This window comes from Quadrisphaera granulorum, assembly GCF_003149145.1.
GTDB lineage: Bacteria > Actinomycetota > Actinomycetes > Actinomycetales > Quadrisphaeraceae > Quadrisphaera > Quadrisphaera granulorum.
In genome coordinates, this window is record NZ_QGDQ01000008.1 from 1 (window position 1) to 115,343 (window position 115,343).

A 115,343-nucleotide genomic window follows, 5' to 3' on the forward strand; every position below is an offset into this window, starting at 1 on the left:
GTCGCGCAGGTGGAAGCGGCGACCGCGGACTGGGCCGAGTGGTTCAACCGGTCCCGGTTGCACTCATCGATCGGGTACGCCACGCCGATGGAGTACGAGAAGGCGTGGGCGCAGGCCAGCAACGACATCCAGCACGAGCTGGATCTGCAGCTGGAAGGCGACCATGCTGACCTGGGAACACCGGCTGTGAACGCTGCCGTGTGAACCCTGCTGGATGAACCCCCCGAGGCAACCGCCGCCGGGAGAACCCAGCCTCTACCAAACCCAGGGCGTTTCAGGGTGCTGCTGTGCGGGCGTCACCACCTGCTGGTCACCCTCGGCATCTGGGAAGTGCGGATGGTCCACGGCGCACCCCAGGTGCGCCCACCAGCCTCCATCGACCCCCTCCGACGCTGGCTGGCCTCCCCACGGCGGGCGTTGACGGCCGCGACCCGAGCCCGCGCGGAGCAGCTGCTGCTGGTCACCACCGTGCCCTCAGACCCCCAGCACCCGCACCACCAGAACTGCTATCGCGCCAGCACTGCCAGCACCGCTCACCCTCAGTCACCACCAGCGTCAGCGGCTACGTCGTCTGTGCCGCCACCACGACCTGGCAGCGACCCGCAGGAGCCGTCCGGGTCCGATGAGGGCCCGCCTCCGGACATCCCCTCACCTCGCGGCACCTGCGACTGCTGACCTGCGCTCCAGCAGCACTGTCCCCCAGCACCCCGACCCCCAGCAGCACCGCCCCCAGCAGCGTCACGACGCCCAGCCCTGCCTCCCGGACACCCCGGTGAGGTCAGGGCTGGACGTCGTGCCCGAGCGTTGCAACAGCGACGATGCGGTCACCTCGACGGTAGTGAGCGTGCTGCAAAGGTGCTGGGCACTGCGGCGGCCGTTCTTGCGGCCCCGGGGGGGCGGTTGCGACAGTGCGCAGGTGCGTGGCGCTGCTCGTCGTCGTCCTCCTGATTCCCTGTCTGCCCCGCCGTTCGTGCTGACGGCGTTGACAGAGGAGGACTGGCCCGTGGAGGTGGCGTTGTCCGCGACACCTGACGTGGTCGCGTGGACCTACTACCCGGCCGGTCTGGACGAGCAGGCTGCGCGAGAGCGGATCGGGCGGCAGCGGCAGCGTGCTGCCCAAGGGATCGCGCGGCGGTACGTCCTCTGGGATGCCGCGGGGACGGAACTCGGCACGTGCGGGATTGGTGCACTGGACGCCGCCGAGCCCGAGGTCTTCTACGCGTTGCTCCCCGCCGCCCGTGGGCGCGGCGCGGCGACCAGCGCGGTGCTCGCGCTCGTCGAGTGGGCGCGCAGCGTCGGATGCGCCACCGTGGCGCTGAAGACGATCGAGGGCAATGCGGCCAGCGAGCGGGTGGCGCGGAGGGCCGGGTTCACCTGCAGCGGTGGAAGCGTGGAGGAGCAGCACGGCCGACCGGTGCGACTTCTTCGCTGGACCAGGGTGACCTGAGGCTCCGTCGGCGTGTCGAGCGGAACGAGCATGACGACGGTGCTGCTGCGCGGACAGGTCCACACCGGACGCCGCGTCATCACCGACGGGTGGGTGCACCTTGCCGACGGGCGGGTCACGGCTGTCGGAGCGGGGTTCCAGCCGCCACCTCCCGCGTCGCGTGAGGTGCGGGGGCATCGCGTGGTGCCTGGCTTCGTCGATGTCCACTGCCACGGCGGAGGGGGTGCCACGTTCGGCGCGTCCGGCGGTGACCCGGAGCTGGAGGTGGACGCCGCGCGGGCCGTGGCTCGTCTGCACCGTGCACACGGCACCACCACGCTCGTTGCTTCACTCGTTTCGCGTCCGGTGCCCGAGCTGGTAGCGGTCGCGTCGGCGCTGGAGCCGCTCGTGCGCTCCGGCGAGCTCGCGGGCATACACCTTGAAGGGCCGTGGCTCAGCCCAGCGCGCGCCGGGGCGCACGCGCCGACGTTGCTGCGGCGGCCGATCCCGGAGGACGTCGACGCGCTGCTTGCCACTGGCGTCGTCGTCATGGTGACGCTCGCGCCTGAGCTGCCCGGTGGGCTCGACACGGTGCGGCAGCTTGCTCGTGCCGGGGTGCTGGTGGCCGTCGGGCACACCGACGCCGACGCGGCGACCACCCGCGCAGCCGTGGACACGGGGGCCCGCGTGGCGACGCACCTGTTCAACGCCATGCCGTCCGTCCACCACCGGGCGCCCGGTCCGGTGGTCGCGCTGCTCGGTGACGAGCGCGTGGTGGTCGAGCTCATCGCCGACGGCGTGCACCTCGACCCGCTCGTGCTGACGCACGCGGCGCGGGCGGCCGGGCGCGGTCGCTGGGTGCTCGTCACTGACGCGATGGCCGCCGCCGGCTGCGCTGACGGGCGCTACGAGCTGGGTGGCGCAGCGGTGTCCGTGGTGGGTGGGGTCGCACGGTTGGCTCCCGCTTCCGGGGAGGGCGGCGACGACGGCGACCGCGGCGACGACGGCGGGGCGCTGGGGGCGATCGCGGGCAGCACGCTGACGCTCGACGCGGCGCTGCGCTTCGCGGTGGATGCCGGGCTCCCGTTCGGCGACGTGCTCACCGCGGTGACGTCGACTCCGGCCGGGTTGCTGGGACGTGCGGACCGTGGCCACCTGGAGCCCGGCGCGACCGGCGGTGCGGTGCTGTTGGACGAGTCCCTCGAAGTGCTGTCTGTCCACCTCTGACCAGCCATGGTGATCACGGGCGCAACGTGCAGGCAGGCAGTGCGGCGCGAGGAGCGATCCGTCGGCTGAGGTTGGGCACCGCTCCTCCGAGGACGCAACTGACCTCGGTCACCTGCGGTGGCGTTCGTTCGGCACCGACCTGCCACAGCTGACCGCGGTCACTCGCGGGGTGGCCGACTGCCCATGATCACGGAGGGGGGAGGGTGGCGAGCGCGTCGGCGAGCCAGGGGGCTATGAGTACCACCGGGGGCAGCACGAGCACACCGGCGGCCAGTGCGAGCACACCGGCGGACCGCCACCGCCTCGGCAGCGGCCGCCGCAGGCGGTCGAGGCGCTGAGCGCGCTGGGCGGCGACGGCGCGGTCGTCGGCGGTGCGCTCGGCCTCGGTGCCGGCGGCGGCCAGAGCTCCGACGCCCGGGTCGACCGCAGCGCCCAGCAGCTCCAGCGCTGAGCGCAGGGGGGCGTTGCCGCAGCGGCGGCGGGCGGCGTCGTCGGCAGCGGCCTCCAGCAGCAGCTCCACCGCGCCCAGCGCGCGCTCGTTGCGCAGCGGCCGGGGTACCGCCCGGTGGAACGCTGCGAACGACTCGAGCACCACGTCGTGCCGGGCGTCGAGGTGGGCCTGCTCGTGCGCGAGCACCGCCCGCAGCTGCGCCGTGTCGAGCAGCCGCAGCGCGCCGTCGCTGACCACGACGCGCGGGCTGCGGCCCGGCAGTCCGTACGCCAACGGCAGGGGGGCGCCGAGCACGCGTAGCTCGCTAGGGTCGGGGTGGGCGGCGCCCCGGGTGGGGCGGGCCGGCCGGGCGCGGTCGTCGTCGTCCTCGGAGGCGGCGGCGAGGTCACCCGCCAGCGCGGCGCTGCGTTCGGCGTCGTCGAGGAGGTCGAGCAGCTCGCGGTGCCGCTCGCGCCGCGCAGCCGAGCGTCGCATCACTCCGACCAGGCTCGTCGCGAGTCGAGCCACGATGAGCAGCGCCACTGCCAGCGCGCCGACGAGTCCCCACGCCGTCGCGGTGGGGCCGGCGCGCAGCGCACCGCTGATCTCCTCGGGGGCGATGAGGACGACGGCGACCGCGCTGAGCACCGACGCCAGCACCACCGCCTGCCACAGTACGACCGACGCCGCAGGGGTGGCCAGCGTCCACCGGGAGCGCGCCAGCGGCGCCGGGACCGCGAGGGAGAGCACCAGGCCGAGCAGGCCCAGGGCGAACGCGGTCATGCCCCGAGCCTGCCAGGGACGCGGACGGGTGGCGGCCTCGCCCAGCGCGGGCTTCGCCCGCCGGTGGTGCCGCCGGTGGGGCCGCTGAGGGTTGTCAGCCGGCGGCGTCGAGGGCGGCGCGCAGCGCGGCGACGCCCTGCGGGCCGACCCTGCCGACGAAGTGCACCAGAGCGGCGTCGCGCGCGGAGGGGTCGGGGGCGGAGCCGAGGGCCTCGAGCATGAGGCCGGCGGTCAGTTCCTCGCGGGTCTGCACGGGGGAGTAGTGGTAGGCGCGGCCGTCGCGTTCTTGGCGCACGACGCCCTTCTTGGCGAGCCGGTCGAGCACCGTCATGACGGTCGTGTAGGCGAGGTCGTCTCCGTCGGTGCGCAGCTGCTCGTGGACCTGACGCACGGTCAGCGGCTCGGTGGAGTCCCACAGGCGCGCCATGACGTCGCGCTCCAGCGCGCCGCCCACGGGGCCACCGACCTTGCCGGCTCCCGCCGTGCCTGCTGCTGCCACGTTGCCGATCGTAACCGCGACCTGTGAGCAGTACGACACGCGACGTACTACAGATTCAAATACTACGAGCCGTAGTATTGAGGTGTGGACGTCGTGGACATCACCCGCCTCCAGTTCGCCGTCGTGACGATCTACCACTACCTCTTCGTGCCGCTGTCGATCAGCCTGGCGAGCCTCACTGCCGGCCTGCAGACCACCTCGGTGCTCACCCGTGACCCCGAGCGTGCGCAGCGTCTGCGGCGCTCCACGATGCTCGTGGGCAAGCTGTTGCTCGTCACCTTCGCCGTCGGCGTGGTGACCGGCCTGGTGCAGGAGTTCCAGTTCGGCATGGGCTGGAGCGCCTTCGCGCGCTTCTACGGCGACGTCTTCGGCCCCACCCTCGCCATCGAGGGCATGCTCGCCTTCTTCCTCGAGGCGACCTTCCTCGGACTGTGGTTCTTCGGGTGGGACCGGCTGCCCCGTCTGGTGCACCTCGCGACCATCTGGATCGTCGCCGTCGGCACCCTCATCAGCGCCTACATCATCCTCGGCGCCAACTCCTTCATGCAGCACCCGGTGGCCTACCAGCTCGACCCGACCACCGGCCGCGCGCACCTGTCGAGCTTCGCCGAGCTCATGACCAACCCCGTGCTCTTCGCGACCTTTCCGCACACCATCGCGGGCGCCGCGATGCTCGGTGGTGCGCTGCTGCTGTCCATTGGTTCCTGGCGCCGCTGGATCGGGCCCGCTCCGGCCGGCGCGGCCGGGTCTCCGGAGGCCCGCAATGCCGACCCCGACCAGCGCGCCTTCGCGGGCATCGCCCGCCTCGGCGCCTGGACCACCGTGGCCGGCGGACTGGCCACCGCCCTCACCGGTGACGTGCTCGGCAAGGTCATGACGTCGGTGCAGCCCATGAAGATGGCCGCCGCCGAAGCGCTCTACACGACGACCACGGGCGCCCCGTTCAGCCTGCTCACCATCGGCAACCTCGACGGGTCCCGCCCGATCTTCAGCCTCGACATCCCGTACCTCCTGTCGTTCCTGGCCACCGGCGAGTTCGACTCCACCGTCAAGGGCATCGACGACCTGCAGGCCCAGTACTCCCAGCAGTTCGGCCCGGGCGACTACGCCCCCATGATCCCGCTGGCGTACTGGTCGTTCCGCGCGATGATCACCATCGGGTTGCTGTCCGCGCTCATCGCCGGCGTCTACCTCTGGCTCACCCGCAAGGGCCTCGACCCCCGCGAGCCGAAGGCGAGCGCCCTGCCTTTCATGAGCCAGCGCCTCTTCCCGCGCCCGCTCGTGCAGCTCTCCCTGCGCATGCTGCCCACGCTGCCGCTGCTGCCCGCCGCCGCCGGCACCGCCGGCTGGGTCTTCACCGAGACGGCTCGCCAGCCGTGGCTCGCGTTCGGCCTCACCCTCACCAAGGACGGCATCTCCCCGGGTCTCACCGCCGCCGAGGCATGGTTCAGCCTGGCCGCGTTCACCGCCGTCTACGGCGTGCTCGCCGTGGTCTGGCTGCGGCTGGTCAAGCACCTGGTGGCCCAGGACCTCGCCGACCCGCCCGCACGGCCCGCCGTTCCCCTTCCGCATGAGGACGACGACGGCGAGGGCGTCAACCCCGACCGTGATCATGGGCATTCGGCCCAGCCGGTCATCCCCGCCTACTGACCGTCACCGCTTCCGGAACCCGGAGAGACCCTGTGGACCTCGTCACCGTCTGGTTCGCCATCGTCGTCCTGTGCTGGGTGCTGTTCTTCACCCTCGAGGGCTTCGACTTCGGCGTCGGCGTGCTCGCGCCCCTCGTGGGCCGCGACGAGCACGAACGCGGCGCCGCCCTGAAGACCATCGGCCCGTTCTGGGACGGCAACGAGGTGTGGCTGGTGGCCGCCATCGGCGTCACGTACGCCGCGTTCCCCGCCTGGTACGCCGCACTGCTGTCCGGCACCTACCTGCCGATGGTCGGGGTGCTGCTGCTCCTGGCGGGCCGCGGTGTCGCGCTGGAGTTCCGCGGCAAGCACTCCGACCCGCGCTGGCGGCGCCGCTGCGAGGTGGTGCTGGCGCTGTGCTCGGCCGGCATCGTGGCCCTGTGGGGTGCGCTGCTGTCGGTGTTCGTGCGCGGGCTCGCCCTGGGCGCCGACGGTGAGGTGGTCTCCCAGCCTGGCCTGGCCGCCGGACTGGGCCGCACCGTCGCGCCGCTCTTCACCGTAGAGGCGGCTTTCGGCGCCGTCGCCGCGCTCGTGCTCTCGGTGCTGCTGGGCGCGACGTTCCTCGCGCTGCGCACGACCGGCCCGGTGCGCCTGCGCGCCCACCGCGTGGCCGCCGGGGCGGCGGCCGGTGTCGTGGCGCTCGGGGCTGCCGTGGCGGTGGCCGGTCTCACCGGTGCGACCCTGGCCGGTGGAGCGATCGGCGCTTCGACCGGCGCGACGAGTACGGGTCTCGGGCTCCTCGTGGTCGGCGCGCTCGTCGCTGCGGCCGCCGTCGTCGTCGCCGTGGCCACCCGGCTGGGGCGCGAGGGCGCGGCGTTCGCCGTCGTGTCGCTGCTCGTGGCCGGCGTCGTCGTCGCCGTCCTCCTCGCCAACGGTGACGTCGTGCTGCCGAGCACTCTCGACCCTGCCGCCTCCCTGACCAGGGAGTCCGCCGCGGCGACGCCCGCCGCGCTGGGCCTCATCACGGCCTTCGGTGCGGTGGCCGTGCCGGGTGTGGTGGTCTACCAGGTGTGGTCGTACTGGGTCTTCCGCCGTCGCGTCGCCAGCGAGCGCATCGCCACCGCCTGATCTCCGCCGCTCCTGCCCGCCGTGATCATGGGCAGTAGGCCACCTCGGAGCGGGCCCTCCAAGGGACCCGTCGACCCGCGGCTCCTGCGCCACGCGCGGGCGGCCCGCCGTCCGGTCGCCGGTCTCGTGGTGGTCGGCGCGGCCCAGGTGCTGGTGACGCTGCTGGTAGCGATCGCGGTGACCGGCGTCGTCGTCGCGCTCGTGCTGGGTGCGCGTGACGGCGCGTCGCCGTCACCGGCCGGGTACGGACTGCCGGTCTGGGCCGCTGGCGCGCGCGGGGTGGGGCTGTCCCTCGCGGTGCTCGCAGGCGCCTTCGCCGCCCGGGCGCTGCTCGCGCGCGCCGAGTCCGTGCTGGCCGCGCGCGCCGGGTCGCTGGCGGTCGAGGAACTCCGCACCAAGGTGCTCCAGGCCGCGCTGCAGCGGGGGCCGGCGTGGGTGGCTGCCCACGGGGCGGGGCGGGTGCGCGCGCTCGTGGCCGCGACCACCGGCCCCGGCGCCAGCTCCGGCGGCGCCGCGGCAGGGCTCGACGCGCTGCGCCCGTGGTTCTCCGGGTACCTGCCCTCGCTCGTGGTCGGCGTGCTCATGCCGCCCGTGGTGGTGCTGGTGCTGGTGGCGGTCGACTGGCGCTCGGCGCTCATCGTGCTGGTCACCCTGCCGCTGGTGCCGATCTTCGCCATCCTCATCGGCTGGGCCACGCAGCGCCGCGCCGCCGAGCGTGTCGAGGAGGGCGCGCGGCTGGCGGGGCACTTCCTCGACGTCGTGCGCGGCCTGGCGCTGCTGCGGGTGCACGGGCGGGCGCAGCGGCAGGTCGGCGAGGTGGCCGCCACCACCGAGCGCCACCGCGAGGCGACGCTGCGCGTGCTGCGGGTGGCGTTCCTGTCCTCCACGGCGCTCGACCTGGTCGGCACACTGTCGGTGGGCCTGGTCGCCGTGGAGACCGGTCTGCGGGTGGCCGACGGGTCGATGCCGCTGGCGCCCGCGCTGCTCGTGATCCTCTTGGCACCCGAGGCGTACCGGCCGCTGCGCGAGGTGGGGGCGCGCTTCCACGCGTCCGCCGACGCGGCTGCCGTGGTGGCCGAGGTCGACGCTGTCCTCACCGCTCCCCTCCCAAACTCCCACCGTGATCATGGGCATCCGACCACCTGCGTCACCGATGAGCCACCGTCGGTGAGCGGTTCCGGGCTGCGCGTCCGGCACGCCGGGCGCTCCGTCGACGCGCTCTCCCACGACCTGGTCGTCGTGCGCGGTGGCGAGCTCGTCGCGCTGCAGGGCCCCTCCGGTGCAGGCAAGACCACGCTGCTGCGGGTGCTCGCCGGCGTGCAGCCGCTCACCGCCGGGACCGTCGAGACGACGGGCCGCGTGCTCCTCCTCACCCAGGACCCGCTGCTGCCCCACGCCCGCTCGATCCGTGACGCGCTCCTGCTCGACGAGGAGCTGGCAGAGACTCTCGACGACGACGACGGCGGCCGCGGTGATGACGGCGTCAGCCGGGGCGCCGCGGCCGCCCCGGCTGACGCTGAGCTCCTGGCCGCCCTCGAGCTGGTCGGCCTGCGCGCCGAGGTCGAGGCGCTGCCCGCCGGGCTGGGCACCCCGATCGGCGAGCGCGCGGCCGGCCTGTCCACCGGCCAGCGCCAGCGCCTGGCGCTCGCGCGGGTGCTGCGCGCTGCGGGTCGGCGGCCCGTGGTGCTGCTCCTCGACGAGCCGACCGCGCACCTCGACGCCGCCTCCGAGGCGCGGGTGGTGGCTGCGCTGCGCGCTGCTGCCGATGCCGGGAGCGCGGTGCTCGTGGCGGCGCACCGGCCGGCGCTGCTGGCCGCCGTCGACCGGACGGTGTCGGTGACACCCCCCACCACCTCCCCGCCCGTGATCATGGACTTCTCAAACACTGCCTTGGGCACTGTTCCGGAAGTCCATGATCACGGGGAGTTGGTGCGTCACGCCCATGATCACGGACGGGAGGGTGGCTGGTGGGCGCGGTTCTTCCGCGCCGCGGGGCGCCGGCCCGGCACCGCTGTCGCGCTCGGCGCCGCCTCCTGGCTCGCCGGGGCCACGCTCACCGCGGCCGCCACCTGGCTGCTGGTCCGTGCCTCGGAGCTGCCCCCGGTGCTGACGCTGTCAGCCGCCGTCGTCACGGTCCGTGGCAGCGCCGTGGCCCGGCCGCTGCTGCGCTACCTGGAGCGGCTCGCGTCCCACGAGGTCGCGCTGCGCCGTCTCGCCGGGTGGCGTTCGGCGGTGCTCGCCGACCTCGTCCCGCGTGTCCCCGGCCCCGGGTTGCTGCGCCGCGGCGACCTCCTCACCCGGCTCGTCGGAGACGTCGACGCCCGCCTCGACGGGCTCCTGCGCGGGCGGCTCCCCGCGGCCGCGGCGTTGGCGGCCGTCGTCGTCGTCCTCGGGGTCTTGTCTCTGCTCGACCCGCTGGCGGCACTCGGCGCGGCTGTCGGTTTCGCTGTCGCGGTCGTCGCCGCGCCGGCCCTGGCCGCGCGCGCCGCGCGCCGCACCGACGCCGCGCTCGCCGTGGAGCGGTCAGCGCTCGCCGACGCCGCCGTGGAGACCGTCGACGCCGTCGACGAGCTCGCCGCCCGCGCCGTCACCGCCGGCACCGCCACCGCCCTGGCTGTTCCGCGTTCCCGCGGACGCGACCTGGCCGCCGCCGAGGTCCGTGCTGCGGGCTCGGCGGGCACCGCCACCGCCCTCGCGCACCTCGGCACGGGCCTGGCGGTGGTCGGGGCGGCCCTCGGGGTGTGGGGCGCGGTCACCTCGGGCCGGCTGGGTGCGGAAGGCGCCGCCGTCGTCGTCCTCGTGGTCCTCGCGCTGGCCGAGCCCGTGCTCGGGCTCGTGGACGCCGCCGTCGCGCGCGAGCGCTCCCGGGAGGCCGTGCGGCGCCTGGCGAGCGTGGCCCAGCAGCCGCCGTCGGTGGACGAGTGGCCGGGGCGCAGCGCCGACGTGCCGGTGCGGGCGCCGCTGGAGGTCCGCGGGCTCGTGGCCGGGTGGGACCCGGACCGTCCGCCCGCGCTCGACGGGCTCGACCTGCACCTCGCGCCGGGGGAGCGGGTCGCGGTGCTCGGCCCGTCGGGGTCGGGCAAGTCGACGCTCGGTGCCGTGGTCGCGCGCCTGCTCGACCCCCGTGCCGGCACGGTGACTCTCGGCGGTGTGGAGGTCCGCGACCTCGACGCCGACGCCGTCCGCCGTCGCGTCGGGCTGGTCAGCGAGGCCACCGAGCACCTGTTCGCCACCACGCTGCGCGCCAACCTGGCGCTGGCCGCCCCGGATGCCGCCGACGAGGAGCTGGTGGCGGTGCTGCGGCGGGTGCGCCTCGGCGACTGGTTCGCCCGGCTGCCCGATGGCCTGGACACCTGGCTCGGCGACGGCGGCTCCACCGTCAGCGGCGGCGAGCGGCGCCGGCTCGCGGCGGCCCGTGCGCTGCTGCCCCGGCCCGACGTCCTCGTGCTCGACGAGCCCACGGAGGGCCTCGACGAGCCCACCGCCCAGGCGCTCGTCGCTGACCTGCTCGGTGATGAGGACGACGACGGCGAGCGGCGGCCGAGCGTGCTGCTGCTGACGCATCGCCTCGAGGGCGTGGACCGCTGCGACGTGGTGCTCGACCTCGCCGGAGCACTGACCCCCCGAGCGTGATCATGGACACTCGGCCACCGCCTGGTGGCCAAGTGCCCATGATCACGGCGGGAAACTGCTCCGGAAGTCCATGATCCCGGACGGGGTGAGTCAGCTGAGGTGGTGCGGCTGCACCTCGTCCTTGTGGTGGCGCCCCACCGAGGCGCCGGAACCTGAGCCCGCCGACCCATCGCTCACGGCCGTAGCGCGGCGCAGCGTGATGATGACGCCCTTCGACGTCGGGGTCCCGCTGTGCTCGGCCTGGGAGTCGAGCGGCACGAGGGCGTTCGTCTCGGGGTAGTACGCGGCCGCGCACCCGCGCGGGGTGTCGTAGACGACCACCCGGAAGCTCGGGGCGACCCGCTCGACGTCGTCCTCCCAGACCCCGACGAGGTCGACGTGGTCGCCGTCGGCCAGGCCGCGGTCGCGGGCGTCGTCGGCGTTGAGGAACACCACGCGGCGGCCCTGGTGGATGCCGCGGTAGCGGTCGTCCAGGCCGTAGATCGTGGTGTTGTACTGGTCGTGGCTGCGCATCGTCTGCAGCACCAGTTCGTCCTCACCGACGGTGAGCACGTCCAGCGGCACCACGGTGAACACCGCGCGGCCGTCCGGGAGGTCGAAGGTGCGGGTGTCGCGCGGCGGGTGCGGCAGCTGGAAGCCGCCGGGGGCGCGGACCTTCGCGTCGTAGTCGTCGCAGCCCGGCACGACCTTGGCGATGTGGTGGCGGACGGTGGAGTAGTCCTGCGCGAAGCCGGCCCAGTCGATGCTGCCGGTGGCGTCGGTGCGGTCGCGCAGGGTGGCGGCGGCGATACCGGCCACGATCGACACCTCCGACAGCACCCCGGGCGCCGGCGGCGCGAGGCGTCCGCGGCTGGCGTGCACCATCGACATCGAGTCTTCGACGGTGACGAACTGCTCCCGCGTCTGGGGCCCACGCCCGCGCACGTCACGTTCGGTGCGGCCCAGCGTCGGCAGCACGATCGCCGTCTCGCCGACCACAGCGTGCGACCGGTTGAGCTTGGTGGAGACCTGCACCGTCATGGCGGTGTTGCGCAGCGCCCTCTCGGTGGCCTCGGTGTCCGGCGAGGCCTGCAGGAAGTTGCCGCCCATGCCCAGGAAGAAGCGCACGTGGCCGTCGCGCATGCCGCGGATGGTGTCGACGACGTCGTGGCCGTGCTCGCGCGGCGGCTCGAACCCGAACTCGTCGCGCAGCCGGTCGAGGAAGTGCTGCGGGGGGCGCTCCCAGATGCCCATGGTCCGGTCGCCCTGGACGTTGGAGTGCCCACGCACCGGGCACAGGCCCGATCCCTGCACGCCGATGGCGCCGGTGGCGAGGTGGAGGTTGGTGATCTCCTTGATGGTGCTCACGGCGTTCTTGTGCTGGGTGATGCCCATCGCCCAGCACGTGATGAAACGGGGACTGGCGACGACGAGCGCCGTGGCCTCGTCCAGCTGCGCCGAGGTGAGTCCGGTGGCGGCGAGCACCTCGTCGCGGTCGACCCGGCGGACGTGCTCCTCCCAGGCCTCGAAGCCGGTGGTGCGCTCGGCGATCAACGCGCGGTCGAGCCGGCCCGCCTCGACGACGGCACGGCCGAACCACTGGAACAGGGCGAGGTCGCCGTTGGCGCGGATCGGCAGGTGCAGGTCGGACAGGCGCTCGCCGATGAGCATGCCCTTGGGTGTCTGCGGGTTCTTGAACCCCATGAGCCCGGCCTCGGGCAGCGGGTTCACCGAGATGATCTTTGCGCCGTTCTTCTTCGCCGTCTCCAGCGCCGAGAGCATCCGCGGGTGGTTGGTGCCGGGGTTCTGCCCGGCCACGATGATCAGGTCGGTGTCGTAGAAGTCCTCGAGGTGCACGCTGCCCTTGCCGATGCCGATCGTCTGGGCGAGCGCCACCGACGTCGACTCGTGGCACATGTTCGAGCAGTCGGGCAGGTTGTTGGTGCCGTACGCCCGCACGAACAGCTGGTAGGCGAACGCCGCCTCGTTGGACGTGCGCCCCGAGGTGTAGAACGCCGCGGCGTCGGGGGTCGGCAGGGAGCGCAGCTGCTCGCCGATGAGCTCGAACGCATCGTCGTAGCTGATGGGCTCGTAGTGGTCGGACCCGGGACGGCGCACCACGGGCTCGGTGAGCCGGCCCTGCTGGCCCAGCCAGTAGTCGGTGCGGCCGGCGAGGTCGTCCAGGGTGTGTCTGGCCCAGAAGTCACGGGTGATGCGGCGTCGCGTGGCCTCCTCCGCCACGGCCTTCGCACCGTTCTCGCAGAACTCCGCGGTGTGGCGGTGCTTCGGGTCGGGGTCGGGCCAGGCGCAGCCCTGGCAGTCGAACCCGTCGACCTGATTCAGCCGCAGCAGGGTCTGCGCGGTGCGCAGCGGCCCCATCTGCTCCACGCCGTGGCGCAGGGCGACGGCCACCGCCGTCGCGCCGGCGGCGTGGTCATGGGGGTGGGTGACGCGCAGGGCGTCGTCGTCAACATCATCGGTCGGTGCCCCCGTGCGCACGGGGATCGTCGGCCAGGGGAGCTTCACAGCGTCGTGCCAGCCCATCGAGCAGCCTCCAGAGTGTTCTGCATCAGCATGGCGATGGTCATGGGCCCCACGCCACCCGGAACGGGCGTGACCCGGCTCGCGATGCCGAGCACCTCCTCCGTCCTCACGTCACCGACCAGCCCTGACGGGGTCCGGTGGATGCCCACGTCGATGACGGTCGCCCCGGGGGAGACGTGCTCGGCGCCGATGAGGCCCGGCACCCCGGCGGCGACGACGAGGACGTCGGCCCCGCGTGTCACGGCGGCCAGGTCACGCGTGCGGCTGTGCGCGATGGTGACCGTGGCGTGCTCCAGCAGGAGCAGGGCCGCCATCGGCCGTCCGACGAGGGTGGACCTGCCGACGACGACGGCGTTCGCGCCGACCAGTGGCACCTCCGCGCTGCGCAGCAGCTCGATCACCCCGCTCGGGGTGCACGGCCGCAGACCGGTCTCGCCGCGCGCAAGGCGCCCGGCGCTCTCGGCGGTGAGGCCGTCGACGTCCTTGCTCGCGGGGATTCTGTCGATGAGCGCGCCCTCGTCCAGGTGGGCGGGCAGGGGCAGCTGCAGGAGGATGCCGGAGACCGCCGGGTCGGCGGCGAGCTCGTCGAGGACGGCGGCCACCTCCTCCTGCGTGGCGGTGGCCGGCAGGTGCCGGTGCGCGTCGAGCATGCCGAGCTCGCGGACCGTCCTGCGCTTGCTGCCGACGTAGACGGCGCTGGCCGGGTCGTCGCCGACGAGCACCGTCGCGAGCGTCGGCACCCTCGAGGTGGTGCGGCGCAGCTCCGCGACGCCTTCGGCCACCGCGGCCTTGACCTGCGCGGCGACGGCCTTGCCGTCGATCGTCTGCGTGGATGTCTGGGGGGTGGATGTCTGGGTGGTGGAGGTCTGGGGCACGGTTTGGGTCAGCTGCTGGGTCACTGCGAGACCACCTCTCTGGGCGCCACTGCTGTGGGTGTCGGACGAGCCGACGACGGAGGTACCCCGGGCGTGGGCAGCGTCGAACGGTGCCTCTGGCGGTACGAGGACGTCGCTGAGCTGATCACGGAGCGTGAGGACGCTCCACCCGGGTCGGAGCGCGCCCGCTGGTGCCGGGCGCGCGCCTCAGATGACGGACCTGACCGCCACCTCGAAGCTCTTGACGTGCTCGCTCGCCTGCAGGGAGGCCTTGGCGGCGTCTCCTGCGGCGATGGTGCGCAGGAGCTCGACGTGCTCGCGGACGTGGCTGTCGACCGGGGGGAGCCTGTCGAGGAAGAGGCAGAAGATGCGCGTGGCCAGGTTGTGGTGGCGCACGAGCGCGTCTTCGAGGTGCGGGTTTCCGGCCACCCGGTAGACCACGCGGTGCACCTGCGCGTCGTAGGCCATGAGGTCGTAGTTGCTCGTGGTGGCGAGGTCGAGCTCCTCGAGCCGGTCGGCGAGGTCGAGCATCTCCTGGCGCTCGGCGGAGCTGGCCCGCTCGGCGGCGCGCTGGGCGGCCAGCGGCTCCAGGAGGTTGCGGACCTCGGAGATGTGCGCGAGGTCGGTGATGTCGACGCCGGTGGCGAAGGTGCCGCGGCGGGGGTAGGTGATGATCAGCCGGTCGACCTCGAGGCGCTTGATGGCCTCGCGCACCGGCGTCTTGCCCATCTCCAGCTGCTCGGCGAGCGCGTCGTCATCGAGGGGCTCGTTGGGCCGGATGTCGAGCATGATGAGCATGTCGCGGATCGAGGCGTAGGCCTTGTCGGCCAGGGACGAGTACTTCTCCTCGCGCAGGCTGGCCGTCGGCGTCACCCCCCAACTGTAGGTGGCGGGCGGCTGGCGCGGTGTGCGCTGCGCGCGGGGAACCACCGGACGGCGGCGGGAGACGGGGACGGCGGTCATCGGGTCCTCCCGGTGAGGTCGAAGAACTCCGCACGTGTGCGGGCGTCGCTGCGGACGAGCCCTCGCAGGGCCGACGTCCTGGTCCTCGCGCCGACGGCACGGGCCCCGCGCAGCGACATGCAGCTGTGGTCGGCCTCGAGCACCACGCCGACGCCGCGCGGTGCCAGCGCCTCCTCGAGGAGGTCGGCCACCTGGCAGGTCAGCCGCTCCTGCACCTGCGGGCGGCTGGCCAGGGCCTCCACGGCGCGCGCCAGCTTGGACAGGCCCACCACGCGTTCGCCCGGCAGGTAGCCGACGTGCGCCGTCCCCACGAAGGGGAGCAGGTGGTGCTCGCACAGCGAGCGGAAGGGGATGTCGCTGACGACGACGAGCTCGTCGTAGCCCTCGTCGTTGGGGAACGTCGTGAAGGCGAACTCCTGCGGGGTGAGCAGCTCGGCGTAGGCCCGCGCCACGCGGCCCGGAGTGCCCACCAGGCCTGGAGCCTCGGTGTCGAGGCGCAGTGCGCGCAGGAGGTCGGCGACGGCGCGCTCGGCGGCGGCCAGGTCCGGCTCCGGCGCGTGTGCCGGAGCCTGCCGGGGGGCCGGGGGAGCCGGTGTCCTCATGGCGACTTCTCAGTCCTCTCGTCGACAGATCCTCGACCGCACGTCGGCCTCGGCGGGCTTCAGGATCTTCATCGGTGTTGGCCGGGTGCCCTTGACGACGCAGCGACCGACTCGTACGTTACCTGAAACTGATACATCAGTCACTAGCTCACGAAGCAGCTACCGAATCGGGGACGCCATGACCGCCGGGCTTGACCAGCACGCACCTGCGCGCGCCAGTGCCGCAACGCTCGACCGCAGCCTCGGCCAGATCGACCCCGAGGTGGCCGCCGCGATCGACGCCGAGCTGGTTCGCCAGCAGAGCACGCTCGAGATGATCGCCAGCGAGAACTTCGCTCCCGTGGCCGTCATGCAGGCGCAGGGCTCGGTGCTCACGAACAAGTACGCCGAGGGCTACCCGGGCCGCCGCTACTACGGTGGCTGCGAGAACGTCGACGTCATCGAGCAGCTCGCCATCGACCGGCTGAAGGCCCTGTTCGGCGCCGGGTTCGCCAACGTCCAGCCGCACTCCGGCGCCCAGGCCAACGCGGCCGTCATGCACGCGCTCATCAAGCCCGGAGACACCATCCTGGGTCTGGACCTGGCGCACGGCGGTCACCTGTCGCACGGCATGAAGCTCAACTTCTCCGGCCGGCTCTACAACGTCGCCGCCTACCACGTCCGCGAGGACGACCACCGCGTCGACATGGACGAGGTCGAGCGGCTCGCCCGCGAGCACCGTCCCCAGCTGATCATCGCCGGCTGGTCGGCCTACCCCCGCCAGCTCGACTTCGCACACTTCCGCCGCATCGCCGACGAGGTGGGCGCGCTGCTCCTGGTCGACATGGCGCACTTCGCCGGTCTCGTGGCCACGGGGCTGCACCCCTCCCCGGTGCCGCACGCGCACGTGGTCACCTCCACCACGCACAAGACCCTCGGTGGTCCGCGCGGCGGCATCATCCTCAGCAACGACGCCGCGATCGCCAAGAAGCTCAACAGCGCGGTGTTCCCGGGCCAGCAGGGCGGTCCGCTGGAGCACGTCATCGCCGCCAAGGCCGTGGCCTTCAAGCTGGCCGCCGAGCCAGCATTCACGGAGCGCCAGGAGCGCACCCTGCGCGGCGCCCGGATCCTCGCCGAGCGGCTCACCTCCCCGGAGGCCACCGCAGCGGGCATCGGCGTGGTCAGCGGTGGCACCGACGTGCACCTCGTGCTGGTCGACCTGCGCCACTCCGACCTCGACGGCCAGCAGGCCGAGGACCGCCTGCACGCCATCGGCATCACCGTGAACCGCAACGCGGTGCCGTTCGACCCGCGCCCGCCGATGGTGAGCTCCGGTGTCCGCATCGGCACCCCCGCGCTGGCCGCCCGCGGCTTCGACGACGACGCCTTCCGCGAGGTCGCCGACATCATCGCCATCGCCCTGCAGCCGGGCACGAGCGAGGCGCAGCTGGCCGAGCTCGGCCAGCGGGTCCACGACCTCGCGCTGGCCCACCCGCTCTACCCCGACCTCGCTCCCGTGTCGGCGTCCAGCGCCGCTGCGTCCGCCTGAGTCCCGACCTAGCCGACCGACGAGCCGACCCACGAGCTGACGGAGACGAGCCGATGACCACAGTCGACGCCTTCTCGACCGACCCCGCCGACGCCGTGCCCCACACCCCGGCTGCTGCCGCTGCGGGCCGGCTCAACGGCACCCCGCCCCGCACCCCGGGCGCGGACCTGCCGGAGCACCCCGACGCCCTGTGGAAGAACCCCGAGCCGAAGAAGGCGTACGACGTCGTCATCGTCGGCGGGGGTGGCCACGGCCTCGCGACCGCGCACTACCTGGTCAAGAACCACGGCATCACCAACGTCGCCGTGCTGGAGAAGGGGTGGCTGGCGGGCGGCAACATGGCCCGCAACACCACGCTCATCCGCTCCAACTACCTGTGGGACGAGAGCGCCGCCATCTACGAGCACTCCCTCAAGCTGTGGGAGGGCCTCGAGGAGGACCTGGGCTACCCGATCCTCTTCAGCCAGCGCGGCGTGCTCAACCTCGCCCACACGCTCCAGGACGTGCGCGACAGCGTGCGCCGCGTCGAGGCGAACGTGCTCAACGGCGTCGACGCGGAGTGGATCGAGCCGGACGAGGTCCGCAAGATCTGCCCGATCGTCAACACGTCCAGCGACATCCGCTACCCGGTGCTGGGCGCCACCTACCAGCCGCGGGCCGGCATCGCCAAGCACGACTACGTGGGCTGGGGCTTCGCCCGGCGCATCGACGAGGCCGGCGTCGACATCATCCAGAACTGCGAGGTCACCGGCTTCGTGCGTGACGGCAACCGGGTCACCGGTGTCCGCACCACCCGCGGAGACATCGCCTGCGGCACGGTGGCGCTCGCCGCCGCCGGCAGCACCTCGGTGCTCACCGACATGCTCGGCCTGCGGGTGCCGATCCAGTCGCACCCGCTGCAGGCACTCGTCTCCGAGCTCCTCGAGCCCGTGCACCCGACCATCGTCATGTCCAACGCCGTGCACGTGTACGTCTCCCAGGCGCACAAGGGCGAGCTGGTCATGGGCGCCGGTGTCGACGCCTACAACGGCTACGGCCAGCGCGGCGCGTTCCACATCATCGAGCGGCAGATGGCGGCGGCCGTGGAGCTGTTCCCCGTCTTCGCGCGGGCGCACCTGCTGCGCACGTGGGGCGGCATCGTCGACACCACCCCCGACGCCTCACCCATCGTCGGCCGCACCCCGTACGACAACGTCTTCCTCAACTGCGGCTGGGGCACCGGCGGCTTCAAGGCCACCCCCGGCCTCGGGTGGGTCTTCGCGGACACCATCGCGAACGACGAGCCGCACCCGTACGCCGCGCCGTTCTCCCTCGACAGGTTCGTCACCGGACGCCTCGTCGACGAGCACGGCGCCGCCGCCGTTGCCCACTGACACGCGCCACTGACACGCGCCGCTCACGCGCTGCCGACACCCAGGAGCCTTCCGTGCAGATGATCAAGTGCCCGTGGTGCGGACCCCGCGAGGAGGTCGAGTACCACTACGGCGGTCAGGCCCACGTCGCCTACCCCGCCGAGCCGGCTGCCCTCTCCGACGAGGAGTGGGCCCACTACCTGTTCTTCCGTGACAACACCCGCGGCCTGTTCGCCGAGCGGTGGGTCCACACCGCCGGCTGCCGCCGCTGGTTCAACGCCGTCCGTGACACCGTCACGTACCGCTTCCACGCCACCTACCGCCCCGACGAGCCCCGGCCGGTGACCGCATGAGCGAGACGACCTCCACCACCGCGACCACCGCGCAGGCGCGCGGGTCCTTCCGGACCCCCACGGGGGGCCGCGTGGACCGCACCAGCCCGGTCACCTTCACCTTCGCCGGGGTGGAGCACACCGGCTACCGCGGTGACACCCTCGCCTCGGCGCTGCTGGCCGACGGCGTGCACCAGATCGGCACCAGCATCAAGCTCGGCCGCCCGCGCGGTGTGGGTGCCGCGTGGGCCGAGGACCCGAGCAGCCTCGTCCAGGTCGAGGAGCCGTTCCCGGACCCGATGCTGCTGGCCAGCACGGTCGAGGTCTTCGACGGCCTCGTGGCCGACGGCGTGCCGGGCCAGGGTCGGCTCGCCGACATCGCCGACTCCGCCCGCTACGACTCGCGGCACCTCCACGTAGACCTGCTCGTCGTCGGCGCCGGCCCCGCCGGTCTGCAGGCGGCGCTGACCGCCGCTCGCTCCGGCGCTCGCGTGGCGCTGCTCGACGAGCAGTCCGAAGCCGGCGGCTCGCTGCTCGGCTCCGACGAGCTGCTCGACGGCCGTCCGGCGCTGGAGTGGGTGGCGGACGCCGTCGCCGAGCTCGCCGCCGCCCCCGAGGTGGTGCACCTGCAGCGCACCACGGTCTTCGGCGTCTACGACGACGGCTTCGCCCTCGCCGTCGAGCGCCGCACCGACCACCTCGGCGGCGCAGCCCCCGAGGGCACCTCGCGCCAGCGCGTGTGGCGTGTTCGCGCCCGCCGCACGGTCGTCGCTGCGGGCGCTCACGAGCGCCCCGTCGTCTTCACCGACAACGACCGCCCCGGCACCATGCTCGCCGGCTCGGCGCGGACCTACCTGCACCGCTACGGCGTGCTGGCCGGCTCCCGCGCGGTCGTGTTCACCACGAACGACAGCGCCTACCGCGCCGCCGTCGACCTCGCCGACGCCGGCGTGCACGTGGCCGCCGTCGTCGACACCCGCGACGTCGCCCCCGCCCACTGGGCGGTGGAGCTGGAGCGTCGCGGCGTGCCGCTGCGCACCGCCCAGGCCGTCGTCGGCACCCGCGGGGTCGAGCGTGTCTCGGCCGCCCTGGTGGCTCCCTACGACCGCGCCGGCCTGGCTGCCGGCGCTCGCTCCTCCGCGGGCGTCGAGCCCGAGGCGATCGAGTGCGACCTGCTGCTCGTGAGCGGCGGCTGGAACCCGGCGGTGCACCTGCACAGCCAGGCGCGCGGCAAGCTCGCCTTCGACGCGGGCCTCGGGGCCTTCCTGCCCGCCGAGCGCCTCGAGGACCTGCTGGTCGCCGGTTCCGCCGCCGGCACCTTCGACCTGTCGAGCTGCCTGCGCCAGGGCGGGGCCTCGGCGGCCACCGCGCTGTCCGAGCTGGGTCTTGACGTCACGGCCGTGCCCGTGCCCTCGGCCGCCGAGCAGCCGCCGAGCAGCTCCTCGTCCGCTCCCGACCTCGTCTGGGTGGTCCCGGACCCCTCCGGCGACAGCAGCCGTCAGTTCGTCGACGTGCAGCGCGACGCCACGGTGGCCGACGTCCAGCGCGCGCTCGGCGCGGGCCTGCGCTCGCCCGAGCACGTCAAGCGGTACACGACCATCGGCACCGCCCACGACCAGGGCAAGACCTCCGGCGTCGTGACCTCCGGGATCATCGCCGAGCTGCTGGGGGCCGCCCCCGACGCCGTCGGCACGACCACCTTCCGCCCGCCGTACACCCCGGTGGCGTTCGCGACGCTCGCCGGGCGCGACCGCGGCCAGCTGTTCGACCCCGTCCGCACCACCTCCGTGCACGACTGGCACGTCCAGGCCGGCGCGGTGTGGGAGGACGTCGGCCAGTGGAAGCGCCCGCGCTACTACCCGCTCGCCGGTGAGGACATGGAGACCGCCGTGCTGCGCGAGTGCGCCGCCGCGCGCACCGGCGTCGGCATCCTCGACGGCTCCACCCTCGGCAAGATCGACGTGCAGGGCCCTGACGCCGGTGTGCTGCTGGACAGGCTCTACACCAACCTGATGAGCAGCCTCGCGGTCGGCAAGGTCCGCTACGGGGTCATGTGCGGCGCCGATGGCATGGTCATCGACGACGGCACCGTGCTGCGCGTCGCCGAAGACCGCTTCCTCGTCATGACGACGACGGGCGGCGCCGCCAAGATCCTCGAGTGGATGGAGGAGTGGCACCAGACCGAGTGGCCCGAGCTGCGCGTGCACCTCGCCTCCGTCACCGAGCAGTGGGCCGCGTTCCCCGTGGTCGGTCCGCGCTCGCGCGACGTCATCGGCGCCGTCTTCGGCGCTGGTGGCTCCGAGGACGGTGTGGACGTCAGCAACGAGGCCTTCGGCTTCATGACCTGGCAGGACACCACCCTCGACGGCGTCCCGGTCCGCCTGGCGCGGATCAGCTTCTCGGGTGAGCTGGCCTGGGAGGTGCACGTCGACTCCCGCTACGCGCTCGCGGTGTGGGAGCGGCTCATCGCCGCCGGAGCCCCCTACGCGATCACCCCGTACGGCACCGAGACCATGCACGTGCTCCGCGCCGAGAAGGGCTACCCGATCATCGGGCAGGACACCGACGGCACGGTCACCCCCCAGGACCTCGGCATGGCCTGGGTGGTCTCCAAGAAGAAGCCGGACTTCGTGGGCAAGCGTTCCTTCGCCCGTGCCGAGAACCAGCGCGAGGACCGCAAGCACCTCGTGGGCCTGCTCCCTGTCGACCGCGAGACGCTGCTGCCCGAGGGGTCGCAGATCATCGAGCACCGCGAGGACGGCGTCCTGCCGTCGGTGTCAGAGACAGGTCCCGTGCCGATGCTCGGCCACGTCACCTCCAGCTACCGCAGCGCCTACCTCGAGCGCCCCTTCGCCCTGGCCCTCGTCAAGGGCGGTCGCGCCCGCGTCGGTGAGCTGCTGCACGTCCCCGTCAAGGGCCGGCTGGTCGCCGTCGAGGTGACCTCCCCCGTGCTCGTCGACCCCGAAGGAGCCCGCCGAGATGGCTGACACCCTGGTGCCACTACAGCGCACCCACCCGCTCGACGCCCGCCCCTCCCTGACCGAGGCGACGGTGGGCGCGGTCCGCGTCGTCGACGTCTCGGCGCAGGTGCAGGTCCGGGCCGCCGTGCCCGGCCCGGCGGCTGACGCCCTGGCCCAGGTCATCGGCGCGCCCCTGCCCACCCGTCCGGGGACCTGGACGCCGACGCCCGCCGGCGGCCGGATCGTCTGGCTCGGGCCCGACGAGTGGCTCGTCGTCGACCCCTCCGCCCCCTCCTGGGACCTCGAGGCGCGCCTGCGTGCCGCGGCGGCCCCGCACGGCGGCGCGGCGCTGGACGTCTCCGGTCAGCGCGTGGTGCTCAGCCTCAGCGGCGAGCACGCCCGTGACCTGCTGGCTGCGGGCTGCGCCGTCGACACCCACCCGTCGGTCTTCCGGCGCGGTGCGGCGGCCCAGACGCTGCTGGGCCAGGCCGGCGTCATCCTGCTGGCCCTCTCCGACGACGGCACCGACTACGAGCTGTTCGTCAGGTCGTCCTTCGCCCGCTACCTCGCCGACTGGCTGGCGGACGCGGCCACCGAGCACCGCACCGCCTGACCGCCTGAACACCCCTCTCGGCACGTCTCGGTTACCCCCATCAGCTCCCGACATCAGCTCCCGACATCAGCTCCCGACATCAGCTCCCGACAGCAGCCAGGAGACGGACATGACCCCCTCACCCCGCGTGGTGATCATTGGTGCCGGCATCGTCGGGGCGAACCTCGCCGACGAGCTGACCGAGCGCGGCTGGACCGACATCACCGTGCTCGACCAGGGACCCCTGCCCCTGGCAGGCGGCTCCACGTCGCACGCCCCCGGCCTGGTCTTCCAGACCAACTCCTCCCAGACCATGGCGCGCCTCGCGGCGTACACGGTGGAGAAGCTGAAGTCCCTCGACGTCGACGGTGCCTGGTGCTTCAACCAGGTCGGCGGGCTCGAGGTGGCCACCACCCCCGAGCGCCTCGCCGAGCTCGAGCGGCGTCGCGGCTGGACCCGTGCGTGGGGCATCAGCGACGCCCGGATCATCAGCCCGGCCGAGTGCGCCGCGCTGCACCCCCTGGTCGACCCCGAGCAGGTGCTCGGCGGCCTGCACGTGCCGAGCGACGGGCTGGCCAAGGCCCACCGTGCCGTCATCGCGCTGATGGCCCGCGCGTCCTCGCGGGGCGCGGTGTTCCGCGGTCGGACGGAGGTCCTCGGCGTCGAGCAGTCCGGCGGCAGGGTCACCGGGGTGACGACGTCGGACGGTGTGGTCCCCGCCGACGTCGTCGTCTCCTGCGCCGGGTTCTGGGGCCCGAAGGTCGGCGCGATGGTCGGCATGGACGTGCCGCTGCTGCCGCTGGCCCACCAGTACGCCAAGACCGGGCAGGTCCGCGAGCTCGTGGGCCGCAACTCCGAGCTGGCCGAGGCGAGCCTGCCGATCCTGCGCCACCAGGACGCCGACCTGTACTTCCGTGAGCACGGCGACCGGATCGGCATCGGCTCCTACGCCCACCGACCGATGCCGGTGCGCCTGGACGAGCTCGACTCCTCCGACTCCGCCGCCGGTGTGTCGGAGTCCTCGATGCCGTCGATGCTCCCGTTCACCGAGGAGGACTTCGCGCCGGCGTACGAGGACGCCCGGAAGCTGATCCCGGCGCTGGGCGACGTGAAGGTCGAGGAGGGCTTCAACGGCGTCTTCTCCTTCACCCCCGACGGCGGTTCGCTGGTGGGGGAGTCCAAGGAGGTCGCGGGGTTCTTCGTGGCCGAGGCGGTCTGGGTCACCCACTCCGCCGGTGTCGCGAAGGCGGTGGCGCAGCTCCTGGTCGACGGGCGCTCCGAGTACGACCTGCACGCCCTCGACGTCCACCGCTTCGAGGAGGTCCAGCTCGACGAGGCCTACGTCAGCGAGACCTCCCAGCAGAACTTCGTGGAGATCTACGACATCCTCCACCCGCTGCAGCCGAAGGAGTCTCCGCGCAACCTGCGTGTGAGCCCCTTCCACGCCCGCCAGGTGGAGCTCGGCGCGGTCTTCCTCGAGGCCGGTGGCTGGGAGCGCCCGCACTGGTACGAGGCCAACGCCCCGCTGGTGGAGCAGCTGCCCGCCGAGTGGGCCCCGCCGGCGCGTGACCCGTGGGCAGCGCAGTTCCACTCGCCGATCGCCGCCGCCGAGGCGTGGAAGACCCGCACGGCCGTTGCCATGTACGACATGACCGCCCTCAAGCGCATCGAGGTCTCCGGGCCGGGCGCGCTGGAGCTCCTCGAGCGCATGAGCACCGGCAAGATGGACAAGTCCGTCGGCGCGGTGACCTACACCCTGTGGCTCGACGAGGCCGGCGGCATCCGAAGCGACGTCACCGTGGCACGCCTGGGCGAGCAGCTCTTCCAGGTCGGCGCCAACGGCAACCAGGACGTCGTCCACCTGCTCGACGAGGTCCGCAAGGCCGGTCTGCAGGACACGGTCCAGGTGCGTGACACCACCGGGGAGACCTGCTGCATCGGCCTGTGGGGCCCGAACGCCCGCACGCTCGTGGAGCGACTGTCCACCGACGACTTCAGCAACGAGGGCCTGAAGTACTTCCGCGGCACTCGCGCCCGCATCGCTGGTGTGCCGGTCACGGCGCTGCGCCTGTCCTACGTCGGTGAGCTCGGCTGGGAGATCTACACCACCGCCGACAACGGCCAGCGCCTCTGGGATGCGCTGTTCTCCGCCGGCCAGGACCTCGGCGTCATCGCCGCGGGCCGGGCCGCGTTCAACAGCCTGCGCCTGGAGAAGGGCTACCGCTCCTGGGGCTCCGACATGACCACCGAGCACGACCCGTACGAGGCCGGCCTCGGCTTCGCGGTCCGCTCGGCTACGGGCACCTTCACCGGCAGCGAGGCCATCGCGGGCCGCAGCGAGGAGACCGTCTCCCGCAAGCTCGCGTGCCTCACCGTCGACGACGGCACCACCGTCGTCCTCGGTCACGAGCCGGTGGTCGTCGACGGCGAGCCGGTCGGCTACGTCACCAGCGCCGCCTTCGGCCACACCGTCGGCAAGCCCATCGCCTACGCCTGGTTGCCCGCCTCGGCCGCCGCGGTCGGCAGCAAGGTCGAGATCGAGTACTTCGGCAAGCCCGTCACCGCCACGGTGGCCGCCGAGCCGCTGGTCGACCCCGAGATGGCGCGGATCCGCCGGTGAGCCTGTCCGCGTTCGACCTGTTCAAGATCGGCATCGGGCCCTCCAGCTCCCACACGGTGGGCCCGATGAAGGCCGCCTGGACCTTCGTGGAGCGCCTGCGCTCCGAGGGGCTGCTCGAGGTTCCGCAGTCCGCCATCGCCCGCGTGCGCTGTGAGCTCTTCGGCTCCCTCGGCGCCACCGGGCACGGCCACGGCAGCGTGGGCGCCGTGGTGCTCGGCCTGTCGGGGGAGCAGCCCCACCTCGTCGACCCGGTGGCCGCCGCACCCCTGGTGCAGCGGGCCCGGGAGGAGGGGCTGATCCGTCTCGGCGGTGAGGGCGGCCCGGTGCTGCCCTTCTCCATCGACGACGACGTGGTGCTCCACCGCCGCAAGCGGCTGGATTTCCACACCAACGGCATGGTCTTCCAGGCCGTGGGCGCCGACGGGTCCCTGCTCGCCGAGCGGCACTACTACTCGGTGGGCGGCGGCTTCGTGCTCGACGAGGACGAGGCCGGCCAGCCGCAGCTCGTCCCCGACTCCACGCCGGTGGCCTACCCGTTCACCACGGGCGGAGAGCTGCTGGCCATCACGGAGCGGACGGGTCTGCGCATCAGCGACGTCATGATGGCCAACGAGCTGTCGTGGCGCACCGAGGCGCAGGTCCGCGAGGGCCTGCTGCACATCTGGTCGGTGATGCAGGAGTGCATCGCCCACGGCACCAAGACCACGGGCGTGCTCCCGGGTGGTCTCAAGGTGCGTCGCCGCGCGGCGGCCCTCAAGGCCCGCCTCGAGTCCGACGCCGACGAGCGCGACCCGCTGCGCGCCCTGGAGTGGGTCACCCTGTACGCCCTCGCCGTCAACGAGGAGAACGCCGCGGGCGGGCGCGTGGTCACGGCGCCCACCAACGGCGCCGCCGGGATCATCCCGGCAGTCCTGCACTACTACGAGCGGTTCGTGGAGGGTGCCGACGACGACGGCGTGGTGCGCTTCCTGCTCACTGCCGCCGCCATCGGCATGCTCTTCAAGCTCAACGCGTCGATCTCCGGCGCTGAGGTCGGCTGCCAGGGCGAGGTCGGCTCGGCCTGCTCGATGGCCGCCGCCGGCCTGGCCGAGGTCATCGGCGGGACGCCCGAGCAGGTCGAGAACGCCGCGGAGATCGGCATCGAGCACAACCTCGGGTTGACCTGCGACCCCGTCGGTGGCCTGGTGCAGATCCCCTGCATCGAGCGCAACGCCGTCGGCTCCGTCAAGGCCATCACCGCGGCACGCATGGCCGTGCGCGGCGACGGAGCGCACCACGTGTCGTTGGACAAGGCCATCAAGACGATGCGCGAGACCGGCGCGGACATGAAGGACAAGTACAAGGAGACCGCCCGAGGCGGTCTCGCGCTCAACATCGTCGAGTGCTGAGGAGGCACCCCGTGACCACGACCCAGACCGCGGCCCCCACGCAGACCGCGGCCGCAACACGCACCCCCGGCACCACCCGCACCGCCGTCCTGTCGCTGAGCTGTCCGCAGCAGCCCGGCATCGTCCACGCGGTGACGTCGTTCCTGTACCAGCAGGGCCACGACATCGTCGAGCACCAGCAGTTCGACGACGCCCTGTCCGGCAGGCTCTTCTCGCGCACCGCGTTCTCCAGCGTGGACGGCACCGTCGACGTGGCACAGCTCCAGGCGGCCTTCGCGCCCATCGCGCACAAGTACGGCATGGACGTCACCTTCAGCGGTGGCGAGCGCCAGCGGGTGCTCGTCATGGTCTCGAAGATGGGTCACTGCCTCAACGACCTCATCTTCCGCTGGCGCTCGGACACCCTCGGCGGTGACCTCGTGGCCGTGGTGTCCAACCACGAGGACCTGCGCCCCATGGCCGAGGCCGCCGGCCTGCCGTTCCACCACGTGCCGATCACGGCTGCGACCAAGCCGGAGGCCGAGGCGCGGCTGCTGGAGCTGGTGGCCGAGCACGAGGCCGACCTCGTGGTGCTCGCCCGCTACATGCAGGTGCTCTCCGACGACGCGTGCCGCAAGCTCCGCGGGCGCGCCATCAACATCCACCACTCCTTCCTGCCGGGCTTCAAGGGCGCCAAGCCGTACCACCAGGCCTTCGACCGGGGCGTGAAGCTCGTGGGCGCCACGGCGCACTACGTCACCCCCGACCTCGACGAGGGGCCGATCATCGAGCAGGAGGTCATCCGCATCGACCACACGCACGACCCGGCCTCGCTGGCCACGGTCGGGCGTGACGCGGAGGCCCTCGCGCTGTCGCGCGCGGTGAAGTGGCACTGCCAGCAGCGCGTGCAGCTCAACGGTCACCGCACCGTCGTCTTCCGCTGAGTCTCTGACAGCACCTCTCGACGAGCCCTCGCCCATCCGGGCGGGGGCTCGTCGGCGTTTCCGGGTTGGACGTCACCGACCCGGGGTCGCCTCGGTCCCCTCTTGCCACGATCAAGGACCTCAGCGCCACGACGTGCAGGGAGCCACGCCGCTGGCCTGGGCCGCTGGGGATGAGGACGACGACGAGGGGCTGGAGCGGTCGACGGGCCCCTGGCGCTGCGCGCACGCGGCAGGCGGGGGCAATGCCGTTGTGGCGCGCACGTCCTTGATCGTGGCGGAGGAGGACGGGCCGGAGGAGGGCGGGCCGGCGCGGTGAGGGAGCCGTGATGAGGCCTTGACCGCCAGGAGACGCGCGTGAAACATTCGGATTCGAAACTTCGAAGTAGAAGTTCTGAAGCTGCTGGAGCAGCCGACGCCCTCGATCCCGCGGTCTTGATGACTGCATCGACGGCGCCATCCCCGACGTCCCCTGTCATCGACAGCCCACCGGAGGTGTGCATGGACCGCGCTGAGGTCACCGACCTGCTGCGGCGCACGGGCGAGGAGCTCGGCAGCGCCGTCGACGCGGCCTTCGACGCCGTCGAGCTCGTCCGGGACCGCGCAGCCCAGGTGCTGACCACCGGCAGGGGAGCGCCCTCGACGTCGTCCTTCTCTGCTCTTCACCCGCTGTTCCAGCAGGTGCTTGCTCCCGAGCCCAATCCGCTGGAGGGCATCGGTGTCGCCGTGTGCACGGGCGTGCTCGCCGACGCCGACCGCTGGATGGAGTGGTGGCGCCGCGGGCCGTCGGGCCGGGCCGCGTTCGCCAAGTACGTGCTCGACCCCAGCGCACTGGGCTTCTACGACTATCAGTCCCGCCCGTGGTTCCGCGCCCCGCTGGAGGTGGGCGGCCAGGTGGTGGTGGGTCCGTACCTCGATGCGGGGGGCTGCGACGTGTACACCACCACCCTCGTCGAGCCGCTGCTGCTGGCCGAGGGCAAGGAGGTCGTCGTCGGGGGAGACCTCGACATGGCGTGGCTGGAGGCGACCTTCCTGCGGGCGGTGGGCCGGCGCTCGCCGGCGCTGGCCCTCGTGGCCAGCAACGACCGGGTGGTGGTGTCCAACACGGCGCTGCTGACCTCCGGCTCGCGGATGCCGCAGCAGCTCAAGGACGACGTGCAGGTCGAGGTGGCGGTGCCGTCCGCCGTGCCCGGCCTCTCTTCCTGGCGCCTCGTGGCCCTGGAGCAGCGGTGAGCAGCGACACCCTCCTTCCCGCACCGCTGGGTCTGGTCACCGGTCTCGTCCCGAGCGCTCCCGCCGCTCCCGGGGGCGCTGGTGGCGGCGCCGGTGGTGCTGGTGGTCGGGCCGAGCAGGTGGCCGCCCAGCTGGAGACGGCTGTCTGCGTGGGGCTGCTCAGCGCCGGGACGCGCCTGCCTCCCGAGCGCGAGCTCGCCGAGCAGCTGGGCGTCACCGTGCTCCAGCTGCGTCAGGCGCTGGCCATCCTGCGCGAGCGCGGCATCATCACCACCCGCCGCGGCAACGGCGGCGGGAGCTTCGTCGCCGACGCCTCCGCCGTCTCCCGGGAGGAGGTCGCCGCGCGCCTGCGCGGCCTCAGCACCGAGTGGCTGCGCGACCTCGGCGACCTGTCCGGCAGCATCACCGCCTCGGCGTGCCGACTGGCAGCCGAACGGGCCGATGCGACCGACATCGACAGGCTGCGCGAGCTCGCCACGGCCTTCGTCTCGGCCGCCAGCCTGGAGCAGCTGCGCCTCGCCGACAGTCGCCTGCACATCGCCATCGCCGGGGCCGCCCAGTCGCGCCGGCTCACCGCGGCGAGCGTGCAGGTGCGCGGAGAGGTCTCCCCGCTGCTGTGGCACGCCGTCGACGGCGAACTCCCCACGGCGGCCGCCGTCGAGCACCACACCGCCATCGTCGAGGCCATCGCCCGTGGCGACGCCGACGCCGCGCGCCGCGCGGGTCTGCTCCACAGCGAGCAGGAGACCCGGCACGTCATCGAAGCCCACCTCGCCGAGGTCCTCACCGAGGCGACCAGCTCCCCCCATCAGCACTGACCGTTCAGCACTGATCATCAGCAACCACTCCGGAGGCATCCGTGGCCAAGCACTACGACTACGTCATCGTCGGAGGAGGGTCGGCCGGCTGCGCGCTGGCCAACCGCCTCAGCGCCGACCCCTCCACCTCCGTGCTCGTGCTGGAAGCGGGCCGCAGCGACTTCTCGATCGACCCGCTGGTCCACATGCCGGCGGCGCTGCCGTTCCCCATCGGCAACCGCTTCTACGACTGGAAGTACTCCAGCGAGCCGGAGCCCCACATGGGCGGGCGTCGCGTCTACCACGCCCGCGGCAAGGTGCTCGGAGGCTCCAGCAGCATCAACGGGATGATCTTCCAGCGGGGCAACCCGCTGGACTACGAGCGGTGGGCCGCCGACCCGGGCATGGAGACCTGGGACTACGCCCACGTGCTCCCCTACTTCAAGCGCATGGAGAACTGCCTGGCCGGCGCGGACGCCTGGCGCGGCGGCTCGGGCCCGCTGGAGCTGGAGCGCGGCCCGGCCAACTCACCCCTGTTCGGCGCGTTCTTCGAGGCCGTGCAGCAGGCCGGGCACCCCCTCACCGACGACGTCAACGGCTACCGCCAGGAGGGCTTCGCGCCCTTCGACAGGAACGTGCGCCACGGCAAGCGCCTCAGCGCAGCCCGCGCCTACCTGCACCCGGTGATGGACCGCAAGAACCTCACGGTCCACACGCTCTCGACGGTGACCGGCATCCGCATGCAGGGCACGCGCGCCGTGGGCGTCGACTACCTGCGGGGCGGCAAGCTGAAGCGCACCGCGATGGCCGGGGAGGTCGTGCTGTGCGGCGGCGCGTTCGGGTCGCCCCAGCTGCTGCAGCTCGCGGGCATCGGTGATGCCTCCGACCTCGCCGCGGTGGGCGTCCGCAGCGTCGTCGACCTGCCCGGGGTCGGCCAGAACCTGCAGGACCACCTCGAGGTCTACGTCCAGTACGCGTGCAAGCAGCCCGTCTCGCTCGGCCCGTGGCTCAGCAAGACCCGCGCGCCCCGCATCGGCGCCGAGTGGCTGTTCTTCAAGTCCGGCGTGGGCGCGTCCAACCACTTCGAGGCGGGCGGGTTTCATCCGCAGCAACGACCGCGTCGACTACCCCAACCTCATGTTCCACTTCCTGCCCGTCGCGGTGCGCTACGACGGGTCCAAGCCGGCCTCGGTGCACGGCTACCAGGTGCACATCGGCCCGATGTACTCCGACGTCCGAGGCAGCCTGAAGATCAAGAGCAAGGACCCGCTGGAGCACCCGGCCATCCGGTTCAACTACCTGTCCACCGATAACGACCGCCGCGAGTGGATCGAGATGGTCCGCGCCGCCCGCACCATCCTCGAGCAGCCGGCGTTTGCGGCCTTCAGCGACGGCGAGATCTCGCCCGGACCGTCGGTGGAGACCGACCAGGAGATCCTCGACTGGGTCGCGAAGGACGCCGAGACGGCGCTGCACCCCTCGTGCACGGCCAAGATGGGCACCGGTCCGGACAGCGTGGTCGACCCGCTGACCATGAAGGTGCACGGGACCGAGGGCCTGCGGGTGGTGGACGCCTCGGCGATGCCGTACGTCACCAACGGCAACATCTACGCGCCGATCATGATGATGGCCGAGAAGGCCGCTGACCTCATCGCCGGCAATACCCCGCTGCCGCCCCTCCACGTGCCCTTCTACCGCTACCGCGACGGCATGCCCCTCTACCCCGAGGGCGACCCGCGCAACGCGACTCCCACCGCCCAGCCCACCGCCCTGCAGACGGCGCTGGAGGTCTGAGCCGTGCCGGACCTGTTCATCGACGGTTCCTGGCGGGCCTCGGGCGACGGCGGGACGCGCGACGTCATCGACCCCTTCACCGGCCAGGCGTTCACAGCGGTCGACGAGGCCACCGCTGACGACGCGGCCGCGGCGGTCGCGGCGGCGCGACGCGCCTTCGACGACGGCGCCTGGCCGTCCACCCCCGTGGACGACAGGTCGAAGATCCTGCGGCGCACCGCCGAGCTGCTCGAGCGCGACAAGGAGGAGATCGCGCACACCGAGACCCTCGACACCGGCAAGACCCTCGCGGAGAGCCGGATCGACGTCGACGACGTCGCGGCGGTGTTCCGCTACTACGCCGACGAGGTGCTGGTCGACGTCGACAGGACGGTCGACGTCGGCCGCGACGACGTCGTCTCCCGCGTCGTCCACGCTCCCGTCGGGGTCTGCTCGCTCATCGCCCCCTGGAACTACCCGCTCCTGCAGATCGCGTGGAAGGTGGCCCCAGCGCTCGGCGCGGGCTGCACGACCGTGCTCAAGCCCAGCGAGGTGACGCCGCTGAGCACCGTGCACCTGGTCCGCCTGCTCGCGGAGGCGGGCGTGCCGGACGGCGTCGTCAACCTCGTGCTGGGCGGTGGCCCCACGGTCGGTCCGGCGCTCACCGAGCACGACGACGTCGACCTGGTCTCCTTCACCGGCGGCCTGGCCACCGGCCAGCGCATCCTGCGGGCAGGGGCGGAGTCGGTTAAGCGCGTCACGGTGGAGCTCGGCGGTAAGAACCCGCACGTCGTGTTCGCCGACGCCGACCTCGCCACGGCCGTCGACCTCGTGCTCACCGGCGCGTTCCTGCACTCCGGGCAGGTGTGCTCCGCCGGCACCCGGCTCATCGTCGAGGAGTCGATCGCCGACGAGCTGGTGGCCGGAGTAGTCGAGCGGGCTCGCCGCATCCGCCTGGGCAGCGGGCTGGACCCCTCGAGCGAGTCCGGTCCGCTGGTCTCGGCCGCTCACCGCGAGAAGGTCGAGGGCTACGTAGCGCTCGGGCTGGCCGAGGGCGCCCGGCTGCTCACCGGCGGGAAGCGCCCGGCGGCCGAGCACCTGCAGACGGGCTTCTTCTACGAGCCCACCGTCTTCGACGGCTGCGACAGGTCGATGCGGATCGTCCAGGAGGAGACCTTCGGGCCGATCCTCACCGTCGAGCGCTTCCGCACCGAGGCCGAGGCCGTCGCGCTCGCCAACGACACCGCGTACGGCCTGGCCGGCGGGGTTCAGACCGCCGACGTCGCCCGCGGCGAGCGCGTTGCCGCAGCCCTGCGTCACGGCACCGTGTGGATCAACGACTTCGGCCCCTACGTCCCCCAGGCCGAGTGGGGCGGGTGGGGTCGGTCCGGCAACGGCCGCGAGCTCGGCCCCGAGGGCCTGGCCGAGTACCGCCAGAGCAAGCACGTCTGGCGGAACGCCGCCCCGAAGCCCGCCGACTGGTTCACCGGCTGACCGGGCTCCGCCGCAAGCGCTCCATCCAGCACCACCAGCCACCCAGCAGCCGCGCCGGACCACGCACCACCGGCGCCGACGGACCGAGGAGGTCCCGGTGAGCACCACACGAGGAGAAAGCACCACCGCCAGCCCGATCAGCATCAGCACGAGCCCCAGCTCAGGTCCGGGCATCAGCATCAGCACCAGTTCCCCGGCGGGCTCGAGTTCCAGCTCTGACAGTGCAAACAGTGCTAACAGTCACGGGCTCGACGAGTACGGCTATGCCCCCAAGCTCGAGCGCAGCATCGGCTCCTTCGCGAGCTTCGCCGCGGGCGTCAGCTACATCTCGATCCTCACGGGCACGTTCCAGCTCTTCTACTTCGGCTACGGCACGGCCGGGCCCGCCTACCTGTGGTCATGGCCGATGGTCTTCGTGGGCCAGCTGCTCGTGGCGCTTGTCTTTGCCGAGCTCTCCAGCCGCTTCGCGGTGGCGGGGTCGCTCTACAACTGGACCAAGCAGCTCGCCTCGCCGACGGTCGCGTGGGTCGCCGGGTGGACGATGCTCATCGCCTCGATCGTCACGCTGTCCGCGGTGGTGCTGGCCTTCCAGCTGACGCTGCCGCAACTGTGGTCGGGCTTCCAGTTCGTCGGGTCCGCTGACGACCCGGTCGACTACGCCCTCAACGCCGTCATCCTCGGTGGGGTCGTCATCGTCTTCACCACCGTGGTCAACGCCTTCGGCGTCAAGCTCATGAGCCGCATCAACTCCGCGGGCGTCTTCATCGAGCTCATCGCCGCCGTCGCGATCATCATCCTGCTGGCGCTGCACGTGAAGCGCGGGCCAGGCGTCGTCCTGGAGACCCGCGGCATCGGCGTCGACCACCCGGGCGGTTACTTCGGCGCCTTCCTCGTGGCGGCGCTGGCGTCCGGGTACGTCATGTACGGGTTCGACACCGCCAGCTCCCTCGGCGAGGAGACCAAGGACCCGCGTCGCACGGCGCCGCGGGCGGTGCTGCGCGCCGTCGTCGCCTCGTTCGTGCTGGGCGGGCTCATCCTGCTGCTCGCACTCATGTCGGCGCCGGACCTCGACGACCCGCTCATCGGCGACGCCTCCGGCGGCCTGCAGCACCTCGTGCTCACCACGGTGGGCGGCGGTTTCGGCGTGCCGTTCCTCGCGTGCGTCGTCGTCGCCGTCCTGGTCTGCTCCCTGGCCGTGCACACCGCCACCGTGCGGATGGCCTTCGCCATGGCCCGCGACAACAACCTGCCGTTCGCCGAGCAGCTGGCGCACATCAGCCCCCGCTTCAAGACGCCCGTGGTGCCGGCCGTGGTGGTCGGGGTGCTCGCGCTGGTGGTGCTGGTGGTCAACGTGGGTCAGCCCCAGATCTTCACGGTCATCACCAGCCTGGCGGTCGGCATGATCTACCTCGCCTACCTCGTGGTCACGGTGTCGCTGCTGGTGGCCCGACTGCGCGGGACGTGGCCGAGGCCCCTCCCCGACGGCACCCGCGCGCCGTTCTCCCTGGGCCGCTGGGGCCTGCCGGTCAACGTGCTGGCGGTCCTCTGGGGTGTGGCGATGATGACCAACCTGCTGTGGCCGCGTCGCGAGGTCTACAACGCCTCCGAGCCGTACCACTGGTACCTGCAGTACGGCGCGGTGCTCTTCATCGTGGTGGTCGTCGGAGGCGGCGCCCTGTACTACCGGGCGCGGCTGCGGCACCGCTCGGGTGTGCTCGCGAGCCACGCGAGCCACGCGAGCCACGCGAGCCACGCGAGCCACGCAGAGGGCAGCGTGCCCGGGAAGGGCTGAGCCGGTACCGAGCCAGGGGGAGCGGGCGCGTCGCGTGCTTCAGGCACTTGACGGGCAACTGATGCATCAGTGATTCTGTTACATCTAGATCACACGCGGCAGAGTTGCCCGTGCCGCTTCTAGGGTGCACGTGCCCGCTCCACCTGGACCAGGCCCGCGGGCCTGACGTGAGAGGACCACACCATGTCGCTCGATCACGGAGCTCCTCCGCTCGAACACCGCAAGCTGCCCATCGACAAGCCCGTGTTGACCATCTCGGCCGTGGTGGTGGTAGCGCTGTGTGCCGTCGGCATCGCCGTGCCGGACCAGCTGGCCAAGACCAGCGGTGACGCGCTCAGCTGGATCACCACCAATCTCGGGTGGGCCTTCGCCGTGAGCGCCACCGGTTTCGTGGTGCTCGCCCTGGTGCTGGCCTTCGGCCGCACCGGCCGCATCCGGCTGGGCCGAGACGACGAGCGCCCGGCGTTCAGCCGCGCCTCCTGGATCGCCATGATGTTCTCCGCAGGCATGGGCATCGGCCTCATGTTCTATGGCGTCACCGAGCCCGTCACCCACCTCATGACGCCGCCGGAGGGCGGCGTCGAGCCGGGCACGCCCGCGGCCGCCGACCAGGCGATGCAGTACACGCTGTTCCACTGGGGCCTGCACCCGTGGGCCATCTACGCCGTGGTCGGTCTCGCGCTCGCCTACTCCAGCTACCGCAAGGGCCGTCCCGGAGGGTTCTCCGCGGCGTTCGCCCCGCTGCTGCGCGGCCCCCGTGGCCGCGGCGCCGCCAAGGCCATCGACGTGCTGGCCATCTTCGCCACCGTCTTCGGGTCCGCCGTCAGCCTCGGTCTCGGTGCTGCCCAGATGAACGGCGGCCTGTCTCACGTGTTCGGCGTGGCCTCGGGCACCGGCGTCCAGATCACGATCATCGTCGTCCTGACCCTGTGCTTCATCATCAGCGCCGTCAGCGGCATCGAGAAGGGCGTGAAGATTCTGTCCAACACCAACATGGTGCTGGCCGGGCTGCTCCTGCTCTTCCTCTTCGTCGTCGGTCCGACGGTCTTCATCCTCGACATGGCCCCCAACGCCGCCGGCAACTACCTCACGGCCCTGCCGCACATGTCGCTGCGCACTGGTGTCTTCGGTGGCCAGGAGTGGCTGTCCGGCTGGACGATCTTCTACTGGGCGTGGTGGATGTCCTGGACGCCCTTCGTGGGCGCGTTCCTCGCCAAGATCTCCCGCGGTCGCACCATTCGCGAGTTCGTCATCGGCGTCATGCTCATCCCGACCCTCGTGAGCCTCATCTGGTTCTCGGTCTTCGGTGGCACTGCCATCAACGCCCAGCTGACCGGTGCTCTCGACCTGGAAGGCATCTCCGACCAGACCACCCAGATGTTCAACCTCCTGGCACTGTTCCCCTGGTCGGGCTTCACGTCGCTGCTCGTGGTGGCCCTCGTGGCGATCTTCTTCGTGTCGGGTGCCGACGCCGCGAGCATCGTCATGGCGTCGCTGTCGAGCCACGGTGACGACGAGCCCCGCCGCTGGCTGACGGCCGCCTGGGGAGCCCTCACCGGCCTGGTGGCTATCGTGCTGCTCCAGGCCGGCGGCCTGCAGGCGTTGCAGAACCTCACGATCATCGCGGCGACGCCGTTCCTCGTGGTGATGGTGCTGCTGTGCTGGGCCCTCCTGAAGGACCTCAAGGGTGACCGCGCCCCCGTCACCGGCCAGTTCCCGGCCGTGCCGCCGGCGGCGGGTCGGCGGAACGGTGCGGCGCCCCAGGCGACCGCGCCTCGCTCGGTGCAGCTACCCGAGACGGAGAAGGTCGGCGTCGCCGACTGATCTCCTCGGGGCGAGAGCCGCGGGACGAGCGTCCAGCGTGTGGCGATGTGGTGCGGGCCGGCTGGGCCGGGGGTCTGACGACCTCCGGCTCAGCCGGGTTTCACCGCTCCCAGGCGCCAGGAGGCGCGCGCCGCCGTCTCGAGCAGCCGATCGGCAATGACCGGCAGCGCCTCGGCCGTCATGCGGTAGGTGGGGCCACCGACCGTGAGCGCTGCCACGGCGCTGCCGTCGGCGCCCCGCACGGGTGCGCCGACCACCACGAGCCCCGCCTCGTGCTCCTCCTGCGCCACGGCCCACCCGCGGGCGCGGACCTGCTCGAGGTCCGCGGACAGGGCCGCGAGGTCGACGAGGGTGTGCTCCGTGAACCGCTCCAGTCCGATGTCGCACAGGTCGGCCACCTGCTGCGCCGGCCACTCGGCGAGGAACACCTTGCCGGCGGCCGTGGCGTGCAGCGGGCCGCGGCGCCCGACGTAGTCCGTGCTCGCGACGATGGCGCTTCCGGTCGCCTGATCGACCGTGGTGATCTGCGCGCCGTCACTGACCACGAGGTTCACCGTGTCGCCGACCTCGGCGGCCAGCTGTGCGCACAACGGCCGGCACAGTACGGCGACGTCGTGGGCGCCCGCCGCGCCCGCCGCGAGCTGTCCCGCGGAGGGACCCAGGCGGTAGCGGCCGCGGTCGCCGTCCTGCTGGACCAGGCCTCGCGCCTCCAGGGTCGCGAGCAGGCGGAAGGCGGTCGCCTTGTGGATCCGCACGCCGGCGGCCAGGTCGGTGAGGCCGGACGGGCCGTGAGCCGCGAGGGCCTGGAGCAGGGAGACGGCCCTGTCGACCGACTGCACCGTGGCCTCCCGCGGGCCGCTCCCAGGCGCGCCGCCACCGCCGTCGTCGTTCCGCATCCCGGAACAGTAGGGCCGGGTGGGCGTGTCGGGGAGAGGCCCGCCGATGACTCGCCGTGGATCGCGCGTCACCCTCTTGACAGCCACTCTGGGGGGGGCGAAAGATCTGCCGGACCACAGAGCGAAACAGTTTCACTGAACGAAACTCGCGCGGCAAGGGTGCTGCGATGAGACCCGGACCACATCAGCACTGCCCCTGAGTCACCAGTACCACCTGATCCGCGCCAGTCAGCTCCGCAGCTCCACACCCTGAAGAATCCGGTCTCGAAGGGACGTCCCATGACCACCCAGCTCACGCCGCCGACCTCCGCGAGCGCCCCGGTCTCCCCGGCCGACAGCGCCCCCGCCCTTGGTGCCAGTGCCGCCGAGCTCGTGGCGCGCCGTCGCAAGGGCTACAGCCTCGAGGGTGGCTTCTACACCAGTCCCGAGATCTACGACCTCGACATCGACGTCATCTTCAGCAAGAACTGGATCTTCGTGGCGACTGCGGCCGAGATCCCCGAGGCCGGTGACTTCGTCACCGTCGACATCGGCAAGGCCTCGGTCATCGTGGTCCGCGACGACGACGACGAGATCGCCGCCTTCCACAACGTCTGCCGCCACCGCGGGTCCCGCCTGCTGGAGGACAAGGGCTTCGTGGGCAACATCGTGTGCCCCTACCACCGCTGGACCTACGCGCTCGACGGTTCGCTGCTGCACGCCGAGTCGCAGCCGCCGACGTTCGACAAGACCTGCTTCTCCCTGCGCAAGGTCCACGTGCGCAACCTCGCGGGCCTGGTCTTCATCTGCCTCGCGCAGGACGCCCCGGAGGACTTCGACGAGGTCGCCAAGATCGTCGAGCCGCACCTGCTGCCGTACCAGCTCGACAAGGCCAAGGTGGCTCGCCAGGTCGACCTGCCCGAGGCCGGCAACTGGAAGCTGGTCATGGAGAACAACCGCGAGTGCTACCACTGCGACGGGCACCCGGAGCTCATCAGCGCCTACTTCCCGATCTTCGCCTACGACGCAGAGGACATCACCCCGCGGCTCAAGCCCCTCTACGACCGCTACACCGCAGCCGCCGAGGCGCTGGAAGAAAAGCGCAAGGAGCAGGGCACCCCCCTGCAGGACCACATGCAGCTCGACACCCGCGTGGTCGGCTTCCAGCTCTCCCACCTGCCGCTGGACGGCGAGGGCAAGTCGTTCGCGGCGAACGGTGCCGCGGTCTGCTCCAAGCTCATCGGAGAGGTCAAGGACGCCGCCTTCGGCGACCTGTCGCTGCACATGCAGCCCAACAGCTGGTTCCACTTCCTCGGTGACCACGCGGTGGTCTTCTCGGTCATGCCGACCTCGCCGACCACCAGCGTGCTGCGCACCACGTGGCTGGTGCACCCGGACGCGGAGGAGGGCGTGGACTACGACCTCGAGTCCCTGTGCACCGTGTGGAACGCCACCAACGACCAGGACCGCGTGCTGGTGACCAACACCCAGATCGGCTGCAGCGACCCGAGCTACGTGCCCGGTCCGTACTCGATGGTGGAGGACCAGGTCGAGGGCTTCGTCAACTGGTACGTCACGCGCCTGCGCGAGCACCTGGGTGTGGAGGCCAGCGCATGAGCTCCGCCACCGTCGCCGAGACGCGCTCTCCTCATCACCAGGCCCACTGTCCGCCGCACCCCGCCGGACTGGCCACCTGGGGAGACGCCGAAGACGAGTCACTGCTGGTGTGCCAGGCGGTGCTCGACGTCACCCACGACGTCAAGACCTTCACCTTCGCCTCGCCGGACGCGCACCTGTTCCACTTCGAGCCGGGGCAGTTCATCACCCTGCGCCTCGACATCGACGGCACCGAGGTGCTGCGCTCCTACACCGTCTCCTCCCCGCCGACGCGCCCGCACACCCTGTCCATCACGGTGAAGCGCAAGCCCGGCGGCGTCGTCTCCCCGTGGCTGCACGACACCGTGCGTCCGGGCACCGCGCTGCGGGTGCAGCCCCCGCTGGGCGTGTTCTCCACCAGCCGCCACCCCGCGGACAAGTACCTGTTCCTGTCCGCCGGCAGCGGCATCACCCCGCTGATGTCGATGACGCGCACCCTGGCCGACCTCGGCCGCGACGCCGACGTCGTCTTCGTGCACAGCGCCCGCACCCCGGCGGACATCATCTTCCGCAAGGAGCTTGAGGCCCTCGAGGCGCTGCACCCGTGGCTGCGGGTGCAGCATGTGGTGGCCAGCGCCGGTGACGAACCGAGCTGGTCGGGGCTCACCGGTCAGCTCGACGGCCCGATGCTCACTGCGGCGGTACCCGACTACGCCGAGCGCGAGGTCTTCGTCTGCGGCCCCCCGCCGTACATGGAGGCCGTCCGCGCCGCGCTGCTCGCCGCCGGGCTCCCGGAGGCGAAGTACCACCAGGAGACGTTCAGCTTCGAGCGGCTCGACCTGGCCGACGCGCCGTCGTCGTCCTCAGAGGGGGCGAACGGGGAGCTCTCCCTGGACGCCACCGAGGTCGAGCGGGTGGCCGACGCCTCCGCTGACTCCGCCGGCGCGGCCGACGGTGCCTCCGCGGACACCGAGACGGGGTTCGCCGTGGCGTTCACCCGCAGCGGGTGCACCATCCGCTGCGGGCGCGACGAGACGATCCTCGAGGCGGCGTTCCGCGCGGGCCTCACCCCGCCGTCCTCGTGCAGCGAGGGTGTGTGCGGCACCTGCAAGACGACCCTCGTGGACGGCGAGGTCGACATGCAGCACCAGGGCGGCATCCGCCCGCGCGAGATCAAGATGGGCAAGGTGCTGCTCTGCTGCTCCAAGCCCCTGTCCGACGTCTCCGTCGAGGCCTGACCCCCTCGCACGTCTTCTCGCACTTTCCGCGGCATGTGCGGCTCCCCGGCACCGGGTGGCGCACGTGCCGCGGAAAGTGCGGCAGGGGGAGGGGAGTGACGGGTTCAGCGGTCGGTGACGAGCTTGAGGACGGCGAAGGCGCCGACGCCGATGAGTACCGGCCACAACCACGGGGCGCGTCGACGGCCGCCCGCGTCGCGTCCGAACTCGCCGCGGCGGCTCCGCACGACGAGGTTGACGACGATCACGGCCAGCACCGCGACCGGTACGGCGGCGAGCAGCAGGGTGGGGACGCCTTCGGGTACGGGAAACATCCCGCCATCGTCTCCGAGCACGTCAGCAGGGTCGAGCCGGCGAATCCCCACCCGGCCCGGCAGCCAGCACGAAGAGCGACCTGTCGTCAGCCGTCAGCCGTCAGCTCCGTAGTCCGAGCCGGCAGGTGGTCCCGCGGTGTCGCCCCCGAGGGTGCGGTCGGCGTCGGCGGCGCCGTGTCCCACCGCGAGGCGCACCACCCAGTAGAGCCCGAACAGCACGAGCGCCGCGAGCACGAGTGGCGCAGCGAACCCGACGAGCAGCAGGGCGGGGTTGTCGAAGAGCACCGGTCACACCCCGTTCGTCGGAGGGGCGCCCGACCCCGGCGGGAGCTGCCGGCGGCGCGCGTCGAGCAGGCCGTGCCGCACGGCCATGCGGACCGTCCAGTACAGCCCCGTGAGCACGAGCGCCCAGAACAGCAGCGGGACGAACGCAAGGAAGCCCCACTCCGGGAAGCCGACACCGAACATGCGATCACGGTAGGCCCCGTACTTCCGCAGCGGAACGCTCCACGCCGGGCCGTTCAGCGCACGCTGCGGGGGCCGTGACTGGTCGCCGCCCTTCAATTCGACGCAGCGCAGCGTGGTCGTGCTGATCAGGGTGGAGCATCATCGGCGGGGTAGGGAGCGGTCATGAACCTCGACGACGACGGTGCCCAGACGGCCAAGCTCTCCGAGCTCATCGCCGACGAACGGCAGGCGATGTTCACCACCACCGCCCCCGACGGCACGCTCATCAGCCGACCGATGGCCGTGCAGCAGGCGGAGTTCGGTGGTGACCTGTGGTTCTTCGCCGAGGCCGGCTCCCGCAAGGTGGAGCACCTCACCCGCGACCCGCAGGTCAACGTCACCTTCTCCGGTGACGACAGCTGGGTCTCCCTCACCGGCCGGGCGTCCGTGGTCCGCGACCTCACCAAGAAGCGCGAGCTGTGGAACCCGGTGGTGGAGGCGTGGTTCCCGGACGGGAAGGACGACGACGGGATCGTCCTCCTCCACGTCGATGGCGACTCCGCGGAGTTCTGGGACAGCCCCGGCGGTCGCCTCGCAACGGCGCTGAGCTTCGCCAAGGCCAAGCTCACCGGACAGCCGTACTCCGGCGGCGACAACGCGAAGCTGACGCTGCCCTGAGTGCAGGGGGTCGATGGGAGAGTCAGGTGCGCTGCGCGAGGGCTGCGAGCCTGTCGATGGAGGCGAGCAGCTGCTCCCGGCCGGTGGCGCGGGCCCGGGGGAGCCGCTGCGGGTCGGTGAGCTGCGACCAGTCGTAGCTGTGCGTGACGCGCGTGAGCGAGGGCCCCAGCGGCTCCAGCTCCCACCGCCACAGGTGCCCCGGCGGTTCGGCGCCCGGCTCGGAAGGGTTCCAGGCGATGCGCCGTCCTTCGCTGAACTCGACGACGTGGTTCTCGCGGACGCTGCCCTTGGTGAGGGTGGTCCGGAAGACCTGGCCGACCGCCGTGACGCGCTGTCCGGGCGCCGCCTGGGCGAGGTTGTCGTTGCCGTCCCAGCGGGGCTGCTGGGCGGGGTCGGCGATGAGCTCGAAGAGCGTCGCCGCGTCGGCCGCGACGTCCCGGCTGGCGCTGACCACGCGCGGGCCGTCCGGGGAGGGGGCGACGTCGGGGGTGCTCACGGTGGCATCGAACCACCTGCGGTGGCGGCCTTCCTCGGTGTGATGGTGGCGATGCGCATCAGCAGGTGTGCAGAACGTCCATGATCACGCTGGATTGCGCTTCGGAAGTCCATGATCACGGCGGGAAAGGGTGGCGGACGCCCATGATCACGGACGGGGTGGGCGGCGGGTGAGGTCCAGGATGGCCTGGAGCACGCGGTCCTTGTCATCGACGAGGGGGGCGTCGCCGTAGAGCGGTGCCATGCAGATGCCGTCGGCCGCGGCGATCGCCAGTGTCGCCACCAGGGGGTCGAGGCCGTCGGTGAGTAGTCGCTCGCGCCACCGCTCCGCGTCGGCCTGCATCATCGCGGCTACGGCCGGGTCGGTCTGCAGGTGCACGAGCAGCGTGGTGGCGCGGCGCGTGCGCTCGGCGTCGGCCGCTGCCGCCAAGGTCGCCCGGACGTAGGCGCGCGTCAGCCGGCCGGGCGTGCGCGCCCCGCCGTCGTCGTCAGTCCCGTCGTCAGTCCCGTCGTCAGCCCCGTCATCAGAGCCGTCGATGCCGTCCTCGGCGGCCAGGGCCGCCTCGACGTCGCGGGTGAAGTCGTCCAGGAGCTGCTGCGCCACGGCATGCAGGAGCGCCTCTTTGCTGCCGAAGTGGTAGAGCAGCCCGCCCTTGGTCACCTGGGCGCGGGAGGCGATCTCCTCCAGGCCCGCGCTGCCGCCGCGCTCGGCGACCACCTCGGCGGCGGCGCGCAACACCTGCTGCTGCGTCTGTCCGGAGGTCCTGCCGGTGGTGCGCCCCATGGGGTCACTGTGCCCTTCCGTGGGCGCGTCCGGTTGACAGCTCCCCGACGTCGACAGTTACTGTACTGACCAGTCAGTGCAGTTTCTTGATGGAGGATGACGACGATGGCTACGCCGGCGCTCGACGCGCACCAGGCACAGCCCACCCAGCACCCGACCGCGCAGACGCAGGTCGCGCAGGGCGCCGCGGGCTGGCGCGAGTGGGGCGGACTGGGTGTGCTCGTGCTCGCCGTCGTCCTGCTCGCTGTCGACGCCACCGTGCTGGCGCTCGCCGTCCCCGCCCTGACGGCGGACCTGCGCGCCACGTCCACCCAGGTGCTGTGGATCGGCGACGTCTACTCCCTGGCGCTCGCGGGCCTGCTCGTCACCATGGGCAACCTGGCCGACAGGGTCGGCCGCAAGCGCCTGCTGCTCGTGGGCACCGCGGCGTTCGGTGGGGCCTCGCTGCTCGCGGCGTTCTCGCCCACGCCCGAGGCGCTCATCGCGGCCCGGCTGTTGCTGGGTGTGGCCGGCTCCACGCTCATGCCGTCCACGCTGTCGCTGATCCGCAGCATCTTCACCGCGCCGAAGCAGCGCACCCTCGCCATCGCCCTCTGGTCGGCCGGTGCCTCCGGTGGTGCCGCGCTCGGTCCGCTGGTCGGCGGGGCGCTGCTCGAGCACTTCTGGTGGGGCGCGGTGTTCCTCATCAACGTGCCGGTGGTCGCCGTGCTGCTCGTCGCCGGTGCGTGGCTGCTGCCGGAGTCGAAGAACCCCACCCCGGGCCCGATCGACTTGCGCTCGGTGGCGCTCTCGCTGGTCGGCCTGGTGGCCGCCGTGTACGCCATCAAGCACCTCGCCCACGAGGGGCCGGACGCCGTGGTGCTGCTCTCCGCCGCCATCGGCGTGTTCGGTCTGGTGGCGTTCGTGCGCCGTCAGCGCCAGCTGGCGCACCCGCTCATCGACGTGGAGCTGTTCCGCAACCGGGCCTTCTCCGGTGCGGTGGCCGTGAACTTCGCCTCGGTGTTCCCGCTGATGGGGCTGCTGTTCTTCTTCTCGCAGTACCTGCAGCTGGCGCGCGGTTCCAGCCCGCTGCAGGCGGGGCTGCAGGAGACCCCGCTCATGCTCTCCGCGATCGGCGCCGTCGCCGTCATCGGCGTGGTGCTGCCGAGGCTCGGTGCCGGGCGCACCGCGGCGGTCGGGCTGCTCGCGGCCTCACTCGGGCTGGTGCTCCTCGCGCTGGCCGAGGGTGCGTCGAGCTACCTGTGGCTTGCGCTCACCCTCGTGCCGATCGGCCTGGGCGTGGGGCTCAGCCAGACCGTGGCCGTCGACGCCGTCGTCAGTGCCGTGCCGTCCGACCGCGCCGGCGCCGCCTCCTCGATCTCCGAGACGGCGTACGAGCTGGCGGCCGCCCTCGGCATCGCCGTGCTCGGTTCGCTGCTGGGCATCGTCTACCGCGTGGGGCTCGAACTGCCCGTGGGTACCGATGCTGCTGTCGCTGCCGCCGCGGGTGACTCCCTGGCCGGTGCCCGCGCCGCGGGTGCCGAGGGCGCCGTGTTCGAGGCGGCGCGTGAGGCCTTCGTCCACGCCATGCAGGTGACATCGCTGAGCGCCGCTGCGCTCACTGCCGTGGCCGCGGTCATCGCGTGGCGGATGATCCCGGCGCGCCTCAGCGGGGCGGGTCACTGATTCCGCGCCGGGTCTGTGCTGGTCAGCGCCGGCCAGCACCGGCTGCTCGGCGGCGTCCCAGCGCGTAGCCGAGCAGCCCGGTCGCGGCGGCCAGCACCACGGCCGCCACCACCACGGCGACGGCCTCGCCCCGCCCCACCACCACGAGCGGACTGCCGTCGCCTCCGAACACGTCCATCTGAGGGTCCGGTGTGTACGCGGACCAGCCGAACCCCGCTGGTGGGCCGGCGACCAGCGCCCGGGTCACCAGCCCGCCCAGCACGACGAGGGCGACGACGACGGCGACGGTCAGGACCCGGATGCTGCGCACGCGCCGATCATGCTCCCGATGGGGCCCTGGTGGCGGGCGGGCGAGGATGACCGCGTGGAGACCTCGGGCCAGCGCGACGGCGGCGACGGCCGCGACGAGGCGTGGGTGGCGCGGCGGCGCGACGCTGCGGCCGCCCAAGCCGACCGGCTCGCCCGCGCGGAGGCCGCCGAGACCGAGACCGCTCGGGGGCAGGTCCGGGAGTTCGTGGAGCGGGCGCGCGCCGCGGGGCTTCCCACCGAGGAGCTACGCGTGGTCGACGCCGCCGGCACCCGGTACCGCACGGGCGTGCAGGGCTGGGTGCTGCGCCGCGACGGCCGCGCCGGGGTGGGGGAGGACGGCGCGTTCTACCTGCTCGCGGTGCCACTCACCGGCGCGGAGCGCCTCGTGGCACGCCTGCGCGGGGTGCGCATCTCGCCCAGCGATCCGCCGCTCGTGTGGGGTCGTGGAGGGCGCGACGGAGACTCCATCGCCCTGGTCGAGCTGCTGGAACGGCGCCTGACGGAAGGGTGACGCTGCGTGGTGACAGGAAGATCACAGCCGCGTCACGGCTCCCTTCCCGCCGCGGCGTGTTGCCCCGAGTTGCCCCAAGTGATCACGCAGTGCGATCTATGGTCTTCCGGTGACCCGCTCCGACCGCCCCCTCCGCACGCCGCGCCTCCCGCGCCTCCGCCGTGCTCGCGGCGAGGTCTCTCCGGACGCCGCACCCCCCATGCTCGCCCCCGCGCCGGGGCGCCCGAAGGCTCCCGGGAGCCGGGGTGCGCACGCCCTCGACGTCGTGCAGCAGCCCATGCCCGGCCACCTCTACCTGGACCCTGACGTGCCGGCCGACGAGGTCATCGACCTGCGGTGCGGCAGCTGGAGCGGACGCGCCAGCCACGTCTGGACCGGCGTGGGATGGGCGCGGCTCGTGCCCGGGCCGATCGCCGTCGTCCCCACGGCCCGCCCCAAGGTCGGCTGAGCTTTCCCGGGCAGGCTTGGATGGGGCGGTGACCCGGCCCCTCCTGCACCTCACGCCCACCACGGGCTGGATGAACGACCCCAACGGCCTGACCCAGGTCGACGGCGTGCACCACCTCTTCTTCCAGCACAACCCCGACGCCCCCACCTTCGGCGTCATGCGGTGGGGCCACGCGACCAGCACCGACCTCGTCCACTGGACCGAGCACCCGACGGCGCTGACATCGCGCCCCGGGGCCGCCGACGCCGGCGGCTGCTGGTCGGGGTGCGCGGTGCGCCTGGCTGACGGTCGCACCGCCGTCCTGTACACCGGGGTCCAGCCGCCGGAGCTCGGCGGCCCGCAGCGGGCGGCGGCGGTGCGTGCGGTCGCCTCCGACGCGTCGTTGGTTGCGTGGCAGGTCGACGACGAGCCCGTCATCGCCGACTGGCCCACGCTCGACCCGCCGCTCACCGACTGGCGCGACCACGCCGTGCTGCCCCTCGGTGGAGATGGCGGCGACGGCGACGGCGGACAGGGGCTGCTGCAGGTGGTCGCCGCCGGCACCGCGGGGCACGACGGCGCCGGGCGCCTGCTCGCCTACACCAGCTCCGACCCGGAGCTGCGGGCGTGGACCTACGACGGCGTCTTCCTCGACGCCGCCGCTGCCGGGCTCGACGCGCATGTCTTCGAGTGCCCCGACGTGTTCACCGCCGACGGCGGTGAGCTGGTGGTGGTGCTCTCCTGGTACTCCAAGGACGCCGACGCGGAGCTGCACCACTCCTCCGGAGCGCTGTGGCTGACAGGTCGGCTGGAGCAGGACGACGACGGCGGAGCTCGTCGCGCTGGCGCTGCGCGCTTCGTGCCTCAGCGCCGGGGCGTGCTCGACCTCGGCTCGCGGTTCTACGCGCCGCAGTCGTACACCGCGCAGGACGGCCGCCGCATCGCGTTCGGCTGGCTGCGCACCCAGGACGACCCGGCGATCGTCGGCCGCTCCAGCGTCGGCGCGCAGTCGCTGCCGCGGCGCTGGAGCGTGGTCGGCAGACGGCTGCACCAGACGCCGACGGCGGAGATCACGGACCTGGCGGGCGACGTCGTCGTCGGGGAGCTCCCTCAGCCGGTGCGAGCGCTGGTCGTGCGGCTCGAGGTGGATGGCGGTGCATCCCTGGTCGAGGGCAGTCTCGTGCTCGTGGGGCCCGACGGGCACCGCACCTCGGTGGACCTAGCGGTGTTCGCTCGGTCCACCACTGACGTGCTCGTCGACGGCACCTGGACGCCCGAGGCATCGCAGGTGGAGTGGGCAGAGGTCTACGTCGACACCGGCATCGTCGAGGTGTTCACCAGCGACGGGCGCGCCGCGGCCAGCAGCGATCTCGCCCTGACGGCCGTTGCTGCCGTCGAGGTGACGGGCCCGGTGCGCGCCAGCGTTCGCCTCCTCACCCCCTGACACCGACGTGACGATCAAGGAAGTTCTGCACAGCTTCACGGTCTCCGTGCAGAACTTCCTTGACCGCCGCGAAACCGGGGGGCCGGGCGTGATCATGGACGCGCGGCCACCGGCCCCGAACCCGTCAGGCGAGCGCCGGCGCGCGGTCGCGAGCTGCCTGCGCCACGAGGAAGTCCGCGGCTGCCTGGCGCTGGTCGGAGCACCCGAACACCGCCAGCGACATCCAGAACGCTCCGTGCGCGAGGCCCTCGAAGCGCTGCGCGCGGGCGTCCACACCGGCCGCCCGCAGCTGCTGGGCGAAGGCCTCGCCCTCGTCGCGCAGCGTGTCGCACTCGTTGGTGATGACGAGCGTCGGCGGCAGCCCCGCCAGGTCGGCCGCGGTGAGGGTGTCCAGGGCGAGCCTCGGGTCCCGCACGTCGGCCTCGGAGGAGGTGTACTGCTCGCCGAACCAGGCGAGGTCGTCGAGCTCGATGACGTACCCCTTCGCGAACTGCTCCCGTGATGCCGTCTGCGCCGTCGGGCTGACCAGCGGGTAGACGAGCAGCAGTGACGTGAGGTGCACGCCGTCACGCACCGCCTGCACGGCTGCCGCGGCGGCGAGGTTGCCCCCGGCGGAGTCACCGGCCACCGAGATCCGGTGCCCGTCACCGCCGATCTCGCAGGCGTGCCCCACGGTCCAGCGCAGAGCGGCGCTCGCGTCGTCGTGGGCAGCGGGGAAGCGGTGCTCCGGGGGACGGCGGTAGGTGGCGGACACCACCACCGAACGCGTGCGGACGGCGAGGTCACGGACCACCTCGTCGACGACGTCGAGACCGCCGGCCATGAAGCCGCCGCCGTGGACGTAGAACAGCACAGGTAGCCCGTCGTCGCCGTCGACGTCTGGCCGGTACACCCGCAGCCGCTGCTCCGGGTCGGGGCCGTAGGAGTGCTCGCTCACCGCGGCGACCCGCTGCGGCGGGGCCTGCATGCCGACGAAGGAGTCGACCACCGCCCGTGCCGTCTCCACACCGGCGGCCCGGAAGCCGGGGAACTGCTGCTGGCGCAGCGTCTCCGCCACGAACATGAAGCACGGGTCCAGCTCCTGGCCCGGTGTCGCCGTCTCCAGACCGCGCGAGCTGTCGGCGACGGCGAACCCGCGCCACCCGCCGGCCTTGACGTCCTCGCAGATGGCCCGGTACCGCGGCGCACCACCGAGGTACACCAGCACCCGGCGCGGCTTGCCGGGGATGTTGGCGCCCATGTACCAGGAGCTGGCCGATGTCGGCAGCAGCGTCATCTCCGACAGGGCGTTCGTCTCGGCCACCCACTGGTCCTGCGCCGTGGCGCTCGGCTCGACCACTGTGTGGCCGCTCTCCGCTAGGTGCGCCAGCACGTCACCGATGAGGTCGACGTGGTCCTCGATGGCCAGCGGCATGTTGTAGAGCACTGACGGGCTCTGCGGGCCGGTGACCATGAAGAAGTTGGGGAAGCCGTGCACGGTGAGACCGAGGTAGGTCTGCGGCCCGTCCGCCCAGGAGTCCGCCAGCCGCAGGCCGTCGCGCCCCGTGACGTTCATCGCCAGCAGCGGGCCGGTGCACGCGTCGAACCCGGTGGCCAGCACCAGCACGTCGAGCTCGTGCACCGTGCCGTCGGCCAGGCGCACGCCCTGGGGCATCACGGCGTCGATGCGGTTGGCCGCGACGTCCACCAGCGTCACCGTGTCGCGGTTGTACGCCTCGTAGTAGTCGGTCTCCAGCGGAGGCCGCTTGGTGCCGTACGGGTAGCCGGTCGGGCACAGCAGCTCGGCCGTCGCCGGGTCCTGCACGCGCTCGCGGATGCGCTCGCGGATGTACTCGGCGGCGGTGTCGTTGGCGGCCTTGTCCAGCAGCAGGTCTGCGAAGCTGTCGATGAACAGCCGGAAGCCGCCCTTGTTCCAGCGGTCGTCGAAGACCGCGCGCCGCTGCTCGGGGGAGACCGCCAGCGCCGAGGGCTGCACCTCGTCGTACGGCACCCCGAGGAAGTGGTTGCGCGACTTCGCGCGGATGTCGGAGTAGGCGGCCTTCTCCGCGGCCTCCTGCTCGGGGTCGGTGGAGTGGTTGCCGATCGGCGTCGCGTAGTTCGGGGTGCGCTGTAACACCGTCAGGCTCGCGGCCTGCTTGGCGATCTCGCTGATCGCCTGGATGCCGCTGGACCCCGTGCCGATGATGCCGACGCGCTGGCCGGTGAGGTCGACGTCCTCCAGCCAGTTGCCGGTGAGCAGCGTGCGACCGGCGAAGGTCTCGACCCCGGGGAAGTCGGGCACCTTCGGCACCGAGAGCGTGCCCGCGCCGGAGACGAGGTAGCGCCCCGTGGTCACCGCGCCGTCGTCCGTGGTCACGCGCCAGAAGGAGGCGTCGTCGTCCCAGGTCGCTGACGTGACCCGCACCCCGAAGGTGACGTCCTTGCGGATGTCGAACCGGTCCGCCACGTGGCTGAGGTAGCGCAGGATCTCCGGCTGCGCCGGGAACCGCTCGGTCCAGTGCCACTCCTGCTGGAGCTGCTCGTCGAAGGAGTAGGAGTAGTGGACGCTCTCGATGTCCACCCGTGCTCCGGGGTAGCGGTTCCAGTACCAGGTGCCGCCGACGTCGGCGGCCGCGTCGAAACCGTGGACCGTCAGGCCCATCCGGTCACGGAACCTGTGGATCGCGTAGATGCCGGTGAACCCTGCGCCAATGACGACGACGTCGACGTCAGGCGTGGCAGTCGAAGTGCTCATCGAGCCTCCTGCGGGTCGGGGAGGGGGATCTCCCGAGTGGTCGGTGCGCCTCATCGCGTCCGACGGAGCCCGACGGTGACCCCGGCCACACCGCTCGGGCACGGGGCAGATCACCCCCTCGGGCACCCCACTTGCCCGCCGTGGACGCCGCCGCAGCCGTTGCCCGGCAACCGTCCCGTGACGGTGTGGTCACCGGCGCGTAGCGTTCGCGCTCATGACCAGAGCGGGTCCTCTCACGAGCTTCGTGGGGCGCGACGTGGCGCTGCGAGAGGTGAGAGACCTGCTCGGCGCCTCGCGCCTCGTCACCATCACCGGCACCGGCGGGATCGGGAAGACGCGTCTGGCGGTCGAGGTGGCGCGGCGTGCCCGCAAGGCCTTCGGCGGTGACGTCACCGTGGTCGAGCTGGCGCCCGTGGTGAACGGCTCCGAGGTCGCCTCCGCGGTCGCCGCGGCGCTGACCGTGCCCGACCAGTCCACACGGCCGATCCCCGAGCAGGTGGCGCTGCACCTGGAGGGGCGGCACTGCCTGCTGGTGCTCGACAACTGCGAGCACGTGCTGGACGCCGCCGCTGACCTGGTGGAGCACCTGCTCAGCGAGGTCGAGAGGCTCACCGTGGTCACGACCAGTCGCGAACCGCTCGACCTGCCCGGCGAGCAGGTGTACGCGCTCGGTCCGCTCGGCCTGCCCTCCGCCGAGCGGCGGGCCGATCGCGCCGCCGTCGACGGTGCCGAGGCCGTCAGGCTCCTGGTGGACCGCGCCCGGGCTCTGGTGCCCGGGTTCGAGGTGACCGACGCCAACCGGTCGGCCGTCCTGCAGCTGTGCGAGCGGTTGGACGGGATGCCGCTCGCCCTGGAGCTCGCCGCGGTACGGCTGCGCTCGCTGTCGGTGCACCAGGTGCTGGACCGGCTCGACGAGAGGTTCACCCTGCTCAGCCGCGGCTCGCGGGCGGAAGTGCCGAGGCACCGCACCCTGTGGGACCTCGTCGACTGGAGCCACGAGCTGTGCACCCCGCAGGAGCGCCTGCTGTGGGCGCGCCTGTCCGTCTTCCCCGCCGCCTTCGACCTCGCTGCCGCGGAGGCCGTCGGCACGTGCGAGGACCTCCTCGCTGCCGACGTCCTCGACGTCCTCGACCGCCTGGTGGCCAAGTCGATCGTCACCGCGGACGCCACGGGGGAGGAGGTGCGCTTCGGCATGCTCGTGACGATGCGCGAGTACGGGCTGACCCGGCTGGCCGAGCGCGGCCAGGAAGCGGAGGTGCGGTGCCGCCACCGCGACCACTTCCTCCGCCTGGCCTCGGACGTGGTGCGTGACTGGTCCGGCCCCGAGCAGCCCGCGGCGCTGGCGCGGATGCGACGCAGCCACGCCGACCTGCTCGCGGCACTGGAGTGGTCCACCACCACCCCCGGGGAGTGGGCGCGGGCCGCCCAGCTGGGTTCACTGCTGCGCTACCACTGGATCGCCGGGGGGTTCCTCAGCGACGGACGCCGCTGGCTGGAGCGGATCCTCGCCACCAGCGCCGGGCCGTCCGTCGAACGGGGAGCCGCGCTGTGGGTGGCCGCGTGGGTCTGCCTCATCCAAGGAGACCGCGACGCCGCGGCCGGGCACCTCGCGGCGTGCCGTGAGGTCGCTGCGGCGCTGGACGATGCGGTGCTGACGGCCCGCGCCGACCACTGGACCGCGCTCATGCACCTCTTCAGCGGCGACACCGCGGCGGCGATCACCCGCTACGAGGCCGCGATCGCCGTGTTCGACGAGGTCGGCGAGCACGCCGGGGCCGAGACGGCGCTGTTCCAGCTGGCCATGGCGCAGACCTACGACGGGTCACCCGAGGCGGCGCTGCGCACGTGCGAGCGGGTGCTGGCGCGCTGCACCGCCCGCGGGGAGCAGTGGTGCCGGGCGTACGCGCTGTGGGTCAGCGGCGTCGGCCACTGGCACCTGGGTGACCTGGCGGCGAGCCGGCGCGCCGCCCTGGCCGCCCTGGAGCTGCAGCGCGCGTTCCAGGACGGCATCTGCACCGCGCTCACCCTCGAGCTCACCTCGTGGCTGGCCTGCGGCGAGGGGCAGGTCGAACGAGCCGCCGAGCTCTCTGGCGCCGCCCGTGCGGTGTGGCGCCGGTTGGGGACGACGATCGAGGCGTTCGGGCCCGGCATCACCGCCGACGGCGACCGGATGACAGCACTCATCGACGCCCGACTCGGCCCGGCCAGCGCGGAGGCCCTCCGGGCCGCGCAGTCAGGCCTGTCGAAGGCGGACGCCGTCGAGCTCGCCCTCGGGCGCCGAGCCGCCGTCAGGGGTGGGGGCGGGGGAGCGCTCGCGACGGAGCAGGGTGCCTGCCCCCTGACGCCGCGCGAGCTGGAGGTCGCGCAGCACATCGCCGACGGCCTCAGCAACCGGGCCATCGCCGACCGGCTGGTCATCTCGGTCCGCACGGTCGACGGTCACGTCGAACGGATCCTCGCCAAGCTCGAGTTCACCTCCCGTGCCCAGGTGGCGCGGTGGGTGGCGGAGCGGTCAGCCCTCGCGCAGCGCTGACGGCCCCTCCCACGCCGCGTCGAGAAGCCTGACGAGGCCCTCGCGCGTCACGGGCCGCGGGTTGCTCGGGGGGATCAGCGGCAGCGCGGCTTCGGCCGCAGCCGCGACGTCGTCCCGTGCCAGGCCGAGCTGCGCCAGCGATGTCGCCACCCCCGCAGCGGACGCCAGGGACGACAGGACGACGGCGGGCCGCTCGCCCAGCACCGACCTCAGCCGCGCCGCGGCCCAGGGGGCGGCGGGTGCGTTGAACGCGACCGCGTGCGGCAGCACCACCGCGTGGACGTCGGCGTGGGGGAGCCCGAAGGTGCCGCCCAGCACGTGGCACACCTTGTGGTGCAGGCCGGAGCCCGCCGACGCGAACGCGCGGCCGGCCAGGTGCGCGCCCAGCAGCGCGTCTTCCCGGAGCCGCAGCTCGGACGCGCCGTCGCCGTCGTCGTCCTTCGTCTTCCGTCGCAGCGCCCGCACGAGCAGACCCGCGCCCTGCTCCGCGAGGGCCGCGCTGAGGGGGTCAGCCCGCGGGCCCCACAAGGCGTCGACGCAGTGGGCGAGGGCGTTGAGCTGGGAGGCAGCGGCCACCGCCGCAGGCAGCCCGACCGTGAGCGCGGCGTCGTAGACCACCACCGCGGGCAGCACCGCCGGGTCGGCGGTGACCGCCTTGCGGTCTCCCACGGTCTGCCCCCACACGTCCGTGGCCTCCGACCCGGAGAACGTCGTGGGCACGGCGACGACGCGCACGGGAAGCTGCGCGGCCACGGCCTTGGCCAGCCCGATGACCGACCCGCCGCCGACGGCGACCACCAGGTCGCACCCGCGCTCGCGGACCACGGCGCGAGCGCGGTCGGCGATGTCGACGGGCACGTGCTGCGCGGCGCCGTCCCACCTGACGACGTCGACCCCGGGGGCGGAGGTGCGCAGCGCCTCGGCCATTGCCTCGGCGGTGCCGCGGCTCGAGCCCGAGGCCGTGACGAGCACCCGGCGCGCGCCGTCGTCGTTGTTCTTGTCGTTGCCGCGGTCACGGACCTGCTCCACCACGGCCGCGACGGCCCGGTCGGTGGCGAACACCACCCGCTGCGCGCGCACGTCGTGCTGGAACCGGAGCAGCCCTCGGGCATCGCGTCCGGGTGTCGTCGGTGGCTCCTGCGTCATCGCTCGCGCCTCCTGGTGCGGTCGGGGCACTTCCCGTCAGTAGAACCCCTCGGACGGCACGGACCGCTGCGTCTGCCTGCGGTGGCCGAGCTCGGTGCCGATGCGGTCGGCCGCCTCGAGGAGGAGCGGGACCGTATCGCGACGCAGCACCTGCTCGCTGGCGCGCCCGGTGCTCGTGGAAGACGCCAGCGCCGCCACCACGGTGCCGGAGCGGTCCCGTACGGGCACGGCCGCGGAGAGCAGCCCGGACTCGAGCTCCCCGGACACCACGGCGAAGCCCTGGGCGCGCACCTCGTGCAGCAGGTTGCGCAGCGCCACCGGATCGGTGGTGGTGCGAGCGGTGAGCGCTCGCGGGGGGTGCCGGGTGAGGACCTCGTCGACGACGCCCGCGGGAGCCCACGCCAGGAGCACCCGCCCCATCGACGTGGCGTGCGCCGGGACGCGGGTGCCCACCTGCACGTTGATGCTCATGATGCGGCGGACGGGCACGCGCGCCACGTAGGCGACCTCGCCGCTGTCGAGGACGGCGAGGGAGGCGGACTCGCCGGTCTGCTCGGCGAGCGCCAGCAGGTGCGGCTGGGCGACGGCGACCAGCGCGTGCGACTCGGTGTAGTGCTGGCCGATGAGCAGCACGCGCGGCGTCAGGGACCAGCGGCCGGCGCGGGAGCTCACGTAGCCCAGCCGTTCCAGCGTGATGAGGAACCGCCGGACGGCGGGCCGCGAGTAGCCGGTCAGCTGCGCGAGCTCGGTGAGCGTCGGCTCGGGGTGCTCGGCGTCGAAGGCGAGGAGCAGGGCGAGGCCGCGCTCCAGCGACTGGACGTGGTCACGGTCGCTACCTGCGCTGATGGACTCGGTGCGGGACTCGGGGCGGGGCTCGGAGGTGGTCTTGATGGCTGCCACGCGCACTCCCTTCCGGGGGCCAGGGCGGGGGACAGAGGGGGTGATCTCACGGGTAGACGCCGCCGCCCTGCATCGGCAGAGTTCCTGTGAACGCACAGCGTGCATGTTGCACGCAGAGCGTACAAGGAGATGCGACGATGCCTGCTCCCGAAATCCTCCGCAGCGCCTTCAACAGCTTCGCCAGTGGCGTCACCGTGGTCACCTGCGCCCGTGAGGACGGTGTACCCCACGGCGCGACCATCAGCGCCTTCACCGCCGTCTCCACCGAGCCGGCGCTCTGCCAGGTCACGCTCACCCGCACCGCCAAGGTCTGCACCCACCTGGACGGGCGGCCGTTCGCCGTCAACGTCCTCGCCGCAGACCAGCTGCGGACGGCCCTCCACTTCGCGGGGCGCCCCCGCGATCCCGAGCCGGAGTGGACCGACGGGCCCGTGGCTCCCGTGCTCACCGGCACCGCGGCCACGATCTCGTGCACGCCGTGGCGCACGTACGACGGCGGTGACCACCTCATCGTGCTCGGCGAGGTCGTCGACGCCGTCGTCACCGCAGCCGAGCCGCTCGTGTACCACGGCGGTCGGTTCCGCGAGCTGTCCGCCCTGGTCAGCGACGTCCACTGGCAGGGCTCGATGGACTCGCCGTCCTCCGGCTGGTTCGACGCCAGCACCACCTTCACCAGGCTCCGCCCGCACCTGGAGCGCGCGGCGTCCTGACGCCACAGCCCCCGGCCCGCGAGCCGGCAGAACAGGTCAGTCACCTCCGACGACGAAGGGAACACCATGACCCTGCAGGACAACCCCGCTCCCCTCACCAGCGCGACCGGCGCGGACGAGGCGCCCACGCAGCGACCCATGACGGGGCAGGAGTACATCGACAGCCTCCGTGACGACCGCGAGGTCTGGATCTACGGCGAGCGCGTCAAGGACGTCACCACCCATCCCGCCTTCCGCAACCCGGTGCGGATGACGGCCCGCCTCTACGACGCCGTCCACGCACCCGAGACCCACGACATGCTCACGGTGCCCACCGACACCGGCAACGGCGGCTACACACACCCGTTCTTCCGCAGCCCCCACAGCGTGGACGACCTGCTGGCCGACCGCCGCGCCATCGAGGGCTGGGCCCGGATGTCCTACGGCTGGATGGGGCGCAGCCCGGACTACAAGGCGAGCTTCCTCGGCACCCTCGGCGCCAACAGCGGCTTCTACGCGCCCTTCGAGGACAACGCCAAGCGCTGGTACAAGGAGTCGCAGGAGAAGCTCCTCTACTGGAACCACGCCATCATCAACCCCCCGGTCGACCGGAACATGAGCCCCGACGAGGTGGGCGACGTGTTCATGAAGGTCGAGAAGGAGACCGACGCGGGCCTGGTCGTCTCGGGCGCCAAGGTGGTGGCCACCGGCTCGGCGATCACCAACTACAACTTCATCGCCCACTACGGACTCCCCATCAAGAAGAAGGAGTTCGCGCTCATCTGCACGGTGCCCATGGACTCCCCGGGCATCAAGCTCATCTGCCGTCCCTCGTACACCCAGCAGGCCGCGGTGATGGGGAGCCCGTTCGACTACCCGCTCTCGAGCCGCATGGACGAGAACGACACGATCTTCGTCTTCGACAAGGTGCTCGTGCCCTGGGAGAACGTCTTCCTCTACGGCGACGTCGAGAAGATCAATGGGTTCTTCCCGGTCTCCGGCTTCATCCCGCGGTTCACCTTCCACGGATGCATCCGCCTCGCCACGAAGATCGATTTCATCGCGGGGCTGCTGTTGAAGGCTCTGGAGATCACCGGCAGCAGGGACTTCCGTGGCGTGCAGACGCGCGTCGGTGAGGTCATCGGTTGGCGCAACACCTTCTACGCCCTCGCCGACGCCATGGCCCGCAACCCCGACGAGTGGACCAACGGCGCGCTGCTGCCCAAGCTCGACTACGGGCTGACCTACCGCATGCTCATGATCCAGGCGTACCCGCGGATCAAGGAGATCATCGAGTCGGACGTGGCGAGCGGACTCATCTACCTCAACTCCCACTCCATCGACTTCAAGACCCCCGAGGTCAGGCCGTACCTCGACAAGTACGTCCGCGGCTCCAACGGCTACGACGCCGTGGACAGGGTCAAGGTGATGAAGGCCCTCTGGGACGCCGTCGGCACCGAGTTCGGTGGCCGCCACGAGCTGTACGAGCGCAACTACTCGGGCAACCACGAGAACGTCAAGGCCGAGCTGCTCTTCGCCGCCAACGCCCAGGGCACCACCGCGCAGATGACGGGTCTGGCGGAGGCCTGCCTGGCCGAGTACGACCTCGACGGCTGGACCGTGCCCGACCTCATCGGCAACGACGACGTGTCGATCTTCAGCTGCCGCGGTCGCTGACCGGCCAGCTCCCCTCACAGCGGCACCGACCAGCGGCACCGCACCCCCTCACGCCACAGCACAGCAGGAGCAGACATGAGCACCCTTGACAGGACCGACGAGCTCGTCACCCCACTCACCGCGACCGCTGCCGCCTCCGGTGCGCAGGCCAGCGCCTCCTTCCGCACCAACGAGGTCTACAGCGGCGCCACCGCGGACGTCTCCACCGAGCGCGTCCACACCGTGGCCCGCGCGGTCCTCAAGGCGGTCCACGCCGTCATCGAGGAGCACGAGGTCTCCTACCCGGAGTTCCAGGCCGCCAAGAAGTGGCTCATGGACGTGGGGGAGTTCGGCGAGTGGCCGCTGTTCCTCGACGTCTTCGTCGAGCACGCGGTGGAGGAAGTGGCCTCCAAGGCCCAGCACGGCACGAAGGGCACCATCCTTGGTCCCTACTACCTGCCGGGCCAGGCCCAGCTGGCGAGCCCCGCCACGCTTCCCTCCCGCGCGGAGGAGGTGGGCACCCCGCTGCTGTTCACCGGCCGGGTGACCGACCTCGACGGCAACCCGCTCGCGGGGGCCACCCTGGACATCTGGCACGCCGACTCCGACGGGCTCTACTCCGGGTTCGCCCCGGGTATCCCCGACGGCAACCTGCGCGGCGTCGTCTCCACCGACGCCGACGGGCGGTTCGAGATCCACACCATCGAGCCCGCGCCGTACCAGATCCCCACTGACGGACCCACCGGCGCGCTCATCCGCGCGGCCGGCTGGAGCGCGTGGCGCCCGGCGCACCTGCACCTCCTCGTGGGTGCGCCCGGTCACCGCACGGTCACCACGCAGCTGTACTTCGCCGGGGGTGAGCACCTCGAGAACGACGTCGCCGAGGCCACCAAGCCGGAGCTCGTGCTCAACCCCGTCCAGACGCCGTCCGGCGAGCGCGTGGCGGAGTACGACTTCGTCCTCGAGCGCGCCTGACAGCTGCCCCGGGGCGGCCCACCCGACCGGTGGGCCGCCCTGAGGCGCTCCGCACACCAGCACCGAGAAGCACCGAGGAGCCACCCCGTGCACGACCTCACCATCGACAGGGTCCAGACCCGGCTGCTGGACGTCCCCCTCGTGCGGCCGCACCGGTTCGCCCGCACCGGCATGGCAGCGCAGCCGGTCATGCTGCTCACGCTCACCACCGCCGGCGGCGTCACCGGTACCGGCGAGGGCGTCGTCCCCGGTGGGCCCTGGTGGGGTGGTGAGTCCGTCGAGACGATGCAGGTGATCGTGGAGCGGTACCTCGTCCCCGTGCTCCTGGGGCGACGCGTCGACGACATCGCCGGCCTGCAGCGGGACATGGACGACGTCGTCGGTGGCAACCTCTTCGCCAAGACGGCCGTCGAGGTGGCCCTGCACGACGCCTGGGCCCGCTCCCTGGACGTGCCCGTGCACACCCTGCTGGGCGGTCTGGCGCGGACCTCCGTGCCGGTGACCTGGGCGCTGGGCACCGAGTCGGCGGGCGAGGTGGTCGACGAGGCCCAGGCCAAGCTGAGCAGCGGTGCCCACACGACCTTCAAGCTCAAGATGGGCGCTGCGGAGCCGGCTGCCGACGTCACCCGCATCGTCGAGGTGACCGAGAAGCTGCGCGACAGCGCCGGCGTGCGGGTCGACCTCAACGCGCGGTGGGACCTGGCGACGTCCCTGCGTTGGCTGCCGGCACTGGCCGACGCCGGTGTGGAACTGGTCGAGCAGCCGGTGCCCGCGGGCGAGGTCGACTGGCTCCGGCAGATCAGCGCGGCGCTGCGGGTGCCGGTCATGGCGGACGAGTCCCTGCGCACCCCCTCGGACGCCTACCGGCTGGCCCGCGCCGACGCGGCCGGCGTCTTCAGCGTGAAGACCACCAAGTCCGGCGGTCTGCGCCGCAGCGCCGAGATCACGGCCATCGCTGCCGCGGCCGGCGTCCCCTGCCATGCCGGCACCTCGATCGAGAGCCCCGTGGGCACCGCGGCGTCCCTGCACCTGGCGTGCGCCGCACCGGGGATGACGTGGGGCAGCGAGCTGTTCGGGCCGCTGCTCATGACCGAGCAGCTGACCGTCGAGCCGCTGCGGTACGCCGACGGTCACCTGCACCTGCCGGAGGGTCCCGGGCTCGGGGTGGAGCTCGACCCCGACGTCGTCGAGCGCCTGACCCGCCGCTGACCTGCCACCTGACTGTCAACGCCGACCGCCCGGAGGTTCCCGTGCTCTTCCACGTGCGGATGGACGTCGCCATCCCCCACGACCTCGACCCCGCCCTGCGCGCCGACCTGCTCGCGCGGGAGAGGGCTCGTGCCCTGGAGCTGCAGCGTCAGGGCGTGTGGGTGCACCTGTGGCGCGTCGTCGGGCGCTACTCCAACATCTCGGTCTTCGAGGTGCCGGACGGCGGGGCCCTGCACGACCTGCTGTGGTCGCTGCCGCTGTTCCCCTACATGACCATCGAGGTGACGGCGTTGACCGCGCACCCCTCAGCCCTCGCGGAGAACCCGTGAGCGTGGCCGCGGAGCTCCCGCCGGCATCGCGGCCGCCGTCGTCGTCCTCGTCGTGGTCCTGGTGGGAGCAGGCCGGGCAGGCGTGGTGGGGTCTCGACGACGTCCCGGCGGGGGCCGGTCCGCGGGTGGCGGCGATGGGCGTCTTCGACGGTGTGCACCGGGGACACGCCGCCGTGGTCACCGAGGCCGCCCGTCTGGCGAGGAGCCGAGGGGTGCGCTCGGTGGCGGTGACGTTCCACCCCCACCCCGCGGTGGTGCTCGGCCGACGGCAGGAGCCGGCCGCGCTCGTCTCCGTGCGCCGGCGAGCCGAGCTGCTGCGGGCGGCGGGTGCTGACGACGTGCTCGTGCTGCCGTTCACCCAGGAGCTGGCCGCCGAGCCCGCGGAGTGCTTCGTCCAGCGTGTCCTGCGCAGGGGCCTCGGCTGTCGGGGCGTGGTGGTCGGTGCCGACTTCCGCTTCGGCGCGGGCGGCACGGGAGACCTCACCACCCTGCGGCGGACGCTGGGGCCGGGCGCCGCAGTGGTCGGGGTGCGCCCCGTCTTGCGGGATGCCGAGCGGTGCTCCTCCACGCTGGCGCGGCAGCTGGCGGCGCAGGGTCGGGTCGACGCCCTCACCGACCTGCTGGGCAGGCCCCACCGGGTGGAGGCCGTGCCGGTCGGTGTGCCCGACGCCCTGACAGGTGGTCACGCGGCCGGACCCGCCCGCGTCGTCGTGGAACCTCTCGACGCCGGTGCGGCGCGGCTGGCGGAGGGCCCCTACCGCGCGCGGGTGCTGCCGCTGGGGTGCCCTGCGTTCGATGTCGGGCCAGTGCTCGACGGAGGGCGTGGGCTCGAGGTGGGGCGTGGGCTCCCTGTGGGGCCGGTGCTGGATGTCGAGGTCGTCCACGGCGCCGCCGGCATGAGGCTGCTGCTCGCCGGTGGTGCGTGGGCGTCGACCCAGTGTGGGTCGCTCGCCATCGACCTGCTGGCCCGTCTCGACGACGACGACGCGGGTGCGCGCCGAGGGCACGGAGCGCCTCGTGCCGTCGCGCACCGGCGCGTGGTTCACCCCTGACTTCGCCGCGCGTCACCCCGCGCGGGCGGAGCGGCTGCGTGCCCAACTGCGCCAGCAGCCCCCCCGTCACCGCGACCATGGACGCTGTGCACAGGGCCGGCCGTGATCATGGCCCCCGCGCGCGGGAGGTGCTCCCAGCTGTGCACGCTGCGAGAAACCTCGTTGATCGTCATGTTGTCGCTCGGCCAGGGTGGTCGGCATGAGGGGCGAGGGCGGCGGCCGGGCGCAGTGGCAGGACCTACCGGCGGAGCTGCGCGACGCCGTCGCGCGTGAGCTGGGCTCGCCCGTGGTCCGTGCGACGTCGCAGTCGGGCGGCTTCTCGCCGGGCTCCGCGGACCGCGTGGTGACGGCGTCCGGCCGGCGGGCGTTCGTGAAATCCCTCGATGGAGGCCGCTACCCGGGCTCCGACGACTTCCACCGGCGCGAAGCACAGGTCCTCGGTGCTCTTCCGAGCGGCCTACCGGTGCCGACGCTGCTGGCGCTGGTGGAGACGAGCGGGTGGGTGGCGCTGGTCACCGAGGACGTCGACGGCGAGACGCCCGCCCTGCCGTGGCAGCTGCCCGCCGTCGAGGCCTCGCTGAACGCGCTGGCAGCGGTGGCGGCTGCGGAGGTGCCAGCCGCTCTGCGCACGGTGCTGCCTCGTGCGGAGGAGGGTCTCGCGCACGACGTCGCCGGTTTCGAGCGGCTCCTCACCGACCCGTGGCCGGAGCTGGAGCGCATCGACCCGTGGTCGGCTGCGCACCTCGATGAGCTCGCGGCGCTCGCGCGTCGCGGCAGCCGGGCTCTGGCCGGAGAGGCGCTGAGTCATGGCGACGTCCGCGCCGACAATCTCCTGCACCGGCCCGGCGGGGGAGTGGTGGTGGTCGACTGGCCGCACGCCATGCTGGGGTCGCCGGTCTTCGATGTCGTGGCGCTGCTGCTCAACGTGAGGCTGTCGGGCAGCGACGTCGACGTCGACGCGCTGCTCGTCGAGTGGTTGCCCGGCGCCGAGGACGACGCCACCGCCGTCCTGTGCGGCCTAGCCGCCTTCTTCCTCGATGGCTCCCGGCAGCCGCCGGTGCCGGGCCTGCCTGCGCTGCGCGCGTTCCAGGGGGCGCAGGCGGAGGTCGCGCTCACCTGGCTGCGCGAGCGCTGGTGACCCCACCCCCGCGACGATCAAGGAAGCTCTGCACGCCGAGCGTGCAGAGCTTCCTTGATCGTCGCGAGGTTTCAGGGCGTCGGGTCAGTGGACGGGCCCGAGCGGACCAGCGGGCTGAACAGCACCGGCAGCACGCCGAGCGCCTCCACCGCCAGCGCGACCCACAGGGTCGGCACGAGCCCGATCCGCTCCGCGAGTACGCCGCCGAGGAGCGCGCCGATCGGCATGGTGCCCCACACGAGGAAGCGCACCGACGCATTCATCCGCCCCAGCAGTGGCGCGGGCGTGAGGCGCTGCCGGTACGTCACCTGCGCCACGTTGTAGAGCACGATGCTCACGCCGAGCACGGCGCCGGAGGCAGCGAGGACGACGACGGCGCCGTCGTCGTCCAGAGCACCCGTGGCCACGAGAGGTGCCGCCAGGGGAACGAGCGCGCCGGCGACAAGACCCGGCAGCAGCGCCAGCGCGATGGTGCGGCCCTCGCCGAGCCGTCGCACGATCGCCTGCACGCTCAGCGCTCCGGCCAGCGCGCCCGCCGCGCCGATGCCGAGCGCCGTCCCGACCTGCCCCTCCGACAGTCCGAGCTCGCGCACGGCGTAGAGCACCAGCAGCGCGCCCGTGGCGCTGCCGCCGAGGTTGGAGATGCTCGTGGTGGCGACGATGCGGCGCAGCAGCGGCTGACGCACCACGAACGACAGCCCCTCGGCCACCTCGGCGCGCAGCGACCGGCGCGCGGCCGGGTCCGGCGGGGGCTCGACGTGGGAGATCCGCGAGAGCAGCCCGCTGGATGCGGCGAACGCCACAGCCGAGACCGCCACCGCCAGCGGTGCGCCGACCAGACGCGCCAGCCACCCGCCGACCGCCGGCCCACCCACCTGCGCCACGGACGCAGAGATCTGCAGGAGCGAGTTGCCCTCGCCGAGGCGTTCGGAGCGCACGAGCGAGGGGAGGTAGCTCTGGTAGGCGACGTCGAAGAACAGCGTCGCCACCCCGACGACGAACGCCACCGCCACGACCAGTGGCAACGAGAGCACCCCGGCCCACCACGCGAGGGGAAGGACGGCGAGGGCCACCGCCCGCACCAGGTTGCCCAGCAGCAGCACGCGGCGCTTGGACCAGCGGTCGACCCACGCCCCGGCCGCCAGGCCCAGCAGGAGGAACGCCGCCGACTGCGCCGCGGAGAGCACGCCCATCTGCAGGGGCGAGGCCGCCAGCACGGTCACCGCGAGGAGGGGGACGACGAGGTCGCCCACCTGCGTGGCGCCCTGCGAGACGGAGTCGCCGGCCCAGAGCCGGCGGAAGTCGCGGCCCTCGGGGGCGCGCAGGAGGCTGCTCGGCTCTGGGCTCGGTTCTGGGACCGGCGCGCTGGTCGGGTCAGTGCTCACGAGACCCATGCGACGGGAGTGGTTGGGGAATGTCAATCACTGAGCGCGCTGCGTCATCTCGTGTCTACGTTGGGTGCGTGAGTGCACAGACCTGGGAGATCCCGCATCGACGCGTGGCCACCGAGGCGGAGGCCAAGGCGCTGGCGTCGGCGGTGCGGCTGCGGATCCTGCGGATGTGCCTGGACACGCCCATGACCAACGCGGCCATCGCGGAGCGCCTCGGGCTCAACGCCGCGACGGCCCTGCACCACGTGCGCACGCTCGTGAACACCGGCTTCCTCGAGCCGATGCCGTCCACGCGAGGCCGCCGCGGGGCGCGCTCGGTGCCCTACCGCGCCACCGGCAAGTCCTGGCAGCTCGACGAGCACCGCTCCGCGCGGGCCATGGTGGAGGCGTTTACACAGACGCTGCCGGTGCTGCTCGGTGACGGCACTGAGGAGGCGCCGGCAGACCCCGACCTGCGCGTCGCGCGGCTCGGGCTGCGCCTCGACCGTGAGGGGCGAGCGGAGCTGGAGCAGCGGCTGGATGCGCTGCTCGACGAGTTCGCCCAACGTCCTGGGTCTGTGGGCGCAACGCCGCTGTCGCTGTTCGTTGCCTTGCACCGCGACCCCGACCGCGACTAGCCGCCCTCTTGCAGTGTCAGGTTCTGGTGCAGTGTCAGGTTCTCCAGGCCGGATACGGCCGTGACGTCCTGACGCTGCGCCACGACCTGGGTTCCGGCATAGCCTCCGGCGCGTGCCGTCGAAGCCCGTGGTGAACCGCTCCTCTGCCGAGTCCGCCGAGCCCGCCAGCCGCCCGAAGCGTCGCGCCTCGCGCCGGCTGGCGGCGGCGCTCGTCACGGGCGCGGTGGTCGCGGCGCTCGCCGTCCTCGCTGGCGCGGGAGCTGCGGCCTTCGCGGCCGGATGGGTCGTGGTGGCGGCAGTGGTGCTGGCGCGCGACCTGCGCCTCATCGCCCGCTTCGACGCCGCGGCCACCGCCGTCCACGCCACCCGTGACGACCCCTCTCGCCCGGCCAGCCGCACCGTGCTGCTGCTTGCCTGCCTCGGCAGCCTGGTCGGGGTCGGTGGCCTGCTCGTCCAGGCGGGTAACGCGCACGGAGCGGCGCAGGACGTGCTCGCCGCGCTCGGGCTGCTCGTGGTGGCGGCGTCGTGGTTCGTCGTCCACACGACCTTCTGCCTGCACTACGCCTACCTGTACTACGACGGCGACGAGCCCGGCGGCATCCAGTTCGACGGTGGGCCGCCGTCCTACCTCGACTTCGCGTACGTGGCGTTCTCGATCGGCATGACCTACCAGGTCTCCGATACGGGTCTGCAGTCGCGAGCCATGCGGGGTGCTGCGCTGCGGCACGCCCTGCTGTCGTTCCTGCTGGGTGCGGTGGTGCTCGGCGCCACCATCAACCTGCTGGCCGGTCTCGGCTCCCCGGGCTGACCCCGCCCCCCTTCCCGCACTTGCCGCGGAAAGTGCGGGAAGGGTCAGGCCGGGGCGAGCGTGATGGTCGCCCAGACGCCCTTGCCGGGGCCGCCGCCGGGCCCCTCGTCGCTGACGCCCCAGTGCACCGACAGGCCCTCGACCAGCTGCATGCCACGGCCGGTCTCGGAGTACCAGGGCACGTCGCCGTCGGCAGGCCGAGGCTCGCTGGTGGAGGAGTCGTGCACACCCACCACCACCTGTTCCACGTTGCAGATCAGCGTCAGGACGACGGGCGGCTGCCCGTGCTCGACGGCGTTGGTGACGAGTTCACTGACGACGACGAGCACCGCGTCCAACGCCTGGCTGGCGTGCGCCGCACAAAGGTGGTTGCGGGTGAAGCGGCGTGCGGCGCCCGGTGTGCTGGTGGCGTGCCGCAGCACCACCCGGGCGTGCTCACGGTGCACGGCGGGCGCGGCGGGGTCGGCAGGAGCATCAGCGGTCACAGCAGTCCCACTGTGACATGGCGTGCCGCGAGTGGCGCGCCCTGGAGTCCCCCATTCGCCCGCCCTGACCGCTCGCGCATTGACATGCGCCAAGCGTCGCTGGACGCATCTCGGTCCGCGCTGGTGGCCCGACGGTGAGGATCGACCTCCCCGAGGAGGGGCACAGGGCTTGCGTCCGCGGCGATCAAGGACGCGGGGACGTGGCCTCGGGTGCCCCCCGGCCCCGCGAGCGTCCGGATCAGTGAGATGTGACGTGAAGCGAGGTGCGCAACGCCAACCTGTTGCATTTGGTGGATGGCCGTTCTACCGTCCTCCCTATGAGCCACGACATCGCTGTCGTCGGGGGAGGGCCGGGCGGCCTCTTCCTCGCGAGCCTCCTCGCCCGTCAGGTCCCGTCCGCCCGCGTCGTCGTCCACGAGCGCAACCGCCGCGAGGACGCCTTCGGTTTCGGCGTCGTCTTCTCCGACGCCACCCTGCGCGTCATCGACGAGGCCGACCCGGTGCTCCGCGACGCCCTGCGCGACCACGGCACCCACTGGGACGCCATCGACGTCCGCGTCGGCGGTGAGAGCCGCACCTTCGCCGGCAACGGCATGGCCGCGGTCCACCGCAGGGTGCTGCTGCGCCGCCTCCAGGAGGAGGCCGAGGCCGTCGGCGTCGAGATCCGCTTCGGCGAGCAGGCCCCGACCCTGACCGAGCTGCGCCAGCGGTACGACCTCGTGGTCGGCGCCGACGGCACCGGCTCCGCGATCCGCCGCCAGCTGGAGGAAGCCGGGCACGACCTCGGCCACACCGTCACCACCGCCACCGCGAAGTTCATCTGGTTCGCCGTGGAGCACCTCTTCGACGGGCTGACGTTCCTGCACCGCCGCGACGAGCACGGCGCCTTCGCCGTCCACGGCTACCCCATCAGCGACACCCTCAGCACCTTCATCGTCGAGACCGACCCGGAGACGTGGAAGCGCGCCGGCCTGGACGCCTTCGACACCGACCAGCCGCCCGGCCCCTCCGACGAGACCAGCCGCGTCTACCTCGAAGCGCTCTTCGCCGATGACATCGCCGGCGCGCGCCTCGTCGCCAACAACTCGCGCTGGGCGAGCTTCCGCACCCGCGCGACCCGCGACTGGTGGGTCCCCGGGCAGAGCACCGCCGACGGCGCCCTCGCGCCCGTCGTCCTCCTCGGCGACGCCGTGCACACCGCCCACTTCTCCGTCGGCTCCGGCACGAAGATGGCCATGGAGGACGCGGTCGTCCTGGCTCGCGAGGTCGCCGCCGCGTCCACGGCCGACCAGCTCAGCACAGCCCTGCCGCACGCGCTGGGCGCCTACCAGGCGGAGCGGTCCACTGCCGTTGCCAAGATCCAGCGCGCCGCCGTCCCGAGCCTGGCGTGGTGGGAACGCTTCGGCGACTACGCCCGTGACCTCGACACCACCACGTTCGCCTTCCATTTCTTCTCGCGCAGCATCGGCATCGACAAGGTCGCGCAGCGAGACCCCGCGCTCGCCGGCCGGGTGCGGTGCCACTGGGCCGTCGAGCACGGTGCCGCTCCGCTCACCACCCCGCTGACCTTGGTGAGCAGGACGACGACGGCGGACGCGGTCACGGCGCCCGGCCGCCGGCTGCAGGTGGTGACCGACGAGCAGGGCACGGCCTGGCTCGCTCACGAGAGCACTGATCACTCCACGAGAACACTGCTCCCTATCGACGGATCCGCCGCTACGGCCGTGACCGCTCCGGCGAGCGAAGTGGGGCTCGTCGATGTGCTCGCCGCGCTGCCGGCGTCCGGTGTCGTGGTGGTCTCGGGTGGCACGCCACTCACCCGCACGCTCGTCTGCGAGGAGGCACGGTTGCGCCGCGGGCTTGTGGCGGTGCTCGCCGTCGACGCCCACGACCCCGTCGCCACCGACGCAGGGGTGGAGACCCTGCTGCTGTCGGGGCGGGCGGACGCCGTCGCCGTCGTCGTGCCCGCAGGCGCCGGCGAGACCGATGCTGCGCAGCAGCCCGAGCTGGCAGGAGCGGCGTCGTGACCGCGCTCGCGTCACGTCAGGTCGTTCGATCCACGGGCCTCGACGCACTGTTCGCGCCGCGCGGCGTGGTGGTGGTCGGCGCCAGCGGCGACCCCACCAAGCTCGGCGGGGCGATGGCCGTGGCGCTCAGCGCGGGCGAGCGGCCCGTCGGCCTCGTCAACGCCCGCGGCGCTGCGGGGACGCGCACCACGGTGGCTGAGGCCGCCGCGGACGTGATCGACGCCGGGGGAGTCCCCGACCTCGCGGTGCTCTGCGTGCCGGCTGCGGCATGCGCCGACGCGGCGGCCGCCTGCGCCGAGGCCGGCGTGAGCGCGCTGCTGGTCTGCTCCGGCGGGTTCGGCGAGTCGGGCCCGGAGGGCGCCGAGCACGAGCGGCGCCTGCTTGAGGTGGTGCGCAGCACGGGCCTGCGCCTGCTCGGCCCCAACACCTCCGGGTACTTCGTGCCCGGGGCGCGGCTGCGCGCCAGCTTCGTGCCCGACGCCGCGCAGGTGCTGCCCGGCCACGTGGCCGTGGTGGCCGCCAGCGGCGGGCTCAACCACGCGCTGTCGTTCGCGCTGCAGCGGTCCGGGGAGGGCGTCGCGCTGGGCGTCGGCATCGGCGCCGGTGTCGACGTCACCGCTGCCGATGTGCTCGACCACCTCGCCGCCACTGCGGAGAGCGGGCACGGGCCTGTCCGCACTGAGGCATCCCCAGGGGCACGCTCCGTGGCTCTGCACCTGGAGACCGTGCCCGACGGCCCGGCCCTCCTGTACGCCGTGCACCGCGTCAGCCGCCACCTGCCCGTGGTCGCGCTGGTGGTGGGCGAGAACGACATCGGCGGATTCGCTGCATCGCACACCGGCGCCCTCGCGACGTCGTGGCGCACCACCCGGGCGCTGCTGCGCCAGGCCGGCGCCGTCGTCGTCGACCGTGAGGACGACCTGCTCACCGCCGCCAGCGCGCTCGCCCGCGGACGCCTGCGTCCCGGTGACGCAGGCGTGGGACTCGTGACGGCGCAGGCCGGCCCGGGTCTGCTCGTGGCCGACGCGCTGCACCGCGCCGGCGTGTCGCTCCCGGAGCTGAGCCCCACCACGCGCGAGCGCCTCGGCGAGCTCCTGCCGCCGATGACCTACCAGGCCAACCCCGTCGACACCGGCCGCCCCGGACCGCAGCACCGCGACGTCGTCGCGGCGGTCGCAGCCGACCCAGCGATCAGCGCTGTCGGCGTGTACGCCCTCGCTGAGCCCGTGGTCGACCTGCCGCGCGCGATCGCCGAAGCGGACCTCGGGGGGACGGTGGCCGTCGTCGGGCTCGACGGAACGTCGGGCGAGGTCGACAGGGCCCGAGCCGCCGGGCACGCGGCGGGGCTGCCCGTGGCCGTCGGTCCGGGGGCTCTGGCGACGGCGCTCACCGCGCTCGTGCATGACGCCCGCGCGCAGGCCGCGCTGCACCGCGACGAGACCCCCACGGCGATGCTCGCGGCGGCGGAACCGGCCGTCGTCCCCGTGGTCGAGGCGGGCCCATGGGACGAGGCCCGTGCCAAGGACCTCCTCGGTCAGCTCGGCATCGCCACGCCACCGCGTCGCGTCTGCCACAGCCGGTCCGAGGCCCACGCGGCGCTTGCCGACCTCGCCCCGCTGGGCGACGGCGGCCGCGTCGTGGTCAAGGTCAGCGACGCGGCGATCCTCCACAAGAGCGACGTCGGCGGCGTGCACGTGGGCGTCCGTGACGGTGCCGGCTTGGACGTGGCGCTCGACGCGCTCGCACGCCTGGGTGACCAGCCGTGCCTTGTCGAGGCGATGGCCGCTCCGGGGGTCGACCTCGTGGTCGGGGCGCGTCGTGACCCCGTCTTCGGGCCCGTCGTCGTGCTGGGAGCGGGTGGCATCGCCACGGAGGTGCTGGCCGACGTGGCCATCGCTGCCGCCGACCCGGCGCTGCTCACCCGCGCGCAGCTGCTGGCCCTGCCCGACCAGCTCCGCACCCGCGCGCTGCTCGACGGGCACCGCGGCGCCCCCGCCGTCGACCGCGAGCAGCTGGCCGACGTGCTCGCCGCGCTGGCCGCCCTCCTGGCGAGCAACCCCGCGCTGGAGGAGGTCGAGGTCAACCCGCTGCGCGCTACTGCGGACGGGCTGCTGGCCCTCGACGCCGTGATCGTGACCACCGAAGCTCACCGCACCACGCAGACTCGAGAGGACCGAGCATGAGCTGCCCGAGCCGGGACGGCGTTGTCCCGTGGCCCGCTGACGTCGCTGTCCGTTACCGCGCTGCCGGCTACTGGGAGGGTCGGCCGCTGGGCGACCTGCTGTGGGAGGTCGCCGATGCCCACCCCGACGAGGTCGCCGTCGTCGACGCCGGCCCCGCGCAGGTCCGCCTGACCCGCCGCGAGCTGTCGCAGCGCGCCGACGCCGCGGCCCGTCGCCTGCTCGACCTGGGCCTGCGCCCCGACGACCGGCTGCTCGTCCAGCTGCCCAACGGCTGGGAGTTCGTGGTGCTGACGCTGGCCTGCCTGCGCAGCGGCGTCATCCCCGTCATGGCCCTGCCCGCACACCGCAAGCACGAGCTGACCCATCTCGCATCGCTGTCGCAGGCCCGCGCCATCGCGGTGCCGTCGGTGCTGCGCGGTTTCGACCACGAGGCCCTCGCGCACGAGCTGGCCGACGAGCTCGGCGACCTCGAGCACGTCCTCGTGCTGGGCGCTCCGGACCAGGACGACGACGCCCCGCGCGACGCCCGCTCCCACGACCTCGGCGCGCTGCTCGCGCCTCCCACGGACGACGACGAGGCCGCCACGGACCGCGTCGTCGCCGACGGGCTCGCGCCGGCCGCGGACGCCGTCGCCGTCCTCCTCATCTCCGGGGGGACGACCGGGCTGCCCAAGCTCATCGTGAGGACCCACGACGACTACGCGCTCAACCTGCGCGCCACCGCCGCGGCGGTCGAGCTGGGCCGTGACGACGTGTACCTCGGCACGCTGCCCGCGAGCCACAACTTCCCGCTGGCGTGCCCGGGCGTGCTCGGCGTGCTGCTGGTCGGCGGTCGGGCGGTGATGCTGCCCAGCCCCGAGCCGGTGCGCGCCTTCGCGACCATCGAGAGTGAGGGCGTCACGGTCTCCGCCGCCGTCCCCGCGGTGGCGCAGCGGTGGGTCGACCACGCCACCGAGCTGGGCGAGGAGGCCAGGCGCCAGCTGCGCACGCTCCGGGCGCTGCAGGTGGGCGGATCCCGGCTGCCCGACGAGTACGCCGCGCGCGTGAAGCCCGCTCTCGGCGCCACGCTCCAGCAGGTGTTCGGGATGGCCGAGGGCCTCATCAACACCACGCGCCTGGACGACCCGGACGACGTCGTCACCACCACGCAGGGCCGCCCGGTGCACGAGGCCGACGAGGTGCGCGTGGTCGACGCCTGGGACCGCGACGTGCCCGACGGCACCCCGGGGGCGCTGCTCACCCGCGGCCCGTACACGCCGCGCGGCTACTACAGCCCGCCCGGATCGCCCGCGGAGCAGTACGCCACGGCGTTCACGGACGACGGCTGGTACGGCAGCGGCGACGTCGTGGTGCGCCGCCCGGACGGAAACCTCGTCGTCCACGGCCGCGACAAGGACATGATCAATCGAGGCGGGGAGAAGATCTCCGCGGAGGAGGTCGAGGACCTCGTCTACCGCGCCGGCGGGGTCGACTTGGCCGCCGCCGTCGCCATGCCCGACCCGGTGCTCGGCGAGCGCGTCTGCGTCTACGTCGTCCCCAGTGCGGGGTCCGGGGTGATGAGCCTGGAGCAGCTCAAGGCCGCGTTCACTGACCTCGGTGTGGCCGCCTACAAGACCCCTGAGCGGCTCGAGGTGGTGGCCGAGCTGCCCATGAGCAAGGTCGGGAAGATCGACAAGAAGGCGCTGCGGGCCGATGTCGCCACGCGGCTCCAGCACGCCCAGTCCGCACAGACCGTTGGGAGCGGAGCATGACCACCCTCGAGCACCAGACCCCCGCGACGGACCACCTCGAGGACAACGAGGACCTCGTCGCCGGGACCCCCGTCCCGCCGCCGCCCACGCCGGAGGAGCAGCGGCGCCTGGAGGAGCTGTACACCGACTTCGGCAGCGAGAACCTCATCCCGCTGTGGACGCAGATCGGCGACCTCATGCCGTCGTCGCCCCGGCCGAAGGCCGTGCCGCACGTGTGGCGCTGGAACACGCTGCTGCCGCTGGCCCAGCGTGCCGGTGACCTCGTGCCCGTGGGGCGTGGCGGCGAGCGCCGCGCGATCGCGCTGGCCAACCCCGGCCTGGGCGGGCAGCCGTTCGCCACGCCCACGCTGTGGGCGGCCATCCAGTACCTCGGCGGCCACGAGGTGGCACCGGAGCACCGGCACAGCCAGAATGCGTTCCGCTTCGTGGTGGAGGGCGAGGGCGTGTGGACCGTCGTCGACGGCGACCCCGTCCGCATGAGCCGCGGTGACTTCCTCCTCACGCCGGGGTGGCGCTTCCACGGCCACCACAACGAGACCGATCAGCCGATGGCGTGGATCGACGGGCTCGACATCCCGCTGGTCCACTACACCGACACGTCCTTCTTCGAGTTCGGTGCGGACCGGGTCACCGACTCCTCGACCCCGCGGTTGTCGCGCTCGGAGGAGCTGTGGTGCCACCCCGGCCTGCGGCCGCTCTCGCAGCTGCAAAACACGGTCTCCTCGCCCATCGGCGCCTACCGGTGGGAGCACACCGACGCCGCGCTGCGCGCGCAGCTCGAGCTGGAGGCCGCCGGGCACCCGGCCACGGTGGAGCGCGGCCACGCCGCCGTCCGGTACGTCAACCCCACCACCGGCGGCGACGTCATGCCGACCATCCGTGCGGAGTTCCACCGGCTCACCGCCGGCACCGCCACGCGCACGCGCCGCGAGGTCGGCTCCAGCGTGTTCCAGGTGTTCGACGGCACCGGCACGGTGGTGCTCGGCGGCCCAGAACACGGCACCGAGCACCAGGTGGGCAAGGGCGACCTCGTCGTCGTCCCGTCCTGGGTGCCGTACCAGGTCGTGGCCGACGGCGCCGGGCTCGATCTGTTCACCTTCAGCGACCACCCCGTGGTGGAGAAGCTCGCCCTCGCCCGCACGCACATCGAGGACAACGCATGAAGCTCTTGACCCTGCGCCGCGCCGACGGGACGACCCGCGTCGGCCGGCTCGACGGTCCTCAGGACGACGACGAAGCGCGCGTCGTCGAGCTGGACCCCGCTGCGCTGGACCCGACCGGCGGGGGCGGCGCCACCGACGTCGGGGCGCTGCTCGCCGTCGACGGGTGGCAACAGCTCGCCACCCGCGGCGGCCCGGCAGACGGGCCCACCCACCGCTACGGCGACCTCGACCTCGCCCCGCTGGTGCCGAACCCGGCCAAGGTCGTGTGCGTGGGGCTCAACTACAAGGCCCACATCCTGGAGATGGGCCGCGACCTGCCCGACCACCCGACGCTGTTCGCCAAGTGGGCCTCCACGCTCACCGGCCCCCGCGACGACGTGCCGCTGCCACCCGAGGACGACGCGCTCGACTGGGAGGGCGAGCTCGTCGTCGTCGTCGGCCAGCGCGTGCGTCGCGCGTCCGTCGCCGCGGCCGCCGAGGCGATCGCGGGCTACGCCGTCGCCAACGACGTGTCGATGCGCACCTGGCAGTTCCGCACCAAGGAGTGGCTGCAGGGCAAGGTGTGGGACTCCTCCACGCCCGTCGGCCCGGTGCTCACCACCGCTGACTCCTGGCAGCCGGGCCCGACCATCTCCACACGGGTCAACGGCGAGGAGGTGCAGTCGGCCCCGACCGACGACCTGCTCTTCGGCCCCATCGAGCTGGTCGCCTACGTGTCGACCATGCTGGAACTGGCTCCCGGTGACCTCATCCTCACCGGCACGCCCGGCGGGGTGGGCAGGGCGCGCAAGCCTCCGCGGTACCTCGTGGACGGCGACGTCGTGGAGGTGTCGGTGGACGGGCTCGGCACGCTGCGCAACGTCGTCGTCGCTGAGCCAATCGCCGAGCGGCTGGCAGGGGAGGTGGACTGACGTGGTCGCCCGCCAGGTGCTCGCAGCCGACCCCGCCGTCCTCGCCGACCTGGCCGCGGTGCGGCTGGGGGAGTCTGCGTTCCGCCGGGAGCTCTCCCGTGTGGACGACGCCGGCTTTGACGCGCCGACGCTGCTGCCCGGCTGGACGCGCCGCCACCTCGTGGCGCACGTCGGTTACAACGCCCGGGCACTCTCCCGACTCGTGGTGTGGGCGGACACCGGCGTGGAGACACCCATGTACGCCTCGGCGGAGGCGCGCAACGCCGAGATCGAGATGGGCGCCACCCTGCGGCCTCAGGCGCTGCGCAGCCTCGCCGAGCACGCCGCCATCGAGCTCGACGTGCGCTGGCGCGACCTCCCCGACGACCGGTGGGCGGCGCCCGTGCGCACCGCGCAGGGCCGGGAGCTGCCGGTGAGCGAGACGCTGTGGTTGCGCCAGCGCGAGGTGTGGCTGCACGCCGTCGACCTGTGCACCGGGCTGCGGATGCGCGACCTCCCGGCGGACTTCCTCGAGAGGCTGGTGCCCGACGTCCTCGGGGCCTGGGCGCGTCGTGGCGAGGGCGCCGGGCTGCGGCTCGTGAGTGGTGACCTGAGCTCCGGCCGGGCCTGGGGTGCCGACGCCGACTCCGCGACAGCCGTGGCTTCGGGCGCCCTGCCCGACCTCGTGGCGTGGGCGACGGGCCGCTCCGCTGACCCGTACGGTGATGGGTTGTCCTGGTCGGGGGAGGGGCCGCAGGTGGCGCCGCTCTGGGTATGACCGCCCTCGTTGCTCCCCCTGCCGCGCCGCTGACGTCACTGCCCGCAGCCGTCACCGGACGCCGTGGCGAGAATGGGCAGGTGTCGCCTGCTCCACGCTCGCTCGTGCTCGACCTGTTCGGTGACTACCTGCGTTACACCGGGCAGGAGGTCCGCCTGGGGCACATGACCGAGCTGCTGGGCGCCTTCGACGTCGCCCCCGCCACCGTCCGGATGACGCTGTCGCGGTTGCGCCGCGAAGACTGGTTCACCACCCGCCGCGTCGGCCGCGAGACCGTCTACCGACTCTCCGACGAGATGCTCTCGCTGCTGGAGCAGGGGCGGCGGCGCATCTTCGCGCCACCGCCGGGGAGCTGGGACCGCACCTGGACCATGCTCATCTACGGGCTGGCGGAGTCCGAGCGCAGCGGCCGCGACGAGCTGCGGCGCACCCTCGCTTGGCACGGCTTCGGGCAGATGGCGACGTCGACATGGCTGGCTCCCGGTGACCGGCGTGCGGAGATCGAGGCAGCCACGGCCGAGCTCCTCGACGGCGACCTGGTGGAGCGTACCGACGTGTTCACCTGCGCCGCGCGCGACACCGAGCACGACCGCGCGCTCGCGGCCCGCTGCTGGGACCTGCCGGCGCTCGCGGCCGAGTACCAGGAGTTCGTCGACGCGAACGCCGCGCTCGCCGCGCACCCGGAGAAGCTGGAGGGCACGGCGGCGCTCGTGGCCCGCACCGAGTTGATCTCTACCTACCGGCACTTCCCCTTCAAGGACCCGCGGCTGCCCCCCGACCTGTGTCCTGACGGCTGGCCGGGGCAGCGCGCGTGGGAGCTGTTCACGCAGACCCACGCGGCGCTGGGGCCGGCTGCGCGCGCCCACGTGGCCTCTGTGCTGCAGACCGACGTGCCGGAGCCTCCCGCCGTCGCGTGATCGGCAATCATGCAGTGATGCGTCGAGTCCTGACGAGCGACCATCAGGCCCCCGACCGGCCTCCGCTGAGCGTCGCGCCAGGCGAGCAGGTCGCGGTGGGGGAGCGAGACACCCAGTGGCCCGCGTTCGTGTTCGTCACCTCGTCGAGCGGTTCGGGGTGGGTACCAGCGAGGTACCTGGCCATCTCTGGAGCATCCGCGACGGTGGTGACCGGCTACGACACCACTGAGCTGACCGCTTCTGCGGGCACCGAGGTCGACGTGCTCGTCGACGACGCGGAGAGCGAATGGTCGTGGTGCCGCTCCGACGAGGGCGCGGAGGGTTGGGTGCCCCACCGTGCGCTCGGAGATCTCTGACCGCCCCGGACCGGGGACCCCGATGCGCAGATCATCGCGATTTCCGGGCGGAAGAGTTGCCGGTGATGGCATGGTTCGGGGCGCCGCTTCACCCTCGGCGTGGCGGGCTCACAGCACTGGCGCTGGCGTGAGGAGGTGTCGCGGTGCGTCGTCTGGTGGTCGCCGAGGTCGACGCGAGCGACCTCACTACGTGCCGCCTGCTCGCCGCGTTCGAGCAGCGGCGCGATGCGCTCCTGCCTGTCGCCTTCCTCGCCTTCGACGACGAGGTCGAGCTCATCCACACCGCGCCGAGCCACCGACGCCGGGGCATCGGATCGGCGCTGCTCGCGCTCGCGCGTCAGGAGGTCCCAGCGCTGCGCTACTCCGGTGAGCAGACCGAGGACGGCGCCGCGTGGGCACGGGCTCGCGGCCTCGACGTGCCACACGCCGACACCTTCACGCCCGACGCCGAGGTCGCCTGGATGGCGTCCGCTGTCTACCTCTTCCTGACGCACACCGAGGCCGAGGAGCTGCAGCAGCTCCGGCCGCTGCGCCTGCCCCGCCGCTTGTCGATGAGGTTCCCAGGACGACGACGGTCGCGCTGACGCCCACTCTGTGAGCGGGCGGAAGCGTTCATCCGTGAGGTGACGGTGTGACACGGAGGACGCCGTGTCCAGCCCTGTGTCCAGCCGAACGATCGCGAGCGTCGGTAGGGTCCGGGACGTGTTCGCTGACTTCGGCTACTGACCTTCCTTCGGTTCAGCTCCGTCACCGCCGGTGACGGAGCCCTCCGTCGTGCCGCTGCGGCGCGTGGCCGGCAGCGGTCTGAGCCGAAGGAAGCTCTGTGTCCATCTCAGACATCGCGAACGTGCTCGGGCTGGTCGGAGTCAGCCTCGTGGTCACCACCTACTACCTGCTCCAGTCAGGGCGACTCCAGGTGCAGCATCTGCGGTACTCGGCGACCAACGCGGTCGCCTCGGTGCTCGTCCTGTTCTCCCTGGCGTTCCACTGGAACCTGTCCTCGGCGGTGATCGAGGGGTTCTGGCTGCTCATCAGCCTGTACGGCTGCGCCCAGTGGTGGCGCGCTCGCCGTGCGGGAGGAGCGTCGACCGCCGGGTGAGGGTCCGGGGTGGGGGTCACCTCAGGGTGACCCCCACCTTCGCGACTCGTCTCCCCGGCGGGGTGTGAGGCGGCGCTGACACGGTGCGAGAAGGCGTGAACGACCTGACGCTGCTCGACGCCTGGGCCTTGTGCACCTCCCCGCTCTCACTGTGCTCTGCGTGTTGGCTGCTCCCAGCGGCGCCCGTCCCGCCGTGTCGGAGTCGCGAGAGTGCGGAGGGCGGCGTCGCGGTGAGGTCGATGTGACCGTCACCGCCAGTCGGATGTCCACACACGCACTGACCTGCAACGACGACTCATTAGTGCAGGTCAGAGGCTTGCGTGTCCGACAGGTGTTCGATAGTCTTGTCGGGTGCAGGACGTCGACTTCGAAGCTGTGAAGGCCTGGCGTCGTGACGCGCAGGCGCAGCAGCGCCGCCGTGGCGGCGGGCGTCGTCGTCCGCGGCCGTTGGCGTCGGATGCGGCGGCGTTGCTGGAGTTGCCCGGTCCGCACGGGTGGTCGGCTGAGCAGAAGGAAGCCGCCTACGTAGCGCTGGACCGCCTCGAGGGATGCGCGGGGGCAGCCGACTCTGCCCTGTCACCGGAGGAGCAGCGCGAGGCGTGGTGCGCTGAGGTCGTTGCTCGTGCTGAGCGGGCTCGGCGCGCTGGGGTGAACATCAGCGAGTCCGACTTGGGGGTGTGGGCCGAGGAGTGGACCTCGGTGCTGGCCGGCGCGGCCCGTCATCGCCAGCGCGCGGTACTGGCGGAGCAGTTCACGGCCTGGCTGGCCATGACCCCGGAGCGTGAGCGTGCCGCGGTGGAGCGTGCTCGTCGGGAGCGGCGGGAGGTGCGTGAGGCCCAGGGGCGGCTGGCGGCGTTGCGGTCGGGGTTGGGCGCCCTGGGGCGGGTGCACGTCGCTCAGCTGGAGGAGGTGGCGGCGATGGCGGGGTTGTACCGGCGTGCGGAGCAGCCGGGCCGCCGCGTGCGCGACGACAACGACAGCGGTGACGACGACGGCGACCTCGGTGCCGGTGGTGGTGATGACGCCTCGCCGCGGCAGCGGGCTCGGCGTGGTGTGGAGGAGCTGACCGAGGGGCTGGAGTCGTTGCTGGCGGAGGTCGCCACGTCGTTGGGGTGGACCAACGCTTCGGCGCGGCGGGTGCTGGCCACGGCGTTGGTGGCGACGACGGCGATGCCGCGGGCGATGGGGCGTCTTCGCGCCGGGGAGCTGCAGCTGGCGCAGCTGCAGGTGGTGGTGGAGAGGTTGTCCCAGGCTGAGGCGGTGGTGGCTGAGCAGGTCGATGAGGTCCTGTTCGGTCACGACGGCACCGGGGTGGGTTTGAGCACCGCTGAGCTGCGTCACGAGGCCGATGCGGTGCTGCATCACCTGGACGCCGCGGCGGTGAAGGCCCGCGCCAAGCGGCGGGTGCGGGCGCGGGAGGTGGTGTACCGCCCGTTGGGTGACGGGATCGCTCAGTTGAGTTTCACGGGGCCGGCGCCGGCGTTGGCGGCGGCGCACGCGCAGATCAGTGCGGCGGCGCGGGCGAACCTGTCGCAGTCGCGGGCTGCGGCCCGGCAGGGGCGTGAGGCTGCTGACGGTGGTGATCCGTATGCGGACCCGTTGGAGGGTCGTGACCCGGTGACGGGTCTGCTGCCCGATGAGCGTGGGATCGATGCGCACCGCTTCGATGCGGGGTTGGCCGCGCTGGGTGGTGTCCGTCCGGCGTCGTTGACTGAGCATGCGGCGGGCTGGACGGGTGCCACCGTGGAGATGCACGTGAGCTTGCCGGGGGCGGTGGGGGTGGAGGATGAGCCGGGCTACCTGGAGGGGTATGGGTGGGTGCCGGCGTTCTTGGTCCGTCAGGGTCTGACCTGGCGTGGGTGCCGGTTGCGGCGGGTGCTGACTGATCCGTTCACCGGTGATCTGATCACCGTGGACGGGCACACCTATCCCGCGTCCTGGCTCACCGCAGAGGACCCGAACCCTGACCCGGACCCCGACTCTGATGCCGGCCCGGACACCGGTCCGAGCAACGGTCCGGACACCGGGCCCGACGCCGGCCCCCACGGCGGTCCGAGTAACGGGCCGAGTAACGGGCCGAGTAACGGGCCCAGTAGAGGTCCCAACAATGGGCCGGGTGGCGGGACGGACGGCGGGCCGAGCAACAGCCCGGACAGCGGCCCGGACAGCGGGCCGGGTGGCGGGCCAGCGCCCGGGCCAGGCGCTGGCCGTCCCGCGCCAGGTGCCTCACAGGGCTCTTCGGCGGGTTCCTCGCCGGGGTCGTTCCGCGGCATGCCGATACAGATCCTTCCCCCGACGCGCACCGAGGAGGACGTCCTCGGTGACCCCATCGACGACCCCGTCGACGTCTCCCTCGACGGCGCTGACGACGCCGACCTCCCTCTGGCCGGTCTGGCTGGTCTGGAGGTGGGTGATCCCTGCCGCGATGGCACCTGCCGTCCGCTGGACCCCAACGACTGCCCCGCTCCTAATGGTCCCTACCGGCCACCGGCGGCGTTGGACCGATGGGTGCGGCGGGCCTGGGCACGGTGCACGGGTCCGGGGTCCACCGTGCGTGCCTCCGACAGTGACCTCGACCACGTGATCCCTTGGCGCCCGGATGGGCGTGGGGGTCCCACGTGCTCGTGCAACCTGGAACCCAAGAGCCGGCGGGTGCATCTGCTCAAGCACGCCACCGACCGGCAGACCTGGCGCAATCACGACGATGATCCCGCCGCGGTCCCTTGGACTCAGCGCTGGCAGCAGTACCGGTGCACTCATGGTTCCTCGCACTACCGCTCACCCCTCGGCGTGGACCACGTGATCAAGCCGAGGCGTCCCGGGCTGCCCGTGCCGAAGTTCCGTGTCGGGGTGTGGCCCCCGTTGCCACCGCAGATACCTGAGCCGGACCCGAGGCCGCGACCCCGCCGAGAGATCGCGGAGTCGTTCCCCGACGAGCCCACCTTCTGAAAGAGCAGCTGAGCTTGAGGCGGTCCTTTGGGCGCGGGGGCAGTCTCGTCGTTCGCCTCGCGCGCAGGGCTGATCGTCCCTGGTTCGTCTCGCCATGAACGTGAGCGTCGCGTTTCCGACCCTTCTGTCGGGGGAGTGACGCTCCGTCGTTATGTGAGGGATGTGCCGCTGGCCCTCGTCGTCGTCCGCCTCCTCCTCGCCCTGCGCGGACAGGGCGGCGGCTCAGTGCGGGGGAACGACATCTGGCGTCGAGTCGACGGAGCGGACCCCGCTGGAGGTGAGGGCGGTGCTGACACTCCGCAGGAAGGCGTGGATGACGTGGCGGTGCTCGTCGTCCAGTGCGTCGAGCACCTCTGCCAGGCGCACGTTGAGTGGCCGGTACATGTCCGTCAACGTCTGCACGGTGCTGCTCGTGATGGTGATGAGGGATGAGCGGCCGTCGGACGGGTGCGATGAGCGATGCACGTGGCCCCCGCGCTGGAGCCGCTGCAGGGTGGAGGCGAGCGTCGTCGTCGTGATGCCGGTGCGGTCGGCGAGTTCGGTGGGGGTTGCCGGGCCATGGGCATGGAGCACGTCGAGCACGCTGAGGTCGCGCGGGTTGACCCCCAGAGAGCGAGCGACCCGCTCGGTGACCGTGTCCATGTCGATGCGCAGGTCTTGCAGGGCGCGCTGAACGGCGGTCGCGTCCGGCGCCGGGGCGGGTAGCTGCGTCACCGGCGTGCGGTGGTGGGTGCTACCGCCTGGTGGACGTGCGCGGTGGCGGGTTCGAGCTCCGCGACCATGGCGGCGGCCAGGTCGATGCGGGCGGTGGACGTCTGAGTGGGGTGGTCGAGGTCGAGTCGGTAGGTCGACGGCGCGGGCGCGTCGATGAGTCGGCCGGGCAGCATGACCGTCCAGTCGACGTCGGGGCGGTCGCGCAGCAGCTCCTCCATACGGCGCATGTCGGCGTAGAGACTCCTTCCGATGATGCCGCGCAGGAGCGGGAAGACGACCTTGTCGGCGAGGAACCCGAACGCCGGCGGCGGGGGATAGGTCAGCCCCGAGCTGACCACGACCAGCCGTCGGCCGTCGCCGACGGCGGTGAGCGCGTCGAGGATGGCTCGGGTTCCGACGGAGTACACCGAGATGGGGTGCCGCGAGTAGGCGGTGCCCAGCGCGGAGAGGACGGCGTCGGCGCCGCGGATGGCCTCCTCGACGCCCCGGCCGGTGCTGACATCGGCGCTGACTGTGGTCAACGACGTCGAGGCTGGCGCGGGCCAGTCGGTGCGACGGCTCGCGGCGCGCACCTCGTGACCGGCTTCCAGGGCCAGTCGGCAGACCAGCTGACCGGTGGGCCCGCTGGCACCGAACACCGTGACGCGCATGAGGCTCCTCCAAGATGCTGCGAATATCGCAGCATCTTGCCACTCGATGAAGGGGGTTGTGGGTGGGCGTGTCGACCTTGACTCGACCCCTCAACTCTTATGTACTTCTGTCCCGATACAGAAGTGCAAAAGGGGATGAGAGTGCTGGATATGGTGGCTGCTCTGGAAGTGCCGGTGATCTACGCCTCCGGCCTGGCGGGTCTCCTCGCCATCGTGATCGCCGCGCGTCCTCCGCTCTGGAGCGTTGTGGAGAGCTGGGCTGCCGCTGTCGCCGGCCAGGACGTCGAAGACGTCCGAACCAGCCAGGTTCGAGGCCTCCTGACGCGCACCTGCCTGGTCACGCTGGTGATCTTCGTGGTGGTCCTCATCCCCGCGCTCGCTGTGCAGCTCAAGGCCGCCGCGCCCGCGTGGGGTCTGGGGCTGGCCGTCCTGCTGGGGGCGGCGACGGGTGCCGACGGCGGCCGCACCCGGCGGGTCGACCTGCTGCAGCTGACCACCAGGTCTGCCTCTCGCAGATCCGTGACCGTGCTGGCCAGCGCGGCGGTGGTGATAGCGGTGGCGACCATGGCGTGGTGGGGAGCGATCACCGCCCACATGGACATGGGCTGGCCCTACAACGGGCCGGACACGGCGATGCCGGAGTCCGAGCAGTGGATCCTGCCCGTGACCGCAGGCTGCTCGCTGCTCACCGGCCTCGCTCTGCTGGGCGTAGACCGCAGGATCCGCCTGCGCCGGGCCCTCCCGGGCGTCGAACCCGCCGTCGACGCCGCACTGCGCGAGGTCAGCCGCCGGCGCGCCCTCCTCGGCGCGGGTGCCGCCCTCGTGACGCTCGCCGCGGTGCTGCTCTCCCTGTCACCGACGCTCACCGTGGCCGTCGGCGCGCCCGAGATCCTGAACCCTGTAGTCGGGCAGACCGCCGGGCTCGTGGGGACCGTCGCGGTGGGAGCAGCGATGGTGTGGCTGACCGTCGGACTGCTGCGCTGGTCGCACCGCGCCAAGGTGCCCGCCGACGCCGACGCTGACGCTGACTCGGAGGTGTGAGCTGTGCAGCTCCAGGTCGACGTCCGCAGCCCCACCCCGCACTACGAGCAGATCCGCGCCCAGGTGACTCGGCTGGTGCTCACCGGCGCCCTTCCCGCCGGTACGCGCCTGCCCCCGATCCGTCAGCTCGCCGGGCACCTGGGCCTGTCCAACGGCGCTGTGGCCAGGGCCTACCGGGAGCTGGAGCGTGAAGGCACCGTCGTCACCGCGGGCAAGAAGGGGACCATCGTCGCGGACCACCCCACAGGTGCTCCTGAGCAGGACGACGACGTCGGCTCCCCGCTCGCTGCGGAGCGCGAACGGGCGCTGGCCGCTGCGGCTGCTGAGTACGCCGCCACTGCCCACCGCCTGGGCTGTACCCCCGAGCAGACCCGAGCCGCTCTCGACGCCGTGTTGACCGCCGAGCTCACTGCAGGCCTGGCACGGTAGTAGTAGCCCGCTCCCTTCTCCCCTACCTGGACCGCACAGCCACCAGCCGGTGGCTGGCTTTGCCGACCCTTGGAACGGAGCGCCATGTCCTCCACCGCCACCTCAACCCACGAACCCACCGCGCCGCGACGCCCGGCCCACCTCACCCTCACCTCCCCTCGCAGGGGACTGGCCAGTGACGTGCGCCGCGAGATCCGCGTTCTGCTGCGCTGGCCTCAGCTGACCCTCGCGGCCGCGGTGGTGGCGTTGCCGAGTGCGGTGGGGCTGCTGTTCGTCGTCCCTGGCTACGCGCTCATCGACGAGCTGGACCTGTCCTCGCTGCTCGTCGGAAGCGCCGTCCCGATGGCTTTCCCCTTGCTCGCAGCGGCCTTGGCCGCCCCCTCGATGGCCTCAGAACTGCGACACCACTTCCTGGCCAGTACCCGCACTCGCACCCCGGTGCGGCGCTACCTGCTGGCCAAGGTCGTCGCCGGGGGGCTGCTGGGCTTCGTCGTCTTCGCGCTCGCCGCATTGGTGCCGATCGTCGTCTCCTTCGGCGTGGTCCCTCACATGGGGTTGGTTCAGTTCCACCCTGACACCGTGCTACTGACGGCTGAGCAGGTGGTCGGCACCAGGCCCGGTCGCTACACCTTCAGCCAGGTGTTCGCAGCCGGTCCGAGCCTGGGGCCGTGGCTCTACGCCCTCCTCCACGCCGGCTGGGCCGGGCTCAACGGCGCGCTCTACACGGTGCTGCCCATGGTCCTGCTCGTGGTCCTCCGCAGTCCACTGCTGGCTCTCAGCGCACCGCTCCTCGGGTACCACCTCGGCTCCTTCGCTACCGCCCTCGCCGGGTGGGACATCTTCGGCCCTCTCACGAGCGTCTTCCCCTTCACCCTCGCGCAGCAGCCGATGTGGACGGTGCTCGTGCCGTTCACGGTGCTGCTCACGCTGACCGCGGTGCTGCTCGTCTCCGTGCTGCGCAGTGCGCCCCACCGTGACGTGCTCTCGTGAGCGGCACTCAGGCTCCGGGGGTCGGCCGCCCGGCGCTGGTGCTGACAGGGCTCCTGCTGGGCACGGTCGCCCTGAGCGCCGGCTCCGGATGGACGGTGCGACGTGACCTCGAGGGTTTGGTGGGTCGTCAAGGTGGTGACCTCGACGGGTGGGCTGTCTTCCTCAGCTGCCTGGCTGACCCCTACAGCACGATCTTCGTGTTGCTGCCTGTGGCGGCCGGCCTCGCGGCCGAGCACGTCACCCGCCGTGGTGACCACGCCGAGCTCATCCGCCACGGCTCGCGGGCGCGCTGGCTGGCATCCACCACCCGCAGCAGCCTGGGCCGCATCGGAGCCCTGGTTTTCGCCTGGACACTGGCGGCGCTCATGCCCACGGCGGGCCTGCCGTGGTTCGCCGCTTTCCAGCCCACCGCAGGCCAGATGCCGGGGTCGGGGTACCTGCTGCCGCACCTGGCGACCAGCGGCCTGTCCCCGCAGGCCCTCGCTGGGGCAGGGGTGATCCTGCTGAGCACCGCGTTGCTGACCGGGCAGGTGCTGCTGGCTACCCTCGTCGCCCTGGTCGGGGAGCACCGCCAGCAGGGCGCCCTCGTCGTGGCCGGCGCGATGGCAGGCCCGGTCGCGATCCTGGTCAACTTCAAGCTCGCGGTGCTGCCCGAGTGGCTTGACCCCGCCTGTTTGCTGCTGCTCACTCCTGCTGCTCATCTGCCCGGCGGCCCGTGGAGCGCCGTCGCAATCTGGATCCTGCTGGCGGTCTGTTGCTGGGCACTGTTGCGCTGGCAGCACGTGCTGCTCGACACGGCCGCGGCCCTGAGCCGCGTGGCCGATCGGCTGCCGCGCGTGCCCTCCGGATGGCTGACCTACGCCGCCGCGGTGGTCCTCGGACTGCTCGGCCTGCGCACTGTCGCCGCGTCGTGGCAGCCAGCGACCCCGACGCTGTGGGACTGCTCGGTGACCGCCCTCTACACCGCCTCACCCGAGGGCGCCGGCCCCCTGCTGTGGGCGTTCTCCTCAATCGCCACCCTCGGCTACGGCTACCTCGTCCTGACCCACCTCGACCGCGCCTTCGGACCCCAGTCCTTGCACGCACTGCTGCGCCACGGCACCCCGCGCCGCTGGGTGGCCCGTCAGGTCACCGGCCCCCTGCTGGGCGCAGCAGCGCTCCCCGTCGTCCTTCTCGCCGCGACGACGACACTGCAGGCGGTACAGATGGCAGCAGCCGGCCAGCCCCTGCGCCTGACCACCGCCGACGGCGCAGCGAGCGAGCTGCTGCCCGGCGTCACCCCCGGCGCGCTGGCCTACCAGCTGCTGGTCAACGGAGCGCTGCAGCAGCTCGTCGTCGTCCTCGCCGTCGTCCTGGTCTGCCTGCTCACCGCAGCCAGCGGCTCGGCGCTCAGCAGCGACACCAGCCGGACCAGCCTGTGGCCGCTGGCGGTGCTCGCCGCGTTCCTGGTCGCCTCTTCACCGGGTATCGCCGACCATGCCGTCCTGCCCGCGGGCCTGGGCGGCGCCGGACACGCCATCGGCGGGTGGCCCGCGGCGATGGGGCACACCGCCCTGCTCGGCGGCAGCGCGGCGGGGCTGACGGTCGCCGTCGTCGTCGCCGTGCGGTCCCTCAGGCCCCGTCACCTCTGCTCACCGGACCGCGCGACCGCGACGGCCCTCCACCCCGCCCCTGTCAGGAGCTCCCTGTGACCAGCGACAACGTCATCACCCTGCGCGGCATCACCAAGGCCTACCGCGGCCAGCAGCTCTTCGACGGCCTGGGTGCCGACTTCGGCGCCGGGCGTATCCACGGCATCGTCGGTCACAACGGCGCCGGCAAGTCGGTGCTGTTCAAGGTGATCTGCGGGTTCGTGCGCCCCGACGCCGGCACGGTGGAACTCGCCGACGCCCACCGCCCTGAGCCGGGTGGTTACCCGCGTGACGTCGGCGTCGTCATCGACAGGCCCGGGTACCTACCCGACCGCACCGGGTTCCAGAACCTGCAGCAGCTGGCCGCGATCCGCGGGGTCATCTCCGCGGAGAAGATCCGCGCCACGATGAGCGAGGTGGGCTTGTCACCGGACCTACGCCAGAAGGTGCGCCACTACTCCCTGGGCATGAAGCAGAAGCTGGCCCTGGCGCAGGCGGTTATGGAGGACCAGCGCCTGCTGATCCTCGATGAGCCGTTCAACGCCCTCGACCCCGACAGCGTCCAGGCGATGCATGCGCTGCTGCGCCGCTACCGCGACCAGGGCCGGACGATCCTGTTCACCAGCCACCAGCGCGAGGACATCGAAGCGCTCAGCGACCACGTCTACCTGCTGAATCGCCAGCGCCTGGAGCGGACGCGCTGAGGCCACACAGAACACCGAAGATGACGGCCTGTCGGTGGCGGGGTGCAGGATCACTCCGTGTCCTCAGCCGCCGACAACGCCTATTGGGGCGACTTCGGCGAGCAGTGGGTACAGGTGGTGGCCTCGGGAGCTAAGATCCTCCACGGTCGGCCGCTCACGCTGGACTTCGAGAAGGCCGACGTCGAGCTGGTCCTGAGAGAGCTGACACCTGGCACGGCCTATCCGACCGTCAAGGCTCAGGTGAAGACGACAGTCACCGCTCGGATGACCGACGCTGGCGACCTCGTCTACGACCTCGACGTGACGACGTACGAGCTCCTGAGAAGGACTGACCACGCTGTGCGCCGCGTGCTGGTGGTCGTGTCCCTGCCGGAAGGCGAGGCAGCCAAAGTTCGCGTCACCGAGGACGGGACCCTGCTCGTGGGGAGGGCTCATTGGATCTCACTTGAAGGTGCGCCCCCGACGACCAACACCTCCACCGTCAGCGTGACACTGCCTGCCTCGCAGGCCGTCGATCCGGAGGGACTGCGAAGGTTGCTGTTGCAGCACGGCGTGCGGACACCGACCCCCGTCGCCGATGTCGACCCGTGGAGTGGAGGTGCCGACGATGTCTGAGGTCTCGCAGGGGTTTGAGGCACTCGTCCGCTACCTCAAGCGCACCTCGTGGCGCCCCGTCGATGCCGACCACCGCACCTCGCTCTGGCTGCCACCGGAAGCCGTGACGGAGCAGCACGGTCTGCAGGCCGTCCTTCCCGCGGATCCGTCGATGACGGATGCGTCAGAGCTCATCGAGAAGTCGCTGAAGGTCGTCGCGTGGGCTGAGAAGCGCGGCCTCGACGAGGTCCGCCACGACGTCGTCACCGGTGGCGCCGACCGCCTCTCCGTCCGCCTGCCTGCCGATGCCTTCGACGGTCAGGTCTCCCTGGCAACGGCACCGGACCTCCTGGTCGCGGTCCGCAACCTCGTGGTCGGCGCTGCGGTTGGGGTGGAGACCGAAGACCCGTTGGTGCTGCCGCCTCGCCGCCCGCAACACGTCGAGGCCTACGTCAGCCGCGCTCAGGTCAGCACACGGCCCGGCAGCTTCGTCGTCGACGTCGAACTGCCGGGTGATGAACTCTCCGCAGACGCGCTAGAGCTGGAAGCTGGCACCCCGCTCGGCCGTCGTATCACCGACCGGGTGCGGGCGGTTGCCACCGGGGCAACGGCTCTCGCTGCGCAGATCGGTGACGGAGACCGCGACGTGACGCAGTTTGCGCAGAGCGCGGCGGTGACAGGCAACGCGACCGAGCTTGATGCCCTCGCGCAGCTCGGCCGAGGCCAGGGCCGAGCCCACCGCTACCAGCTTCGCGTCGCGCAGACCCCGCTGTGGGGGAAAGAAGCGGTGCGGCCCTCCGTGCTCACGATCACGCCTGCGCACCAGGCAGTGCTCGCTGAGGCCGCAACCTACCTGCGCGAGCGCCGATCTCGTGACGGTGTGACGGTCACAGGCCTCGTCGTCCGGCTCGCACGCTCGGGAGCTCACGGCGCGGGGGATGTGACAGTGGAGGGCGTCGATGACGACAGCGGCGTCACCCGGCGCTATGCCGTCAACCTGTCCGAGGACGACTACGCTGACGCGCTCCGCGCACACCGGGAGGGGTATCGCGTCGTCGTCGTGGGTGACTTGGACGTGCGGGGCACTCGCCTGACGTTGCGGCGCATCAAGAGCTTCGACGTGCTCGCAGACCCCTCCGCCGTCTGACGACCGCTTCACGTTCAGCCGCTGACGAAGGGGCCGTCCCAGTTCTCGTCGCCCCGCGCCCGTGGCGGCCGCGGCGATGTTGCAGGGCGGGCCTCGGCGTCGTCGTCGTGGTGCACACACCTGTGGATCTGCTCAGCGACGGCGGGATTGTGCGACCAGAGGCCGCCTCCAAAGCCGGTGACGCGACGCCGGTAAGAGGAGGGCATCTGGCGGACAGATGAGGGTGTGCAGACCAGAGCGGAGGTGCTAGTGAGTCGCAGCAGCGACCCCGAGGTGACCTTCGCCGCGTTCTACCGCCAGCACTACCCGGCGGTGCTGGCGTACGCGCGGCGTCGCGCGGTGGAGCACGTGGCCCGTGACGTCACCGCCGAGGTGTTCACCACCGCCTGGCGACGCCGCGACATCGCCGAGCAGCGCGGCCTGCCGTGGCTGTACGCCACCGCGGCCCTGGTGCTGCGCAACCACCAGCGCAGCGAGCGCCGCGCTGCCGCCGCGGCCGACCGGCTCAGCGAGCACCCACCACCCGCCCCAGACGACCACGCGACCGATCACGCCGCCCGCGACTCCGTGCGCCGCGCCCTCGCGCAACTGTCCGACGCCGACCGCGAGGTGCTCGCGCTCATCGCCTGGGAGGAGCTCGACGTCCCCGCCGCCGCCCGCGTCATGGGCTGCTCCACCCCCACCGCCCATGTGCGACTGCACCGGGCGCGCAAGCGACTCCGCGCCGCCCTCGAGCAGATCGAGAGCCACGAGCAGGAGGAGGACTGATGGCCCGCTCGCCCGACGCCGACGCGGCGCTCATGGCCAGGCTCCGCGCTGCCAACCCCGCACGGCCGACCGCTCTCGACGAGCGCGCCGAAGCCGACCTGCAGGCAGCCCTCGCCACCCAGGTCGGTGCTGCTGCGCCGTCGCGACGGCGACCGCTGGTGCTGGCCGTGGCGGCGGCCGTCGTCGTCCTCGGAGCTGTCGGGGTCGGTGTCACGGTGGTTCAGCACGACGACGACGGCGACCGTCGCGGCCCGACCTTCGCTGCCGCTGGCACGCCGGGCGCTCCCAGTGCCCGGGCCAGCAGTCCCCCCGTGAGGCTGCCACCGGTCGACGCCCCAGCGCTGCTCACCGCGTGGGGACCGCAGCCCGCCTACGACTACCCCCCAGTGACGACACCGACCGAGCTCGCTTCCGAGGCGGACCTCGTGGCCGTCGGCGAGCTCGTCGCCATGGCACCGGAAGGTGGAGGGAGCGAATGCCCTGATGGACAGACAGCCCCCATCCCCGAGGTGGTGATGCGCCTCGACCGCCTCCAGGTCGTGAAGGGGCAGCAGGAGATGTTCACGGTGCTCGTCGTCGTGCCCCGTGAAGGCGGCGGGGCTCCGAGGGGGCTGCCACTGGGGACGCGCGTGCTGATCTACGCCTCGGCGGGCCAGTCGGCTGACTGCCAGGACGTTTACCGCGTCACCAGCCCGCAGGGCATCGCCCTGCAGGCCGCTGATGGCCAGGTGGTCTGGCCGCTGCTCGGCCAGGTCCGCGACGGCGACCTGTCGCAGGCGCTGCCCGGCGGCTCCCTCATCGCCCAGTGATTCTTCCCCGCGCTGCCCCTCACACCTCGATGACAGGAGCCACTCCGATGCCACGTCACCCGCGAACAGTCCTGGGATGGACGGCGGCAGCGGTCCTCGTCGTCCTTCTCTCCGGCTGTGGTCAGAGCGTGGTGGGCGCAGCCGCCGTGTTGCCGACAGGCCCGACGGCTGACGCGTCCGTGCCTGAGATCCCCGTCGTCGAGCCTCACTGCTTCGCCGAGTACCACTGGTACTCCGACGCTGCCGAGCTCGTGGCGGACGCCGATGCCGTCGTGAGGGTGACTGCCGTCGGGCCGTCGAGGGACTACGAGATCCGCCCGCTGCCGCCGACCGACAACCCGAATCCGGCGGTGAACCCGCAGTACGGGATGTCGCAGGAGGAGATCGACAAGCTGCCCGGCATTGCTGCCACGGCCATCACCGTGCGCGTCACCCAGGTGCTCAAGGGCGACCTCGCCATCGGCGACACCATCGAGGTCAACCAGGGCACCTGCACCGATCGGCCGCTGCCGATCGGACCGGACACCGACTACGTGCTCGCCGTCAGCGGTCAGCGAGGGGCGCCGTGGGGTCAGCTCAACGAAGACCAGGCGGCGTGGCAGGTCGACGCGACCGGCGGCCTGCACCCGGTGAGCCCGGACAACGAGCTTGGTGTCCGCACTCTCGATGAGCTCGCCGCGGCGGTCGCTGCCGCTCGCCTGCCGACGCGTCCGTGATCAGCGGTCACGGGCCCAAGCTGTGGCGCACGGCGGCGTTGGTGCTATCGCCCACCCACCATTAACCACACTGTTGCGTTGCCCGACGCTTAGCCGTTACATTTCATGGGTCGTGATCCCAATGACGAGATCCCACCCGGAGGTCCCCGTGTCCCGCACCTTCGTCCTGGTCCCCGGCGCCTGTCACGGCGGCTGGGCCTGGCAGCCCGTCGCCAGCCACCTGCGCGCCGCCGGCCACACCGTGCACGCCTACACCCCGCCCGGCCTCGGTGCCGACGACGACCGCCGCGGCATCGGCCTCGACGACGTCGCCCGTGACCTCATCGCCTACGTCAAGGAGTGCGACCTCCACGACGTCTCCCTCGTCGGCCACTCCTGGGGTGGCATGGTCCTGTCCGCCGTCGCGCACGACCTCGAGCCGCGCCTGTCGCACCTGGTCTACTTCGGCGCCTTCGTGCCGCTGGAGGGTGAGTCGCTGCGCGACCTGTGCCCGCCGCCGTACCGCGAGATGTTTGACGGGCTCGCCGGCGCCAGCGACGACAACTCCCTCACCTTCCCGCTGCCGGTGCTGCAGGGCGGCTTCATCCAGGACGCGACCGAGGCGGTGCAGCTGCTCACGCACTCCCTGCTCACCCCGCAGCCGTACGCGACGATGACCGACCCCGTGGGGCGCATCGACTACGCCGCTCTCGACGTCGCACAGTCCTATGTCATCTCCCCGGACGACCTCGCCCTCCCACCCGGCGAGTTCGGTTGGGCGCCGCGCTTCCCGGAGCGCCTCTCCAGCCCGACCGTCATCACCAGCGAGGGCAGCCACGAGGCGATGTTCACTCGCCCCGACGTCGTCGCCCGCGACCTTCTCGCTGCCGTCGGGGCCTGACGCTCAGCGCCCAGGGCGCTCGTTCTGATCGACCCAGGCGCCTGGGTGATCGGAACGGGCGCCCTTCGTGCTGCTCGCCGAGGTTAGCGTCGTCGGTGCCGATCGTGGTCGGCTCCCGCCCCCGATGAAAGGAACCCACCGTGCTCCTGCGCAGCGACGACTTCTCCGACGGAGCCCCTCTGCCTGCGGAACTGGCCTTCGCCGTCCCACATGCGACCGCGCACCTGGCGCTGTCGGACAACCGCAACCCGCACCTGGCGTGGGACGACGTCCCCGCGGACACGCTGTCCTTCGTGCTGGTCTGCCACGACCCGGACGTGCCCAGCAGCGGCGAGGACGTCAACCAGGAGGGTCGCGAGGTGCCGTCCGCGCTGCCTCGGGTCGACTTCGTGCACTGGGCGTTGCTCGACATCCCCGCGCAGGTCCGCGCGATCGAGACGGGTTCGCACTCCGACGGCGTCGTGCCCCGCGGCAAGCCCGGCCCGGAAGCTCCCGGTGGTCTGCGCCACGCGACCAACGACTACACGGGCTGGTTCGCTGCGGACCCCGCGATGGCCGGCAGCTACTACGGCTACGACGGTCCCTGCCCGCCGTGGAACGACTCTCTGATCCACCACTACGTGTTCACGCTGTACGCGCTCGCGGTCCCGTCCCTACCGGTGGTGGAGGAGCCGGGGACGACGCTGGACGGCGCGGCGGTGCGTGCCGCACTCAGCGCGGCGCCGGTCCTGGCGACGGCTGCGCTGACCGGCACCTACACGCTGAACCCCCGTCTGCGCCGGTGAGTGCTCTCCGCGCCGTCGGGGCGGCGCCAGACCCGCCGACGTGGCAGCTGCCTTCCGGCCCGCCGGTCTCGCGGGCGGGGGTGTGCCGCCTGGCCCAGCCGCGCCTGCAGCAGCCCCAGACCACGCCCCGGTTTCGTTTCCAGGCGGCCACCGTGCTCCTCCTCCTCAGCGGTGAGCTGCGGCTCGGCGCGGACCCGGCGCAGCACCTCGGCATGACGGGCAGGGAAACGCCGGCACTGCTGCTGGTGGAGGCCGGCACCACGGCTGACCTGGTCAAACTCCCCGGAGGGCCGGAGGGCTGCTTCCGGTCTGTGTTCCTCGATGTCGCTCCGCGGCAGATCAGTGCTCTGGTTCGAGAGCACCCCGCGGTCCTAGCCGGGGCGTCCACCGGCGGGAGCAGTGACGTACGCCAGGTGGACCTCGATGACGATCTCAGCGCCGCCCTCACCCACGTGGCCCTCAGCGTTGCCGACGAGCGAGTCAGTGACGCCAGGGCGCGGTACCGGATCCTGGACCTGCTGCTGGCCCTCGCTGAGCGCGGCCATACCTTCAGGCCTCCCGGCGAACCCACCACGGCCGACCGGGTGCGCGAGCTGGTGGCCGATGCTCCGGAACTGCGCTGGACCGCCCCGCAGGCTGGCCGGGCGCTGTCCGTGAGCGAAGCGACCCTGCGCCGTCATCTCGCCCGCGAGGGGACCAGCTTCGAAGCGCTGCTGCTGGACGTGCGCATGCACCACGCGGTGATGCTGCTGCAGACCACCGGGTGGAGCCTGTCCCACATCGCCCAGGCCTGCGGCTACCTCTCGCGCAGCCGGTTCTCCGAGCGCTTCCGGCAGCGATTCGGCACCTCACCGGTGGCGGTGCGGTGAGTGGCGGTGCGGTGAGTGACTGCGTCCGGCTCGCGCCACCTACGCCTCGGTGGCTGCGGGCCGTCGCGACCTGGTTGGTGATCTTCCCCAGCGTCGCTGCCGGCCAGTGGCTGCTCGCGCCGATGACCGCCATCGGGCCGGTGGGACGGGCTGCCGTCCTGACCGCCGTCGTCGTCCCGCTGTCGATCTACCTCGGGACACCGGCGGTGCTGCGAGCCATCTCCGTGGCCACGAGCCTCGCGGGGCGGGCACACGGGCATCGGGCACGATGCGCCGGTGACACGACGCGTGGGCCTGCTCCTGTTCGACGAGGTCGAGGTGCTCGACGCCTGCGGCCCCTTCGAGGTGTTCTCCGTGGCGAACCGGGTGGTAGCCCGGTCGGGGGCGCAGCCGCCCTTCGAGGTGCTGCTCGTCAGCGCCCGTCCCGAGGCTGCTGAGGACGACGACGCCGCGCCGCGTGTGCGCGCCCGAGGCGGGCTGCGCCTCGGCGCGGACGTGCGCGTGGATGACGCCCCGACCTGCGACGTCGTCCTCGTTCCCGGGGGAGTGGTCGACGTCGTTGCTGCCAACACCGCGGTACTGGCGTGGTTGCAGCGGTGCCGCCCGGGAGCCGAAGTGGTCGCGTCGGTGTGCACCGGTGCGTTCGTGCTCGCGGCCGCGGGACTGCTCGACGAGCGGCCCGTCACCACCCACTGGGAGGACCTCGACGACCTGCGCACCGCCCACCCTGACCTGCACGTGGTCGGCGACGTCCGCTATCTCGACCATGGCGACCTCGCCACCAGCGCCGGCATCAGCGCCGGCCTCGACCTGGCACTGCACCTCGTGGCGCGGCTGGAGAGCCCGGAGCTGGCGACGGCGACGGCCCGGCAGATGGACTACGCCTGGCGCGACGCCTGAACCCGCCGCGCCCTCGTGCCCGGTGGGGCCCGTGGCGCTGTGGCTTTCCGGGCGATCACTGCCGTGTTTCGACCGTGAGGTCTTCACTGTCGCAGCGCCGCTGACGGTGATCCGGTGTCGTTGTCGGTCCCTCCTGCCGCGGAAAGACTCCCTGTCAGGCCGAGACCCGCTCGCCGGAAGGACCAGGTCATGAGCAGCCAGACCGTGGGCGTCGTGCCCGTCATCGACATCAGCCCGCTCTTCGGAGACGACCTCGAGGCGCGCCGCGCCGTCGGCAAGGAGCTCGACGCGGCGTGCCGCGAGATCGGCTTCTTCCAGATCACCGGCCACGGCCTCTCCGACGCGGTGATCAAGGAGGTCTACGACACCGCCAAGGAGTTCTTCGCCCAGCCCCTGGCCGAGAAGCGCAAGGTCGCCCAGCCCAACCCCAAGACCGTCCGCGGGTACACCGCCGTCGGCGAGCAGGCCTTCGCCTACAACGAGGACACCTCCGCCCCCGGTGACCTGCACGAGAAGTTCGACGTCGGCCCGTTCGTGGAGTCCGACGACCCGTACTTCTCCGTGGACGTGGCCGGCCCCCACTTCATCCCCAACCAGTGGCCCGAGCACCCCGCGCGCATGCAGCTGGCGTGGGAGGACTACTTCGAGGCGGCCGACGCGCTGTGCCGCACGATCATGCGCGGCTTCGCGCTCGGCCTCGACCTGCCCGAGGACTTCTTCGAGGACAAGATTGACAAGGACATCTCGATGCTGCGGGCCATCCACTACCCGCACCGCGACGAGCCGCCGCTGCCGGGGCAGATGCGCGCTGGAGCCCACACCGACTACGGCAGCCTCACCATCGTGCGGCCGGAGGAGGCCCCGGGTGGTCTGCAGGTCTTCACCCAGGACGGCGACTGGAAGGACGTCCCGGTGATCCCCGGGGCGCTCGTGGTGAACATCGGCGACCTCATGGCGCAGTGGACCAACGACCAGTGGATCTCCACCCGCCACCGGGTGGCCAACCCGCCCCGTGACGTGGTGGCCAACACCGAGCGCATGTCCATCGTCTTCTTCCACCAACCCAACTACGACGCCGTCATCGAGGTGCTCCCCACCTGCGTCGAACCCGGCGTGGCCCCGAAGTACGCCCCGATCACTTCGGGCGACCACCTCACCATGAAGTTCGAGAAGACCCACCAGAGGGTCTGAGCCGATGGGTCCCGACCAGCCGGCACCCGCACGCGGCACCTTCAGCGTGGTCCTGCAGCGGACCGGTCGGGTGCTCGACGTGCCCGACGACCGCTCGATCCTCGACGTGGTCGAGCAGGTGGTGGACGTGCCCTTCACCTGCCGCGCGGGCGACTGCGGGTCGTGCGTGACCACGCTGCTGGCCGGGACCCCCGACTACCGCAACACCGTCCTGTCACCGCGGGCCCGAGCCGCCGGCCGGCGCATCGCGCTGTGCGTCGACAGGTCACTCACCCCGACCCTGGAGCTGGACCTGTGACCGACAGCAACGACCAGAGCGGGAAGACGGCAGCCATCGACTGCCGCGGCGTGTCCAAGGCCTACCCGGGCGTCACCGCGCTCACGGATGTGTCCCTGCGTCTGGTCCCCGGGGAAGTGCACGCCCTGCTGGGGGAGAACGGCGCCGGAAAGTCGACCCTCGTCAAGATCCTTACGGGCGTCGAGCGGCCTGACCGAGGCCACGTCAGGGTGGCCGGTCGGGACCTGCACCCGCACACCCCCGTCACTGCCCGCAGGCTGGGGGTGCGGCTGCTCCCGCAGGAGCGGCATGTGGCGCCCGACCTGTCCGTGGCCGAGAACGTCATGCTCGGCGGCCTGCCCCGCACCGGGCTCGGGCTCGTCTCCGGTCGGGCCGTACGCTCGGCCGCTCAGCAGCATCTCGACACCCTCGGCGTGGACGTCGACGCCTCCTATCGTGCCGGCGACCTCACCGCCGCCCAGCAGCAGCTGGTCGAGCTGGCGCGGGTGACCGCCCGCCCGGCCCGGGTGCTCGTGCTCGACGAGCCGACGGCCTCCCTGGCGGGAGATGAGGTGGAGGTGCTCTTCGGCGTTGTCCGGCGCCTGCGCGCCACCGGCACGTCGGTCCTCTACATTTCCCACCACCTGCACGAGGTCTTCGCCCTCGCCGACCAGGTGACCGTGCTCCGCAACGGCTCGCTGGTCCACCAGACGTCCGTGGCCGACACGGACGCCGAGACCCTCCTCTCCCACGTCTTCGCCGCCGACCTCGACCGCGGCCGCCTCGACCGGGCACCCCGGGCCGCCCGCACCGAGCCGGTCATGGCCCTGCGGGGCGTGACGGCCCCCGGGCTCAGTGCGCCGGTCAATCTGGAGGTCCACCCCGGGGAGGTGCTGGCGCTGTCTGGCCCTGCAGGCTCGGGTACCACCGCGGTGGCCGAGCTGCTGGCGGGTGCCCGTAGACCCGTCACTGGCCAGGTCCTGCTGCGCGGAGCGCCCGCGCCGCGCACCCGCAGCGGGGCGGCGAGCGCCGGCATCGGGTTCGTGCCGGCCGACCGCAAGCGCGACGGCCTCCTGCTCGAGCGCTCGATCAGCGAGAACGTCTGGCTGGGACCGGCGGCGACGTCGTGGCTGCACCGCCCGCGCCGCGCCCACGAGGGCGCATGCAGGGTGCTCGCGGCCGCCCGGGCCTCCACCACCGACAGCACCCGGCCGGTCCGCTCCCTCTCGGGTGGCAACCAGCAGCGCGTCGTCTTCGGGCGATGGCTCGCGACCTCCTGCAGCGTCCTCGTGCTCGACCAGCCGACGGCGGGCGTCGACATCGGCGCCAAGTTCGCCATCTACCGCCAACTGCTGGATCTGACGGCGCAGGGCATGGCCGTGGTGGTCGTCTCCAGCGACTACGAGGAAATCTCCGCCCTGGCCGACCGCGTGGTCGTCATGACCGCGGGCCGCACGTCCGCGGAGGTGGACGGGGCGAGCACCACTCCCGAGGAGCTCTTTGCCCTCGAGTCCCCCACCGAGCGCGACCTCCAGGAGGCCTTGTGAGCAGCAACTCCCTCACCCGAGCGAGCTCGACGGAGACGGGGACCGCAGCCGAGGCCGGCGTCGCCGTCCCGACTCGCACCCCGGCGCGGCTGCAGTTCACCACCGTCGCGGCTGCCCGCTCGATCGTGCCGCTGCTCGTGGTCGTCGTGGTGCTCTCCTGGGTCACTGGAAGCCAGAACCCGGCGTTCCTCACCTCCGTCAACGCGCAGAACGTGCTCGCTCAGGTGGCCGTGCTCGGCATCCTCGCCGTCGGGCAGACCTTCCTCGTGGTGGGAGGCCAGATCGACCTGTCGGTCGGCAGCCTGGTCAGCCTCGTTGGGGTGGTCGCCGCGCGGTGCTTCGCCGACGGGTGGAGCACGCCCGCCGTCGTGGTCCTCGCCCTGGCGATCGGCGCCGCGACGGGTCTCGTCTGGGGGACCGCCGTCGCCCTGCTCGACGTGCCACCCTTCATCCTCACCCTCGGCGGGCTCAGCGTGCTGGGCTCGCTCGCCCTGGTCCTGTCAGACAACACCCCGGTGCCAGTGCGCGACGGCCTGTCGTCCTGGGGGTTCGGTACCTGGGGGCCCCTGCGCACACCGGTCGCGATGCTCCTGCTTGTCGTGGTGCTCGGCGCGCTCCTGCTGCACTTCACCCGCTTCGGCCGGACCACCTTCGCCCTCGGCTCCAGCCGCTCGACCACCTTCCTCGCCGGCGTCCCCGTGAAGCGCCACCTCGTGCTCCTGTACGTCGGCAACAGCACGCTCGCCGCCTTCGCCGGTCTCCTCATGATGGCCCGCATCGCCTCCGGAGACCCTCGCGCGGGACTCGGCCTGGAGCTGTCCGTCATCGCCGTCGTGGTGCTCGGAGGGGCGACGCTCGCCGGGGGCCGCGGCACCGTGGTGGGCACCTTCGCCGGCGTGCTCGTGCTCGGTGTGGTCAGCGCCTCCCTGACGTTCCTGCAGGTTCCGGGCGCGTTCCAGTCGCTCGTCTCCGGAGGCATCCTCGTGCTCGCCGTCGTCGCCACCGCGCTCGCGGAGCGCCGCGCAGGCGGCTCGGGGACGGCGGGATGGGCCGGCGCCCTGCGCCGGTCGCTGCCGCGCCTGAAGCGCACCTGACACCTCAGGCAGGGGCCTTTCGCTGCAGCTCGCAGCGGCTCTCTGCCGTCGTCGTCCTCAGTTCCATCACTCCCTCCTGCTCCCGGGTGGCACCGCCACCCGGTCATCGCCGCACGCCCGCTCCCGACCCCGGAGGTCCCCCGTGTCCGAGCACCGCCCCGCCCCCACCGCGCCGCGCTCCGGTCTGACCGCCCAGCCCAGCCGGCGCTCGCTCCTGCTCGCCGGCGGCCTGCTGACCACGAGCGGCCTGCTCGCTGCCTGCGGCTCCTCGTCCACCGCCAGCGCAGGAGCCAGCAGCGGCAGCGTTGCCGGCAGCGGCGGGGGGACCGGCGTGATCGGCATCTCACTCAACGGCAACAACGCTTATTCGAGCTACGTCGCCGAGGGCGTCTACAAGGTGCTCGACGGCACCGGCTTCACCGCCACCGGCGTGCAGAACAACTTCAGCTCCGCCACCGAGCTCAGCAACGTGCAGAACCTCCTGGCCCAGGGCATCAAGGGCCTCGTGGTGCTGCCCGCTGACGCCACCACCATCGCCAAGGCGGCCCAGCTCTGCGTTCAGCAGCAGGTACCTGTGGGCAACGCCCTGTGGCCTGGCAGTGGCGAGGGCGCGGACGACTTCGCCGGCAAGGCCACGCTCGACAGCGTGGAGGGCGGCAAGATGATCGGCGAGTGGCTCAAGGCCAACGCCAAGCCCGGCCCGGTGGTGGTTGTCCAGGGGATCGTGGGACAGGGCTTCTCCGAGAAGATCGACGAGGGCCTCGACGCGGCCCTCGCCGGGTCGGGCTTCTCCGTGGTGGTGCGCGAGCAGGGCTTCTTCGCCCGGGACAAGGCCACTCAGATCGTCCAGACGGCCCTACAGGCCCATCCGGACGTGACGGCGATCGTGGCCTACTCGGCCTCGATGTCCAACGGCATCGCAGCCTTCCTCAAGGGGCAGGGGACCACCACCATCACCCACGTCTCCAGCGACGCCGACGATGAGATGATCACGTGGCTCAAGACGCCGTACCTGGCGGCCACCCGGTACTACTCCGCCGCCCAGACCGGCGTGGTGGCGGCCCAGGCCGTGCTGGCGAAGATCCAGGGGACGACGTCGAGCATGCCCGACACCATCGACCAGGTCATGGCCACGAAGGACACCATCGACGACGTCGTCGCCAAGAACCCCTACCGCTACGAGCAGTACGCGGCGCTGGCCGCGAAGATCTGAGCCCTGCCGTGGTCACCCTGTCGTTCACCAGCCTCGTGGTGCCCGACCCCGTGCGCTCCTCCGCCTTCTACGAGGACGTGTTCGGCCTGGCCGAGGTCACCGAGCTGACCTCGGCGTGGTTCCGCGGCCTCCACCTGGGAGGCATCGTCCTCGGGTTCAGCCACCCCCACGCCTACGAGCTCCTGGGGCTGGCCGAGCCGCCGCCCGGGACTGACGCCGTCAGGACCTTCCTCACGTTCGAGGCCGCGTCCGAGGCCGAGGTCGACGCCCTCACGCGCAGGGCCACCGACCGCGGAGCTGTGCTGGCCGCAGGACCCGGGCGCACGTACTACGGCGCCTGGCAGTCGGTGCTGCTGGACCCCGACGGGCACGCGTTCCGCATCAATCACCTGCGGCTGGGGTCGTGAGGAGACCCCACCGAGGTCTGCCGCAGGTACTTCTCCCTCAGGTGCTCGGCAGCGGTGGGGGCGTCGGGCCAGCCGGACGCGTCCCCGGCCAGCTCGGGCAGCACGTCGACGGGCTCCTCGGCGTTCGGGTGCGCGTAGAAGGCGACCGCAAGCCGGTCGCTGTCCCACGCCACGTCCCGGCGGGGGTTTACCACCCGGTGCAACGTCGCCGGCCACCGGTGGTCGGTCCACTCCGTCCACAGGTCACCGACCATGACCACCACCGCGCCGGGGATCACCGGGACGTCGACCCACTCGCCCCCGGAGTCGAGCACCTGCAGAGCACCCGGCCGCGGCTCCGCCACGCTCAGCGTGAACGCCCCGTAGTCGGAGTGCACCCCCGCCCTCAGCTGCCCGGGCAGGGGCGGCTCGGGCTGGCTCGGGTAGTACAGGGCCCGCAGCATGCTGATCTCCCGGTCGAACCGCGCCGCCATCGCCTCGGGGGAGACGCCCAGGCCCTGCGCTGCGGCGCGGGTCAGAGCGAGGTTGGTCTCGGCGAAGGCGCGGTACGCCCGGACCCACACCTCCCGAAAGCCGGGGAGTGCCGGCCACCGGTTCGGCGCGTGCTCGGGCGTGCCGTCTGCCCATCCCTCGCCGAGGCCGACCTCCGGCCCGATGTCGAACTTCTCCTTGAGGTCGGCGGGCGACTCCTCGTCCAGGGAGAACGTGATGCTCTCGCTGCCCACGGGCGCCCAGCCGCGCACCTGGTCCGGTGCCGGCTGCGCGACGGTCGCCTTCACCGGGGTTGGCATCGCGAAGAACCGGCGGGTCGCGCGGAACAGGTCCTCCACGAGCGCGGCGGAGATGTCATGACCCGTCACCTGGAAGAAGCCGACCTCTTCGCACGCCCCGCTCACCGCCCGCGCGACCCCGCGGTCGCCGCCGGACCCACGGCGAGCAGCCGAGATGTCAATGACCGGGATCGTCCGCACCGTCCGGAGCCTAAGGTGCCCGCACCCCTGAACACCGGGGGTGAGCCAGGGATCCCAGGAGGCCTCCGGGTGCCGATGTCGATCAGCGGTCTGGCGGCCGCTGCTGGTTTGACGGTGGTCAGCACGGGGGCTGGCGCCGACCGGCCGGTCACCGGCGTGCGCGTCGAAGGGAAACCGGGTCGGGACGACGGTCCCACCGTCCTGGTGCTCCCCTGGAAGCCGGTGCGCCGTGGAGCTCCGCTTCCACCACTGGCCGACCGCTTAGAGGGCGTGCTGCGCACGGCCGCTACCGCCGTCGTCGTCGTGCCAGCGGACCGCTCGGTCCACCCGCCAGCGGAGCTGACCGCGTTGTTCGCAGGATCACCGACCGCGGTGCTGTGGGGCCCGCCGCAGGAGCCGGAGGCACTGGCCGCCCGTCTCCTCTCCCTCATGGGGCGCGCGAGCGCGACGGGTCGGGAAGCCGACGACATGGTCTTAACCCTGCTGGAAGGGGACCTCGATGTCGCCAGTCTCACCGCCGCGCTAGCTGACGCGCTGGGGGCTGACGTGACGGTGACCGCCGCGTCGAGGGGGCAGGGCACGTCTGACGGCGTGGAGGTGGCGCACGCGCGCGGTGCCGGGTTCAGCGGCGCAGAGCCGTCATTCGACACGGCCAGCCCCCTCGTGGACGCGCCTGACGGCGCCGAGCCACCTGCTGCCACCGACGTCGTGCTGGACCTGCGGCACGCCGGGCGCCTGATCGGTGCGGTGCGCCTCGCCCGCGCTGCGCCGCTGTCCGCTCCGGAGCTCCACCACGCGGGGCTGACCGCGCGGCTGCTCGCTCTGAGCCTCAGCGCCCACGAGGGTGACCACCGCCACCGGGCCGCCGCTCGGCCGGCCCTGGCCGCCATCCTCAACGACGACCTCGCAGCCCGGGAGAACGAGATCCGCCGCAGCCGCAGGCTCGGCACCTTCCCCGTGCGCTCCGCCGTCTTCCTGGCCGTCGTCCCGTTCGGCACCAGCTTGGGCAGCACCGGCCTGCAGCGGCTCTCGCGGGAGGTCGAGGCCGCGGTGCTGCGCATCGATCCCAGGGCGGTCGTGATCGAGCACGAGGGCTACGTGGTGCTCGTCGTCGGGGCCGACCTCGACCTCGACCGGGTGCAGCGGACCGTGTACCGGGGGGTGAGCCTGCCGCTGTGCGTGGGTGCCAGCAGGCCCGTCGACGACGTCCGCCGCTTCGCCGGGGCCTTCCGCCAGGCGCAGCGCGCCGTGGTCATCGCCAAGGCGCTCGGCTGGGCCAACCGCGTGGCCACCTACGACTCCCTGGGCGTGACCCGCCTGCTCCACCAGCTGCCGGAGTACGAGCGGCGCGAGTTCACCCGCGAGGTGCTGGGCGCCGTCGCTGGCACGGGGGATGTGGCCGCCGAGGGGCGCCGGGTGCTCCGCAGCTACCGGGCCGCGAACGGCAACTTCAGCGAGGCCGCACGGCAGGTGTTCCTGCACCACAACACCTATCGGCAGCGCATCGTGCGCCTGCAGGAGCAGCTGGGCGACTTCGTCAACGACCCGGAGGTGCGGCTGTCGGTGTTCGTGGCCCTCGACCTGCACCGCCTCGACAACGACCGCGACGCCTGACCGCCGTCGCCGTCCCGTCGCTACGAGCGCGGGCACCACTGACCAACACCGTCAAGGAGACCCTCCATGGACTTCGGCGTCGTCCTCCAGCTCACGCCTCCGTCCTCGCGCGCCGTCGAGCTCGTGCGGCAGGCGGAGACCCACGGCTTCACCCACGCGTGGACCTTCGACTCCCACCTGCTGTGGCAGGAGCCGTACGTCGTGCACAGCCAGATGCTCGCGGCCACCCGCAAGATCGTGGTCGGCCCGATGGTGACTAACCCCGCCACACGGGACTGGACGGTCACGGCTTCCACCTACGCCACGCTCAACGAGATGTACGGCAATCGCACCGTCTGCGGCATCGGCCGCGGCGACTCGGCCGTGCGCACGCTCGCGGGGAAGCCGACCACGGTCGCGGCCCTGCGCGACGCGGTCCACGTGATCCGGGAGCTGGGCAACGGGCGCAGCGTCGACCACAACGGGCGCACGCTGACCCTGCCCTGGACGGCCGGGCTGAGTCCCGCGCCGTCGCTGGAGGTGTGGGTGGCCGCCTACGGGCCCAAGATGCTGGAGCTCACCGGTCAGGTGGCTGACGGGTTCATCCTCCAGCTCGCCGACCCCGACATCGCCCGCTGGATGATCGCCGCGGTCCGCGAGGCCGCCGAGCGCGCCGGCCGGGACCCGATGTCCATCACGTTCTGCGTGGCGGCGCCCGCCTACGTGGGGCCGGAGGAGGAGCGGGCCCACATGCTCGACCAGTGCCGCTGGTTCGGCGGGATGGTGGGCAACCACGTCGCCGACATCGTGGGGCGCTACGGAGTCGAGGGGGCTGACGGCGGCGTGCCCAGGGCCCTCACCGACTACATCGAGGGTCGGCAGGGGTACGACTACAACGAGCACGGCAAGGCGGGCAACAGCCACGTCGACTTTGTGCCCGACGCCATCGTCGACAGGTTCTGCCTGGTCGGGCCCGTCGAACGCCACGTCGAGCGCCTGCGCGAGCTGGAGGAGCTGGGCGTGGACCAGTTCGCCCTCTATCTCCAGCACGATGCCCGGGAGTCGACGCTCGAGGCCTACGGCACCCGTGTGCTGCCCCAGATGCGGCGTACGGTCACCGCCATCCGCTGAGGCCGACACGACAGGCAGAGGACGCTTGATGACGCTGACACCCCGCGACCTCGACAGGCTGACCGTGTTCAGCCTCGCGGAGCTCGCCCGCCGCCGCCGGGGGCGGGGCACGCTGCTTGGCCAGGTCGAGGCCGTGGGCCTCATCTGCGACGAGATGCACGAGGCCGCGCGCGACGGCGCCTCCTACGAGGAGGTCACCGAGCTGGGATCGCGGTGCGTGACGACGGCGGACGTCATGCCCGGCGTTGCGGAGATGGTGCCGATCATCTACCTGGAGGTGTCCTTCGCGGACGGCACCAAGCTGGTGACGGTCCGCCGGCCCATCCGCGAACCCGCCGAGCCGGCGCGCCCCGAGTCGGCTGGCTCCGGCACCACCAGCCCCGACACCACGGGCACCGTGCCGATCTCGCCCCTCGACGGCCCTGTGGGTCAGGTGCTCCCTGCTGCCGGGACCCTGCAGAGCCCGCAGGCGCCGACGCGGGAGGTGGAGGTCACCAACACCTCCGCGTGGCCCGTGGTCATCACGTCGCACTTCCACTTCTTCGAGGCCAACAAGCAGCTCGCCTTCGACAGGGAGAAAGCGTTTGGGCTGCACCTCGACATCCCCGCCGGGGCATCGGCGCGCTTCGAGCCAGGGGAGACCAAGCTGGTGCGCCTCACGCCCTACCGCGGCGACCGGGCGGTCTTCGGCTTCAACGACCTCACCAACTGCGTGCTCGGCGACGGCGAGGAGCTGGAGGCGCAGCGCGTCGCGGCCCTGGAACGCGCTCGGTCGCAGGGGTACCTCGACACCGCAGCCACCGCCCACACCGACAGCACCGACAGCACCGACAGCGCTGAGGGGAGCCGGCCGTGAGCTGGACGATGGACCACTCCGAGTACCACCGGCTGTACGGGCCCACCACGGGCGACCGGATCCGCCTGGCCGACACCAACCTCGTCGCGCAAGTGGAGTCCGACCACACCGCCTACGGCGACGAGCCCCTGTGGGGGTTCGGGAAGACCATCCGCGACTCGATGGGCATGTCCAGCCACCTCGAGCGCCAGTCAGCGCGCCTGCCCGACAGGCGAGCGAGCGACAGCACGATGGACCTCATCATCGCCAACGTCGTGGTGGTGGATCCGCTGCTGGGCGTCATCAAGACGAACATCGGCATCAAGGACGGGCGCATCGCCGGCATCGGCCGCGCCGGCAACCCCGACATCACCGACGACATCGAGCTGGTCGCCGGAGCCAACACCGGCTGGATCATGGGCGAGGGGATGATCGCCACCCCCGGCATCGTCGACCCCCACGTGCACCTGGCGACCACGAGCCTCATCCCCGCCGCGCTCTCGGCGGGCACCACGACGATCGTGGGGATGGGCTACGGCCACGTCTCCGACCTGGGCGTCAACCCGCAGCGCCACTTCCACCTCATGATGCAGGCGTGGGAGGGCTACCCCCTCAACGTCTCGCTGCTCGCCCGCGGCAGCGCCTCCGACCGCGCGTCGCTGGAGCGCAACGTCGAGATGGGCTGCGGCGGGCTGAAGATCCACGAAGACACCGCCAGCTTCACCTCGGTCATCGACAGGGCGCTGTCGGTGGCGGACGACGTCGACATCCCGGTGTGCGTCCACACCGACTCCAACCAGGAGGGTGGGGAGCTCGCGGACACTCTCGACGCCATCGCCGGGCGGACCATCCACGCGTACCACATCGAAGGCCTCGGGGGTGGTCACCCCAACGTGCTGGAGCTGGCCTCGCAGCACGCGGTGCTGGGCAGCTCGACGACGCCGACCATCCCCTACTCGACCAACTCCTACGCCGAGTACGGCGAGATGAAGATGGCGGTGCACCGCATGCACAGCCACCTCGAGGAGGATCTCGCCTCGCTGGCCTGGCGCGGCCGGGGCAGCACGGTGGCCGCCGAGTCCGTGCTCCACGACCTCGGGGCGATCGCGATGATGTCGAGCGATTCCCAGGGCATGGGCCGCATCGGCGAGGTGTCCCTGCGGACCTGGCAGATGGCTCACCGCATGAAGGAGGCCACCGGCGCCACCGACCCGGTGACGGGGGAGTCACCGGGGCACGACAACGCACGGATCCTGCGCTACCTCGCCAAGCTGACGATCAACCCCGCGATCGCGCAGGGACTGGCGCACGAGGTCGGCTCGCTGGCGGTCGGCAAGCTCGCCGACGTCGTCCTGTGGCGGCCGGAGTCGTTCGGCGTCAAGCCGCAGCTCGTGGTGAAGAGCGGTTTCGTCGTGTGGGGCCCGGTCGGTGGCGGCAACGACTCCACGCGGCTCGGGCAGCCGCAGGTCTACCGGCCGATGTTCGGCTCCTACGGCGTCGCCCCCAGCAGCCTGGGCGTGGCGTTCGTCGGGCAGCCGGCGCTCGATGCCGGGGTGGAGGGGAAGCTGCGCGCCGAGGGGGTGCGGCGTCGCCTGTCCGCGGTGCGCGACTCCCGCGGCCTGACCAAGTCCGACTTCGTGCGCAACAACGCCTCACCCCAGGTGCGGGTCTCCCCGGACTCCCTGGAGGTCGAGGTGGACGGCCGCATGGTCGACCTCCCGCCCGCCGAGACCCTGCCGCTGACCAACCGCTACTTCCTGTGACCGGTCCGGAGAGCTGCAGAGTGTTGGCCCCTTGAGCGTGACCGCCTGCTCACTCCCAAGGGGCCAACGCGTCACAGCTCCTCGCGATGACTCGGCCCCACCTGTCCTGCGAGATCGGTGAAGGACGACGACGACGTCGGTCAGCCGGCCGACGCCGTCCAGGCGGAGCCGGCGCGTGAGGTCGTCAGCGGTGTCCGGGGAGAGCGTTCGCCGAGGGAAGACAGCCCTCGCTGATGCCGGTGCCGACGAGGCAGGGTGCCGGGAGGCATCTCCTCTCGGCCGAACGTGCTCTCCAGACCGCCCAGCGCAGCGCTGACGTCGACGCGCTCGACGCACTGCTTCACCCCCGGTCGGTGGCAGCCGGTCCCGACGGATCGGTCTTCACCAAGGACGACGACCTGCGCAGCCACCGCTCCGGCGCGCTGCGCATCACCAGCCTGGTGGAGGAGCACCTCGAGGTAGAGGAGGCAGCGTCTACGGGTGTGACGCGACTGCTGGCTGCTGTGGAGGCGCTACAGGATGGCTCGCCCGTCAGCGTTCGCCTGCGCTACACCCGGCTCTGGGTGCGCGATGGCGACCGGTGGCGCGTGCTCGCCGCCACGCTCGCCCCGGCGTGAGCCTGGGGCGGGAAGTCCCGCGGTGCCCGGCGGGGTTGGACGGGCATGAGCACCGACGAGGAGCTGCACGCACTGCTGGCGTCGTCTCGACTGGGGGTGCTCGCCACCCTCAAGCGAGACGGGATGCCACAACTGTCACCCGTGACCCCGTTCTACGACCGCGACCGCGGCGTCGTCCTGGTCTCGGTGACCGAGGGGCGGGCCAAGACGGCCAACCTGCGGCGAGACCCGCGCGCGGCACTGGAGGTGACGAGTGCCGACGGCTGGTCGTGGGCGACGGTCGAGGGGACGGTGGAGCTCATCGGACCCGGTGTCGCCCCGGACTCCCCGGAGGTCGAAGCGCTGGTCGACTACTACCGGCGGGCAGCCGGGGAGCACCCCGACTGGGACGAGTACCGCGCGGTGATGGTGTCCGACCGCCGCGTCCTGGTCACCCTGCGTGTGCACAAGGTCTATGGCGCGACCGTGCGCTGATGTCTGTCCGAGCGGGCGCGTTCGGCGGCAGTGAACGGTGCGGGTGCTGCACGAGCGGCTGCTCCTAGCGTCGCTGCCATGACCGCACACGCACCCGACTCACCATCGGCCTGGGAGTACGACGAGGTCATTCCGGGCCTGCACCGAGTGCGGTGCGGCATCAGCAACGCCTACCTGTGGCGCCCGGCGGGAGATGAGCGGGCGACTCTCGTCGACACCGGCCCGGTCGGCACCTTTCCCCGGCTCCGCCGCACGCTCACCGATCTCGGCGTCGCTCCGCACCAGCTCGAGCGGGTGGTGCTGACCCACTTCCACGACGACCACACCGCCGCCGCCGCGGAGGTCGTGGCATGGAGCGGCGCCCGCGTCGTCGCGGGTCGCGCGGACGCGCCGCACATCCGCGGTGAGACACCGGGACCGGTGCCGGTGCTCACCGCAGCGGAGGTCCGACTGCACGCCGCCGTTACCTCCTCCGCTGTGGCTGAGGCCCTCGAGCCCGTGGCGGCGTGCCCGGTAGATGTCGAGGTCGACGACGGCGACCTGCTCGATCTGGGAGACCTCGCTGGCGGCCCGAGCGTTGCCGCGCACGTCCTGGTCCTCCCGGGTCACACACCGGGCAGCATCGCGCTGCACCTGCCGGCGGTGGGAGTGGTGCTGACGGGCGACGCCGTGGCCGAGCACGAGGGGCGCATCGTGCTCGGCCCGTTCGGCATTGACAGGGAGCAGGCGTGGCGAGACGCCGCGCGCCTCGCGAGTCTCGAGGTGGACGTTGCCTGCTTCGGCCACGGAGAGCCTGTCATCGGACGTGCCGCACAGGCACTGCGCTCGCTGACCGACGCCTTCGCGTGATCCACGCCCCTCACCCTCCGGCGCTGGTCCCGGTGGTGCTCGCGCTCAGCTCGCGAACCAGTAGCGCCACGTGCAGGAGCAGAGCACGTCGGGATCGTCGAGGTGCCTGCCGAGCCGCGCCACGGCCGCGCAGAGGTGCTGCCGGCTGGTGTCGGTGGCCGGCGCCAGCCGGGTCTTGGAGCCCCGGACACCGACGACCGCCCTCAGCAGAGCCAGGTCTGCTCCGGCTCTGCCGGTGGTCACGACCAGCCTGGTGCGGTCCAGGGCGACCTCGCTCGCCGGGCACAACCAGGCCGAGCGCTCCTCCTGGTGCGCGTCGGCGCCGAGGAGGTCGCGCTGTCGGAGACGATCCCCGCTGGGGAGGAGGTCGCCTCGGGCGAGCCCACCGCGCGGTACCCGCGGCTGCCCTGACGTCGTCACCCGAGGATGGCGCGGGTGACGGCGACCTGCTCGGTCAGGACGCCGGCGATGACGTTCTGGGTCTCGTTGATCTCGTCGACGACGGCGGTGATCGCCGAGAGGCGCTCGATGACGTCGGTGACCTGGGTCTGGATGCGCCGGACCCGCTCGTCGACTTCGGTGGTGGCCTTGGCGGTGCCGTTGGCCAGTTCCTTGACCTCCCCGGCGACCACGGCGAAGCCCTTGCCGGCCTGTCCGGCGCGGGCGGCTTCGATGGTGGCGTTCAGTGCCAGGAGGTTGGTCTGGGCTGCGATGGCCTGAATGGTGGAGACCACCTTGGAGATCTGCGCGCTGGACTCACCCAGGCCGGAGACGTCGGCGTTGGCCTCTTCGGTCAGCGCCCGTCCCCGCTCGGCCACGGTGGAGGCTGCGATGACGTTGCGCTCGACCTCCTCGATGGAGACCACCAGCTCGCGCCCAGCCACGGTGAGCTTCTCCCGCGCGGAGATGCGTTCCAGCGCCTGCCCCAGCAGGTAGGCGGTGTTACGCAGCGCAGACTCTCGGCTGGGGGACATCACCAGGGTGCGGGTGGCGAAGAAGTCCATCGTCCCCACGACGTCACCGTCGACGACGATCGGCAGGCAGATTCCGGACTTGACGCCGGCGTTGCGGGCGGCGGGGGCGCGCACGCAGTCGGTGACCTCGGCGAGGTCTTCGACGAAGAGCATGTCGCGGGCGGCCCAGGTGCGTCCGGCCACACCCACCCCTCTGGCGAAGGAGGCGGTCATGGTGACGCGTCGGAACTCCTCCCCGACCTGGCCGACCTCTTGGTCGAAGGCGAGGGCTTTGCCGGTGGAGTCGACCTTCCAGAACGAGCCGTAGTCCCACCCGAATCCGGTCTTGATGGTGTCCAGGGCGAAGCGGACGGCGCGGGTGGGGTCTGCGGCGCCGGACAGTTCGCGCAGGACGGCGTTGACGGCCTCGACGTCCTGGGCGGCCTTGGCTTGGCGCTCGGCCTCGTGGACGCGTTCGAGGGCTTGGGAGACGATCACACCGATGGAGCGCAGCACGTCGAGGCGGCGGGGCGAGGGGTTCAGGGTGTGATCGGTGAAGAAGTCCATGGTGCCGATCACGGTGCCGGCTTCGATGATGGGGAAGCAGACCCCTGAGCGCACGCCGGAGCGCTGGGCGACGGGGGCGCGGACGCAGTCGGTGAGCTCGGCGATGTCCTGGACGAAGACGAGGTCGCGGGCTTTCCAGGCGCGTCCTGACAGGCCGACGCCTTCGCCGAAAGCGGCGGTGCGGGTGACCTGGGCGAACTCCTGGCTGGTGTGGCCGGATTCCTGGGTGAAGCGCAGCTGGGCCGGTGAGGAGGGGGTGCCCTTGCCTTCGACCTGCCAGTAGGAGCCGTAGAGCCAGCCGAACTGGGTGCGGACGGCGTCCAGGGCAGTGGCGACGGCCTGGACGGAGGTGGTGGCGGTAGCGACGGCCTTGACGACCTCCACCACCGCACGCACGTCAGCCTCAGCCTCGGCCACGATTCCCGCAGCTGTTGCCGTCGCCGTAGGGCCCCTGGCGGGCTTCATCACGAGCTCCTCCTCACTCCGGCGGACCGTCGTCGGTGCCGCTCCTGGTGTCTCCTCCTGTCTGTCGGTCATGGGGAGGTTGATGATGGGACCAAAGTCCCCCATGGCCCCATGATCCGTCTCTCGATCGGAAGACGCTCCGACGGCTGAGCTGCCCTTGACGTGGTTGTCGTTGATTCGTCGCGGGTTGATACGGCGCGGGTTGATACGGTGCGCCGGTGATCTCCGCTGCTCGCCGTCTGTGGTGGCCGCCCTCGTAGGGCGGGCACTGACGCAGCGCACTGGCGCATCGCAGTCCCTCTGCCCTCACCGGCTGACGGACTCGCGCTAGCGGTGTTCCAGGCCGGTTCAACCGCCGGAACCCCTGGAGCGCACCGTGACCACACCCCAGCCCACCACTCCCCGGCAAGGCACGTCCGGCTTCGGCGACGTGCTTGTCAGCGCCCGGTCCCTCGCCGAGTACCGCGCGATGTTCGACCTGTCCGACACCGACCTGTCCGGCAGCGTGCTCGACTGCCCCGGCGGAGCCGCGTCGTTCACGGCTGAGGCATGCGAGCTCGGCGCTGACGTCGTCGCCGTCGACCCGACCTACCCCGCCGCGGGTCCGGCGGCACTCCGTGCCGAGGGGCTCCGGCAGCTGGGGAAGCGCGCGTCGGTGGAGGCCGAGCGCGGGCATGACTGGACCCGCACCCACCCTGAGGGCTTCGTCTGGACGTTCTTCGCCACTCCTGAGGACCACCTCGCCCAGCGCCGTCGCGCCGCGGCGGCTTTCACCACTCACGCTGCCGCGGAGCCGGAGCACTACGTGCAGGCGTCCCTTCCGCGGCTGCCGTTCGACGACGGCGCCTTCGACCTCGTACTGAGCTCGCACCTGCTGTTCACCTACGCCGACCGCCTCGACGACGCCTTCCACCTCGCGGCCCTGAGGGAGCTCGTGCGTGTCGCGCGGGGTGAGGTGCGGGTGTACCCGCTCGTCGTCGTCGGCGGAGACCGAGAGCACGAGGGTCTGGCGGAGCTGCTTTCGCTGCTGGCTGCGGACGGCGTCGTCGCCGAGCTGCGGCCTACGGCCTACCGTTTTCAGCGTGGAGCGGACCGGATGCTGGTGCTGCGATGACCAGCTCGTCCGGGTGCTGCATCGCATCGGCATGGAGCCGACCGGCCCCCGCGAGTTGGCGGAGTTTCTTCGGCGACCCTCGCGGTACCTGGGCTTCGAGATGTGCCGAGAGCGATGGCTCCGCGGCGCGACCGGGTCGGAGCGCCCTGCGTAGGGTCGATCTCGTGGCCAACGCTGTGACCCTCGTCCGCTCCCAGACCTTGTCCGATGTCGCCGAGTACGCCTACGCCTCGGTCACCGCGCCGGGAGCGCGCACGGTCTTCCTGGCTGGGGCGTGTCCGCTGAACCCCGATGGGACGACGGCGCACCCCGGTGACTACCGCGGTCAGGCTGCCGTCGCCGTCGAGAACCTCCTCACCGCCCTACGCGACACCGGCGCGGAGCTGCGCGACGTCGCGTACACGCGCGTGCTCGTCGCCTCCAGCCGGCAGGCAGATCTCGTGGCCGCGTGGGAGGTCGTCCGTGACGCGTTCGGCGAGCACGACGTCCCCAGCACCCTGTTCGGCGTGACGGTCCTCGGCTACGACGGCCAGCTGGTGGAGATCGAGGCGGTCGCCGCACTGGGTCCCTGAGCGGAGGGGGCGGCGTAGGCCGCTCGTGCGGGCGATGAATCCGCCGCTCGTCATGGCTAAAGGTCCCCTTGCGATGGACGACGCACTATGGGCGGGCGTCGTGGGCCCGCAGCCCATCAGCTCCTGCGCCGTGCGGGGCTTCGAGGACCACCATGGAGTAGCCGTGGCATTGCCCTCCCTCACCATCGGCCGGCGCATCAGCCTCGGATTCCTTGTCGTCATCCTGATGTTGGGGGCCGTGACCGCGCTTGGCGTCGTCCAGGTCGGCAAGGTCCAGGCGAGCCTGGTGCAGATCAACGACCACAACAGCGTCAAGCAGCGGTACGCCATCAACTTCCGCGGCAGCGTCCACAACCGCGCCATCGCCCTGCGCGATGTGCTGCTGGACCCGACCGATGCGGAGAAGCAGCAGGACATCGCGCTCATCTCCACACTTGCTGCCGACTACACGGACTCCGAGAAGAAGCTCGACGCGATGTTCGCCGCCGACGACGGCATCACGGAGCAGGAGAGGAACGCCCGCGCAGCCATCGCCGAGGTGCAGCAGCGGACCCTGCCTCTCATCCAGCAGGTGCTCGACCTCCACGCCCGGGGCCGCGACGCCGAGGCGCAGACCGTGCTCATGACCCAGGCGAAGCCGGCCTTCAACGATTGGCTGGACTCCATCAACGTGTTCATCGACCTCGAGGAGTCGATGAACAAGACCGCCAGCGACCAGGCCCGCAGCATCGTCGACGGCTTCCTCACCCTGATGGTCGCCGCTTTCGTGCTCGCGGCCGTCGTGGCGACCTTCGTCGCGTGGCGCACCACGCGGGCCGTCGTCCGCCCGCTGTCTCAGGTCGTCGACGTGATGTTGGGAGTCGCTGAGGGGCGGCTCGACCGGCGTGTCGGGCTCACCTCATCGGACGAGGTTGGACAGCTGGCCGCCTCGACTGACGCCTCGCTGGACGCGCTGTCCACCGCCATGCGTGAGATCACCCAGGAGGCTCATGCCCTGGTGGCGACCTCCGAGGGACTGGCCGGCGTTTCTACGCAGATGGCGTCCGGTGCGCAGGAGTCCGCCGCGCAGACGATGATCGTGTCCGCCGCCTCGGACGAGGTCACCGGATCCATTGCCACGGTGGCCGCGGCTGGTGAGGAGATGACAGCGGCAATTGCTCAGATCGCCACCGCCACCAGCGAGGCATCCCAGATGGCGTCCTCCGCGGTATCCGCGGCGGGCTCGGCCGGCGGGGCGATCGAGCGGCTCGGGGTCTCCTCGCAGGAGATCGGGGACGTCGTCAAGCTCATCACGTCCATCGCCGAGCAGACCAACCTGCTGGCACTGAACGCCACGATCGAGGCTGCCCGCGCCGGCGAGCTGGGCAAGGGCTTTGCGGTCGTCGCCGGGGAGGTCAAAGAGCTCGCCCGCCAGACGGCGCAGGCCACGGACGAGATCGTCGCGAAGGTGTCCGCGACCCAGGGTGATGCCGCTGCGGCCGCCTCCGCGGTCACCGAGATCAGTGCCGTCATCGCCCGTATCGACGAGGTCCAGGCCACCATCGCCGCGGCCGTGGAGCAGCAGTCCGCCACCACCTCCGAGATGGTGCGTAACGTCACCGAGATCTCGGCCGGGTCCTCGCAGATCTCCGCCAACGTCTCCGACATCGCCCGCGGCACCGACCTCAACCGCGCCAGCGCGGGGCAGACCGCCTCGACCGCCACCGAACTGGCGACGTCGGCGGCGCGCCTGCGGGAGCTCACAGGCCGCTTCACCGTCTGAGCCACCCACCCTGAGGCGCATGCCGCGGCGGTCCGCTCACGGAGCCGGCGCGGTGTGGGGCGTCCCCCGCTGTCAGGAAATGAGGACGAGCCGCTCGTCGGGGTCGCCCGGCGCGGCCCACACCTTCTCCACGCGGGAGAGCGGCTCGGTGCGCGTCGTCAGTTGGAAGCCGCCGGAGGTAACGAGCGCGGCCAGCTCACCGAGCTCGTCGACGATGTCGCGCGTGCTCACCGAACCCTGTCCGCTCCCGAGCAGTGCGAGGTTCGTGGCGCGTAGCGCCGCCGAGGGGATCGGGCTGGTGGCGCCGGCGACGGAGCCCACCTGGACCCAGGTGAGGCGCTGGTCGTCGTCGGCTCGCGCGGGGATCACGGCGCGCAGCGCCTGCGCTGTCGGCTGCCCCCACAGGTAGTCGACGACGACGTCGACGCGCGAGCAGGCAAGACCCAGCTGCGCGGCGCCGTCGTCGTCCCCGTCGCCCTGGTCGCCGGTGAACGTGACGGTCTCCACGCGTGCGGCGGTCCCGCTGCTGGTGAAGGCCGCGGTCAGGGCGTCGAGGCGCTCGGCGTTGCGGGCGACGGCGACGACACGGGAGGCACCCAGGTGCAGGGCCATCTGCACCGCCAGGCGGCCGGCGCTGCCCGTGGCGCCGAGCACCGCCACGCTCTGGCCGGCGCGGAAGTCGGCGCGACGACGCAGCGCGACCCAGGACGACATCGCGGGGTTCATCGTCGCGGCGATGGCGACCGGGTCGGCGTGGTCGGGGAGTAGCACGCTGCGACGCGGATCGATGAGGGTTCGCTCGGCGAGCGAACCCAGAGCGGTGTCCGGCAGCACGAAGTAGCGCAGCTGGCCCTGCGGGTCGCGTCCGACGCCGTCGATGCCGGGGACGAACGGCAGCTGGTCCGTGCTCGTGTAGTGCGAGCCGGAGGCCTGCGACCGCACCCGGGGGTGGAGCCCAACGGCGAGCACGTTGACGATCACTTCGCGACCGGCGGGTGCTGCGCTCGGTTCGGGCAAGTCGCGGTACTGCGGGGCCTCGTTGAAGCGGAGGACCACTGCTGCCTTCATGACGGCTCCAACAGCGAGGGAGGGATACTACGTGGCACGAACGAATATGGTTCGTGCCACGTAGTACTGTCAAGTCGTGGCCTCAGATCCCGGCTCCGCAGAGGGTGTTGCGGATGGCGACGTCGTCGACGCGCTCGTCCAGCTGTCGTTCGAGGTGCAGGCGGCCCTGACTCGTGCCACCGACGGGCACGACCTGTCCCTCACGCAGGTGCGGATGCTCGGCGTGCTGCGTGACCGGACACCCGGTGCTCGTGAGCTGGCCGACCACCTGGGGCTCACCGCGTCCAGCACCACCGGTCTCCTGGATCGCGCCGAGCGTCGAGGGCTGGTCGCTCGGGCACCGGATCTTCGCGACAAGCGCGCGGTCACCGTGTCGCTCACCACCGGCGGGCGCGAGGTGGCTCTCGACGTGGAGGAGCGGATGGCGCGCGAGGTTGGCGGGTTGACGGCAGAGTTGGACGAGTCGCAGCGCCGTCAGCTGGTGCAGCTGCTGCGCAAGCTGCTGTCCGGCGTCGGGGCTTCAGGCTCCACCGGGTGAGGTGGTCGCCAGCTCGTGGGGCCGGCCGCCCGTGGTCGGAGTCCCCGGCAAGTCCGCGCGGTACAGCGTGACGGCGAGCACCGACGTGCCCGCCCACCCGCCCGTGAGCTCCACGAGGGGGCCGGGAACGCCGAGTGGTTCCGGTCCCACAGCCAGCGCGATCGCGAGGCGGCGGCGGAGCTGGTCGAGGTCCACGCGGTCCACCCTGGTGGTCCTTCGCGAAGCTCGCGTCCCGCAGACCGCGGTGAGGGGTGAGATCCCTGCGCGTGCGCCGCACTCGCTGTACTGAAGGTGCCCCTTCGGTGTGACGGGGTGACTACTCGCAAGGGGCCAACACTCCACAGCTGCCCCGCCGGGACTCCAGGGACGTCGCGCTCGAGTCGTGTGGCCGCCGACCTGGGTCCACCGCGTGTCGACGCGGCAGAGCAGCATGCCCTCGTCGTCGCCTCGGGTCACCCGTGCCACGCGGTCATGCAGCCGCTCGATGCGATCGTCTGGCGGTGGCTGCTCAGGGAAGGGCGGGTTCCACGGCACGGTGCCAGTTTGTCCGGTCGCTGCGAGAGGGGCGGGTGCGCAGATCAGGGGCCTGACGGGCGGCGGGACGTCCCTGAACTGCGCAGGCGCGGCGGGGAGGTGGCGTGGAATCGCGTGATCGTCGCGGTGGACGGGAGGGCAGAGGGGAGTGGCGAGCCGGGGCAGCGCCGCCGCGGGGGGTGCGAGAAGGTGGGGGCGTGGTGCGCATCGCCGTCGTCTCGGACGTCCACGGCAACCTCACCGCCTACCGCGCGGTGCTCGAGGACGCCGACCGCCGCGGCGCCGACGTCGTCCTCAACCTCGGTGACGTCGCCGGCAAGGGGCCCCGGGGCTCGGAGTGCGTGCAGCTCACGCGCGAGCGGTGCGCGCTGACGGTGATGGGGAATTGGGAGGTCGTGCTCTCGGACCTGTCTCGCCGCATGACGCACCCGGGCATGCAGTGGTGGCGCGCGGAGCTGTCCGACGACGACCGTGCCTGGATGCGCACCCTGCCCCTGGCGCACCACCTGCTGCTGTCGGGGCGGCAGGTGCGGTTCGTGCACGCCTCCACCGACAGCCCGTTCACGCGCATCTGGCGGCATCACTCGCAGGAGGAGTTCGACTCCTTCTTCGCCGCGACGCCGCTCACGGAGCGCGACGGGCCGACGCCCACGCCCGACGTCGTCGTCTACGGAGACCTCCACCACGCGTACAGCGAGGTCATCGACGGGCGCACGCTCATCAACTGCGGCTCGGCGGGCAACCCCCTCGACGAGGACCCCCAGCTCAGCTACCTCCTGCTGGAGGGCGAGCTCGACTCCCCGGAACGCGCCCCCTTCAGCTACCAGTTCGTGCGGGTGCCGTACGACGTCGACGCCGAGGTCGCCGTGGCGCGAGACCTGGCGATGCCCCTGGCGCTGGAGTACGAGGTGGAGCTGCGCACGGGCGTGTATCGCTCGCTGCACGTGGAGCGGGGCCTGCGGACCCCTCCCGCGGAGCACTGACGGGGCGCTGTGCGGTCGGTCCCCGATCGGCTCTAGGTTAGGCTTGCCTCACCTAACTATCGGGAGAATGCTGTGACCACCCCTGCCCTCTTCCGCCCGGCCGCCCTCGCGACCGCGCTCCTCTCCGCGGCCCTCCTGGCGGGCTGCTCCGCCGCAGGTGCCAGCTCGTCGAGCGCCGGATCGGCATCCGAGGCCGCACCTGCCGTGAGCGAGTCCGGCGTCCACGCCGTGACGCACGCCCGCGGCACCACCGAGGTGCCCGATGCCCCGCAGCGCGTGGTGGTGCTCGAGCCCGTGCAGCTCGACACCGCGGTGGCG

General features: G+C 72.2%; 106 protein-coding genes and 1 pseudogene (1 of these 107 running past the window's edge). 83 read left to right on the top strand and 24 right to left on the bottom strand.

Translation table 11 applies throughout. From position 1 onward, the window contains the following. From BXY45_RS07875 to BXY45_RS07885, 3 genes are all read left to right on the top strand, one after another. Window positions 1–204, top strand: a 204-nt coding sequence (locus BXY45_RS07875) for an integrase core domain-containing protein (RefSeq protein WP_146211128.1), incomplete at its 5' end; no start/stop codon positions are given. A 712-nt stretch (window positions 205–916) separates the two neighbouring features. Beyond that, window positions 917–1,447: a GNAT family N-acetyltransferase gene (locus BXY45_RS23165; RefSeq protein ID WP_170131374.1), complete on the top strand. Its 531-nt coding sequence runs from the start codon at window positions 917–919 to the stop codon at window positions 1,445–1,447. Between the two features lie 12 nt (window positions 1,448–1,459). Further along, window positions 1,460–2,653, top strand: a complete 1,194-nt coding sequence (locus BXY45_RS07885; RefSeq protein WP_245961694.1) for an N-acetylglucosamine-6-phosphate deacetylase — start codon at window positions 1,460–1,462, stop codon at window positions 2,651–2,653. Between the two features lie 187 nt (window positions 2,654–2,840). Here BXY45_RS07885 and BXY45_RS07890 read toward each other — a convergent pair whose 3' ends face one another. Together BXY45_RS07890 and BXY45_RS07895 are read right to left on the bottom strand one after the other, a co-directional pair. After that, entirely contained in the window at window positions 2,841–3,866 is a 1,026-nt protein-coding gene (locus BXY45_RS07890) for a M48 family metalloprotease (protein WP_109773794.1), read from the bottom strand. A gap of 94 nt (window positions 3,867–3,960) precedes the next feature. After that, complete coding sequence (locus BXY45_RS07895) at window positions 3,961–4,365, bottom strand: BlaI/MecI/CopY family transcriptional regulator (protein WP_281270564.1); 405 nt, start codon at window positions 4,363–4,365, stop codon at window positions 3,961–3,963. Between the two features lie 84 nt (window positions 4,366–4,449). Between BXY45_RS07895 and BXY45_RS07900 the strand changes: the two genes are divergently transcribed. The 3 genes from BXY45_RS07900 to cydC are packed head-to-tail and all read left to right on the top strand — an operon-like array spanning window position 4,450 to window position 10,754. Then, the gene (locus BXY45_RS07900) at window positions 4,450–6,015 is read left to right on the top strand and encodes a cytochrome ubiquinol oxidase subunit I (RefSeq protein WP_109773795.1); all 1,566 of its coding nucleotides are present in this window, start codon (window positions 4,450–4,452) and stop codon (window positions 6,013–6,015) included. A 32-nt stretch (window positions 6,016–6,047) separates the two neighbouring features. After that, a complete protein-coding gene (gene cydB / locus BXY45_RS07905) occupies window positions 6,048–7,121 on the top strand; it encodes a cytochrome d ubiquinol oxidase subunit II (protein WP_109773796.1) in 1,074 nt (357 codons plus the stop codon). A 27-nt stretch (window positions 7,122–7,148) separates the two neighbouring features. After that, complete coding sequence (gene cydC, locus BXY45_RS07910; RefSeq protein WP_109773915.1) at window positions 7,149–10,754, top strand: thiol reductant ABC exporter subunit CydC; 3,606 nt, start codon at window positions 7,149–7,151, stop codon at window positions 10,752–10,754. Between the two features lie 90 nt (window positions 10,755–10,844). Here cydC and BXY45_RS07915 read toward each other — a convergent pair whose 3' ends face one another. The 4 genes from BXY45_RS07915 to folE all read right to left on the bottom strand — a co-directional run bounded on the left by BXY45_RS07915 (window position 10,845) and on the right by folE (window position 15,717). Further along, the gene (locus BXY45_RS07915) at window positions 10,845–13,277 is read right to left on the bottom strand and encodes an FdhF/YdeP family oxidoreductase (RefSeq protein WP_109773797.1); all 2,433 of its coding nucleotides are present in this window, start codon (window positions 13,275–13,277) and stop codon (window positions 10,845–10,847) included. Beyond that, window positions 13,256–14,152, bottom strand: coding sequence for a bifunctional methylenetetrahydrofolate dehydrogenase/methenyltetrahydrofolate cyclohydrolase FolD (gene folD, locus BXY45_RS07920; protein ID WP_109773916.1), 897 nt, complete (start codon window positions 14,150–14,152; stop codon window positions 13,256–13,258). Before folD ends, BXY45_RS07915 begins: the two co-directional genes overlap by 22 nt. A gap of 207 nt (window positions 14,153–14,359) precedes the next feature. After that, entirely contained in the window at window positions 14,360–15,025 is a 666-nt protein-coding gene (locus BXY45_RS07925) for a GntR family transcriptional regulator (RefSeq protein ID WP_211319347.1), read from the bottom strand. Between the two features lie 86 nt (window positions 15,026–15,111). Then, window positions 15,112–15,717 carry a GTP cyclohydrolase I FolE gene (gene folE / locus BXY45_RS07930; protein ID WP_109773799.1) on the bottom strand — a complete coding sequence of 202 codons (606 nt, stop codon included), beginning with the start codon at window positions 15,715–15,717 and terminating at the stop codon, window positions 15,112–15,114. A gap of 178 nt (window positions 15,718–15,895) precedes the next feature. On the opposite strand from folE, the gene glyA reads away from it, so the two are divergent. From glyA to BXY45_RS08005, 15 genes and pseudogenes are all read left to right on the top strand, one after another. Continuing rightward, complete coding sequence (gene glyA, locus BXY45_RS07935) at window positions 15,896–17,245, top strand: serine hydroxymethyltransferase (RefSeq protein WP_109773800.1); 1,350 nt, start codon at window positions 15,896–15,898, stop codon at window positions 17,243–17,245. Window positions 17,246–17,298: 53 nt separating this feature from the next. Further along, window positions 17,299–18,618 (top strand): sarcosine oxidase subunit beta family protein, encoded by a 1,320-nt coding sequence (locus BXY45_RS07940; protein ID WP_109773801.1) that lies wholly within the window; start codon window positions 17,299–17,301, stop codon window positions 18,616–18,618. A gap of 53 nt (window positions 18,619–18,671) precedes the next feature. Next, window positions 18,672–18,950 (top strand): sarcosine oxidase subunit delta, encoded by a 279-nt coding sequence (locus BXY45_RS07945; protein ID WP_109773802.1) that lies wholly within the window; start codon window positions 18,672–18,674, stop codon window positions 18,948–18,950. Beyond that, the gene (locus tag BXY45_RS07950) at window positions 18,947–21,916 is read left to right on the top strand and encodes a 2Fe-2S iron-sulfur cluster-binding protein (protein ID WP_109773803.1); all 2,970 of its coding nucleotides are present in this window, start codon (window positions 18,947–18,949) and stop codon (window positions 21,914–21,916) included. The genes BXY45_RS07945 and BXY45_RS07950 overlap by 4 nt, the downstream gene beginning before the upstream one ends. After that, entirely contained in the window at window positions 21,909–22,502 is a 594-nt protein-coding gene (locus BXY45_RS07955; protein ID WP_109773804.1) for a sarcosine oxidase subunit gamma, read from the top strand. Before BXY45_RS07950 ends, BXY45_RS07955 begins: the two co-directional genes overlap by 8 nt. Window positions 22,503–22,611: 109 nt before the next feature. Further along, window positions 22,612–25,101: a GcvT family protein gene (locus BXY45_RS07960; protein WP_109773805.1), complete on the top strand. Its 2,490-nt coding sequence runs from the start codon at window positions 22,612–22,614 to the stop codon at window positions 25,099–25,101. Continuing rightward, the gene (locus BXY45_RS07965; protein ID WP_109773806.1) at window positions 25,098–26,489 is read left to right on the top strand and encodes an L-serine ammonia-lyase; all 1,392 of its coding nucleotides are present in this window, start codon (window positions 25,098–25,100) and stop codon (window positions 26,487–26,489) included. The genes BXY45_RS07960 and BXY45_RS07965 overlap by 4 nt, the downstream gene beginning before the upstream one ends. A gap of 89 nt (window positions 26,490–26,578) precedes the next feature. Beyond that, a complete protein-coding gene (gene purU, locus BXY45_RS07970; RefSeq protein ID WP_211319372.1) occupies window positions 26,579–27,412 on the top strand; it encodes a formyltetrahydrofolate deformylase in 834 nt (277 codons plus the stop codon). 133 nt (window positions 27,413–27,545) lie between these two features. Further along, entirely contained in the window at window positions 27,546–27,728 is a 183-nt protein-coding gene (locus tag BXY45_RS07975; protein WP_109773808.1) for a hypothetical protein, read from the top strand. A 182-nt stretch (window positions 27,729–27,910) separates the two neighbouring features. Further along, window positions 27,911–28,642, top strand: a complete 732-nt coding sequence (locus tag BXY45_RS07980; protein ID WP_109773809.1) for a cache domain-containing protein — start codon at window positions 27,911–27,913, stop codon at window positions 28,640–28,642. Beyond that, complete coding sequence (locus BXY45_RS07985) at window positions 28,639–29,460, top strand: FadR/GntR family transcriptional regulator (RefSeq protein WP_109773810.1); 822 nt, start codon at window positions 28,639–28,641, stop codon at window positions 29,458–29,460. Before BXY45_RS07980 ends, BXY45_RS07985 begins: the two co-directional genes overlap by 4 nt. A 41-nt stretch (window positions 29,461–29,501) precedes the next feature. After that, window positions 29,502–31,233: pseudogene (gene betA / locus BXY45_RS07990) on the top strand (choline dehydrogenase). A 3-nt stretch (window positions 31,234–31,236) separates the two neighbouring features. Further along, window positions 31,237–32,706 (top strand): aldehyde dehydrogenase family protein, encoded by a 1,470-nt coding sequence (locus tag BXY45_RS07995; protein ID WP_109773811.1) that lies wholly within the window; start codon window positions 31,237–31,239, stop codon window positions 32,704–32,706. Window positions 32,707–32,884: 178 nt separating this feature from the next. After that, window positions 32,885–34,498 (top strand): APC family permease, encoded by a 1,614-nt coding sequence (locus BXY45_RS08000; RefSeq protein WP_109773917.1) that lies wholly within the window; start codon window positions 32,885–32,887, stop codon window positions 34,496–34,498. Window positions 34,499–34,681: 183 nt separating this feature from the next. Next, window positions 34,682–36,322 (top strand): BCCT family transporter, encoded by a 1,641-nt coding sequence (locus tag BXY45_RS08005; protein WP_109773812.1) that lies wholly within the window; start codon window positions 34,682–34,684, stop codon window positions 36,320–36,322. An 89-nt stretch (window positions 36,323–36,411) separates the two neighbouring features. Here BXY45_RS08005 and BXY45_RS08010 read toward each other — a convergent pair whose 3' ends face one another. Further along, on the bottom strand, window positions 36,412–37,218 hold the full coding sequence (locus BXY45_RS08010) for an IclR family transcriptional regulator (RefSeq protein WP_211319350.1): 807 nt from the start codon (window positions 37,216–37,218) through the stop codon (window positions 36,412–36,414). Between the two features lie 279 nt (window positions 37,219–37,497). On the opposite strand from BXY45_RS08010, the gene BXY45_RS08015 reads away from it, so the two are divergent. Next, on the top strand, window positions 37,498–38,814 hold the full coding sequence (locus BXY45_RS08015) for an aromatic ring-hydroxylating oxygenase subunit alpha (protein ID WP_109773813.1): 1,317 nt from the start codon (window positions 37,498–37,500) through the stop codon (window positions 38,812–38,814). After that, window positions 38,811–40,031 (top strand): FAD-binding oxidoreductase, encoded by a 1,221-nt coding sequence (locus tag BXY45_RS08020; RefSeq protein ID WP_109773814.1) that lies wholly within the window; start codon window positions 38,811–38,813, stop codon window positions 40,029–40,031. The genes BXY45_RS08015 and BXY45_RS08020 overlap by 4 nt, the downstream gene beginning before the upstream one ends. A gap of 104 nt (window positions 40,032–40,135) precedes the next feature. Here the strand turns inward: BXY45_RS08020 and BXY45_RS08025 are convergent, their stop codons facing one another. From BXY45_RS08025 to BXY45_RS08035, 3 genes are all read right to left on the bottom strand, one after another. Beyond that, window positions 40,136–40,366 carry a hypothetical protein gene (locus BXY45_RS08025; RefSeq protein WP_170131376.1) on the bottom strand — a complete coding sequence of 77 codons (231 nt, stop codon included), beginning with the start codon at window positions 40,364–40,366 and terminating at the stop codon, window positions 40,136–40,138. 72 nt (window positions 40,367–40,438) lie between these two features. Then, window positions 40,439–40,630 (bottom strand): hypothetical protein, encoded by a 192-nt coding sequence (locus tag BXY45_RS08030; RefSeq protein ID WP_109773816.1) that lies wholly within the window; start codon window positions 40,628–40,630, stop codon window positions 40,439–40,441. Between the two features lie 3 nt (window positions 40,631–40,633). Next, entirely contained in the window at window positions 40,634–40,813 is a 180-nt protein-coding gene (locus BXY45_RS08035) for a hypothetical protein (protein ID WP_146211130.1), read from the bottom strand. A gap of 162 nt (window positions 40,814–40,975) precedes the next feature. On the opposite strand from BXY45_RS08035, the gene BXY45_RS08040 reads away from it, so the two are divergent. Beyond that, complete coding sequence (locus BXY45_RS08040; protein WP_109773818.1) at window positions 40,976–41,470, top strand: pyridoxamine 5'-phosphate oxidase family protein; 495 nt, start codon at window positions 40,976–40,978, stop codon at window positions 41,468–41,470. A 22-nt stretch (window positions 41,471–41,492) separates the two neighbouring features. Here the strand turns inward: BXY45_RS08040 and BXY45_RS08045 are convergent, their stop codons facing one another. Beyond that, window positions 41,493–41,966 (bottom strand): SRPBCC family protein, encoded by a 474-nt coding sequence (locus tag BXY45_RS08045; RefSeq protein WP_109773819.1) that lies wholly within the window; start codon window positions 41,964–41,966, stop codon window positions 41,493–41,495. Window positions 41,967–42,113: 147 nt separating this feature from the next. Then, window positions 42,114–42,749 carry a TetR/AcrR family transcriptional regulator gene (locus BXY45_RS08050; RefSeq protein WP_109773820.1) on the bottom strand — a complete coding sequence of 212 codons (636 nt, stop codon included), beginning with the start codon at window positions 42,747–42,749 and terminating at the stop codon, window positions 42,114–42,116. A 105-nt stretch (window positions 42,750–42,854) separates the two neighbouring features. On the opposite strand from BXY45_RS08050, the gene BXY45_RS08055 reads away from it, so the two are divergent. After that, window positions 42,855–44,414 (top strand): MFS transporter, encoded by a 1,560-nt coding sequence (locus tag BXY45_RS08055; RefSeq protein ID WP_109773821.1) that lies wholly within the window; start codon window positions 42,855–42,857, stop codon window positions 44,412–44,414. Between the two features lie 22 nt (window positions 44,415–44,436). On the opposite strand, the gene BXY45_RS23170 is transcribed toward BXY45_RS08055, so the two are convergent. Continuing rightward, the gene (locus BXY45_RS23170; RefSeq protein ID WP_170131377.1) at window positions 44,437–44,724 is read right to left on the bottom strand and encodes a hypothetical protein; all 288 of its coding nucleotides are present in this window, start codon (window positions 44,722–44,724) and stop codon (window positions 44,437–44,439) included. A gap of 54 nt (window positions 44,725–44,778) precedes the next feature. On the opposite strand from BXY45_RS23170, the gene BXY45_RS08065 reads away from it, so the two are divergent. The 3 genes from BXY45_RS08065 (at window position 44,779) to BXY45_RS08075 (ending at window position 47,105) form a co-directional block, all read left to right on the top strand. Next, window positions 44,779–45,234 (top strand): hypothetical protein, encoded by a 456-nt coding sequence (locus BXY45_RS08065; protein WP_211319352.1) that lies wholly within the window; start codon window positions 44,779–44,781, stop codon window positions 45,232–45,234. Window positions 45,235–45,343: 109 nt separating this feature from the next. Beyond that, window positions 45,344–45,682: a hypothetical protein gene (locus BXY45_RS08070; protein WP_109773822.1), complete on the top strand. Its 339-nt coding sequence runs from the start codon at window positions 45,344–45,346 to the stop codon at window positions 45,680–45,682. 28 nt (window positions 45,683–45,710) lie between these two features. Further along, window positions 45,711–47,105 carry a glycoside hydrolase family 32 protein gene (locus tag BXY45_RS08075; RefSeq protein WP_109773823.1) on the top strand — a complete coding sequence of 465 codons (1,395 nt, stop codon included), beginning with the start codon at window positions 45,711–45,713 and terminating at the stop codon, window positions 47,103–47,105. Between the two features lie 124 nt (window positions 47,106–47,229). Here BXY45_RS08075 and BXY45_RS08080 read toward each other — a convergent pair whose 3' ends face one another. Next, a complete protein-coding gene (locus BXY45_RS08080) occupies window positions 47,230–49,839 on the bottom strand; it encodes a flavin-containing monooxygenase (RefSeq protein WP_109773824.1) in 2,610 nt (869 codons plus the stop codon). Between the two features lie 214 nt (window positions 49,840–50,053). Between BXY45_RS08080 and BXY45_RS24145 the strand changes: the two genes are divergently transcribed. Then, window positions 50,054–52,372 (top strand): ATP-binding protein, encoded by a 2,319-nt coding sequence (locus BXY45_RS24145; protein WP_109773825.1) that lies wholly within the window; start codon window positions 50,054–50,056, stop codon window positions 52,370–52,372. Here the strand turns inward: BXY45_RS24145 and BXY45_RS08090 are convergent. Together BXY45_RS08090 and BXY45_RS08095 are read right to left on the bottom strand one after the other, a co-directional pair. Further along, window positions 52,352–53,518 (bottom strand): maleylacetate reductase, encoded by a 1,167-nt coding sequence (locus BXY45_RS08090; RefSeq protein ID WP_109773826.1) that lies wholly within the window; start codon window positions 53,516–53,518, stop codon window positions 52,352–52,354. The two genes, BXY45_RS24145 and BXY45_RS08090, sit on opposite strands and share 21 nt — an antisense overlap. Before the next feature lie 36 nt (window positions 53,519–53,554). After that, on the bottom strand, window positions 53,555–54,409 hold the full coding sequence (locus tag BXY45_RS08095; RefSeq protein WP_342799527.1) for an IclR family transcriptional regulator domain-containing protein: 855 nt from the start codon (window positions 54,407–54,409) through the stop codon (window positions 53,555–53,557). 146 nt (window positions 54,410–54,555) lie between these two features. On the opposite strand from BXY45_RS08095, the gene BXY45_RS08100 reads away from it, so the two are divergent. From BXY45_RS08100 to BXY45_RS08130, 7 genes are all read left to right on the top strand, one after another. Further along, entirely contained in the window at window positions 54,556–55,128 is a 573-nt protein-coding gene (locus BXY45_RS08100; RefSeq protein WP_109773828.1) for a flavin reductase family protein, read from the top strand. Between the two features lie 66 nt (window positions 55,129–55,194). Continuing rightward, complete coding sequence (locus tag BXY45_RS08105; protein WP_109773829.1) at window positions 55,195–56,784, top strand: 4-hydroxyphenylacetate 3-hydroxylase family protein; 1,590 nt, start codon at window positions 55,195–55,197, stop codon at window positions 56,782–56,784. Between the two features lie 75 nt (window positions 56,785–56,859). Next, window positions 56,860–57,738, top strand: a complete 879-nt coding sequence (catA, locus tag BXY45_RS08110) for a catechol 1,2-dioxygenase (protein WP_109773830.1) — start codon at window positions 56,860–56,862, stop codon at window positions 57,736–57,738. 87 nt (window positions 57,739–57,825) lie between these two features. Next, window positions 57,826–58,947, top strand: a complete 1,122-nt coding sequence (locus BXY45_RS08115) for a muconate/chloromuconate family cycloisomerase (protein ID WP_109773831.1) — start codon at window positions 57,826–57,828, stop codon at window positions 58,945–58,947. 41 nt (window positions 58,948–58,988) lie between these two features. Beyond that, the gene (locus BXY45_RS08120) at window positions 58,989–59,276 is read left to right on the top strand and encodes a muconolactone Delta-isomerase (RefSeq protein WP_109773832.1); all 288 of its coding nucleotides are present in this window, start codon (window positions 58,989–58,991) and stop codon (window positions 59,274–59,276) included. Beyond that, the gene (locus tag BXY45_RS08125; RefSeq protein WP_109773833.1) at window positions 59,273–60,328 is read left to right on the top strand and encodes an adenylyltransferase/cytidyltransferase family protein; all 1,056 of its coding nucleotides are present in this window, start codon (window positions 59,273–59,275) and stop codon (window positions 60,326–60,328) included. The genes BXY45_RS08120 and BXY45_RS08125 overlap by 4 nt, the downstream gene beginning before the upstream one ends. A 199-nt stretch (window positions 60,329–60,527) precedes the next feature. Next, window positions 60,528–61,466: a phosphotransferase family protein gene (locus BXY45_RS08130; protein ID WP_109773920.1), complete on the top strand. Its 939-nt coding sequence runs from the start codon at window positions 60,528–60,530 to the stop codon at window positions 61,464–61,466. A gap of 71 nt (window positions 61,467–61,537) precedes the next feature. Here BXY45_RS08130 and BXY45_RS08135 read toward each other — a convergent pair whose 3' ends face one another. Next, complete coding sequence (locus tag BXY45_RS08135; RefSeq protein WP_109773834.1) at window positions 61,538–62,860, bottom strand: MFS transporter; 1,323 nt, start codon at window positions 62,858–62,860, stop codon at window positions 61,538–61,540. A 68-nt stretch (window positions 62,861–62,928) separates the two neighbouring features. Here BXY45_RS08135 and BXY45_RS08140 point away from each other — a divergent pair, with 68 nt between their 5' ends. Further along, window positions 62,929–63,474 (top strand): ArsR/SmtB family transcription factor, encoded by a 546-nt coding sequence (locus BXY45_RS08140; protein WP_211319354.1) that lies wholly within the window; start codon window positions 62,929–62,931, stop codon window positions 63,472–63,474. Between the two features lie 112 nt (window positions 63,475–63,586). Further along, entirely contained in the window at window positions 63,587–64,282 is a 696-nt protein-coding gene (locus BXY45_RS08145; RefSeq protein WP_211319355.1) for a DUF1345 domain-containing protein, read from the top strand. A gap of 44 nt (window positions 64,283–64,326) precedes the next feature. On the opposite strand, the gene BXY45_RS08150 is transcribed toward BXY45_RS08145, so the two are convergent. After that, window positions 64,327–64,767, bottom strand: a complete 441-nt coding sequence (locus tag BXY45_RS08150) for an ATP-binding protein (RefSeq protein WP_170131378.1) — start codon at window positions 64,765–64,767, stop codon at window positions 64,327–64,329. A gap of 317 nt (window positions 64,768–65,084) precedes the next feature. On the opposite strand from BXY45_RS08150, the gene BXY45_RS08155 reads away from it, so the two are divergent. The 11 genes from BXY45_RS08155 to BXY45_RS08205 all read left to right on the top strand — a co-directional run bounded on the left by BXY45_RS08155 (window position 65,085) and on the right by BXY45_RS08205 (window position 78,880). After that, entirely contained in the window at window positions 65,085–66,794 is a 1,710-nt protein-coding gene (locus BXY45_RS08155) for an FAD-dependent monooxygenase (protein ID WP_109773837.1), read from the top strand. Further along, window positions 66,791–68,977 (top strand): acetate--CoA ligase family protein, encoded by a 2,187-nt coding sequence (locus tag BXY45_RS08160; protein WP_109773838.1) that lies wholly within the window; start codon window positions 66,791–66,793, stop codon window positions 68,975–68,977. The genes BXY45_RS08155 and BXY45_RS08160 overlap by 4 nt, the downstream gene beginning before the upstream one ends. After that, window positions 68,974–70,728, top strand: coding sequence for a (2,3-dihydroxybenzoyl)adenylate synthase (locus BXY45_RS08165; protein ID WP_109773839.1), 1,755 nt, complete (start codon window positions 68,974–68,976; stop codon window positions 70,726–70,728). Before BXY45_RS08160 ends, BXY45_RS08165 begins: the two co-directional genes overlap by 4 nt. Further along, the gene (locus BXY45_RS08170; protein ID WP_109773840.1) at window positions 70,725–71,891 is read left to right on the top strand and encodes a cupin domain-containing protein; all 1,167 of its coding nucleotides are present in this window, start codon (window positions 70,725–70,727) and stop codon (window positions 71,889–71,891) included. Before BXY45_RS08165 ends, BXY45_RS08170 begins: the two co-directional genes overlap by 4 nt. Continuing rightward, on the top strand, window positions 71,888–72,802 hold the full coding sequence (locus BXY45_RS08175) for a fumarylacetoacetate hydrolase family protein (RefSeq protein ID WP_109773841.1): 915 nt from the start codon (window positions 71,888–71,890) through the stop codon (window positions 72,800–72,802). Before BXY45_RS08170 ends, BXY45_RS08175 begins: the two co-directional genes overlap by 4 nt. Before the next feature lies 1 nt (window position 72,803). Continuing rightward, entirely contained in the window at window positions 72,804–73,559 is a 756-nt protein-coding gene (locus tag BXY45_RS08180; RefSeq protein ID WP_109773842.1) for a maleylpyruvate isomerase family mycothiol-dependent enzyme, read from the top strand. An 80-nt stretch (window positions 73,560–73,639) separates the two neighbouring features. Continuing rightward, entirely contained in the window at window positions 73,640–74,476 is an 837-nt protein-coding gene (locus tag BXY45_RS08185; protein ID WP_170131379.1) for a PaaX family transcriptional regulator, read from the top strand. Window positions 74,477–74,571: 95 nt separating this feature from the next. Continuing rightward, on the top strand, window positions 74,572–74,832 hold the full coding sequence (locus BXY45_RS08190; RefSeq protein WP_211319356.1) for an SH3 domain-containing protein: 261 nt from the start codon (window positions 74,572–74,574) through the stop codon (window positions 74,830–74,832). A gap of 143 nt (window positions 74,833–74,975) precedes the next feature. Further along, window positions 74,976–75,416, top strand: coding sequence for a GNAT family protein (locus BXY45_RS08195; protein ID WP_109773845.1), 441 nt, complete (start codon window positions 74,976–74,978; stop codon window positions 75,414–75,416). A 239-nt stretch (window positions 75,417–75,655) separates the two neighbouring features. Beyond that, window positions 75,656–75,931 carry a CBU_0592 family membrane protein gene (locus tag BXY45_RS08200; protein ID WP_211319357.1) on the top strand — a complete coding sequence of 92 codons (276 nt, stop codon included), beginning with the start codon at window positions 75,656–75,658 and terminating at the stop codon, window positions 75,929–75,931. Window positions 75,932–76,282: 351 nt separating this feature from the next. Then, a complete protein-coding gene (locus BXY45_RS08205; RefSeq protein WP_109773846.1) occupies window positions 76,283–78,880 on the top strand; it encodes a DUF222 domain-containing protein in 2,598 nt (865 codons plus the stop codon). A 222-nt stretch (window positions 78,881–79,102) separates the two neighbouring features. Here BXY45_RS08205 and BXY45_RS08210 read toward each other — a convergent pair whose 3' ends face one another. Then, complete coding sequence (locus BXY45_RS08210; protein ID WP_109773847.1) at window positions 79,103–79,594, bottom strand: MarR family winged helix-turn-helix transcriptional regulator; 492 nt, start codon at window positions 79,592–79,594, stop codon at window positions 79,103–79,105. Beyond that, window positions 79,591–80,244: an NAD(P)-dependent oxidoreductase gene (locus BXY45_RS08215; RefSeq protein ID WP_109773848.1), complete on the bottom strand. Its 654-nt coding sequence runs from the start codon at window positions 80,242–80,244 to the stop codon at window positions 79,591–79,593. Before BXY45_RS08215 ends, BXY45_RS08210 begins: the two co-directional genes overlap by 4 nt. Before the next feature lie 135 nt (window positions 80,245–80,379). Here BXY45_RS08215 and BXY45_RS08220 point away from each other — a divergent pair, with 135 nt between their 5' ends. From BXY45_RS08220 to BXY45_RS08315, 20 genes are all read left to right on the top strand, one after another. Continuing rightward, complete coding sequence (locus tag BXY45_RS08220) at window positions 80,380–81,285, top strand: hypothetical protein (protein ID WP_146211131.1); 906 nt, start codon at window positions 80,380–80,382, stop codon at window positions 81,283–81,285. A gap of 3 nt (window positions 81,286–81,288) precedes the next feature. Continuing rightward, complete coding sequence (locus tag BXY45_RS08225) at window positions 81,289–81,714, top strand: GntR family transcriptional regulator (protein WP_109773850.1); 426 nt, start codon at window positions 81,289–81,291, stop codon at window positions 81,712–81,714. An 84-nt stretch (window positions 81,715–81,798) separates the two neighbouring features. After that, window positions 81,799–82,704, top strand: coding sequence for a hypothetical protein (locus tag BXY45_RS23175; RefSeq protein ID WP_170131380.1), 906 nt, complete (start codon window positions 81,799–81,801; stop codon window positions 82,702–82,704). Then, the gene (locus BXY45_RS23770; RefSeq protein WP_211319358.1) at window positions 82,701–84,395 is read left to right on the top strand and encodes a hypothetical protein; all 1,695 of its coding nucleotides are present in this window, start codon (window positions 82,701–82,703) and stop codon (window positions 84,393–84,395) included. The genes BXY45_RS23175 and BXY45_RS23770 overlap by 4 nt, the downstream gene beginning before the upstream one ends. Next, window positions 84,392–85,039, top strand: a complete 648-nt coding sequence (locus BXY45_RS23775) for an ABC transporter ATP-binding protein (RefSeq protein WP_211319359.1) — start codon at window positions 84,392–84,394, stop codon at window positions 85,037–85,039. Before BXY45_RS23770 ends, BXY45_RS23775 begins: the two co-directional genes overlap by 4 nt. 57 nt (window positions 85,040–85,096) lie before the next feature. Further along, window positions 85,097–85,654 carry a DUF4365 domain-containing protein gene (locus tag BXY45_RS08245; RefSeq protein WP_109773853.1) on the top strand — a complete coding sequence of 186 codons (558 nt, stop codon included), beginning with the start codon at window positions 85,097–85,099 and terminating at the stop codon, window positions 85,652–85,654. Continuing rightward, the gene (locus tag BXY45_RS08250; protein ID WP_146211133.1) at window positions 85,647–86,780 is read left to right on the top strand and encodes a hypothetical protein; all 1,134 of its coding nucleotides are present in this window, start codon (window positions 85,647–85,649) and stop codon (window positions 86,778–86,780) included. Before BXY45_RS08245 ends, BXY45_RS08250 begins: the two co-directional genes overlap by 8 nt. A gap of 249 nt (window positions 86,781–87,029) precedes the next feature. Next, window positions 87,030–87,548 (top strand): RNA polymerase sigma factor, encoded by a 519-nt coding sequence (locus BXY45_RS08255; protein ID WP_170131381.1) that lies wholly within the window; start codon window positions 87,030–87,032, stop codon window positions 87,546–87,548. Further along, a complete protein-coding gene (locus BXY45_RS08260; RefSeq protein WP_109773856.1) occupies window positions 87,548–88,357 on the top strand; it encodes a hypothetical protein in 810 nt (269 codons plus the stop codon). The genes BXY45_RS08255 and BXY45_RS08260 overlap by 1 nt, the downstream gene beginning before the upstream one ends. Before the next feature lie 179 nt (window positions 88,358–88,536). Further along, the gene (locus BXY45_RS08265; protein ID WP_146211134.1) at window positions 88,537–89,073 is read left to right on the top strand and encodes a hypothetical protein; all 537 of its coding nucleotides are present in this window, start codon (window positions 88,537–88,539) and stop codon (window positions 89,071–89,073) included. 148 nt (window positions 89,074–89,221) lie between these two features. Beyond that, window positions 89,222–89,953, top strand: a complete 732-nt coding sequence (locus BXY45_RS08270; protein WP_109773858.1) for an alpha/beta fold hydrolase — start codon at window positions 89,222–89,224, stop codon at window positions 89,951–89,953. Between the two features lie 140 nt (window positions 89,954–90,093). Beyond that, complete coding sequence (locus BXY45_RS08275; RefSeq protein ID WP_109773859.1) at window positions 90,094–90,738, top strand: YbhB/YbcL family Raf kinase inhibitor-like protein; 645 nt, start codon at window positions 90,094–90,096, stop codon at window positions 90,736–90,738. Then, window positions 90,735–91,607, top strand: coding sequence for a helix-turn-helix transcriptional regulator (locus BXY45_RS08280; protein WP_109773860.1), 873 nt, complete (start codon window positions 90,735–90,737; stop codon window positions 91,605–91,607). Before BXY45_RS08275 ends, BXY45_RS08280 begins: the two co-directional genes overlap by 4 nt. A 276-nt stretch (window positions 91,608–91,883) precedes the next feature. Continuing rightward, on the top strand, window positions 91,884–92,507 hold the full coding sequence (locus tag BXY45_RS08285) for a DJ-1/PfpI family protein (RefSeq protein ID WP_109773861.1): 624 nt from the start codon (window positions 91,884–91,886) through the stop codon (window positions 92,505–92,507). 189 nt (window positions 92,508–92,696) lie between these two features. Beyond that, window positions 92,697–93,698, top strand: coding sequence for an isopenicillin N synthase family dioxygenase (locus BXY45_RS08290; RefSeq protein WP_109773862.1), 1,002 nt, complete (start codon window positions 92,697–92,699; stop codon window positions 93,696–93,698). Between the two features lie 4 nt (window positions 93,699–93,702). Continuing rightward, window positions 93,703–93,996: a 2Fe-2S iron-sulfur cluster-binding protein gene (locus BXY45_RS08295; protein WP_109773863.1), complete on the top strand. Its 294-nt coding sequence runs from the start codon at window positions 93,703–93,705 to the stop codon at window positions 93,994–93,996. After that, entirely contained in the window at window positions 93,993–95,522 is a 1,530-nt protein-coding gene (locus tag BXY45_RS08300; RefSeq protein ID WP_170131382.1) for a sugar ABC transporter ATP-binding protein, read from the top strand. Before BXY45_RS08295 ends, BXY45_RS08300 begins: the two co-directional genes overlap by 4 nt. After that, window positions 95,519–96,616, top strand: a complete 1,098-nt coding sequence (locus tag BXY45_RS08305; protein WP_170131383.1) for an ABC transporter permease — start codon at window positions 95,519–95,521, stop codon at window positions 96,614–96,616. The genes BXY45_RS08300 and BXY45_RS08305 overlap by 4 nt, the downstream gene beginning before the upstream one ends. A 142-nt stretch (window positions 96,617–96,758) precedes the next feature. Next, window positions 96,759–97,829: a sugar ABC transporter substrate-binding protein gene (locus BXY45_RS08310; RefSeq protein ID WP_170131384.1), complete on the top strand. Its 1,071-nt coding sequence runs from the start codon at window positions 96,759–96,761 to the stop codon at window positions 97,827–97,829. 8 nt (window positions 97,830–97,837) lie between these two features. Next, window positions 97,838–98,236, top strand: coding sequence for a VOC family protein (locus BXY45_RS08315; RefSeq protein ID WP_170131385.1), 399 nt, complete (start codon window positions 97,838–97,840; stop codon window positions 98,234–98,236). Here BXY45_RS08315 and BXY45_RS08320 read toward each other — a convergent pair. Beyond that, on the bottom strand, window positions 98,215–99,207 hold the full coding sequence (locus tag BXY45_RS08320) for an isopenicillin N synthase family dioxygenase (RefSeq protein WP_109773867.1): 993 nt from the start codon (window positions 99,205–99,207) through the stop codon (window positions 98,215–98,217). The genes BXY45_RS08315 and BXY45_RS08320 overlap by 22 nt on opposite strands. 75 nt (window positions 99,208–99,282) lie before the next feature. Between BXY45_RS08320 and BXY45_RS08325 the strand changes: the two genes are divergently transcribed. The 8 genes from BXY45_RS08325 to BXY45_RS22860 all read left to right on the top strand — a co-directional run bounded on the left by BXY45_RS08325 (window position 99,283) and on the right by BXY45_RS22860 (window position 106,880). Further along, a complete protein-coding gene (locus BXY45_RS08325) occupies window positions 99,283–100,821 on the top strand; it encodes a PucR family transcriptional regulator (RefSeq protein ID WP_245961702.1) in 1,539 nt (512 codons plus the stop codon). 66 nt (window positions 100,822–100,887) lie between these two features. Continuing rightward, a complete protein-coding gene (locus tag BXY45_RS08330; RefSeq protein ID WP_109773869.1) occupies window positions 100,888–101,931 on the top strand; it encodes a TIGR03842 family LLM class F420-dependent oxidoreductase in 1,044 nt (347 codons plus the stop codon). A gap of 28 nt (window positions 101,932–101,959) precedes the next feature. Next, complete coding sequence (ureB, locus tag BXY45_RS08335; RefSeq protein ID WP_109773870.1) at window positions 101,960–102,787, top strand: urease subunit beta; 828 nt, start codon at window positions 101,960–101,962, stop codon at window positions 102,785–102,787. Continuing rightward, entirely contained in the window at window positions 102,784–104,529 is a 1,746-nt protein-coding gene (locus BXY45_RS08340) for an urease subunit alpha (RefSeq protein ID WP_245961696.1), read from the top strand. The genes ureB and BXY45_RS08340 overlap by 4 nt, the downstream gene beginning before the upstream one ends. 239 nt (window positions 104,530–104,768) lie before the next feature. Then, window positions 104,769–105,146 carry a nuclear transport factor 2 family protein gene (locus BXY45_RS08345; protein WP_211319361.1) on the top strand — a complete coding sequence of 126 codons (378 nt, stop codon included), beginning with the start codon at window positions 104,769–104,771 and terminating at the stop codon, window positions 105,144–105,146. A 45-nt stretch (window positions 105,147–105,191) separates the two neighbouring features. Further along, entirely contained in the window at window positions 105,192–105,620 is a 429-nt protein-coding gene (locus BXY45_RS08350) for a PPOX class F420-dependent oxidoreductase (RefSeq protein WP_109773872.1), read from the top strand. A gap of 78 nt (window positions 105,621–105,698) precedes the next feature. Beyond that, entirely contained in the window at window positions 105,699–106,469 is a 771-nt protein-coding gene (locus BXY45_RS08355) for an MBL fold metallo-hydrolase (protein ID WP_109773873.1), read from the top strand. A 102-nt stretch (window positions 106,470–106,571) separates the two neighbouring features. Then, complete coding sequence (locus BXY45_RS22860; RefSeq protein ID WP_146211136.1) at window positions 106,572–106,880, top strand: hypothetical protein; 309 nt, start codon at window positions 106,572–106,574, stop codon at window positions 106,878–106,880. A gap of 5 nt (window positions 106,881–106,885) precedes the next feature. On the opposite strand, the gene BXY45_RS24505 is transcribed toward BXY45_RS22860, so the two are convergent. Continuing rightward, window positions 106,886–108,454: a GAF domain-containing protein gene (locus tag BXY45_RS24505; protein WP_109773875.1), complete on the bottom strand. Its 1,569-nt coding sequence runs from the start codon at window positions 108,452–108,454 to the stop codon at window positions 106,886–106,888. 376 nt (window positions 108,455–108,830) lie between these two features. Between BXY45_RS24505 and BXY45_RS08370 the strand changes: the two genes are divergently transcribed. The 3 genes from BXY45_RS08370 (at window position 108,831) to BXY45_RS08380 (ending at window position 111,902) form a co-directional block, all read left to right on the top strand. After that, window positions 108,831–109,568, top strand: a complete 738-nt coding sequence (locus BXY45_RS08370; protein WP_211319362.1) for a methyltransferase domain-containing protein — start codon at window positions 108,831–108,833, stop codon at window positions 109,566–109,568. Window positions 109,569–109,732: 164 nt separating this feature from the next. After that, entirely contained in the window at window positions 109,733–110,140 is a 408-nt protein-coding gene (locus BXY45_RS08375; protein WP_109773876.1) for a RidA family protein, read from the top strand. A 73-nt stretch (window positions 110,141–110,213) separates the two neighbouring features. Beyond that, on the top strand, window positions 110,214–111,902 hold the full coding sequence (locus tag BXY45_RS08380) for a methyl-accepting chemotaxis protein (RefSeq protein WP_170131387.1): 1,689 nt from the start codon (window positions 110,214–110,216) through the stop codon (window positions 111,900–111,902). A 72-nt stretch (window positions 111,903–111,974) separates the two neighbouring features. Here the strand turns inward: BXY45_RS08380 and BXY45_RS08385 are convergent, their stop codons facing one another. Next, window positions 111,975–112,970, bottom strand: a complete 996-nt coding sequence (locus tag BXY45_RS08385) for a quinone oxidoreductase family protein (protein ID WP_109773878.1) — start codon at window positions 112,968–112,970, stop codon at window positions 111,975–111,977. 76 nt (window positions 112,971–113,046) lie between these two features. Here BXY45_RS08385 and BXY45_RS08390 point away from each other — a divergent pair, with 76 nt between their 5' ends. After that, the gene (locus BXY45_RS08390; RefSeq protein ID WP_109773879.1) at window positions 113,047–113,508 is read left to right on the top strand and encodes a MarR family winged helix-turn-helix transcriptional regulator; all 462 of its coding nucleotides are present in this window, start codon (window positions 113,047–113,049) and stop codon (window positions 113,506–113,508) included. Here the strand turns inward: BXY45_RS08390 and BXY45_RS08395 are convergent. Next, the gene (locus BXY45_RS08395; RefSeq protein ID WP_146211137.1) at window positions 113,491–113,703 is read right to left on the bottom strand and encodes a hypothetical protein; all 213 of its coding nucleotides are present in this window, start codon (window positions 113,701–113,703) and stop codon (window positions 113,491–113,493) included. The two genes, BXY45_RS08390 and BXY45_RS08395, sit on opposite strands and share 18 nt — an antisense overlap. Window positions 113,704–114,239: 536 nt before the next feature. Between BXY45_RS08395 and BXY45_RS08400 the strand changes: the two genes are divergently transcribed. Together BXY45_RS08400 and BXY45_RS08405 are read left to right on the top strand one after the other, a co-directional pair. Continuing rightward, entirely contained in the window at window positions 114,240–115,025 is a 786-nt protein-coding gene (locus tag BXY45_RS08400) for a metallophosphoesterase family protein (RefSeq protein WP_109773881.1), read from the top strand. 72 nt (window positions 115,026–115,097) lie between these two features. Then, window positions 115,098–115,343 carry the 5' end (the start) of an ABC transporter substrate-binding protein gene (locus BXY45_RS08405; RefSeq protein WP_109773882.1) on the top strand. 705 nt of this gene lie beyond the right edge of the window, so only the first 246 of its 951 coding nucleotides appear in the window; the start codon lies at window positions 115,098–115,100; its stop codon lies beyond the right edge, outside the window.

Bases quoted from the DNA above. Each gene is read 5' to 3' on its own strand.
- BXY45_RS07890 (WP_109773794.1), bottom strand. From the start codon at position 3,866: ATGACCGCGTTCGCCCTGGGCCTGCTCGGCCTGGTGCTCTCCCTCGCG.
- cydC (WP_109773915.1), top strand. From the start codon at position 7,149: ATGGGCAGTAGGCCACCTCGGAGCGGGCCCTCCAAGGGACCCGTCGAC.
- BXY45_RS07915 (WP_109773797.1), bottom strand. From the start codon at position 13,277: ATGGGCTGGCACGACGCTGTGAAGCTCCCCTGGCCGACGATCCCCGTG.
- folE (WP_109773799.1), bottom strand. From the start codon at position 15,717: ATGAGGACACCGGCTCCCCCGGCCCCCCGGCAGGCTCCGGCACACGCG.
- glyA (WP_109773800.1), top strand. From the start codon at position 15,896: ATGACCGCCGGGCTTGACCAGCACGCACCTGCGCGCGCCAGTGCCGCA.
- BXY45_RS07940 (WP_109773801.1), top strand. From the start codon at position 17,299: ATGACCACAGTCGACGCCTTCTCGACCGACCCCGCCGACGCCGTGCCC.
- BXY45_RS07950 (WP_109773803.1), top strand. From the start codon at position 18,947: ATGAGCGAGACGACCTCCACCACCGCGACCACCGCGCAGGCGCGCGGG.
- BXY45_RS07955 (WP_109773804.1), top strand. From the start codon at position 21,909: ATGGCTGACACCCTGGTGCCACTACAGCGCACCCACCCGCTCGACGCC.
- BXY45_RS07960 (WP_109773805.1), top strand. From the start codon at position 22,612: ATGACCCCCTCACCCCGCGTGGTGATCATTGGTGCCGGCATCGTCGGG.
- BXY45_RS07980 (WP_109773809.1), top strand. From the start codon at position 27,911: ATGGACCGCGCTGAGGTCACCGACCTGCTGCGGCGCACGGGCGAGGAG.
- BXY45_RS08005 (WP_109773812.1), top strand. From the start codon at position 34,682: ATGTCGCTCGATCACGGAGCTCCTCCGCTCGAACACCGCAAGCTGCCC.
- BXY45_RS08010 (WP_211319350.1), bottom strand. From the start codon at position 37,218: ATGCGGAACGACGACGGCGGTGGCGGCGCGCCTGGGAGCGGCCCGCGG.
- BXY45_RS08015 (WP_109773813.1), top strand. From the start codon at position 37,498: ATGACCACCCAGCTCACGCCGCCGACCTCCGCGAGCGCCCCGGTCTCC.
- BXY45_RS08020 (WP_109773814.1), top strand. From the start codon at position 38,811: ATGAGCTCCGCCACCGTCGCCGAGACGCGCTCTCCTCATCACCAGGCC.
- BXY45_RS08035 (WP_146211130.1), bottom strand. From the start codon at position 40,813: ATGTTCGGTGTCGGCTTCCCGGAGTGGGGCTTCCTTGCGTTCGTCCCG.
- BXY45_RS08040 (WP_109773818.1), top strand. From the start codon at position 40,976: ATGAACCTCGACGACGACGGTGCCCAGACGGCCAAGCTCTCCGAGCTC.
- BXY45_RS08050 (WP_109773820.1), bottom strand. From the start codon at position 42,749: ATGGGGCGCACCACCGGCAGGACCTCCGGACAGACGCAGCAGCAGGTG.
- BXY45_RS08055 (WP_109773821.1), top strand. From the start codon at position 42,855: ATGGCTACGCCGGCGCTCGACGCGCACCAGGCACAGCCCACCCAGCAC.
- BXY45_RS08080 (WP_109773824.1), bottom strand. From the start codon at position 49,839: ATGAGCACTTCGACTGCCACGCCTGACGTCGACGTCGTCGTCATTGGC.
- BXY45_RS24145 (WP_109773825.1), top strand. From the start codon at position 50,054: ATGACCAGAGCGGGTCCTCTCACGAGCTTCGTGGGGCGCGACGTGGCG.
- BXY45_RS08090 (WP_109773826.1), bottom strand. From the start codon at position 53,518: ATGACGCAGGAGCCACCGACGACACCCGGACGCGATGCCCGAGGGCTG.
- BXY45_RS08100 (WP_109773828.1), top strand. From the start codon at position 54,556: ATGCCTGCTCCCGAAATCCTCCGCAGCGCCTTCAACAGCTTCGCCAGT.
- BXY45_RS08105 (WP_109773829.1), top strand. From the start codon at position 55,195: ATGACCCTGCAGGACAACCCCGCTCCCCTCACCAGCGCGACCGGCGCG.
- catA (WP_109773830.1), top strand. From the start codon at position 56,860: ATGAGCACCCTTGACAGGACCGACGAGCTCGTCACCCCACTCACCGCG.
- BXY45_RS08130 (WP_109773920.1), top strand. From the start codon at position 60,528: ATGAGGGGCGAGGGCGGCGGCCGGGCGCAGTGGCAGGACCTACCGGCG.
- BXY45_RS08135 (WP_109773834.1), bottom strand. From the start codon at position 62,860: ATGGGTCTCGTGAGCACTGACCCGACCAGCGCGCCGGTCCCAGAACCG.
- BXY45_RS08155 (WP_109773837.1), top strand. From the start codon at position 65,085: ATGAGCCACGACATCGCTGTCGTCGGGGGAGGGCCGGGCGGCCTCTTC.
- BXY45_RS08165 (WP_109773839.1), top strand. From the start codon at position 68,974: ATGAGCTGCCCGAGCCGGGACGGCGTTGTCCCGTGGCCCGCTGACGTC.
- BXY45_RS08170 (WP_109773840.1), top strand. From the start codon at position 70,725: ATGACCACCCTCGAGCACCAGACCCCCGCGACGGACCACCTCGAGGAC.
- BXY45_RS08175 (WP_109773841.1), top strand. From the start codon at position 71,888: ATGAAGCTCTTGACCCTGCGCCGCGCCGACGGGACGACCCGCGTCGGC.
- BXY45_RS08215 (WP_109773848.1), bottom strand. From the start codon at position 80,244: ATGCGCGTCACGGTGTTCGGTGCCAGCGGGCCCACCGGTCAGCTGGTC.
- BXY45_RS08220 (WP_146211131.1), top strand. From the start codon at position 80,380: ATGAGAGTGCTGGATATGGTGGCTGCTCTGGAAGTGCCGGTGATCTAC.
- BXY45_RS23175 (WP_170131380.1), top strand. From the start codon at position 81,799: ATGTCCTCCACCGCCACCTCAACCCACGAACCCACCGCGCCGCGACGC.
- BXY45_RS08250 (WP_146211133.1), top strand. From the start codon at position 85,647: ATGTCTGAGGTCTCGCAGGGGTTTGAGGCACTCGTCCGCTACCTCAAG.
- BXY45_RS08260 (WP_109773856.1), top strand. From the start codon at position 87,548: ATGGCCCGCTCGCCCGACGCCGACGCGGCGCTCATGGCCAGGCTCCGC.
- BXY45_RS08290 (WP_109773862.1), top strand. From the start codon at position 92,697: ATGAGCAGCCAGACCGTGGGCGTCGTGCCCGTCATCGACATCAGCCCG.
- BXY45_RS08295 (WP_109773863.1), top strand. From the start codon at position 93,703: ATGGGTCCCGACCAGCCGGCACCCGCACGCGGCACCTTCAGCGTGGTC.
- BXY45_RS08325 (WP_245961702.1), top strand. From the start codon at position 99,283: ATGTCGATCAGCGGTCTGGCGGCCGCTGCTGGTTTGACGGTGGTCAGC.
- BXY45_RS08330 (WP_109773869.1), top strand. From the start codon at position 100,888: ATGGACTTCGGCGTCGTCCTCCAGCTCACGCCTCCGTCCTCGCGCGCC.
- ureB (WP_109773870.1), top strand. From the start codon at position 101,960: ATGACGCTGACACCCCGCGACCTCGACAGGCTGACCGTGTTCAGCCTC.
- BXY45_RS08350 (WP_109773872.1), top strand. From the start codon at position 105,192: ATGAGCACCGACGAGGAGCTGCACGCACTGCTGGCGTCGTCTCGACTG.
- BXY45_RS08355 (WP_109773873.1), top strand. From the start codon at position 105,699: ATGACCGCACACGCACCCGACTCACCATCGGCCTGGGAGTACGACGAG.
- BXY45_RS24505 (WP_109773875.1), bottom strand. From the start codon at position 108,454: ATGAAGCCCGCCAGGGGCCCTACGGCGACGGCAACAGCTGCGGGAATC.
- BXY45_RS08380 (WP_170131387.1), top strand. From the start codon at position 110,214: ATGGACGACGCACTATGGGCGGGCGTCGTGGGCCCGCAGCCCATCAGC.
- BXY45_RS08385 (WP_109773878.1), bottom strand. From the start codon at position 112,970: ATGAAGGCAGCAGTGGTCCTCCGCTTCAACGAGGCCCCGCAGTACCGC.